The sequence below is a fragment of the Microbacterium xylanilyticum genome, from assembly GCF_054654695.1.
The window spans coordinates 2072332-2183860 of record NZ_BAAIEN010000002.1 but is presented as its reverse complement, the minus strand read 5'-3'; the positions used below and the strand labels follow the sequence as shown (position 1 = coordinate 2183860).

Annotated in this window: 115 protein-coding genes and 3 pseudogenes (2 of these 118 running past the window's edge); 72 read left to right on the top strand and 46 right to left on the bottom strand. The window is 67.5% G+C overall.

Annotated elements, in window-relative coordinates:
• Positions 1-745, bottom strand: the 5' portion of a protein-coding gene (map, locus tag ACYQ1L_RS11115; protein ID WP_460004199.1) for a type I methionyl aminopeptidase. It extends 38 nt beyond the left edge of the window; the window shows 745 of its 783 coding nt (coding positions 1-745); the start codon lies at positions 743-745; the stop codon falls past the left edge of the window.
• A 102-nt stretch (positions 746-847) separates the two neighbouring features.
• Here map and ACYQ1L_RS11110 point away from each other — a divergent pair, with 102 nt between their 5' ends.
• The 9 genes from ACYQ1L_RS11110 (at position 848) to ACYQ1L_RS11070 (ending at position 8271) form a co-directional block, all read left to right on the top strand.
• Positions 848-1375: an MFS transporter permease gene (locus ACYQ1L_RS11110; protein WP_460004198.1), complete on the top strand. Its 528-nt coding sequence runs from the start codon at positions 848-850 to the stop codon at positions 1373-1375.
• A 186-nt stretch (positions 1376-1561) separates the two neighbouring features.
• Positions 1562-1912 (top strand): 50S ribosomal protein L19, encoded by a 351-nt coding sequence (rplS, locus tag ACYQ1L_RS11105; protein ID WP_460004197.1) that lies wholly within the window; start codon positions 1562-1564, stop codon positions 1910-1912.
• Positions 1913-2031: 119 nt separating this feature from the next.
• Complete coding sequence (gene lepB / locus ACYQ1L_RS11100; protein WP_460004196.1) at positions 2032-2814, top strand: signal peptidase I; 783 nt, start codon at positions 2032-2034, stop codon at positions 2812-2814.
• Entirely contained in the window at positions 2795-3454 is a 660-nt protein-coding gene (rnhB, locus tag ACYQ1L_RS11095; RefSeq protein WP_460004195.1) for a ribonuclease HII, read from the top strand. Before lepB ends, rnhB begins: the two co-directional genes overlap by 20 nt.
• Before the next feature lie 89 nt (positions 3455-3543).
• On the top strand, positions 3544-3870 hold the full coding sequence (locus ACYQ1L_RS11090) for a DUF2469 family protein (RefSeq protein WP_045252131.1): 327 nt from the start codon (positions 3544-3546) through the stop codon (positions 3868-3870).
• A gap of 137 nt (positions 3871-4007) precedes the next feature.
• Positions 4008-4370, top strand: a complete 363-nt coding sequence (locus ACYQ1L_RS11085; protein WP_460004194.1) for a YraN family protein — start codon at positions 4008-4010, stop codon at positions 4368-4370.
• The gene (locus ACYQ1L_RS11080; RefSeq protein WP_460004193.1) at positions 4367-5896 is read left to right on the top strand and encodes a YifB family Mg chelatase-like AAA ATPase; all 1530 of its coding nucleotides are present in this window, start codon (positions 4367-4369) and stop codon (positions 5894-5896) included. Before ACYQ1L_RS11085 ends, ACYQ1L_RS11080 begins: the two co-directional genes overlap by 4 nt.
• Positions 5893-7188, top strand: coding sequence for a DNA-processing protein DprA (gene dprA / locus ACYQ1L_RS11075; RefSeq protein WP_460004192.1), 1296 nt, complete (start codon positions 5893-5895; stop codon positions 7186-7188). The genes ACYQ1L_RS11080 and dprA overlap by 4 nt, the downstream gene beginning before the upstream one ends.
• Positions 7189-7368: 180 nt before the next feature.
• Positions 7369-8271: a tyrosine recombinase gene (locus ACYQ1L_RS11070; RefSeq protein WP_460004191.1), complete on the top strand. Its 903-nt coding sequence runs from the start codon at positions 7369-7371 to the stop codon at positions 8269-8271.
• A 94-nt stretch (positions 8272-8365) separates the two neighbouring features.
• On the opposite strand, the gene ACYQ1L_RS11065 is transcribed toward ACYQ1L_RS11070, so the two are convergent.
• Positions 8366-8989: a murein hydrolase activator EnvC family protein gene (locus ACYQ1L_RS11065; protein WP_460004190.1), complete on the bottom strand. Its 624-nt coding sequence runs from the start codon at positions 8987-8989 to the stop codon at positions 8366-8368.
• Between the two features lie 292 nt (positions 8990-9281).
• Between ACYQ1L_RS11065 and rpsB the strand changes: the two genes are divergently transcribed.
• The 9 genes from rpsB (at position 9282) to ACYQ1L_RS11020 (ending at position 15940) form a co-directional block, all read left to right on the top strand.
• Positions 9282-10163, top strand: coding sequence for a 30S ribosomal protein S2 (gene rpsB / locus ACYQ1L_RS11060; RefSeq protein WP_460004189.1), 882 nt, complete (start codon positions 9282-9284; stop codon positions 10161-10163).
• A gap of 80 nt (positions 10164-10243) precedes the next feature.
• Positions 10244-11071, top strand: coding sequence for a translation elongation factor Ts (gene tsf, locus ACYQ1L_RS11055; protein WP_159575951.1), 828 nt, complete (start codon positions 10244-10246; stop codon positions 11069-11071).
• 108 nt (positions 11072-11179) lie between these two features.
• Entirely contained in the window at positions 11180-11896 is a 717-nt protein-coding gene (pyrH, locus tag ACYQ1L_RS11050) for a UMP kinase (protein ID WP_159575950.1), read from the top strand.
• A gap of 98 nt (positions 11897-11994) precedes the next feature.
• Complete coding sequence (gene frr, locus ACYQ1L_RS11045) at positions 11995-12549, top strand: ribosome recycling factor (protein WP_460004188.1); 555 nt, start codon at positions 11995-11997, stop codon at positions 12547-12549.
• An 8-nt stretch (positions 12550-12557) separates the two neighbouring features.
• Positions 12558-13601: a phosphatidate cytidylyltransferase gene (locus tag ACYQ1L_RS11040; RefSeq protein ID WP_460004187.1), complete on the top strand. Its 1044-nt coding sequence runs from the start codon at positions 12558-12560 to the stop codon at positions 13599-13601.
• A complete protein-coding gene (locus ACYQ1L_RS11035) occupies positions 13598-14179 on the top strand; it encodes a DivIVA domain-containing protein (protein ID WP_460004186.1) in 582 nt (193 codons plus the stop codon). Before ACYQ1L_RS11040 ends, ACYQ1L_RS11035 begins: the two co-directional genes overlap by 4 nt.
• Positions 14180-14363: 184 nt before the next feature.
• On the top strand, positions 14364-14927 hold the full coding sequence (locus tag ACYQ1L_RS11030) for an aggregation-promoting factor C-terminal-like domain-containing protein (protein ID WP_460004185.1): 564 nt from the start codon (positions 14364-14366) through the stop codon (positions 14925-14927).
• A gap of 13 nt (positions 14928-14940) precedes the next feature.
• Complete coding sequence (locus ACYQ1L_RS11025) at positions 14941-15225, top strand: hypothetical protein (RefSeq protein WP_460004184.1); 285 nt, start codon at positions 14941-14943, stop codon at positions 15223-15225.
• 1 nt (position 15226) lies between these two features.
• Positions 15227-15940, top strand: a complete 714-nt coding sequence (locus ACYQ1L_RS11020) for an alpha/beta hydrolase (RefSeq protein ID WP_460004183.1) — start codon at positions 15227-15229, stop codon at positions 15938-15940.
• Here the strand turns inward: ACYQ1L_RS11020 and ACYQ1L_RS11015 are convergent, their stop codons facing one another.
• On the bottom strand, positions 15941-16999 hold the full coding sequence (locus ACYQ1L_RS11015; RefSeq protein WP_460004182.1) for an AI-2E family transporter: 1059 nt from the start codon (positions 16997-16999) through the stop codon (positions 15941-15943). It lies immediately after the preceding gene.
• 186 nt (positions 17000-17185) lie between these two features.
• Between ACYQ1L_RS11015 and ACYQ1L_RS11010 the strand changes: the two genes are divergently transcribed.
• From ACYQ1L_RS11010 to ACYQ1L_RS11000, 3 genes are all read left to right on the top strand, one after another.
• Positions 17186-19045 (top strand): DUF8094 domain-containing protein, encoded by a 1860-nt coding sequence (locus ACYQ1L_RS11010; RefSeq protein ID WP_460004181.1) that lies wholly within the window; start codon positions 17186-17188, stop codon positions 19043-19045.
• Positions 19042-19986: a tetratricopeptide repeat protein gene (locus ACYQ1L_RS11005; RefSeq protein WP_460004180.1), complete on the top strand. Its 945-nt coding sequence runs from the start codon at positions 19042-19044 to the stop codon at positions 19984-19986. Before ACYQ1L_RS11010 ends, ACYQ1L_RS11005 begins: the two co-directional genes overlap by 4 nt.
• Positions 19987-20080: 94 nt before the next feature.
• Positions 20081-20764, top strand: a complete 684-nt coding sequence (locus tag ACYQ1L_RS11000) for a DsbA family oxidoreductase (protein WP_460004179.1) — start codon at positions 20081-20083, stop codon at positions 20762-20764.
• Between the two features lie 13 nt (positions 20765-20777).
• Here the strand turns inward: ACYQ1L_RS11000 and ACYQ1L_RS10995 are convergent, their stop codons facing one another.
• On the bottom strand, positions 20778-21269 hold the full coding sequence (locus ACYQ1L_RS10995) for a glutathione peroxidase (protein WP_460004178.1): 492 nt from the start codon (positions 21267-21269) through the stop codon (positions 20778-20780).
• Between the two features lie 59 nt (positions 21270-21328).
• Here ACYQ1L_RS10995 and dusB point away from each other — a divergent pair, with 59 nt between their 5' ends.
• The 7 genes from dusB to ACYQ1L_RS10960 all read left to right on the top strand — a co-directional run bounded on the left by dusB (position 21329) and on the right by ACYQ1L_RS10960 (position 29212).
• Positions 21329-22483, top strand: a complete 1155-nt coding sequence (gene dusB / locus ACYQ1L_RS10990; RefSeq protein ID WP_460004177.1) for a tRNA dihydrouridine synthase DusB — start codon at positions 21329-21331, stop codon at positions 22481-22483.
• On the top strand, positions 22473-23873 hold the full coding sequence (locus ACYQ1L_RS10985) for a deoxyguanosinetriphosphate triphosphohydrolase (RefSeq protein ID WP_460004176.1): 1401 nt from the start codon (positions 22473-22475) through the stop codon (positions 23871-23873). Before dusB ends, ACYQ1L_RS10985 begins: the two co-directional genes overlap by 11 nt.
• Positions 23873-25750, top strand: a complete 1878-nt coding sequence (gene dnaG, locus ACYQ1L_RS10980) for a DNA primase (protein ID WP_460004175.1) — start codon at positions 23873-23875, stop codon at positions 25748-25750. The genes ACYQ1L_RS10985 and dnaG overlap by 1 nt, the downstream gene beginning before the upstream one ends.
• Positions 25751-25803: 53 nt before the next feature.
• On the top strand, positions 25804-26574 hold the full coding sequence (locus tag ACYQ1L_RS10975) for an ATP-binding cassette domain-containing protein (protein WP_460004174.1): 771 nt from the start codon (positions 25804-25806) through the stop codon (positions 26572-26574).
• Positions 26575-26828: 254 nt separating this feature from the next.
• Positions 26829-28079, top strand: coding sequence for an IS21 family transposase (gene istA, locus ACYQ1L_RS10970; RefSeq protein WP_460004173.1), 1251 nt, complete (start codon positions 26829-26831; stop codon positions 28077-28079).
• Positions 28079-28861 (top strand): IS21-like element helper ATPase IstB, encoded by a 783-nt coding sequence (istB, locus tag ACYQ1L_RS10965; protein WP_460002272.1) that lies wholly within the window; start codon positions 28079-28081, stop codon positions 28859-28861. Before istA ends, istB begins: the two co-directional genes overlap by 1 nt.
• A 72-nt stretch (positions 28862-28933) precedes the next feature.
• Complete coding sequence (locus ACYQ1L_RS10960) at positions 28934-29212, top strand: VOC family protein (RefSeq protein WP_460004172.1); 279 nt, start codon at positions 28934-28936, stop codon at positions 29210-29212.
• 418 nt (positions 29213-29630) lie between these two features.
• Here the strand turns inward: ACYQ1L_RS10960 and ACYQ1L_RS10955 are convergent, their stop codons facing one another.
• On the bottom strand, positions 29631-30647 hold the full coding sequence (locus ACYQ1L_RS10955; RefSeq protein ID WP_460004171.1) for a hypothetical protein: 1017 nt from the start codon (positions 30645-30647) through the stop codon (positions 29631-29633).
• Between the two features lie 113 nt (positions 30648-30760).
• On the opposite strand from ACYQ1L_RS10955, the gene ACYQ1L_RS10950 reads away from it, so the two are divergent.
• Both ACYQ1L_RS10950 and ACYQ1L_RS10945 read left to right on the top strand, forming a co-directional pair.
• Positions 30761-31345 (top strand): hypothetical protein, encoded by a 585-nt coding sequence (locus tag ACYQ1L_RS10950; protein ID WP_460004170.1) that lies wholly within the window; start codon positions 30761-30763, stop codon positions 31343-31345.
• 51 nt (positions 31346-31396) lie between these two features.
• Positions 31397-31957, top strand: coding sequence for a hypothetical protein (locus ACYQ1L_RS10945; RefSeq protein ID WP_460004169.1), 561 nt, complete (start codon positions 31397-31399; stop codon positions 31955-31957).
• On the opposite strand, the gene ACYQ1L_RS10940 is transcribed toward ACYQ1L_RS10945, so the two are convergent.
• The 5 genes from ACYQ1L_RS10940 to ACYQ1L_RS10920 are packed head-to-tail and all read right to left on the bottom strand — an operon-like array spanning position 31947 to position 36695.
• Complete coding sequence (locus ACYQ1L_RS10940) at positions 31947-32903, bottom strand: hypothetical protein (protein ID WP_460004168.1); 957 nt, start codon at positions 32901-32903, stop codon at positions 31947-31949. The two genes, ACYQ1L_RS10945 and ACYQ1L_RS10940, sit on opposite strands and share 11 nt — an antisense overlap.
• Positions 32904-32941: 38 nt before the next feature.
• A complete protein-coding gene (locus ACYQ1L_RS10935; RefSeq protein WP_460004167.1) occupies positions 32942-33217 on the bottom strand; it encodes a hypothetical protein in 276 nt (91 codons plus the stop codon).
• A 17-nt stretch (positions 33218-33234) separates the two neighbouring features.
• A complete protein-coding gene (locus ACYQ1L_RS10930; protein ID WP_460004166.1) occupies positions 33235-34086 on the bottom strand; it encodes an exonuclease domain-containing protein in 852 nt (283 codons plus the stop codon).
• 1 nt (position 34087) lies between these two features.
• A complete protein-coding gene (locus ACYQ1L_RS10925) occupies positions 34088-35731 on the bottom strand; it encodes a hypothetical protein (protein WP_460004165.1) in 1644 nt (547 codons plus the stop codon).
• A gap of 40 nt (positions 35732-35771) precedes the next feature.
• Complete coding sequence (locus tag ACYQ1L_RS10920) at positions 35772-36695, bottom strand: hypothetical protein (protein ID WP_460004164.1); 924 nt, start codon at positions 36693-36695, stop codon at positions 35772-35774.
• A gap of 160 nt (positions 36696-36855) precedes the next feature.
• Between ACYQ1L_RS10920 and ACYQ1L_RS10915 the strand changes: the two genes are divergently transcribed.
• The 5 genes from ACYQ1L_RS10915 to ACYQ1L_RS10895 all read left to right on the top strand — a co-directional run bounded on the left by ACYQ1L_RS10915 (position 36856) and on the right by ACYQ1L_RS10895 (position 42655).
• Entirely contained in the window at positions 36856-37911 is a 1056-nt protein-coding gene (locus tag ACYQ1L_RS10915; protein WP_460004163.1) for a hypothetical protein, read from the top strand.
• Positions 37912-37967: 56 nt separating this feature from the next.
• Positions 37968-38261 carry a hypothetical protein gene (locus ACYQ1L_RS10910; RefSeq protein WP_460004162.1) on the top strand — a complete coding sequence of 98 codons (294 nt, stop codon included), beginning with the start codon at positions 37968-37970 and terminating at the stop codon, positions 38259-38261.
• Positions 38262-38277: 16 nt separating this feature from the next.
• Entirely contained in the window at positions 38278-38769 is a 492-nt protein-coding gene (locus tag ACYQ1L_RS10905) for a hypothetical protein (RefSeq protein ID WP_460004161.1), read from the top strand.
• A gap of 169 nt (positions 38770-38938) precedes the next feature.
• Entirely contained in the window at positions 38939-41944 is a 3006-nt protein-coding gene (locus tag ACYQ1L_RS10900) for a hypothetical protein (protein ID WP_460004160.1), read from the top strand.
• Positions 41945-41977: 33 nt separating this feature from the next.
• Positions 41978-42655 carry a hypothetical protein gene (locus tag ACYQ1L_RS10895; protein WP_460004159.1) on the top strand — a complete coding sequence of 226 codons (678 nt, stop codon included), beginning with the start codon at positions 41978-41980 and terminating at the stop codon, positions 42653-42655.
• A gap of 333 nt (positions 42656-42988) precedes the next feature.
• On the opposite strand, the gene ACYQ1L_RS10890 is transcribed toward ACYQ1L_RS10895, so the two are convergent.
• A complete protein-coding gene (locus ACYQ1L_RS10890) occupies positions 42989-44902 on the bottom strand; it encodes an ATP-dependent nuclease (protein ID WP_460004158.1) in 1914 nt (637 codons plus the stop codon).
• Between the two features lie 694 nt (positions 44903-45596).
• Here ACYQ1L_RS10890 and ACYQ1L_RS10885 point away from each other — a divergent pair.
• The 6 genes from ACYQ1L_RS10885 to ACYQ1L_RS10860 all read left to right on the top strand — a co-directional run bounded on the left by ACYQ1L_RS10885 (position 45597) and on the right by ACYQ1L_RS10860 (position 55420).
• Positions 45597-47177, top strand: a complete 1581-nt coding sequence (locus ACYQ1L_RS10885) for a class I SAM-dependent DNA methyltransferase (RefSeq protein WP_460004157.1) — start codon at positions 45597-45599, stop codon at positions 47175-47177.
• Complete coding sequence (locus ACYQ1L_RS10880; protein WP_460004156.1) at positions 47174-48415, top strand: restriction endonuclease subunit S; 1242 nt, start codon at positions 47174-47176, stop codon at positions 48413-48415. Before ACYQ1L_RS10885 ends, ACYQ1L_RS10880 begins: the two co-directional genes overlap by 4 nt.
• Complete coding sequence (locus ACYQ1L_RS10875) at positions 48412-51552, top strand: type I restriction endonuclease subunit R (protein WP_460004155.1); 3141 nt, start codon at positions 48412-48414, stop codon at positions 51550-51552. Before ACYQ1L_RS10880 ends, ACYQ1L_RS10875 begins: the two co-directional genes overlap by 4 nt.
• An 89-nt stretch (positions 51553-51641) precedes the next feature.
• Complete coding sequence (locus ACYQ1L_RS10870; protein ID WP_460004154.1) at positions 51642-51908, top strand: hypothetical protein; 267 nt, start codon at positions 51642-51644, stop codon at positions 51906-51908.
• A 46-nt stretch (positions 51909-51954) separates the two neighbouring features.
• Positions 51955-53147 (top strand): IS3 family transposase gene (locus ACYQ1L_RS10865; protein ID WP_460002364.1). Its coding sequence is split into 2 segments (ribosomal slippage): positions 51955-52239 and positions 52242-53147, totalling 1191 coding nucleotides; the frame shifts between segments, so codons are not numbered across the junction.
• Between the two features lie 20 nt (positions 53148-53167).
• Positions 53168-55420, top strand: coding sequence for a helicase C-terminal domain-containing protein (locus ACYQ1L_RS10860; protein ID WP_460004153.1), 2253 nt, complete (start codon positions 53168-53170; stop codon positions 55418-55420).
• A gap of 20 nt (positions 55421-55440) precedes the next feature.
• Here ACYQ1L_RS10860 and ACYQ1L_RS10855 read toward each other — a convergent pair whose 3' ends face one another.
• The 4 genes from ACYQ1L_RS10855 to ACYQ1L_RS10840 form a co-directional block, all read right to left on the bottom strand.
• Positions 55441-56082: an SOS response-associated peptidase family protein gene (locus ACYQ1L_RS10855; protein ID WP_460004152.1), complete on the bottom strand. Its 642-nt coding sequence runs from the start codon at positions 56080-56082 to the stop codon at positions 55441-55443.
• A 61-nt stretch (positions 56083-56143) separates the two neighbouring features.
• Positions 56144-56356: a hypothetical protein gene (locus ACYQ1L_RS10850; protein WP_460004151.1), complete on the bottom strand. Its 213-nt coding sequence runs from the start codon at positions 56354-56356 to the stop codon at positions 56144-56146.
• Between the two features lie 52 nt (positions 56357-56408).
• Positions 56409-56816 (bottom strand): hypothetical protein, encoded by a 408-nt coding sequence (locus ACYQ1L_RS10845; RefSeq protein WP_460004150.1) that lies wholly within the window; start codon positions 56814-56816, stop codon positions 56409-56411.
• A gap of 297 nt (positions 56817-57113) precedes the next feature.
• Entirely contained in the window at positions 57114-57359 is a 246-nt protein-coding gene (locus ACYQ1L_RS10840; RefSeq protein WP_460004149.1) for a hypothetical protein, read from the bottom strand.
• 102 nt (positions 57360-57461) lie between these two features.
• Between ACYQ1L_RS10840 and ACYQ1L_RS10835 the strand changes: the two genes are divergently transcribed.
• Positions 57462-57926, top strand: coding sequence for a hypothetical protein (locus ACYQ1L_RS10835; RefSeq protein ID WP_460004148.1), 465 nt, complete (start codon positions 57462-57464; stop codon positions 57924-57926).
• Positions 57927-58020: 94 nt separating this feature from the next.
• Positions 58021-58455 carry an AAA family ATPase gene (locus tag ACYQ1L_RS10830; protein WP_460004147.1) on the top strand — a complete coding sequence of 145 codons (435 nt, stop codon included), beginning with the start codon at positions 58021-58023 and terminating at the stop codon, positions 58453-58455.
• A gap of 82 nt (positions 58456-58537) precedes the next feature.
• Here ACYQ1L_RS10830 and ACYQ1L_RS10825 read toward each other — a convergent pair.
• From ACYQ1L_RS10825 to ACYQ1L_RS10810, 4 genes and pseudogenes are all read right to left on the bottom strand, one after another.
• Positions 58538-58843: pseudogene (locus tag ACYQ1L_RS10825) on the bottom strand (integrase core domain-containing protein); the annotation flags it as partial.
• A 10-nt stretch (positions 58844-58853) separates the two neighbouring features.
• Positions 58854-59963, bottom strand: a complete 1110-nt coding sequence (locus tag ACYQ1L_RS10820) for an IS110 family RNA-guided transposase (RefSeq protein WP_460003972.1) — start codon at positions 59961-59963, stop codon at positions 58854-58856.
• Between the two features lie 197 nt (positions 59964-60160).
• Complete coding sequence (locus tag ACYQ1L_RS10815; protein WP_460004146.1) at positions 60161-60844, bottom strand: DDE-type integrase/transposase/recombinase; 684 nt, start codon at positions 60842-60844, stop codon at positions 60161-60163.
• Complete coding sequence (locus ACYQ1L_RS10810) at positions 60841-61149, bottom strand: transposase (protein ID WP_460004145.1); 309 nt, start codon at positions 61147-61149, stop codon at positions 60841-60843. Before ACYQ1L_RS10810 ends, ACYQ1L_RS10815 begins: the two co-directional genes overlap by 4 nt.
• A 552-nt stretch (positions 61150-61701) precedes the next feature.
• Here ACYQ1L_RS10810 and ACYQ1L_RS10805 point away from each other — a divergent pair.
• Positions 61702-61863, top strand: coding sequence for a hypothetical protein (locus tag ACYQ1L_RS10805; RefSeq protein WP_460004144.1), 162 nt, complete (start codon positions 61702-61704; stop codon positions 61861-61863).
• A 5-nt stretch (positions 61864-61868) separates the two neighbouring features.
• Here the strand turns inward: ACYQ1L_RS10805 and ACYQ1L_RS10800 are convergent, their stop codons facing one another.
• Positions 61869-62882, bottom strand: coding sequence for a DinB/UmuC family translesion DNA polymerase (locus ACYQ1L_RS10800; protein ID WP_460005804.1), 1014 nt, complete (start codon positions 62880-62882; stop codon positions 61869-61871).
• 124 nt (positions 62883-63006) lie between these two features.
• On the opposite strand from ACYQ1L_RS10800, the gene cmtR reads away from it, so the two are divergent.
• Genes cmtR through ACYQ1L_RS10775 form a run of 5 tightly spaced genes read left to right on the top strand, consistent with a single transcriptional unit; the run spans position 63007 to position 66730 of the window.
• Positions 63007-63366, top strand: a complete 360-nt coding sequence (gene cmtR, locus ACYQ1L_RS10795) for a Cd(II)/Pb(II)-sensing metalloregulatory transcriptional regulator CmtR (protein WP_056207198.1) — start codon at positions 63007-63009, stop codon at positions 63364-63366.
• A complete protein-coding gene (locus tag ACYQ1L_RS10790) occupies positions 63363-65279 on the top strand; it encodes a heavy metal translocating P-type ATPase (RefSeq protein WP_056207196.1) in 1917 nt (638 codons plus the stop codon). The genes cmtR and ACYQ1L_RS10790 overlap by 4 nt, the downstream gene beginning before the upstream one ends.
• Positions 65279-65887, top strand: coding sequence for a cadmium resistance transporter (locus ACYQ1L_RS10785; protein ID WP_056207194.1), 609 nt, complete (start codon positions 65279-65281; stop codon positions 65885-65887). Before ACYQ1L_RS10790 ends, ACYQ1L_RS10785 begins: the two co-directional genes overlap by 1 nt.
• Positions 65884-66408 carry a signal peptidase II gene (locus ACYQ1L_RS10780; RefSeq protein ID WP_082483053.1) on the top strand — a complete coding sequence of 175 codons (525 nt, stop codon included), beginning with the start codon at positions 65884-65886 and terminating at the stop codon, positions 66406-66408. Before ACYQ1L_RS10785 ends, ACYQ1L_RS10780 begins: the two co-directional genes overlap by 4 nt.
• 10 nt (positions 66409-66418) lie before the next feature.
• Positions 66419-66730, top strand: a complete 312-nt coding sequence (locus tag ACYQ1L_RS10775) for a DsbA family protein (protein ID WP_056207192.1) — start codon at positions 66419-66421, stop codon at positions 66728-66730.
• 7 nt (positions 66731-66737) lie between these two features.
• Here ACYQ1L_RS10775 and ACYQ1L_RS10770 read toward each other — a convergent pair whose 3' ends face one another.
• Genes ACYQ1L_RS10770 through ACYQ1L_RS10760 form a run of 3 tightly spaced genes read right to left on the bottom strand, consistent with a single transcriptional unit; the run spans position 66738 to position 70133 of the window.
• Complete coding sequence (locus ACYQ1L_RS10770) at positions 66738-68684, bottom strand: hypothetical protein (protein WP_253247341.1); 1947 nt, start codon at positions 68682-68684, stop codon at positions 66738-66740.
• A 5-nt stretch (positions 68685-68689) separates the two neighbouring features.
• Positions 68690-69025: a helix-turn-helix domain-containing protein gene (locus ACYQ1L_RS10765; protein WP_056207187.1), complete on the bottom strand. Its 336-nt coding sequence runs from the start codon at positions 69023-69025 to the stop codon at positions 68690-68692.
• The gene (locus ACYQ1L_RS10760) at positions 69015-70133 is read right to left on the bottom strand and encodes a tyrosine-type recombinase/integrase (protein ID WP_460004143.1); all 1119 of its coding nucleotides are present in this window, start codon (positions 70131-70133) and stop codon (positions 69015-69017) included. Before ACYQ1L_RS10760 ends, ACYQ1L_RS10765 begins: the two co-directional genes overlap by 11 nt.
• 438 nt (positions 70134-70571) lie before the next feature.
• Between ACYQ1L_RS10760 and ACYQ1L_RS10755 the strand changes: the two genes are divergently transcribed.
• The 3 genes from ACYQ1L_RS10755 to ACYQ1L_RS10745 all read left to right on the top strand — a co-directional run bounded on the left by ACYQ1L_RS10755 (position 70572) and on the right by ACYQ1L_RS10745 (position 74576).
• Entirely contained in the window at positions 70572-71642 is a 1071-nt protein-coding gene (locus ACYQ1L_RS10755; RefSeq protein ID WP_460004142.1) for a tyrosine-type recombinase/integrase, read from the top strand.
• The gene (locus tag ACYQ1L_RS10750; RefSeq protein WP_010155374.1) at positions 71639-71995 is read left to right on the top strand and encodes a helix-turn-helix domain-containing protein; all 357 of its coding nucleotides are present in this window, start codon (positions 71639-71641) and stop codon (positions 71993-71995) included. The genes ACYQ1L_RS10755 and ACYQ1L_RS10750 overlap by 4 nt, the downstream gene beginning before the upstream one ends.
• A gap of 418 nt (positions 71996-72413) precedes the next feature.
• Positions 72414-74576 (top strand): hypothetical protein, encoded by a 2163-nt coding sequence (locus ACYQ1L_RS10745; RefSeq protein ID WP_460004141.1) that lies wholly within the window; start codon positions 72414-72416, stop codon positions 74574-74576.
• Between the two features lie 225 nt (positions 74577-74801).
• On the opposite strand, the gene ACYQ1L_RS10740 is transcribed toward ACYQ1L_RS10745, so the two are convergent.
• The 5 genes from ACYQ1L_RS10740 to merA are packed head-to-tail and all read right to left on the bottom strand — an operon-like array spanning position 74802 to position 78665.
• Positions 74802-75722, bottom strand: coding sequence for a cytochrome c biogenesis CcdA family protein (locus ACYQ1L_RS10740; RefSeq protein ID WP_006947554.1), 921 nt, complete (start codon positions 75720-75722; stop codon positions 74802-74804).
• Between the two features lie 3 nt (positions 75723-75725).
• Positions 75726-76244 (bottom strand): TlpA family protein disulfide reductase, encoded by a 519-nt coding sequence (locus ACYQ1L_RS10735; protein ID WP_006947551.1) that lies wholly within the window; start codon positions 76242-76244, stop codon positions 75726-75728.
• Entirely contained in the window at positions 76241-76540 is a 300-nt protein-coding gene (locus ACYQ1L_RS10730) for a hypothetical protein (protein WP_006947549.1), read from the bottom strand. The genes ACYQ1L_RS10735 and ACYQ1L_RS10730 overlap by 4 nt, the downstream gene beginning before the upstream one ends.
• 29 nt (positions 76541-76569) lie before the next feature.
• Entirely contained in the window at positions 76570-77220 is a 651-nt protein-coding gene (gene merB / locus ACYQ1L_RS10725; RefSeq protein WP_010155369.1) for an organomercurial lyase MerB, read from the bottom strand.
• 20 nt (positions 77221-77240) lie between these two features.
• Entirely contained in the window at positions 77241-78665 is a 1425-nt protein-coding gene (merA, locus tag ACYQ1L_RS10720) for a mercury(II) reductase (protein ID WP_460004140.1), read from the bottom strand.
• Between the two features lie 104 nt (positions 78666-78769).
• Here merA and ACYQ1L_RS10715 point away from each other — a divergent pair, with 104 nt between their 5' ends.
• Entirely contained in the window at positions 78770-79159 is a 390-nt protein-coding gene (locus ACYQ1L_RS10715; RefSeq protein ID WP_010155367.1) for a heavy metal-responsive transcriptional regulator, read from the top strand.
• Between the two features lie 82 nt (positions 79160-79241).
• Here the strand turns inward: ACYQ1L_RS10715 and ACYQ1L_RS10710 are convergent, their stop codons facing one another.
• The 13 genes from ACYQ1L_RS10710 to ACYQ1L_RS10650 all read right to left on the bottom strand — a co-directional run bounded on the left by ACYQ1L_RS10710 (position 79242) and on the right by ACYQ1L_RS10650 (position 92499).
• Positions 79242-79637, bottom strand: coding sequence for a hypothetical protein (locus ACYQ1L_RS10710; protein WP_460004139.1), 396 nt, complete (start codon positions 79635-79637; stop codon positions 79242-79244).
• An 806-nt stretch (positions 79638-80443) separates the two neighbouring features.
• Positions 80444-81385 (bottom strand): transposase, encoded by a 942-nt coding sequence (locus tag ACYQ1L_RS10705; RefSeq protein ID WP_460005739.1) that lies wholly within the window; start codon positions 81383-81385, stop codon positions 80444-80446.
• A 5-nt stretch (positions 81386-81390) separates the two neighbouring features.
• The gene (locus tag ACYQ1L_RS10700; RefSeq protein ID WP_460002273.1) at positions 81391-81708 is read right to left on the bottom strand and encodes a transposase; all 318 of its coding nucleotides are present in this window, start codon (positions 81706-81708) and stop codon (positions 81391-81393) included.
• Positions 81709-81730: 22 nt separating this feature from the next.
• Positions 81731-82261 (bottom strand): M23 family metallopeptidase, encoded by a 531-nt coding sequence (locus ACYQ1L_RS10695; protein ID WP_460004138.1) that lies wholly within the window; start codon positions 82259-82261, stop codon positions 81731-81733.
• Positions 82262-82898: 637 nt separating this feature from the next.
• The gene (locus ACYQ1L_RS10690) at positions 82899-84434 is read right to left on the bottom strand and encodes a multicopper oxidase domain-containing protein (RefSeq protein WP_460004137.1); all 1536 of its coding nucleotides are present in this window, start codon (positions 84432-84434) and stop codon (positions 82899-82901) included.
• Positions 84431-86899 carry a heavy metal translocating P-type ATPase gene (locus ACYQ1L_RS10685; RefSeq protein WP_460004136.1) on the bottom strand — a complete coding sequence of 823 codons (2469 nt, stop codon included), beginning with the start codon at positions 86897-86899 and terminating at the stop codon, positions 84431-84433. Before ACYQ1L_RS10685 ends, ACYQ1L_RS10690 begins: the two co-directional genes overlap by 4 nt.
• 64 nt (positions 86900-86963) lie before the next feature.
• Positions 86964-87905, bottom strand: coding sequence for a F510_1955 family glycosylhydrolase (locus ACYQ1L_RS10680; RefSeq protein WP_460004135.1), 942 nt, complete (start codon positions 87903-87905; stop codon positions 86964-86966).
• Positions 87906-88011: 106 nt separating this feature from the next.
• Entirely contained in the window at positions 88012-88608 is a 597-nt protein-coding gene (locus ACYQ1L_RS10675) for a DUF305 domain-containing protein (protein WP_460004134.1), read from the bottom strand.
• A 94-nt stretch (positions 88609-88702) separates the two neighbouring features.
• A complete protein-coding gene (locus ACYQ1L_RS10670; RefSeq protein ID WP_460004133.1) occupies positions 88703-89128 on the bottom strand; it encodes a DUF6153 family protein in 426 nt (141 codons plus the stop codon).
• Between the two features lie 133 nt (positions 89129-89261).
• Positions 89262-89528, bottom strand: a complete 267-nt coding sequence (locus ACYQ1L_RS10665; protein WP_460004132.1) for a YHS domain-containing protein — start codon at positions 89526-89528, stop codon at positions 89262-89264.
• Positions 89529-89547: 19 nt separating this feature from the next.
• Positions 89548-91830, bottom strand: a complete 2283-nt coding sequence (locus ACYQ1L_RS10660) for a heavy metal translocating P-type ATPase (RefSeq protein ID WP_460004131.1) — start codon at positions 91828-91830, stop codon at positions 89548-89550.
• Positions 91827-92162: a heavy-metal-associated domain-containing protein gene (locus tag ACYQ1L_RS10655; protein ID WP_460004130.1), complete on the bottom strand. Its 336-nt coding sequence runs from the start codon at positions 92160-92162 to the stop codon at positions 91827-91829. Before ACYQ1L_RS10655 ends, ACYQ1L_RS10660 begins: the two co-directional genes overlap by 4 nt.
• Positions 92163-92214: 52 nt before the next feature.
• Positions 92215-92499: a metal-sensitive transcriptional regulator gene (locus tag ACYQ1L_RS10650; RefSeq protein WP_292720608.1), complete on the bottom strand. Its 285-nt coding sequence runs from the start codon at positions 92497-92499 to the stop codon at positions 92215-92217.
• A gap of 178 nt (positions 92500-92677) precedes the next feature.
• Here ACYQ1L_RS10650 and ACYQ1L_RS10645 point away from each other — a divergent pair, with 178 nt between their 5' ends.
• The 8 genes from ACYQ1L_RS10645 (at position 92678) to ACYQ1L_RS10610 (ending at position 99173) form a co-directional block, all read left to right on the top strand.
• Positions 92678-93133 carry a DUF6153 family protein gene (locus ACYQ1L_RS10645; protein WP_460004129.1) on the top strand — a complete coding sequence of 152 codons (456 nt, stop codon included), beginning with the start codon at positions 92678-92680 and terminating at the stop codon, positions 93131-93133.
• 311 nt (positions 93134-93444) lie between these two features.
• The gene (locus tag ACYQ1L_RS10640) at positions 93445-93762 is read left to right on the top strand and encodes a transposase (protein WP_460002273.1); all 318 of its coding nucleotides are present in this window, start codon (positions 93445-93447) and stop codon (positions 93760-93762) included.
• A gap of 5 nt (positions 93763-93767) precedes the next feature.
• Positions 93768-94709: a transposase gene (locus ACYQ1L_RS10635; protein WP_460005739.1), complete on the top strand. Its 942-nt coding sequence runs from the start codon at positions 93768-93770 to the stop codon at positions 94707-94709.
• Positions 94710-94862: 153 nt separating this feature from the next.
• Positions 94863-96488: a cytochrome c biogenesis protein ResB gene (resB, locus tag ACYQ1L_RS10630; protein WP_460004128.1), complete on the top strand. Its 1626-nt coding sequence runs from the start codon at positions 94863-94865 to the stop codon at positions 96486-96488.
• Positions 96485-97465, top strand: a complete 981-nt coding sequence (gene ccsB, locus ACYQ1L_RS10625; RefSeq protein WP_460004127.1) for a c-type cytochrome biogenesis protein CcsB — start codon at positions 96485-96487, stop codon at positions 97463-97465. The genes resB and ccsB overlap by 4 nt, the downstream gene beginning before the upstream one ends.
• A gap of 19 nt (positions 97466-97484) precedes the next feature.
• Positions 97485-97751: a hypothetical protein gene (locus ACYQ1L_RS10620; RefSeq protein WP_460004126.1), complete on the top strand. Its 267-nt coding sequence runs from the start codon at positions 97485-97487 to the stop codon at positions 97749-97751.
• Between the two features lie 106 nt (positions 97752-97857).
• Positions 97858-98454, top strand: coding sequence for a TlpA family protein disulfide reductase (locus ACYQ1L_RS10615; RefSeq protein WP_460004125.1), 597 nt, complete (start codon positions 97858-97860; stop codon positions 98452-98454).
• Positions 98451-99173 (top strand): cytochrome c biogenesis CcdA family protein, encoded by a 723-nt coding sequence (locus tag ACYQ1L_RS10610; RefSeq protein ID WP_460004124.1) that lies wholly within the window; start codon positions 98451-98453, stop codon positions 99171-99173. Before ACYQ1L_RS10615 ends, ACYQ1L_RS10610 begins: the two co-directional genes overlap by 4 nt.
• A gap of 52 nt (positions 99174-99225) precedes the next feature.
• Here the strand turns inward: ACYQ1L_RS10610 and ACYQ1L_RS10605 are convergent, their stop codons facing one another.
• On the bottom strand, positions 99226-100383 hold the full coding sequence (locus tag ACYQ1L_RS10605; protein ID WP_460004123.1) for a polysaccharide deacetylase family protein: 1158 nt from the start codon (positions 100381-100383) through the stop codon (positions 99226-99228).
• Positions 100384-100489: 106 nt separating this feature from the next.
• On the opposite strand from ACYQ1L_RS10605, the gene ACYQ1L_RS10600 reads away from it, so the two are divergent.
• Complete coding sequence (locus ACYQ1L_RS10600) at positions 100490-100855, top strand: ArsR/SmtB family transcription factor (protein WP_460004122.1); 366 nt, start codon at positions 100490-100492, stop codon at positions 100853-100855.
• A gap of 2 nt (positions 100856-100857) precedes the next feature.
• Here the strand turns inward: ACYQ1L_RS10600 and ACYQ1L_RS10595 are convergent, their stop codons facing one another.
• A complete protein-coding gene (locus ACYQ1L_RS10595; protein ID WP_460004121.1) occupies positions 100858-101037 on the bottom strand; it encodes a hypothetical protein in 180 nt (59 codons plus the stop codon).
• 36 nt (positions 101038-101073) lie between these two features.
• On the opposite strand from ACYQ1L_RS10595, the gene ACYQ1L_RS10590 reads away from it, so the two are divergent.
• The 3 genes from ACYQ1L_RS10590 to lgt all read left to right on the top strand — a co-directional run bounded on the left by ACYQ1L_RS10590 (position 101074) and on the right by lgt (position 104295).
• A complete protein-coding gene (locus ACYQ1L_RS10590) occupies positions 101074-101973 on the top strand; it encodes a cation diffusion facilitator family transporter (protein ID WP_460004120.1) in 900 nt (299 codons plus the stop codon).
• A 16-nt stretch (positions 101974-101989) separates the two neighbouring features.
• Positions 101990-103240 carry an MFS transporter gene (locus tag ACYQ1L_RS10585; RefSeq protein ID WP_460004119.1) on the top strand — a complete coding sequence of 417 codons (1251 nt, stop codon included), beginning with the start codon at positions 101990-101992 and terminating at the stop codon, positions 103238-103240.
• A 107-nt stretch (positions 103241-103347) separates the two neighbouring features.
• Entirely contained in the window at positions 103348-104295 is a 948-nt protein-coding gene (gene lgt / locus ACYQ1L_RS10580) for a prolipoprotein diacylglyceryl transferase (protein WP_460004118.1), read from the top strand.
• A 149-nt stretch (positions 104296-104444) separates the two neighbouring features.
• Here lgt and ACYQ1L_RS10575 read toward each other — a convergent pair whose 3' ends face one another.
• A complete protein-coding gene (locus ACYQ1L_RS10575) occupies positions 104445-104798 on the bottom strand; it encodes a metalloregulator ArsR/SmtB family transcription factor (protein ID WP_460004117.1) in 354 nt (117 codons plus the stop codon).
• An 82-nt stretch (positions 104799-104880) separates the two neighbouring features.
• On the opposite strand from ACYQ1L_RS10575, the gene ACYQ1L_RS10570 reads away from it, so the two are divergent.
• Positions 104881-106203 (top strand): FAD-dependent oxidoreductase, encoded by a 1323-nt coding sequence (locus ACYQ1L_RS10570; RefSeq protein WP_460004116.1) that lies wholly within the window; start codon positions 104881-104883, stop codon positions 106201-106203.
• Positions 106200-106712: pseudogene (locus tag ACYQ1L_RS10565) on the top strand (N-acetyltransferase family protein). The gene ACYQ1L_RS10570 and the pseudogene ACYQ1L_RS10565 overlap by 4 nt, the downstream one beginning before the upstream one ends.
• A gap of 21 nt (positions 106713-106733) precedes the next feature.
• On the opposite strand, the gene ACYQ1L_RS10560 reads toward ACYQ1L_RS10565, so the two are convergent.
• Positions 106734-107408 carry an arsenate reductase/protein-tyrosine-phosphatase family protein gene (locus ACYQ1L_RS10560; RefSeq protein ID WP_460004115.1) on the bottom strand — a complete coding sequence of 225 codons (675 nt, stop codon included), beginning with the start codon at positions 107406-107408 and terminating at the stop codon, positions 106734-106736.
• Positions 107409-107485: 77 nt separating this feature from the next.
• Here ACYQ1L_RS10560 and ACYQ1L_RS10555 point away from each other — a divergent pair, with 77 nt between their 5' ends.
• The 5 genes and pseudogenes from ACYQ1L_RS10555 (at position 107486) to ACYQ1L_RS10535 (ending at position 111067) form a co-directional block, all read left to right on the top strand.
• A complete protein-coding gene (locus tag ACYQ1L_RS10555) occupies positions 107486-107902 on the top strand; it encodes an arsenate reductase ArsC (protein ID WP_460004114.1) in 417 nt (138 codons plus the stop codon).
• Entirely contained in the window at positions 107899-108549 is a 651-nt protein-coding gene (locus ACYQ1L_RS10550) for an arsenate reductase ArsC (RefSeq protein WP_460004113.1), read from the top strand. The genes ACYQ1L_RS10555 and ACYQ1L_RS10550 overlap by 4 nt, the downstream gene beginning before the upstream one ends.
• A gap of 53 nt (positions 108550-108602) precedes the next feature.
• Positions 108603-109244, top strand: a pseudogene (locus ACYQ1L_RS10545) (aquaporin); the annotation flags it as partial.
• Positions 109245-109283: 39 nt separating this feature from the next.
• Positions 109284-110678, top strand: coding sequence for an FAD-dependent oxidoreductase (locus ACYQ1L_RS10540; protein WP_460005803.1), 1395 nt, complete (start codon positions 109284-109286; stop codon positions 110676-110678).
• On the top strand, positions 110675-111067 hold the full coding sequence (locus tag ACYQ1L_RS10535; protein ID WP_460004112.1) for an arsenate-mycothiol transferase ArsC: 393 nt from the start codon (positions 110675-110677) through the stop codon (positions 111065-111067). Before ACYQ1L_RS10540 ends, ACYQ1L_RS10535 begins: the two co-directional genes overlap by 4 nt.
• 117 nt (positions 111068-111184) lie before the next feature.
• Here ACYQ1L_RS10535 and ACYQ1L_RS10530 read toward each other — a convergent pair whose 3' ends face one another.
• Positions 111185-111529, bottom strand: the end of a protein-coding gene (locus tag ACYQ1L_RS10530; RefSeq protein WP_460005802.1) for a cation diffusion facilitator family transporter. 510 nt of this gene lie beyond the right edge of the window; 345 of the gene's 855 nt are visible here — the last part of the coding sequence; the start codon falls outside the window, past its right edge; the stop codon is at positions 111185-111187.

Here is a 111529-nt window from a genome sequence, read left to right as displayed (position 1 = left end):
TCGGGCCGTCCTCGGTGATCGCCACGGTGTGCTCGGAGTGCGCGCCGCGCGAGCCGTCGGCGCTGCGCAGCGTCCAGCCGTCGGGATCCGTGACGAGCTCATCCGTCGTGGCGAGGAACCAGGGCTCCAGAGCCGTGACCAAGCCCGCACGCAGCGGGAAACCGCGCCCTGCGCGCCCGTCGTTCGGCACATGCGGGTCGCCGTGCATGATCCGTCCGACGCCGTGTCCGCCGAAGTCGGTGTTGATCGAGTACCCCTCGCCGTGCGCCACGGCGGCGATGGCGGCGGAGATGTCGCCGATGCGGTTGCCGACCACGGACGCGGCGATCGCGGCGTCGAGCGCACGCTCGGTCGTGTCGATCAGCCGCAGATCCTCATCCCGCGGCGTGCCCACGACGAAGGAGACCGCCGAGTCCGCGACCCAGCCGTCCACCGAGACCGCGAAGTCGAGGGAGACGAGGTCGCCGTCGCGCAGCGTGTAGTCGTGCGGCAGCCCGTGCAGCACCGCATCGTTCACGGACGTGCAGATGACCTTGCCGAACGGGCTCGCGCCGAAGGACGGGTGGTAGTCGATGTAGCAGGACTCGGCACCCGCCTTGCGGATCATGTCGTGCGCGCGCCGGTCGATCGAGAGCAGGTTCGTGCCCACCTTCGTCTCCGCACGCAGCGTCGCGAGCGTCTCCGCCACGAAGCGTCCGGCTGCCCGCATCTCCTCGATCTCGGCGGGGGTGCGCAGTTCGATCATTCCCAGTCCTCTCGTCCTGTCCATTCTCTCCCACCGGCCGGCGGCCGACGCTCACAGCGAACGTGCGGATCGACGGCGTCCATCGCGACGTAGCATCGCGATATGTGGATCCGGCGCGCGTTCTTCTCCTGGCTGTTCCCGGCCGCCCTCGTGCTGCCGCTGTGGCTGTTCATCGGCTGGGGCGTGTTCCAGGCCGGGGGATGGGCGTTCCTCTGGGTGCTGTTCGTGGCGCTCCCCTCGGTCCTCGTGGGCGAGGTCGTCCTGGCCTTCCTGGTGCGCGCACGTCCGACGGTGCGGGAGCAGCGCGCGGTCTCCTGGCGTGACGTCATCGGGTTCACGCTCTGGCACGCGCTGACCGTGGCTCTCGGGTTCTTCCCGAAGGATGCGTTCGGCTGGATCCTCGCAGCGACGATCGTCGCGTTCCTGGGGCTGTTCTGGTCCACCCTGTGGCAGCTGTTCAGGGACGTCGCCGCTCGCGGACGAGCGGCGCTGGTGATCGACAGCGACCCGATGCGCGCTTCGAGCTACGGTGACCGTGGGGAGGCCGTGCGCGAGCGGGCGAGCCGGAACCGCGAGGTGATCGTGATCACCGAGACCGCGCCGCCGGGCGACGGTCGCTCGGAGCACTGAACCGGCCGCGCCCCCGGCGTCCTCGTTTTGGTGCGGTTCCCGATCCGTGGCAGAATGGTTCCTTGTGCCGTGACCCGGTTCTGCCTCAGGGGAACCCGCGGACGCCTCGCGCGCCGTTCGGCACACACCATCCTTGTATCCCTTCCACATGCATGCGACCTGAGGCGAGTGCAGAGAGAGACGATCATGCAGATCCTCGACGCCGTCGACGCGGCTTCGCTCCGCTCCGACATCCCCGAGTTCTTCCCCGGCGACACCGTCAAGGTGCACGTCAACATCGTCGAGGGCAGCCGCTCACGTATCCAGGTCTTCCAGGGCGTCGTGCTCGGCCGCTCGGGCGACGGAGTCCGCGAGACCTTCACGGTCCGCAAGATCAGCTTCCAGGTGGGCGTCGAGCGCACCTTCCCGGTGCACTCCCCGGTGATCGACCACATCGAGGTCGTCACCCGCGGTGACGTGCGTCGCGCGAAGCTGTACTACCTGCGCAACCTGCGCGGCAAGAAGGCGAAGATCAAGGAGAAGCGCGAGGCGCGCTGATCCATCACAGCTTTTCGAGAAGCGCCCCGGGACACGCCTCCCGGGGCGCTTCTTCGTGCCCGGACGTGAGAAGCTGGAAGACGCCGTCGACCGACGGCAGGAGCCGTGAAGGATGGCGCATGACGGAAGAGATCGCGGCCGGGCCCGTAGAGGCCGTGCAGGAGCCGGCGGTGCCGCGCAGACGCGGCTGGGTGATCTTCCTCCGCGACGTCGTGGTGATCCTGCTCATCGCCATCCTCGTATCGTTCCTCGTGAAGACGTTCGTCGTGCGCAGCTTCTACATCCCGTCCGGATCCATGGAGAACACGCTCCTGATCAAGGACCGGATCCTGGTCGACGAGATCACCCCGCACTGGAACGGCTACCACCGCGGCGACGTCGTGGTGTTCAAGGACCCGGGAGGCTGGCTCCCGCCCACGCCGGCTCCGGCGCCGCGTTCTCCGCTCTTCGAGGCGGGCGAGTGGTTCCTGACGCTGATCGGGATCGCTGCACCCGACTCGGACGACCACCTCGTCAAGCGCCTGATCGGTCTGCCCGGGGACCACGTGGTGTGCTGCAACTCCCTGGGGCAGATCACCGTGAACGGCGCACCGATCGACGAGTCGTCCTACCTCAAGCAGGGAGTGGGCGACAGTCGCGCCTCCAGCATCCCGTTCGACGTCACGGTGCCGGCGCACGCCGTGTGGGTCCTGGGCGACAACCGCACTCGCTCGGAGGATTCCCGCTATCACCAGGATCAGCCCGGGGGCGGCTTCGTGCCGATGGACAACGTCGTCGGCCGCGCGTTCCTGATCACCTGGCCCTTCGACCGGTTCGGTCTGGTCGACGGGCACTACGCCGTCTTCAATGGCGTCTCGAGTCCGCAGCATCAGGGGCGCCGCCGTGGTGGTCGTCGAGCCTAGCCTGGTGCTCGAGCGGCGGCTGCTGCGCGAGCACACCCTCCTCATCGCGCTCGACGAGGTGGGCCGGGGCGCGTTGGCCGGCCCCGTCGCCGTGGGCGCCACCGTGGTCGACGCGGCGGCGGCGCGACGCCGCGTGCCGCACGGCCTGCGCGACTCCAAGCTCGTGCCGGAGAAGCGACGCCCCGAGGTCGCGGAGCGCGCCGGTGCATGGGCGCCGGCGAGCGCGGTGGGATGGGCGGCGAGCACGGAGATCGACGAGATCGGCATCATGCGCGCGCTCGGCCTCGCCGCGTCCCGTGCGATCACCGCGGCCTGCGGGGACGTCTGGGACGCCTCGGCGGCGCTCGTCATCCTGGACGGCAACTACGATTACGTCTCCGCCGTGCACCCGGTGCCGCTCAGGGTGCGCTCGATCATCAAGGGCGACCGCGACTGCGCTTCCGTGGCTGCGGCATCGGTGCTCGCCAAGGTCGCGCGGGACGCGCTCATGGTCGAGCTCGCAGGGGAGTTCCCCGACTACCAGTGGGAGCGCAACAAGGGCTACGCGAGTCCGGAGCACCGCGAGGCCATCCGCCGCGGCGGTCTCACCCGCCATCACCGCTCGTCCTGGGCGATCATGGACGCGCCGACGCTGTTCTGACTCGCGCTCGCGCCCTGCGTTCGCGCTCCTGTCTCCGGAGTGACGCCGCGCCCTCGGCACCCGATCGCCTCTCGTAGGATGGAGAGACCATGGATGACGACGCCTTCGACGACTACGACCGTGAACTCGAACTCGCCCTGTACCGCGAGTACCGTGACGTGGTCCTGCAGTTCCAGTACGTGGTCGAGACCGAGCGTCGCTTCTACCTCGCCAACGAGGTGAACGTCGTCCGCCGCGACACCGAGCACGACTTCTACTTCGAGGTCGCGATGAACGACGTCTGGGTGTGGGACATCTACCGGGCCGACCGCTTCGTCAAGTCGGTGCGCGTGCTCACCTTCAAGGACGTCAACGTCGAGGAGCTGTCCCGGCGCGAGTTCGAGCTTCCTCAGGAGCTGTCCCTCGACGGCGAGTGAGACCGGACGGCGGCCTCGCCGCCCGCCCGTCACGTGGAGCGCGGTGACGGCCTCCACAGGCTGAGTTCCTGGCGGGCTCTGCACCGTTCGTGCGACCGCGCCTCCGCGGCCTCGCCGCAGTGGCCAGGCTGTCGGTCATGGCAGCCAAGGACGAACTCGGACGCGCGGGCGAGGACCGCGCCGTCGCGCACCTGACCCGGCTCGGCTATCGGATCCTGGACCGCAACTGGCGGTGCGACCAGGGGGAGCTCGACGTCGTGGCGCGGCGTGAGGAGACGCTCGCCTTCGTCGAGGTGAAGACCCGGCGCACCCTGGACTTCGGCCACCCGTTCGAAGCCATCGACGAGCGCAAGCGGCAGCGGCTCTGGCGGCTCGCCCACGCCTGGGTGCGGGAGCACCCCATGGCGAGCCGGGGCTGCGCGCTGCGTCTCGAGGCGATCGGCATCGTCGGCGCGGATCCCGCGATCGGCTCCCTCGAGCACCTTCGGGATCTGCGATGACTGCGCGCACCTGGGCGGTCGCGCTGACCGGTCTGAACGGCCACATGGTCGACGTCGAGGCGGATCTGTCCCAGCTGACGCCGGGGTTCGACCTGATCGGCCTCGCCGACCGTGCCCTGGGCGAGGCGGTGCGGCGCGTGCACAACGCCTGCCGGAACAGCGGTCTGGACCTGCCCCGCCGCAAACTCACGGTGAACCTGTCCCCGGCGAGCCTCCCGAAGCACGGCTCCGCGTTCGACCTCGCGATCGCGATGGCGGCATTCGGCACGGCGGGCGGCCTGGACCAGGCATCGCTCGCGCGTACGGTGCACCTCGGGGAACTCGGTCTGGATGGCCGCCTCCGGCCGATCCCCGGGGTGCTCCCCGCGCTGCACGCCGCACGCGACGCCGGGTTCGAGCGCGCGGTGGTGCCGTTCGCGAACGAGGCGGAGGCGCGCCTCGTCCCCGGGGTCGAGGTGCACGCCGCGGTCAGCCTGGCCCACGTGGCGCTGCTGCACGGCGCGGAGGTGCCCGATCCGGGGGATCCGGAGCCGGTGCTGTCCGCCGCCGCTGCGCAGACGAGCGAGCCTGCGCTGGAGCTCGCAGACGTGATCGGCCAGGACGACGCCGTCGCCGCGCTGGTCGTGGCCGCGGCGGGCGGCCACCATCTCCTGCTGTCCGGACCGCCGGGCGCCGGCAAGACCATGCTGGCGAGACGCCTGGCGGGCATCCTGCCCGACCTGGACGAGGAGCTAGCCCTCGAGGCCGCCTCGATCCGGTCGCTCGCCGGGGAGACGCTGACCCGGCTGGACCTGCGCCCGCCCTTCGTGGCGCCGCATCACAGCGCCTCGGCCGCGGCGATGATCGGCGGGGGCTCGCGTTCTGCGAGACCCGGCGCGATCGCGCGTGCGCACGGCGGTCTGCTCTTCCTCGACGAGGCGGCGGAGGCGCCGGGCGTCGTCCTCGACGCGCTGAGGCAGCCGCTGGAGTCCGGCTCGATCGAGATCCATCGGGCCGAGTTCACGGCCCGGTTCCCCGCCCGGTTCCAGCTCGTGCTGGCCACGAACCCCTGCCCCTGCGGCGCGTTCGGCGTCATCGGGGAGGAGTGCATCTGCCCGCCGTCGGCGATCCGGCGGTACGCCGCACGGCTGTCCGGCCCGATCCGCGACCGGCTCGACATCGAGGTGCGCGTCGCGCGCGTGTCGGCCGCGGACGTCACTTCTCCCGCGCGCGGGGCGCTGACCACGGTCGCGGCACGGGCGCGCGTCGAGGAGGCCCGCGAGCGGGCGGCGCACCGCTGGCGCGGCACGCCATGGCGCCTCAACGCGCATGTGCCCGGCACGTGGCTGCGCCAGGGGGAGTTCCGACTTGCCGCCGACGCCAGGGCGCCGCTCGACCGCGCGCTGCAGCGGGGCGCGCTGACGCTGCGCGGATACGACCGGGTGCTGCGGATGGCCTGGTCGGTTGCCGACTTGGATGGTGCCCCGGCCCCCGAGCTCGCCCACGTGGGTCGGGCGCTGTACCTCAAGAAGGGAGCCGTCGCATGAGCGCGACAGCACACAACCGGCGACCCGCCTCGGACGAGTCCGCCCGCGCGGACGGCCCGGGGGCGCGGGAACTGCGGCGGAGCCTGCAGGCGCTGCGCGCGGATGCGCGGTTCCTCGGGGAGGCGAATCGGATCCGGCCCGACGGCACAGATCCCGCTGTGCGCGATGCCCTGATCTGGAGCCTGCTGTGCGAACCCGGGGACGGTGTCGCCGGTGCGCTGATCGGGGCGCTCGGACCCACGGACGCGCTCGACGCCGTGTTCGGCGGCAGGGATGATGGCCGCCGTTCCACGCAGGGCGCGGGCGACGGCGATGATCGAGCCACCGCCGATCGCGAGCGGCCGGCCGCTGCCGCGCTGCGGGACGCGCGGCGGCGCTGGGCGCCCCGGCTCTCCGCCGAACCGCACCTCGCCGCGTTGAAGACGGCGGTGCGGATCGGGGCGCGCCTGCTGCTGCCTGCGGATCCGGAGTGGCCGGACGCGCTCACGGATCTCGGTGCGCACGCGCCGCGCGGGCTCTGGGTCCGCGGAGACGCCACGGCGCTCGGCGATCCGGGTGTCGCCATCGTGGGAGCCCGGGCGTCGTCCAGCTACGGCGAGCACGTCGCGGGCGACCTTGCGGGCGAGCTCGCCGCGGAGGGGATCGTGGTGTTCTCCGGCGGTGCGTACGGGATCGACGGCACGGCGCACCGCGCCGCGCTCCGGGCCGGCGGACGCACGGTCGCGCTGCTCGCCGGCGGCGTGGACCGGCCGTATCCGAGCGGGCACGCGCAGCTGTTCGAGCGGATCGTCGCGAGCGGCGCGCTCGTGAGCGAAGTGGCGTGCACGGTGGCGCCGACGAAATGGCGGTTCCTCGCCCGGAACCGCGTGATCAGCGCCCTGGCGCGCGCCACGGTCGTGGTCGAGGCGGGCGCGCGGAGCGGGTCGCTGAACACGGCCGGTCACGCCGCCGAGCTCGGACGGCCACTCGGTGCGGTGCCCGGGCCGGTCACGTCCACGACGTCCGCGGGCTGTCACCGTCTGCTCCGTGACTACGACGCGCGCTGCATGACCTCGGCCGCGGACGTGCGCGAGCTCCTCGGCATGACGCGCACGGCCCCGCGTCCGGTGCAGGAGGACCCGGACATGATCCGGCTCGCCGATGCCCTGAACGCGCGGACGCCCAGGAACAGCCTCGACCTGGCACGGCGCAGCGGCCTGAGCGAGGAGCGGGTCGAGGCACTTCTCGGGATACTCGAGCTGGACGGCAGCGCGATCCGCACCGAACGCGGGTGGCGCAGCGTCCTTCGATGATCGATCGAGAACGCTCCTCCTCTGCAGTCGTGCGTGGCCGGGTCCGCGCACGGCCGGAGTACCTCCGCGCCTCCGGGATTCCGCCTGCTGCCGGCTCACCCGCCCGCTCCGGGGCACCTGCTGCTCGCGTGCGCCGCGCGTGCTCCCGCGCTCCGACCACGGGAAGAGCATGCTGGGTCCATGCGGGTATCCGAGGCGGCTGCGGAGTTCACGGCGCACCTGACGCAGGTGCGCCGGCTGTCGCCCGCGACCGTGCGCGCCTATCGCTCGGACCTGGCCGACCTGGCGGCCGCCACCGAGGACGCCGAGCTCGCAACCGTGGACCTCGAGGCCCTGCGGGACTGGCTGTGGCGCGCGACGCAGCGCGGCGACGCCCGTTCGACTCTCGCCCGGCGCACCGCAGCTGTGCGCTCGTTCTTCGCCTGGGCCGTCGAAGCAGGGCTCGCCCCTGCCGATCCCGCGCTGCGTCTGGTGACGCCGAAACGCGGACGCACCCTTCCGGCGGTCGCGTCGGCCGATGGGATGCGGGTGCTCCTGGACGAGGCGCGCGACGCGGCGCTCGAGGGCGATCCGATCAGGCTGCGCGACAGCGCGATCCTCGAACTGCTCTACGGCTCCGGCGTGCGCGTCTCCGAGCTGTGCGGGCTCGCCGTCGACGACCTCGATCTCGACCGCGGAACGGCGCGTGTGGTCGGAAAGGGCGGCAAGGAACGGGTGGTGCCGTTCGGAGCGCCGGCGCGGGACGCCGTCGCTTCATACCTGCGGCGTGCGCGACCGGTCTTGGTCGCGAGGACGGAGCGGCCCGGGCCTGCGCTCTTCCTCGGCGCACGCGGAGGCGCCCTGGGCCCGCGCACCGTGTACGAGCTCGTCGCACGCGTACTGGCGCCGGTGATCGGCGCAGAGACGGTCGGCCCGCACGCCCTGCGCCACTCGGCGGCGACGCATCTCCTCGACGGCGGTGCCGACCTGCGTGCCGTGCAGGAGATCCTCGGCCATGCGAGCCTCGGCACGACCCAGATCTACACGCATGTCTCGGCGGAGCGGCTCGCGGCGAGCTACCGTCTTGCCCACCCGCGCGCATGACGCGGCCACGGCTTTCGGCGCGGCCGCCCTCTCGCCCGCGCCGGGCGGACGCGGTCAAGCGCTCGTGCGCCAACGGCGCGACGTCGACCGCCTTTCAGCAGGGCCCGGCTCCGCACGGCAGCAGCACGGCGCGGGGCGCGCCACCGAACAGCAGCATCGGATTGACGTAGACGCCGTTCCAGCGGACGCCGAGGTGCACCGTGCCGGAGCGCGCGTGACCCCCTGTCGCCGTACTCGCCACGACCGCGCCTCGGCGTACTGCGGCGCCCGGGGCCAGCGTCGTGGTGGCGGGCTCGAACGTGGTGACGAGGCCGTTGCCGTGATCGATCGTGAGCAGCGGCCGGTCGACGACCGTCCCGACGAACGCCACCACTCCATCGGCGGGGGCGCGCAGGTCCCCGGACGCGGCGATGTCGATGCCGCGATGGCCGGAGCCGTACGCGTGGGCGGGCGCGCGGAACGGCTCGACCACAGAGCGCGGACCGTTCACCGGCCACAGCCAGTCGCCGTCGGGGAGAGGCGGCCCCGACGCGCCCCCGAGGGAACGCTCTGCCGCGATGGCGCCCGCAAGCGGGGGACCGGCGGCGACGGCGGCCGGCGCCGCCGATGGACCGAGCACCGGAGCGAGCACGCCGAGCAGCGCTGCGACGAGCGCGAGGACGCGGAACCTGCGGACGGATCCGCGGGCGGCGTCGGACAGCAGCGGCGGGCGAGACATGCATCCAGCCTGAGCCGATGCACGTCACATGCGACGGAGGGAGGCGCAATCCGTGCAGAGACCATGGGGCGAGCGCGTTGTGCGGACCGTCCACGCGAACGGCGTGGTCCGAGGCCGCGATCCTGATATGCTTGCAGGGCATCCCGTGTGTCGGGGTGACTACGCGTGCCCACAGCGTTCAACGTGGCGAACACTCCACAGGTCCCTCGGAAGAGGGCGGAGTGCGCGCCGGGCACCAGGATCGCCGGTCGGCCGACCGGCAGCACAACCTCAACCAGCAAGGAGCACGACCATGGCCGTCGTCACCATCCGCCAGCTGCTCGACAGCGGCGTTCACTTCGGACACCAGACCCGCCGGTGGAACCCGAAGGTGAAGCGCTTCATCCTCACGGAGCGCAGCGGTATCCACATCATCGACCTGCAGCAGTCGCTCGGCTACATCGACAAGGCCTACGACTTCGTCAAGGAGACCGTCGCGCACGGCGGCACCATCCTCTTCGTGGGCACCAAGAAGCAGGCGCAGGAGATCCTCGCCGAGCAGGCCACCCGCGTCGGCCAGCCCTACGTCAACCAGCGCTGGCTCGGCGGCCTCCTCACCAACTTCTCCACCATCGCGAAGCGCCTCGCCCGCATGAAGGAGCTCGAGGAGCTCGACTACGAGAACCCGGCCGCCTCGGGCTTCACGAAGAAGGAGCTGCTGCTCAAGAAGCGCGAGCTCGACAAGCTGCACAAGTCGCTCGGCGGCATCCGCAACCTCGCCAAGACCCCGTCGGCCCTGTGGGTCGTCGACGCCAAGCGCGAGCACCTCGCGATCGACGAGGCCAAGAAGCTCGGCATCCCCGTGATCGGCATCCTCGACACCAACGCCGACCCGGACGACTTCCAGTACCCGATCCCCGGCAACGACGACGCCATCCGCTCGGTCTCGCTGCTGACCCGCATCATCGCCGACGCCGCGGCCGAGGGCCTGCAGCAGAAGCACAACCCCGAGGCCGGCGACGCCGAGCCGCTCGCCGAGTGGGAGCAGGAGCTCCTCGAGGGCGCTGACGCTCAGGCCGCCGCGACCGAGTCGGCCGCCGACGAGGCCGGCGCTGCCGCGCACGACGAGACGATCGCCGCTGCCGCCGGTGAGACGGTGGCCGAGGTCGCCGGCGCCGAGTCCGCCGACAAGTAATCACCGTACGGATCGGCCGGCCCGAGGCCGGCCGATCCGCGCTCACCACGCACACACACCAAGCAAGGAGCCAGCACAACATGGCCAACTTCACCATCGCCGACATCAAGGCGCTGCGTGAGCAGCTCGGCACGGGAATGGTCGACACGAAGAAGGCGCTCGAGGAGGCCGACGGCGACGTCGACAAGGCCGTCGAGATCCTGCGCCTGAAGGGTGCGAAGGGCAACGCCAAGCGCGCTGACCGTTCCACCAGCGAGGGCCTGGTCGTCGCCCGCGAGCAGGACGGCGCCGTGACTCTCGTCGAGCTCGCCTGCGAGACCGACTTCGTCGCCAAGAACGAGCGCTTCATCGCGCTGGCCGACAAGGTCGCCGACGCGGTCGCCGCCGTCAAGGCGAACACCGTCGAGGAGGGCCTCGCGGCCGACGCCGGCGGCCAGACCGTCGAGCAGCTGATCTCTGACGAGGCGGCCATCATCGGCGAGAAGGTCGAGCTGCGCCGCGTGCGCACGCTGACCGGCGACGCGTTCCAGGTGTACCTGCACCGCACCAGCAAGGACCTCCCGCCGCAGGTCGGCGTTGTCGTCGCCTACACCGGTGACGACGCGGAGACCGCGCGCAGCATCGCGCAGCACATCTCGTTCGCGAACCCCTCCTACCTCACGCGTGAGGACGTCCCGGCTGCGGACGTGGAGAAGGAGCGCGAGATCGTCACCGAGATCTCCCGCAACGAGGGCAAGCCCGAGGCCGCCCTGCCGAAGATCGTCGAGGGCCGCGTCACCGCGTTCTTCAAGCAGGTCGCCCTGCTCGAGCAGGACTACGCCAAGGACAACAAGCTGTCCGTGGGCCAGGTCGCGAAGGACGCCGGCATCACCGTGACCGGCTTCGCGCGCTTCAAGGTCGGCGCGTAACAGCATCGAAGGGGTTCGGATCCACCAGGATCCGGACCCCTTCGTCATGCCCGCACCCGACCCGGGTGCTCGGCACGATATCTTTTCCCAGACGAGAGGAATCACTCCATGACCGAACGACAGGGTCGACGCCGCGTCGTCCTCAAGCTCTCCGGTGAGGCCTTCGGCGGCGGCCAGCTCGGGGTCAACCCCGACGTCGTCAGCCAGATCGCCCGCGAGATCGCGGCGGCCACCGACCGCGTCGAGATCGCCGTGGTCGTCGGCGGCGGGAACTTCTTCCGCGGCGCCGAGCTCAGCCAGCGCGGCATGGACCGCGCCCGTGCCGACTACATGGGCATGCTCGGAACGGTCATGAACGCGCTCGCGCTGCAGGACTTCCTCGAGCAGGCCGGCGCCTCGCCGCGCGTGCAGTCCGCCATCGCCATGACCCAGGTCGCCGAGCCGTACCTGCCGCTGCGCGCGGAACGGCACATGGAGAAGAGCCGAGTCGTGATCTTCGGCGCCGGCGCGGGCCTGCCCTACTTCTCGACCGACACCGTGGCCGCGCAGCGCGCGCTGGAGATCGGCGCCGACGAGGTGCTCGTCGCCAAGAACGGCGTCGACGCGATCTACACCGCCGACCCCCGCACCGACGCCTCCGCTGAGCGCATCGAGGAGATCACCTTCCAGGACGCACTCGTGCGCGGCCTCAAGGTGGTCGATTCGACGGCGTTCAGCCTGTGCATGGACAACGGCATGGACATGCGCGTGTTCGGCATGGAGCCTGCGGGCAACATCACCCGGGCGCTGCTGGGCGAGCCGATCGGCACGCGCGTCATCGCCTGACGCCGTCAGGATCCCGGGTCGCGCACGCGGCGTCGGCCCGGGATCCGTGTCGCGCCCCCGATAGACTTGAGACGAAATCCCTGACGATAGGAGTCACCGTGATCGCGGATGTCCTCGCCGACACCACCTCCCGCATGCAGCGCGCCGTCGAGGCCGCCAAGGAGGACTTCAGCACGGTGCGCACCGGCCGTGCGAACCCGCAGATGTTCCAGAAGGTCCTGGTGGACTACTACGGCACGCCGACTCCGCTCGCGCAGCTCGCGTCGCTCGCGAACCCCGAGGCGCGTTCGCTCATCGTCACGCCGTACGACAAGTCGGCCCTCAAGGCGATCGAGCAGGCGATCCGCGACATGCCGAACCTGGGCGCGAACCCGTCCAACGACGGCAACATCATCCGCGTCACCATGCCCGAGCTGACCGCCGAGCGGCGCAAGGAGTACGTCAAGCTCGTCAAGAGCAAGGGCGAGGACGCGAAGGTGCACGTCCGTGGCATCCGTCGCAAGGCGAAGGACGAGCTGGACGCGCTGAAGAGCGAGCTCGGCGAGGACGAGATCGCCCGCGGCGAGAAGGAGCTCGACGCTCTCACGCGCCAGCACGTCGACCTCATCGACGAGGCCGTGAAGCGCAAAGAGGCCGAGCTCCTCGAGGTCTGAGAGCGCCGATGAGCAACCCGTCCGGCGACGACGACGCGTCGAGCATCCCGCCACGACCGCCGCTTCCGCCGCGTCATGGCGAGGCTGCGCCGCCCCGTGCAGGCGAGAACCTGCAGGCGCAATGGCAGGCGAAGAAGGCCGAACTCGAGACGCACGTCTCGCATGCCCGTGACCAGCTCGACCAGGCGAACGAGCGGATCAAGGAGCGCACCGGCCGTGATCTCGTGGTCGCGATCGGCGTGGGCCTGCTGATCGGGGGAGTGATCCTCGCGTCCCTGCTGGTCGCGAAGTGGTCGTTCGTCGTGATCGGTCTCGCGATCATCCTGCTCGCCGTCTGGGAACTGGTGCTGGCCCTGCGCGCGGGCGGGCGCAAGGTCGACCTCTGGCCGCACCTGGTGCTCGGCGCCGGGCTCGCGGCAAGCGGCTACTTCGCCGACCCCTGGCTGTGCTGGGTGATGCTGTTCGTGGCCGTCTTCGGCGTGATCGTGTGGCGGCTGCTGTCCCAGATGATCGTGAAGGACGGGCGCACCTACGGCGACGTGCTCACCGACGCCCTCGCCGCCGGCTTCGTACAGGTCTACGTGCCGTTCCTCGGCGCGATCGTGCTGATGCTGCTGCATCAGCCCCGCGGCGAGTGGTGGGTGCTCGCCCTCATCGTCGTGGTGGTCGTCACCGACACCTGCGCCTACGCGTCGGGGCTGCTGTTCGGCCGCGGCGGCCGTCACCCGATGGCGCCGCGGGTCAGCCCGAAGAAGACGTGGGAGGGCTTCGCGGGTGCCGTGCTCGGCTCACTCGTAGCCGGTGTCCTCGTCGGCGTCTACATGCTGGGCGTGCCCTGGTGGGCCGGTCTCATCCTCGGCGCGGCGCTGGTCGCCTCCGCCACGATCGGCGACCTCGGGGAGTCGCTGCTCAAGCGCGATCTCGGCATCAAGGACATGAGCTCCTGGCTGCCCGGCCACGGCGGTCTGCTGGACCGTCTGGACAGCGTCCTGCCCTCCGCGGTGGTGGCGCTCGCCCTGTACATCCTCTTCACCCCACTGGTGGCAGCATGACCGATTCCGCGCGATCCGACAGTGCACCCCGGGCGGCCGCCCCGAGCTTCCCCGTGGCGTCCCGCCGGGAGAAGGGCTACCAGCGCGCCGCCGTCGACACGTTCCTCGGGCGTGCGCGCCGCGCCTTCGAAGAGGAGGCGGAGGGAATCGGCTCGGCCGACATCCGCGCGGCCTCGTTCCCCCTCGTGCGCGGCGGCTACGACATCGCCGCCGTGGATGCCGCGCTGGCCCGCGTCGAGGAGGCCTTCGCCCAGCGCGAGCGTGCGGTCGTGGTCGCCGCGGACGGTGCCTCGGCATGGGTCGGACGCGCACGCACCGAGGCGCAGATCATCCTCGACCACCTCAGTCGGCCGGCCGGGCATCGCTTCGCGCGCACAGGCCTGCTCACCTTCGGCTACCGGGTGGACGAGGTCGACCACGTGGCGATGCGGATCGTGCGCTTCCTCCGCGACGGAGATGCGCTGACCGCCGAGCAGGTGCGCCAGACCGCATTCCGGATGCAGCGCCGGGGATACCGCGAGGAGCAGGTCGACGCCCTGCTGGACGCGACGATCGACGTGCTGCTGGCGATCCGCTGAGCGATTCTCATGGTGGATTCAGGTTCGCCTGGCTAGAATCGGTGCCATTGTGACTCCCGATAACGATTCGATAGCGGCGCGCACCCGAGGCGCCGTGCAGAACGCAGCAGCCACAGCGGCCCGTTCCGGCGCGAAGAGGTCGAAGGGCCGGAGCGCGACGTCAGCCGTGTTCGCAGGACTCGCGGTGGTGGGATTCTCCGTCGCGATCCTGGCCCCCGCCGGCCTCGCGATGTCCGCGCCCGAGCCTGCTCATGCGACGGTCACGACCGCGTACGCGCTCGCCACGCGCGATGCGCAGAACATCACCGTCTCGGTGCACGGAGTGACCGCGAAGCCGCAGACGCGGGACGCCTTCGACGTGTACGTCAAGCCCAAGCCGACGCCGACGCCCGAGCCCGTCGTCGCCTCGAGCGACAGCTCCTCGTCGGACTCCGGATCCAGCGAGCCCGCGCCGATGTTCTACAGCGGCGGCGGCGCCCCCGCGGAGTGGATGGCGGCCGCCGGCATCGCTTCGAGCGACTGGGGCTACGTCGACTACATCGTGAGCCGCGAGAGCGGCTGGAACCCGAACGCCACGAACAGCAGCTCGGGCGCCTGCGGGCTGGTCCAGGCGCTGCCGTGCAGCAAGGTCCCGGGCAACGGCTACGACCCGGTCGACAACCTGCGCTGGGGCAACGGCTACGCCGTGGGACGCTACGGGAGCTGGGGGGCCGCGCAGGCGTTCTGGGCCGCCAACAACTGGTGGTGAGCAGCGCTCGCCCATGCCACGCTCGCACAGACGACGTCCGGAGCGCCCGCACGACGATTCGCTCGACCGCCTGATCGCAGGATGGAAGCGCACCGAGGTGCGTGCAGGATCCGAGTGGTACGTCCAGCCGCTGACGGCGGCGCAGGCGCAGAAGGAATACGTGTGCCCCGGCTGCTCGGGGCTGATCACGGTCGCCACGGCTCATGTCGTGGTCTGGCGGGCCGACGGTGTTCTCGGGGACGCCGCCGACCTCGCCGCACGCCGGCACTGGCACAACGGCTGCTGGCGGAGGGGCTGAGATGGAGATCCGCGGGCCTCGGCTGCTGCCCGCGCGGCGCGAGGACATCGAGCTGCGCACAGAGGACCGGCTGCGCCTGGTGGGTGAGCTCGCGCTGCCGGAGGCGGCGGATCCGGTCGCGACGCTCGTCACGCTGCATCCGCTGCCGACGGCAGGCGGCTTCATGGACTCGCACATCCTGCGCAAGGCGGCCGCACGCCTGCCCGCCCTCGCCGACCTCGCCGTGCTGCGCTTCAACACCCGTGGCACCTCCTCTCCGCGCGGGACGAGCGAGGGCGCCTTCGACGCCGGCCACGGCGAGCGGCACGACGTGGCCGCCGCGATGGCGTTCGTACAGGAGCGCGCGCTGCCCCGCCCCTGGCTCGTGGGATGGTCCTTCGGCACCGAGCTCGCGCTCAAGTACGGGCGCGGCCACGACATCGAGGGCGTCATCCTGCTCTCGCCTCCGCTGCATCGCGCCACGGAGGACGAGGTCGCCGCGTGGGCGCAGGACGATCGACAGGTCGTCGTGCTGGTGCCCGAGCTCGACGACTATCTGCGGCCCGCCGAAGCCATCGCCCGGTTCGCGTCGATCCCGCATGCGCATCTCATCGCCGTCGACGGAGGCCGACATCTCTGGGTGGGGGAGAGCCAGACCCGCCGTGTGCTGGACGAGATCGTCTCCGCGGTGAACCCCGGCGCGCTCCCTCTGGCGCGGGAGTGGCCCGCGCCCTGACTATCTCTCGTTCATCCGCGGGATGAGCACTTGGCGGTAGATGATCAGGATGCTCGCCGCGACCGGGATCGCGATGAGCGCGCCCAGCAGACCGAGCAGCGCGCCCCCGGACAGCGCGGCGATCACGACGACCGCGCCGGGCACCGATACGGCGCGGTTCATCACGCGCGGCGAGATGACGTACGCCTCGATCTGCATGTAGATGAGGTAGTAGATCGTGGCGACCAGCGCTGTGATCGGCGTGGAGCTGAGGCCCAGGCACACCAGCACGATGATGGTGGATCCGGTGAGCGTCCCGACGAGAGGGATCAGGGAGAAGAAGAACGCGATCACGGCGAGCACGATCGAGAACGGCGCCTGGATGATCGACAGGAAGAACAGGCTCAGCACGCCGTTGATCAGCCCCATCGTCACCTGGCCCATGACGTAGTAGCCCACTGAGGCGGTGATCTGCTCGGCGAGGTCGATGAAGCGGTCCCGCTTCGACGCGGGGACGACCTGGTACACCGCGCCCTTGAGCGAGGGGATCGCCGCCGTGAAGTAGATCGTGAGGATCAGGATGATGAACGTGCCGCTGATGCCGGCGAACAGCGCCCCGCCGACGACGATCACGCCCTGTCCGATGGAGCTCGAGATGTCGCCGAGGTTCTTGTTCAGCCAGTCGTTCACATAGCCGAATACGGTGTCCACATCGAGATTCGGGAACAGGCCCTCGAGCCAGTGCTTGAAGTCCGCCATGGCCGTGCCGCTGTTGACGATCTCGGTGATCTGCTTCACGAGCAGCGAGATCTGATTCACGAGGATCGGGATCACCATCAGCACGATGCCCACGAACGCGCCGAGCACCACCACCACCGTGATCAGCACGGCCGCCCACCGCGGCAGGCGGCGCCGCGTCAGCCAGCTCACCATGGGGTCCAGGCCGAGACTCAGGAACAGGGCGGTGCCCACGTACAGCAGGATGGTGGACAGGTTCTGCAGGCTCTGGATGAGCAGGATGCCGAGGCCGACGCCCAGCGTCGCCACCAGCGCGGTGCGGAACGGGTTGTGCAGCTTCATGGGATCCTCTGTGCTCGGTCCACCAGCGTAACCGTGGAGGACGGCGGAGCGCGGAAGCACCGCGCGGGAGAAGGCGCTGAGCCCCCGGAGGGCGCCCTCGTGGCATCCATACAGGTCGTTTCGCTAGTCTGAAACGTCGAGCGGAGATCGCGGGTGACCGCCCGTGGATCGCGGAGGAGACTATTCGTGCGTTTTGTATGGGCCGTCCTGGCCTTCGTCCTGGCGGCCGTCCTGATCGGGACGGGCATCGCGCAGCGGACCATCTTCCTCGGCCCCAAGGACGTCTCGGCCGAACTGACGGTGAGGACGCCCCAGGCCTACACGGTCATCGACTCCGCAGTGCTGCGCGCGCATCCCGGGGAGCAGACGCTCATCGCGCATGGCGACGGCACCATCTTCGTCGCCCAGGCGCGCACTGCTGATCTCGAGGCCTGGCTCAGCGACACCAGCTACAACCGGATCACGCTCGGCAAGGAGGGCAAGACCTCTGCGAAGGTCGTCGAGCCGACCGTGGCGAAAGAGGACAACGAGCGCAACCCGGCGGGCTCCGACCTCTGGCTCGACAGCTTCTCCGACAAGAACGCCCTGATCGACCGGATGCAGGTGCCGGAGGGCGTGAGCGTCCTCGTGGCCTCTGACGGCAAGGCGGACGCTCCGGCCGATGTGACCCTGAAGTGGCCGCTCGACACGGCGACCCCGTGGGCCGGCCCGCTCATGGTCGCCGGCGGGATCTTCCTGCTGGCGGGGCTCGTCCTCTACGTGCTCGCGATCCGGCACGCCCGCCGCAGGCGCGGCCCGCGTCGCAAGGCTCCGCCGCCCCTGCCCATCACCGAGCCGATCGACGTCGCCGAACGCGAAGCGATGGAGGCCGCAGACGCCGAGGCGCCGAGCGGAGAAGGCCCCGAGAGCGCCGCGCCGGCGGGTCACGGCGATTCTGCGCCGACCGCTGAGGGCACCGTGCGCGAACGCCGCGCCGTGCGTCCGCGACGCCGCGCCCTGCTGTTGCTTCCGGCGGTCGGGGTGACCGCCGCCCTCCTCACCGGGTGCACGCCGGACATCTGGCCGCACGTCGCGTCCTCGCCCACGCCGTCGCCGACGGAGACGCAGGTCGCCGAGGCCGGTCAGCAGGCGCCGGCCGTCACGCAGGCCCAGGCCTCCCGGATCCTGGAGAGCATCTCGGCGACGCTCGCGGACGCCGACAAGAACCTGGATGCGACGAAGGCGGAGACCCGCCTGGAGGGCGCCGCCCTCGAGGCGCGCAAGACCGCATACGCCGTGCGCAAGAGCGTGACCGACTTCAGCCTTCCGCCGGCCATCCCTGCCGACAAGATCAAGATCCTCGTGCCGCAGGCGTACGACTCGTGGCCGCGCACGGTGCTCATGCTGGTCGAGCACGGCAACGACGAGAAGGTCGCGCCGCTGATCATGACCATGACGCAGCCGGACCCGTGGTCGAACTACAAGATCTCCTCCGTCGCGGAGATGCAGGCTGCAGCACGGCTGCCGAACATGGCTCCCGCGTGGCTGGGCGCCAAGCTCACCCCGCCGGACTCGCCGTTCCTCGCCGCGGAGCCGAACCAGCTCGCCAAGGAGTTCGCCAACGTCATCGACCAGGGTGACAAGAGCGAGTTCCACGACAAGTTCGACAAGACCGCGCTCGCGTTCGCGAAGTCGGTGCAGGACAGCCGTGCCGCACTGCAGCAGGCGCTCAAGGATGCGAACGCGGACACGACGTCTAGCCTGACGTTCGCCGCGAGCGCCGGATCGGACAAGCCCGTGTCGATGTCCAGCATCGACAGCGGCGCGATCGTGGCCGTCACCGTCGAGGATTCGCAGACGATCAAGCCGACCTCGGCGGACGCCGTCATCAAGCTCGACAAGAACCCCTCTGCGAAGGCGTTGACCGGTGTCGATCAGTCCGCCACCGGCTTCGTCTCGGTGTACGGCGTGCAGCTGTTCTTCGCCGTCCCGGCGCAGGGATCCGATGACAAGATCACGCTGCTGGCCGCGTCCCAGCAGCTGAAGAGCGTTACGGAGATCAAATGACCGAGTTGTCCGCAGCCGCGCTCCGCGGCGCCGTCGACCTGTCCCCGCTGCGCAACCGCCCGCCGGCGCCCGCACCCGGCGAGCCCGCGCCCGCCGCCGGCGAGGGCGGCTCCTTCCCGCTCATCGTCGATGTGACCGATGCCACGTTCGGGCAGGTGCTGGAGCTCTCCCAGAGCGTCCCCGTGGTCGTGGACCTCTGGGCCGAGTGGTGCGGTCCCTGCAAGCAGCTGAGCCCCGTGCTGGAGAAGGTCGTCACGGAGCTCGCCGGCCGCCTCGTGCTGGCGAAGGTCGACGTCGACGCCAACCCGCAGCTCGCCCAGGGATTCCGCGCCCAGTCGATCCCGATGGTGGTCGCGCTCGTCGCAGGCCAGCCCGTGCCTCTGTTCAACGGCGCGGTGCCGGAGGAGCAGGTGCGCGAGGTGTTCGCGCAGCTGCTGCAGCTCGCCGCTCAGCACGGCGTCACCGGCACCATCCCCGTCGGCGACGCGGGTGCGGCGGGAGACGCGCCGGAGCCGGAGGCGCCGCCGCTGCCCCCACTGCATCAGGCGGCGTTCGACGCCATCGAGCAGGGCGACTACGCCGCCGCGATCGACGCGTACGAGAAGGCGCTGGCAGAGAACCCCCGGGACGAGGACGCACGGGCCGGGCTGGCCCAGGTGCGCCTGCTGCACCGAACTCAGGGGCTCGACCTGAACGAGGTGCGGGCCGCGGCCGCTGCAGCGCCCGCGGACATCGACGCCCAATTCGCCGTGGCGGATCTCGACGTCGCCGGCGGGCACGTGGCCGACGCGTTCGATCGCCTGCTCGACCTGTTCACAGCTGTCCCCGCCGAAGAGCAGGGACGGGTGCGCGAGCGCCTCGTGGAGCTGTTCGGGCTCGTCGGCGACGCTGACCCCCGGGTGACGGCCGCGCGTCGGCGCCTCGCCACGCTGCTGTTCTGACCCCTGGCCGGACCGCGGCGCATCAGGCAGCGTGCGACAAGGACTGCAGCCACCGCTCGGAATACCGCTCAGGAACATGCGGTTGAATCGAACCGTGAGCGAACCCATCTCGATCGACATCTGGTCCGACATCGCCTGCCCGTGGTGCTACATCGGCAAGCGCAATCTGGAGGCGGGACTCGCGGCCACCGCCGACGACGACGATGCCCCCGAGGTGAACATCACGTTCCACTCGTTCGAGCTGTCGCCGGACACGCCCGTCGACTTCGAGGGCGACGAGGCGGACTTCCTGATGGGCCACAAGGGCATGCCGCGCGCCCAGGTCGTGCAGATGCTGGACCGCGTCACCGGCATCGCGAAGCAGGCCGGTCTCGACTACCGCTTCGATCTCCTCCAGCACACCAACACGGTCAAGGCGCACGAGCTCCTGCACCACGCGAAGACGCAGGGCCGCCAGCACGACATGGAGGAGCGGCTCATGTGCGCGTACTTCACCGAGGGCCGGCACGTCGGGCGCATCGACGACCTCGCCGATCTCGCGGCGGAGATCGGGCTGGACCGCGAAGAGGCGCTCGAGGCGCTGCGCACCGACCGGCACCTCGCCGATGTGCGCGCCGACCAGGCGCAGGCGCGGGCCTACGGAATCCAGGGTGTGCCGTTCTTCGTCATCGACGGCCAGTACGGCGTCAGCGGTGCGCAGCCGCCGGAGGCGTTCGCCGGCGTGCTGCGCGAGCTGTGGGCGAAGCGCGGCGAGAACGCCGAGGTCGTCGAGGGCTGACCCGCGGCGGCCCTCAGCCGAGCGCTTCCTCGATCGCCGCGACGATCTCGGGAGCGTCCGGCACCTGCCGCGGCCGGAACCGCCGGACGGATCCGTCGGGCGAGACGAGGAACTTCTCGAAGTTCCACTCGACGCGTCCCGCCCTGCCGTCGGCATCCGCGGTCTGCTTCAGCTCCTTGTACAGGTCGGCGGCGTTGCGGCCGTTCACCTTGACCTTGTCGTTGATGGGGAACGAGATTCCGTAGGTCGTCGAGCAGAACTCGAGGATCTGGTCCATGGATCCCGGCTCCTGGCCGAAGAACTGATTGCACGGGAAGCCGACCACGGTCAGCCCGCGGTCACCGAAACGGCGCTGCAGCTCCTCGAGCTGGGCGTACTGCGGCGTGAGACCGCACTTGGAGGCCACGTTCACCACGAGCACAGGACCCGGGCCGTAGTCGTCGAGGGTGCGTAGGGCGCCTTGGGCGTCGGCGAACGGGATCTGGCGCAGCGGGGTGGCGGACATATGCACAAGCCTAGGCGGGCGGGGATCCTGCGGTCCGGATCTGGGACAATGGAGGGGATATGACTCTCGCCCCTGCCTCCGTCCGGCCCCTGCAGATCGGCCCGCTGCGCATCGACGTCCCCGTGGTGCTCGCGCCGATGGCGGGCATCACCAACACCGCGTTCCGGCGGCTCTGCCGCGAGTACGGCGCCGGCCTGTACGTGAGCGAGATGATCACGTCCCGCGCGCTCGTGGAGCGCAACGCGATCACCATGCGCCTCATCCAGCACCACGAGAGCGAGACGCCGCGCTCCATCCAGCTCTACGGGGTGGATCCGGCCACGATCGCCGAGGCCGTGCGGATCATCGTCGCCGAGGATCGCGCAGATCACATCGACCTCAACTTCGGCTGCCCGGTGCCCAAGGTCACCCGCAAGGGTGGCGGCGCTGCGCTGCCGTGGAAGATCGGCCTGTTCTCCGAGATCGTCCAGCGCGCCGTGAAGGCCGCCGGCGACGTCCCGCTCACGGTGAAGATGCGCAAGGGCATCAGCCGCGACCACCTGACGTTCCTCGACGCAGGCCGTGCGGCCGAGGACGCGGGCGCCGCCGCCGTCGCGCTGCATGCGCGCACCGCGGGGGAGTACTACTCGGGCCATGCCGACTGGTCCGCGATCGGCGAGCTGAAGGAAGCCGTCACCTCGATCCCGGTGCTCGGCAACGGCGACATCTGGAGCGCGGACGACGCCGTGCGGATGATGACGGAGACGGGCTGCGACGGCGTCGTCGTCGGTCGGGGATGCCTCGGCCGGCCGTGGCTCTTCGGCGAGCTCGCCGCAGCGTTCGGCGACGAGAACGCCGTGCAGGTGGATGCGACGCTCGGCTTCGTCAAGGACGCCTTCCGCCGTCACGCGGAGCTCCTGGTCGAGTTCTTCGAGGACGAGGACCGCGGCTGCAAGGACATCCGCAAGCACGTCGCCTGGTACTTCAAGGGCTATCCCGTGGGCGGCGACATCCGCTCCGCGCTCGCCCGGGTGTCGACGCTGCAGGAGATCGACGACATCCTGGGCACCCTGGGCGACGCGCCCTATCCCGGTGCCCCGGCCGAGGGACAGCGCGGGCGGGCGGGCACGCCGAAGCGCACGGCGCTGCCCGACGGCTGGCTCGACTCGCGTGAGGTCGAGGCCTCCGTCACCGACATGATGCGCGGCGCCGAGGTCGAGAACAGTGGCGGCTGACGCGGCGGCAGGAGGCCTGCCGCTCGCGCCCGGCTACGACGCGCACGACGCCGCACGCTTCTTCGCCGAGACGCACCGTTCCGAGCGGGACGACTTCGCCCGCGACCGCGCCCGCGTCCTGCACTCCGCAGGACTGCGCCGGCTGGCCGCGAAGACCCAGGTGCTGAGCCCGGCCTCGACAGCCGACTTCGCACGCAACCGGCTGACCCACTCGCTCGAGGTCGCTCAGGTGGGCCGCGAGCTCGCCGTCGCGCTGGGAGTCTCGGCCGACGTCGTCGACACCGCCTGCCTCAGCCACGACCTCGGCCACCCGCCGTTCGGGCACAACGGGGAGCGGGCGCTCAACGAGTGGGCGGAAGACATCGGCGGCTTCGAGGGCAACGCGCAGTCCTTGCGGATCCTGACCCGGCTCGAGGCCAAGGTGCTCGATGACCAGGAGCGCTCCGTCGGACTGAATCTGACCCGCGCCAGCCTCGACGCGACCTGCAAGTATCCGTGGACGGCGGACAGCCCGCTGCCGGACCCCGGCGGGCGTCTCAAGTTCGGCGTGTACCCCGAGGACGAGGACGTGTTCCGGTGGATGCGGGAGGGCGCTCCGGGGCGCCTGCGCTGCATCGAGGCGGAGATCATGGACCTGTCCGACGACATCGCCTACTCGGTGCACGACTTCGAGGACGCGATCGTGAACGGTTACCTCGATGTGGCTCAGCTCGCGGATCCGGCCGAGCATCACGCGCTCGTCTCCCGGATCCAGCAGTGGGTCGGCTACGACTACACGCGCGAAGATCTCGCCGATGCGCTGTACCGGCTCACGCGTCAGCCGATGTGGCTCACCTCCTTCGACCGCTCCCGGCGCGACCTCGCCCGCCTGAAGAACCTCACGAGCGACATGATCGGCCGCTTCGCGCGGGCCGCCGTCTCGGCGACCCGGGAGGCCTACCCCGGAGCCAACCTCGCCCGCTACAACGCGCATGTCGTGGTGCCGAAGGTGATCGACGCGGAGATCGCGGTGCTCAAGGGCATCATGGGGCAGGCCATCGTGACGATCGATGCGCGCCGCGGCGTCTACAAGGAGCAGCGCCGCGTGCTGAAGCGCCTGGCGGACGCGCTCTGGTCGACGGACGCCCTGTGGACCGCCGGTGCCGATGTGCTGGAGCCCGCCTTCGCCGCGGACTTCCACGACGCCACTACCGATGCGGAGCGCCGCAGGGTCGTGGTCGACCAGGTGGCGAGCCTGACGGACCAGACCGCGGTGGACTGGCACAACCGCCTGGTCGGCGACATCGACCCCGCCGAGGTCGGGATCTGGACGCCGCGGCACGCCCGGCCGCGCGCGGCGCACGCCCGACCCGCGACGGTGCACGCGCTCTCGAGCGACGGCGGCCGCTGATGCCGCGGATCCTGCAGGCCGACGTCGACGAGGTGAAGTCGCGCACGAACATCGCCGACATCGTGGGGGAGCGGGTCTCCCTGAAGTCCGCGGGCGTGGGATCGCTGAAGGGCCTGTGCCCCTTCCACGACGAGAAGAGCCCCAGCTTCCACGTGCGCCCTCAGGTCGGCTACTACCACTGCTTCGGCTGCGGCGCGTCGGGGGACGTGTACTCGTTCCTGCGGGAGATGGACCACGTCAGCTTCACCGAGGCCGTGGAGCGCCTCGCCGCGCGCGTGGGATACCCCCTGCATTACGAGGACGGCGGACCCGCCCCGGAATCGAGCGGCCGCAGCCGGCTGTACGCCGCGAACACCGCCGCCGCCGAGTTCTTCCGCGGCCAGCTGCTCAGCCCCGAGGCCGAGTCCGCCCGCGCGTTCCTGGGTCAGCGCGGGTTCGATGCCGGTGCTGCCGCGCACTTCGGCGTCGGCTACGCACCGCGCGGCTGGGACGGCATGCTCAAGGCGCTCACCGCGCAGGGCTTCACCCGCGACGAGCTCACCGCGGCCGGCCTCGTGTCAGCCGGCCAGCGCGGCGTCTACGACCGGTTCCGCGGACGCGTGGTGTGGCCGATCCGCGACGTGACCGGCCAGACCATCGGCTTCGGTGCGCGCAAGCTGTACGACGACGATCAGGGCCCCAAGTACCTGAACACGCCCGAGACGCCGATCTACAAGAAGGCGCAGGTGCTCTACGGGCTGGATCTCGCCAAGCGCGACATCTCCCGGGGAGATCCGAAGCGTGTCGTCGTGGTGGAGGGGTACACCGATGTGATGGCGTGCCATCTGGCGGGGGTCACGACGGCGATCGCGACCTGCGGGACGGCGTTCGGCGCCGAGCACATCAAGCTGCTCCGCCGGGTCATGGGCGACGACTCCGCGTCCGGTGAGGTCGTGTTCACCTTCGACGGCGACGAGGCCGGTCAGAAGGCGGCGCTGCGCGCGTTCGCCGAAGACGACAGGTTCAACGCGCAGACGTTCGTCGCGGTGGCTCCCGACGGACTGGATCCGTGCGACCTGCGCCTGCAGCGCGGTGACCAGGCCGTCCGCGGGCTGATGTCCACCAAGGTGCCGATGTTCGAGTTCGTGATCGACCGGAAGATCGCCTCCTTCGACCTGGGCACCGCAGAGGGCCGGGTGGGCGCGCTCCGTGCGGCCGCGCCGATCGTCGCCGAGATCCGCGATCCGCTGCTGCGCCCCGAGTATGAGCGCATCCTCGCCCGCCGGCTCGGCATGGATCCGACCGATGTGCACGCCGAGGTGCGCCGCCACGAGCGCCGTCGGCGCGAGGGAGGCGCAGCGGGGCGCGAGCAGGCGCCCGTCCAGGCTGTCGCCCCGCAGGCCGCGGGCGAGGCACTCGCTGCGGGACCCGTCGTGACGCTGGCCTCGCTGCCGCGCACCGGCGATGCGCCCCTCGAGCGTGACGCCCTGATGGGCGCCCTGCAGTACGGTCACCAGCTCGACGCCGATCTGCTGCAGCGGGCCGTCGGCATGCCGTTCGCCGTGCCCGCGCTGGACGCGGTGCGCGAGGCGATCGCGCAGGTGCCGGATCGGCGACGCCCCGGATGGGCGCTGCAGGCTGTGGACGCCGTGCGCGAGCCGTACCGGGCCCTGGCCGGGGAGCTGCTCATGGCGGCCTTCCCCGCCCGCAACGAGGAGGGCGCGAGGGCGTCTGCCACGGATCTGTGCCGTCGTCTCATCGTCCGCGGCCTCGAGCGGGAGAAGAGCGAGCTGCTCGGCGCGATCCAGCGCCTGCCCGCCGACTCGGACGGCGCCAGGGCGATCGCCCGCCGGCTCGTCGAGATCGACGCCGAACGGCAGCGGAACCTCGAGTCCTGAGGCACGGCGGTTCTGCACCCCCGGTGCGCACCGGGTTGGGGCAGGATGGAAGGATGGCGCGTTCCAGCGGGGATCCATCGGCGGCGATCGTCTGCGAGGACATCGTGATCGACCGGATCGGCCATTCCGCGCCGACGCGCGCCATCGACGGTGTGACGTTCACGCTGCCGCCCGGGGAGCTGATGTGCATCGCCGGCGCGACCGGATCCGGCAAGTCGACCCTGGTGGGGGCGCTGGCCGGGGCGGCCGACCCTTCGATCCGGGTCGTCGGCGGCTCCGCGACGGTGTGCGGCGTGTCGGTGCGTCACCCGGGGCGGCGCCTTCGTGAGCTCACCTACCGGGCCGGCTACCTGCCGCAGAACGCCGGCGCGCTGCTGACGCCGCAGCTGACGGTGCAGGAGATCATCGCCGAGCCCATCCTGCAGCGCGAGCGGCGGGTGAATGTGAAGGCGCTCTCGATCCGGGTGGCGACCCTGCTGGACGAGCTGCACCTGCCGCTCGGACTCGCGGCGTCGTTCCCGTACGAGCTCAGCGCCGGGATGCGCCAGCGCGTCGCGATCGCGCGCTCTCTGGTGCTCGACCCGAAGGTGCTGATCGCCGACGAGCCGCTCGCCAACCTCGACCTGGAGGTGCGTCCCGTCGTGTTCGCCGCGATCACCCGGCGTCGCGCGGAGCGGGGCATGGCCGCGCTGCTGGTGAGCAACGACGCCGCCTTCGCCCGTGAGCTGGGAGCCGAGACGCTGATGATCCGGGAAGGGCACGTCATCGCGCGCGGCGCGGGAGCCGACCTGCTGTGGACCCCCGGGGCCGACCACGCCGTCTGAGGAGGACGTCGGACGTGACGCAGGAGCCGGCTGGTTCGCGTCACACGGACTTTGTCGGTCGCCGAGGGGCGGTGCGAGACTCGGCACATGAGCTCAGATGCAGTCATCGCCGTCGCGATGTTCACCATCGCCGACCAGGATTCCGCGGTCGGCTTCTTCACCGGCACCCTCGGCTGGGAGGTCCTGTCGGCGACGCGTGAATACTGACCCCGTAGCGTCGGGGAATCTTGACCCCCTCCGAGCACTCTTGGAGGGTGATCAACTTGGAAGACTGGGCAGAGATTCGTCGGTTGCATCGGGCGGAGAACGTGCCGATCAAGGCGATCGCGCGGCGGTTGGGGATCGCGCGGAACACGGTCCGGTCCGCGCTCGCGTCTGACGCGCCGCCGAAGTATCAGCGGGCCGGGAAGCAGTCGCTGGTCGACGCGGTCGAGCCCGAGGTCCGCAAGCTGTTGATGGTGGACGCGAAGATGCCGGCGACGGTGATCGCGCAGCGCATCGGGTGGCAGCACTCGCTGACGATCCTGAAGGACCGGATCCGGCAGATCCGCCCGGAGTACGCGGGTGTCGACCCGGCGGACCGGTTGGTGCATGAGCCGGGGCAGGCGGCGCAGATGGACTTGTGGTTCCCGGAGCCGCGGGTCCCGGTCGGGTTCGGGCAGGCGGCGATGCTGCCGGTGCTGGTGATGACGCTCACCTATTCGAGGTTCCTGTCCGCGTTGATGTTGCCGTCCCGGCAGGCCGGGGACCTTCTGGCGGGGATGTGGCAGCTGATCTCGCAGGTCGGCGCGGTGTCCAAGACGCTGGTCTGGGATCGGGAGGCCGCGATCGGCGGGAAGGGGGTGGTGACGGCCGCGGCAGCCGCGTTCGCCGGGACGCTGGCAACCAGGGTGGTGTTGGCGCCGCCGCGGGATCCGGAGTTCAAGGGCATGACCGAACGCAACAACGGGTTCCTGGAGACCTCGTTTCTCCCCGGCCGGCAGTTCGCCTCGCCGGCGGACTTCAACACCCAACTCGCGGACTGGCTGCCCGTCGCGAACAGCCGGACGGTCCGCTCGCTCCGCGGAAGGCCGATCGAGGTGCTGGACCGGGACATCGCGGCGATGACGGCGCTGCCGCCGCGTCCGCCGGCGACGGGCCTGCAGACGCGGGTCCGGCTGGGGAGGGACTACTACGTCCGTGTCGACGGGAACGACTACTCCGTCGACCCACGGGTGATCGGCCGGCTGGTGGATGTCACCGCGACCCTTGAGCGGGTGATCGTGGTCTGCGACGGCACCGCGGTCGCCGACCACGACCGCTGCTGGGCGACCGGCGCGGTGGTCACCGACCCTGCCCACGTGATGATCGCGAAGGGGCTGCGTTCGCAGTACTCCGCAGCGAAACGCGACCGGGAGCGGGCGGGCCGGGTCCTGCCGGCGCAACGGGTGATGTTCCGGGACACCTCCGACTACGACGTGCTGTTCGGCGTGGACTTCGACCCCACTACCGGGGAGGTGTTCTGATGCCCGCCACCGATATCGCCGCGACGATGGGCTACCTCGCCCGGGCGCTGAAGACCCCCACGATCGGGCGGGTCTGGGAGCAGCTGGCTGTCACGGCGCGAGCGGAGGGTTGGTCGCACGAGGAGTATCTGACCGCGGTGCTGCAACGCCAGGTCGCCGATCGGGAAGCGTCGGGCACCAGCCTGCGGATCTCCGGCGCGCACTTCCCCGCGGTGAAGACCCTTGAGGACTTCAACGTCGACCACCAGCCCACGCTGCGCCGCGACGTGCTCGCGCACCTGGCCACGATGACCTGGGTTCCGAAAGCGGAGAACGTGGTGCTGCTCGGCCCGCCCGGTGTCGGCAAGACCCATCTCGGCATCGCGCTGGGGATCAAGGCCTGCCACGCCGGCTACCCGGTCGCGTTCGACACCGCCACCGGATGGGCCGCCCGCCTGCACGCTGCGCACCGCGACAACCGGCTCGAGCACGAACTGAAACGACTGCGCCGCTACCGACTGCTGATCATCGACGAAGTCGGCTACCTGCCCTTCGACGCCGACACCGCGAACCTGTTCTTTCAGCTCATCGCGCACCGCTACGAACAGGGCTCGATCCTCGTCACCTCGAACATGCCGTTCGGCCGGTGGGGTGAGATCTTCGCCGACGACATCGTCGCCGCCGCGATGATCGACCGCCTCGTCCACCACGCCGAGGTCCTCACCCTCGGCGGCGACTCCTACCGAACAAGGGCCCGACGCGAGCTCCTCAAGACCCCGCCCACACCGGGCGCGGACCACTAACCACACAACCCGAGGGGGTCAACTTTCGCCGACGAAAAGGGGTCAGTTTTCAACCGACGTTGACAGGTCCGCATGGACGTGACCTGGGGCGAGGGCGAGAACGCCGGGCGCTGGGTCGAGGTGGCGCCCGCCGGGTCGACCGCGCGCCTCGCGCTGAACCCGCCCATGGGCGGCCAGCCCGGCGGCGGTTCGATCGGCATCGAGGTCGCCGATCTCGGCGCGGAGAAGGAACGGCTGCAGGCTGCCGGGCTCGAGATCGCGAACGAGATGCCGGCCGGCGGACCCGTGCCGGCGATGTTCTCGATCAACGACCCGGACGGCAACTGGATCTGGGGGGTCCAGGCGGGCTGACGTTGCGGACGTCGAGGCGGGGCGACGTGTCGCGCCCCGCCTCGCGCGCGCGGATCGGGCCCGAGTGGCCGCCGCGCCCGGAGACGACGAAACCCCGTCGCGAGGACGGGGTTTCGGGGGATTGCTCCCCGGCTTGGACTCGAACCAAGAACCTGCCGTTTCTGTGCCTGGTGCTTCGGGCTGGGATGAAGGCGTCTCATCTGATGCGGACAAGGCGGGGGAATAGTCCAGGTCGGCGGCTATTTCTAGCCGTTGATTCCAGTTCCCCCGTCAGAACCAAGATACTTGTTCGGACGTGTCGGGACCATTCGAAACGTGACGAAACTTGCCCCGTGGAGCGGGTTTCTGGCCGGTTAATGGCCGGTGGATCGTGCCTGCGGAGCGGGGCCATACACGGCTCCGATACCGGCCTCCGCTGTCAGATCCGGTAGTCGTCGTGGACGACGATCCGGGCGAGGACGAACGTCCCGCCGGGGACCGCCCAGTAGTGCAGGCGACGGGCGGACGGTGACTTCTGCTCGACATACGATCGCCATGCGACGGCACCGTCGTCGCGTTCCTCGCCGAGCTTGTGCGCGTCCCTGTCTTGCCGGGTCAGCACGCGAACGCAAGCACGCGCGATCTTGTCTCGGAGCGTCGCGTCGGCGCCGGCTATCTCATCCACGGATGCTGAGAACTCCTCGCCCAGGGTGAACATCGCCAAGGCCAGGTCCGGCTTCTGCTCGGCCGGGACCTGCGCCGCCCAGGTGGTGTGGATCCGGTAGCTGATGTCATCGCCGGCGTCGAGGAAGAACCGTGCCGGACGATCCAGGGACGGGGCGGTGTCCCGGTCTCGTTTGCGGAGCTTCGACGACTCCTGGCGAGCTTCGCTGAGCTGCCGAGTGAGCACCTCGAGCTGCTTACGTGACGCCTGCAGGTCCGTACGCAGCGTGCGGTTCTCCGAAAGGAGATCATCTGCACTGTCAGTGGCGGCCTCAGCATCCGACGGCACTGCGCGCGGCTTCCAGCTCTTCGCGGCACGGCGTGCAGCGCGACGATCCGGCCGGACTGTTGTCCGATCCTGTTCAGAGCAGAGATGCGCCTGAAGCCGGCGTACGACCTGGTCGCCGTCGGAACGGGTGCGTGCAGTGAACAACGGCGACGCATCATCCTCGATCGAACCCGCGGGGTACAGGCGTGTTGCGCCACCATACACGTGCAGGTCCGGATGCCCGAGCTCGGTGAGCCGATCGGACAGCCAGTTCGACGCCTGCCGGGACACCGCCGCAATGTCCGCCTCGGAACCGACAGCCCGGTCGAGATCATCAAGCGGCACGAACGACGCGTCTCGACCAGACGGAGTCGTCACGACAATCAGCGGGATCGCTCGCTCCGTATCCACGATCAACTCGGCAAGGTCACCGGCGGTGCGTCTGGAATCGACAGATCTCAGCATGAACTTCCCCCTCGTGCTCGATCGAACGATCTAAGCACGAGGGACGGACTGCTGGGAGGCGTCATCGACTGCTCTAGCATGTGATCACGTTGTTACGGGATTGGGGCACAGACATGGGTAAGCACGGCCTTTCCGCCACGGAGATCGGTGCTCCCTACGGGCTCGTCGCGCGCGTTACGAATCGCCTCCTCGAGTCCATGGGGGTGATCGAGCAGAGTGAGAACGGATGGGTTGCCACCGAGCTCGGTGAGAAGTACGTCAGGCACGTTCATGACGACACCGGCTACGGCGGATACGCATTCAAGAACTGGTCGAAGACATACTTCGACCCTGCGATTCTCGACGAGCTCGACATCACTCCGGATCTGATCGAGCATGCGAAGGTCGTTGACGCCGCCGACCGCGCGAAGAAGGCGTTGGAGCGGGCAACCCGACAGGAAGCAGCTGAGGCGGCCTTCAGAGCGTTCCAAGAGGAGCAACTCCGGGAAAGCGGAGGGACGGACATCGACTGGAGGAAGGTAGCAATAATCCTCGGCGGTGCCATCGCAGTGGTTGGAGGCGTTGTAGTCGTGAAGCGGTACGGACCCAGCCTCAAGCAAAGGTGGGATGAGGTCGCAGTGCCGCGGTTCAGAGCCCTGAAACGTCGGATTCCACTCGCCAGAGGCGATGAGTCCGAGGACGAGCCGGTCCACTCCTAACGCCCCGGCCGCCGCCCGTCACTGCTAGCGTCCTGCGAGTATGTGGGAACCATGGATTCCACGACCTATGATCGGCCGGTGTTCCTGCTGGACATCGACGGGACCGTGTCCCCGCTTCGTCTTCGCGACGAGTCGTCGCGCCCGTACACGGTGCACGCTGCCGGGCTCTGGGATGTGATCGTAAACGACGACGTGCGCGACCCCATCCGTCCGTGGATCGCGAGCGGGAGGGCGGAGGCGTTGTGGTTGACGGACTGGGAGCAGCCGGACTGCGACGAGCTCGCCGCCGCGCTCGACTGGCCGCGACTGCAGCGGCTGCATCCCGGTCGGGAGAATGGCGGATGGTGGAAGGAAGCCGTCGTCCGCAGCTATCTGGACCGAGGCCGGCGAGTCATCTGGGCCGACGACCAGGCGTCCGCACGGGCGAGCGGCACGATCGTCGAAGGGGACGCCAGCATCGTCGAGCCGGAGTTCGGGTTCGAACGGCCCGACGGTGTGCTCCGCAACGACGGGAGCCTGCTGCTGATCAGCCCCGCCCGCCGGTTGGGGCTGACTCGACGCGACCTGGACCTGATGGGGGCGTTCATCGCGTCGTCGGCGGTCACCAGCTAGGGGACATACCCCACTCCCGGCGCATTTTCTTCCGGGCCTTCTCGTACGCTTCGGCGCGAACCGTGTCGGCAGGGGTCTCCGTCTTCGCGGCGATCGCGTCGATCAGCATGTCCCGCCACGTGGACTTCTCCTGCGCGTACTCGGGATTCTGGATCGCGACGTGGCTGTCGATGATCGCGTCCGTCAGGGCGATCCGCGCTGACGCGAGCGTCTTCACCCGGTAGTAGGTGCCAGGCATCCGCAGTTCACTGCCGTCCGGGAGGAGCGCTTTCGCGGCACGGTCAGCCTCCCGCGCCTTCTTCTCCTCCGCACGGCGTTCCCTGGCCGCCTGCGCGTCCGCCTCCTCGGGAGTCAGCATCCGCGACGGGCGGCTGAGCACATCCACCGGCGCGGACGGGTAGCAGACCGTGCAGACCCGGGACCCTGCCGCGTCGACTATCTGCTCCTCGTCCTGACCCGAGTACTCCGGCATCCAGTTGAACCGGGTGGGGCTCCCGTCCCGGTTGCAGGTCGAGCAGTCCATGCTCCGGTGCAGGTGCCCGCCAGTGACCAGGAACGCACGCGACCACCCGCCTCGCCGGGCGAACTCGCGCTCGTACGGGACCGCCTCGTCCTGGATCGCATCGAGCTTCGCCTGTTCGACGGCGAACTCCTCCTCCAGCTGAGGAAGGCGCTCCTCGTCCCGGAACCAGCTGCGGCCCTTCCGAAGGCGCTCCTGGAGCTGCCGGACCTGCGCGTCGAGCATGTCCACCTTCACACGCTGCTTCCATGCACGGTCGAACACGTCAGACAATGCCGTGTCGATGTCCAGCGGCGTCTGCGCCGTCAGATCCCCGTGGTCCGGTTCGAGGCCTGTTTCGGGGACGCTGCGGTCGTGGTTCGCGAACTGTCCGCCAGCCGCGCCTTTTCCGTGGTGATGGTTGCCTTGCGCGTCGATGATGGTCATGCCTTCTACACGTGCGGCAGCCTGCCGGCACCGGCCGATCAGAGCGGGACGGTGTCGACGAGCTCAGCGATCGTCGCGGCGCTCGTCCGGCATGCCGAGCAGTACACCGTCGCCGACGCTCCGCGGCCGCGGGAGGCCTGCTCGAGCTGCCGTCGCAGGAGGGCGAGATGCAGTGCGCACACGAGCACCGGTGGCCGGTCGCAGCTCCGGCACGTCACGATCAGCGTTGCCGGGTGCTCGGCTTCGCTTGGAACATCGCAGGACGCGGTGAATTCGAGTGCGGCCAAGGCGGGGTCGAGGAGCGGGAACGTCATGGCTACCGCATACCCGGTCAGAGCCCGTCCGGTGGGGCGGTGCGTACCCGTGACGCGAACTGGCCGGCGTTCCCGGGTAGCGCAAGCTGGCCCCGGCGGAGGACGCGTGCGGGGTGGAGGACGGCGTCATGGGGTGCGTGGGGTTGGACACCGGGCCCGGACAGCAACGGCCACGAGCCGTCCACCGATTCGTCGTCGCCCATCCGGCCGGTCCGGCGAAGGTGCTCAGTCAGATCTCGTGCCTGTGCGCTGGCCCAACGGATCTGACGTCGATGCAGCTCGACGGCGCTCAGACCGCTCAGGCGTTCCGGGAACCGGTCGTACAGTGCCAGGGCGATACGCCCGGCGGCGACCGCGTCGGCGCCGGCATCATGCGCGTCATCGCCCAAGGCGACACCGTAGTGGGCGGCGACGTCGGTGAGCCTTCGTGATCCGGGACGGTATCGGTCCAGGGCCTTGTCGATGACGTACGTGTCGATCATCACGAGACCGCGCACCACGGGCACGCCGTGCCGTCGCGTCTCCGCTGTCAGGAGCGAGAGGTCGTACCCGCCGTTGTGAGCGACGACAGGCAGACCGTGGTCGACGACCCATTGCAAGGCCGTCGCGATCTGCTGCACGCCGGACGACGCCGGCTGACCGTGCGCACGTGCCATGGACGTGCTGATCCCATGCACGGCCTGCGCTCCGTCGGGGATCTCCACGCTCGGGTCGAGCAGCCACCGGCGCTCATCGAGCACGGCGCCGTCACCGTCGAGGAGGCCGATGAAGCAGGTCACGATCCTGTCCCGGTCGACGTCGATCCCGGTGGTCTCCAGGTCGAACACGGCCAGGCGGCGTGGCTTCCCGGCCTGATCGACACTCCGCATGTCAGCCTTCGTCGGCACGGTTCAGGTCGGCGAGGGTTACCGTTGCGAGCCGGCCGACGTATTCGTCTTCCTTCGCGAGATGCCTCAGCACCCATCGAGGTGTTCGCGGGTTCTCGGCCACGGCTGCGCGCACCGCATGGTTCCGGTCGGCGGCCATCCGATCGAGGATCACCGGGTCCGTGGCCGAGTTCTTCGCGACCATGGACCGGACGTGCCCGTCTGCGTCGGCGGCGAGAGCGCTCTGACGGTTGACGCTCAGCCGCGGACTGGCGGCCGCGGCACGCCGCACGGCCGGGTTCTGATCCCGGGAGAGGCTGTCGAGCAGGTCAGCCGGCAGCGCGGTGTTCTTCGCGGCATGCTGGCGCACCCACTCGTCCGACTCGGTGGCGAGCCGGCGGAGCACATCCTGGGGGACGGACGGGTTCGCTGCAACCATCGCCCGCGTCTGGTTGCCGGTGGACGTGTCCTCGGACAGCCGCCGCAGGGTGTCCGCCGGCGCGGAAGGGTTCTTTGCGACCTGAGCCATGACGAACCCGTTGCCGTGGGACATCCGCTCCAGGAGCTCCGGACGGGTGTGCGCGTTCGATGCGACGGAGAGTCGCACATCCTGGTCCCGGTCCTGTGCCAGCCGGTCGAGGTCGATGACGGACGTGGTCGTCCGGGCGGCAGCAGCGCGAACCGAGTCGTCCACGTCGCGGGAAAGGGCACCGAGAGTGCCGGCCGCCGTGCGCGAGTCACCGGCGACCCTCCATCGCACTACCGCATTGCTGCTGTTCGTCGCGACCGTGTCGAGGACCATCCAGTCCGTGTTCGGGTGCTCGACGATCGCCACCTGGGTCTTCTCGTCGTCGGCCTTGCCTGCGAGGTGGCGGAGGGTGTCCGCGTCCGTGTTCGGATGCTTCGCGACCGCCCGGTGCACGGCCACCGTGTCGGAATCCTGCGCGAGCGCGCTCAATGCGGCCGCGGACAGGCCATCCGCCTTCGCCAGCTTCAGCTGGTCGTTGACCGGGTGACGGATGAGCACATCGTCGATCGGGTCTGAGCCGTCGCCGAGCGGGATGAACGCGACGAACGGGGCGCCCGTGTCGTCGGAGACGATGGCGGTCCCGTTCTCGTCCCGCTCGGCCGTGTTGCCCGCCCAGCTGAGGTGCACCCCACGGGTGCTGCCGTCGCGGGTGGTGATCATCTCGTACGCGTTCTGCTTCGTGACGGTCCGCAGGTCCGGTGCGCCGTTGCGGGCTTCACCGCCACCGAGGTACACGGCCTGGACCTGCTGCCCGACGGGAAGCTCACGGCGGGCCTGAGCGGCCGCGATCCGCACCGCGTCGACGCCGACCGTCGAACGTGCGCAGTCCGCACAGGGGGAGTCGTCCTCGACGATGTCACCGCGGGACGGGTCCTTGTCGTACCCGCATTCCGGGCAGGTGCGGCCGTGTTCGGCCTGGTCGGCGCAGGTGCCGCAGAGCCCGTTCCAGCCGTTCCCGTCGTCGTTCGGGCCCCCGCACTGGTCGCAGCGGTCCGCAGCATCGTCGATGTCGAGGGAGTCGTCCGGGTCCGGTGCGGTCCGGTTGTGCCCGTTGAACTGCCCGCCGGCGGGTCCCGAGGAGTTGTGCCCGCGCCCGTGCGCGTCGATGGTGGTGCTCATGTCCGATACACGAGCGGGCAGGGGGAGATCCTGGCTGAAGTCACGCCAGGTCGCGGGCGGCGTCGTTCAGCACCTGCACGTCCAGCGCATAGTCCGCGGCGACATCCGCGAGGAGGTTGCACAGGGCGTCGAGGAGCTGCGCCGAGTTGACCGGATGACCGGAGGGCCGGTCGGCTTCCGCTTCCTCCGCGATCAGCCCGATCATGTCGACGACGTCGAGGCCGGTCTCCGGATCCTCGGGCACGTCGTGCAGGGCCACGGCGGCGACCTGGGCCATGACGTCCAGCAGGTGCCGGCGGTCGTCCTCGGTGACGTCCGTGTCTGCGAGCAGCATCTCGATCGTCTCGATGATGCCCGTCGACGTCATCGCCCACTGGGCGGGCACGAGGACGTCGGCGAGGTCGTGGGAGGACTGCAGCATCTGCGCGGCGTGCTCCGGCCCGGTGACGAACTCGGACAGGTCGATCGAATCGAGGATCTCGTCGCCGGCGCCATGCAGCCAGAGCCCGACCCGCTCCTGCACGGCCGGGTCGTCCACGTTCAGGCCGTAGTGGGCGAGGACATCCAGCCAGGTGCCCGTGACCGGGTCGTACAGCCCGCCAGCGACGAGCTCCTGGGCGACACGGACGGACCACGCCGAATCCGACTCCACATCCGGGGCCTCATCAGCGACCTGGAACGGCGCACGCAGGGCGACCGTCCGCGGCAGCCACATCAGCGGGTGCCACATGAACGACGCCTTCGCGCCAGACCATCGGCGCGGGTGCCCGTCCTCCGCACGCTCCGCGACGGGGAGGGGGACGGTCAGCAGAGGGGATGCGAGGGTGCGCTCGGCGGGGATGCCCGACGCTTCGATGAACTCGTCGAAACGGCGCACGAACGAGAGCGGGTCGCTGTTGACCAGCAGATGCTCACCGGGGGCGGTCAGGAAGGACCGGCGCTCAGCGGCGGTGATGGTGGACATAGGGCCAGATTCTCCTCAAAGCCGTGTTGCGGTTCTCTTCGCTGTCACCGTCCACCCCTGCGAACGAGACGGAGCGAGCCGGGCATGAACCTGGTGCTGTCCGCGACGGGAATCGCATGGTTTCGGCCAAGTTCGATCGGCCGCCGCGCGTGTAGGGGTCATGACCAGCTACGACGCACACGGCAACAAGCATCGCCCCGCAGGCACCAGCACCGGCGGCCAGTTCGACGGGCACCACCGCAGCGAACCGGAACCGGGTGAGGAGCTCAGCACCGTCCCCGTCGCACGGGAGCTGACGATCGAGGAGATCGACCAGCAGGCTCAGGAGCGAGCAGCGAAGGCTGCGCTCCGGGAACGGTGGGCCGAGGTCTGCCAGGTCGCCGGGAGCACCGCGGGCGGGATCACGAGCGCATACCGGCTCGATCGGAGCGTCGCCGACGACATCACCCAGGACGTGGCCGTGACGATGCTCGCATCGAAGACGAAGTCCCTGGAGGAGCAGCTCGCCCAGCCGGACACCTACATCAAGCAGGCGGTCCGCAACCGCGCGACGAAGCAGACCGTCGCCTATCAGCACAAGCGGCGCAGCGAGGACACCGCGGGACTGCGTGCACTGCAGCTGGAGGACGAGGCCTTCCTCGAGGCGAACGGCCGCCGGATGAACAACACGGAGCGCACCGCCGCCGCGGACCGGATCCGCAATTCATACCCCGTCGGCGCGCGCCCCGCCGCTGACTTCCACATCACCCGCGACACGATCAGCCTGGACATGCCGATCGCTGAGGACATGACACTCGCGGACGTCCTCCCCGACGATTCCGAGCAGGTGCGACACGACGAGGCGGACCGGATCGCCGCGCTCGCCCTGTACGAGCTGGACTCGGGGACGACGTCCGGGAAGGCGAAGGTCCGCAAGTCCACGTGGCGGATCGTCTCGATCCGTGACGGTGCGCCGCAGGTGCGTGAGAGCAGCCTGGCCAAGCGCCAGGCGAAGAAGGCCAGGGACCTGGTCACCTCCACGCCCGGCGGGGTGGTCGGCCTCCTGGACCGCTGGGAGTCCGGGGATGCCAGCACTGACGAGGAGCAGATCCTGTTCAGCCCGTTCGGGGATGACCTGGACATCCGGGCGTGCGAGCGGGTGGCCACAGTCCTGCGCCGGCGCCCCGCACTTGCCGACCGGCTGTACGCGGAGGCCGTGCGCGTCGCGACCCGCTGACGGATCGTTCGCAGGGGTGGACGGTGACCGCACTTCTCAGGAAAGGCTGACACCTCATGGACCTTGTGGGCGGGTGGAACAGAATCTGGGGGAACCTCGTTCCCCAGGGGCTCCAGATCGTGATGACCGTCGTCGGTGTGGGGATCATCGTGATCTTCATCGGACTGTGGCTGTGGCAGAAGCGCAAGGCCGGCGTCAGCGGGGTCGCGACCGGGTTCCCCGGAATGGCGACGTTCTTCGGGTGCTTGCTCGCCGGGCCGAACGTGATCCTCCCGGTCGCGCTGCTCATCATCCAGGGCATCCTCGGGATCGTCGTCGCAGTGCTCGCCTGGGGCGCCACCTTCCTGTGACCGGCAGTGGACCACGATGAGCGACAACGTCCCGCACGTCTACTCGCTGACGAAGCTCACTGGGCGGCACCGGAACGATGAACGCCGGTGGGTGGTGTTCACCGTGGAAGCCCCCCGTCACAACATCATCGTCTTCGGGGTGTCGCTGATTACCTCCCTCGCCCCGACCGCCGTGCTGATCCCGTTCCTCGGCCCGTGGGCGTTCCTAGCACCGATCGGGCTGGTGCCCCTGGGGATGTGGCTGCTCGTGGCCCGGCAGAAGCGGGGCATGAAGCTGAGGAACATGCAGGCGATCGTCGACAAGAAGCGGTCGAAGACGGGGGTGCTGTACGCGTCCGGCGAGGTGATGGGGGACCCCGTCCTCGTCATGCACCAGCAGGTGGTGATCCCCACCCCGCCCCAGGCGACCGCGGACGCGCACGGCCCGCGCGCAATGCGCGCGACCCCCCGATCGTCGACGCGAGCTCGCAGGGGCCACGCGAGCATGCGGGATCTCCTCGAAGACTGAGCCGCGCTTGCGTTCGCAGGGGTGGACGGTGAAGGCACTTTCGAGGGGAGCGCAGATGCGACGCGGAGCCAGGTGGGTTGCACGGATTGCCGCCGTTGCCGCGGCGTGCGCTCTCGCACTGCCCCTGACAGCCGCCGCCGCGCATGCGGAGAGCCCGGGAGACGCTGCTGTGTCGGTCGTCCCGTTGCGTCCGCTCGGACCCAACGACGATCCGACCACGCCGCCCGGCCCCGATGACGGTGGCGTGTGGACGAACCAGCTGTGCGAGATGTTCACGAAAGAGGACGTCCCGAACTACCAGCAGTGGCGGAAGTTCTGCCTGGACCATCCGGGGCTGCGCAGCGCCGACAACACCGAGATCACGTTCCACAACACCGTCTACCGGATGCCGACCCGGTGGCTGTCCGCCGCAAGCGGGTACTTCTCGAAGCTCGACGGGGTGAACATCGGGGCGACGTTGAACGTCGCAAGCCGCAACTTCGCGGACGCCCCGTACATGTCCGCCGGCAACGGGATGTGGTCCGCGTCCGCCGGGCTCGTGCAGGCGGCGACGTCGTTTGACGCGATCAGCGGCATCGGCGGGCAGATGGACATGGTCGGTGGTGCACTCGTGAACGGACTGCTCTCCGGGGCGGTAGGCAGCGCCGGGACGAGCCTGATGGTCATCCTTCTCGCACTCATCGTCGTTGCGGCGATCGTCCGATCCATCGGCCGCGGCGCCGGGGTCATGATCCGCCGTCTGTGCGGGCTCGGGATCATGATCGGACTGCTGCTGGGCATGTCCGCGCAGTACGCGAAGACGACCGGAATGAACCCGGGGGAGACGTACTCGCCGGCACCGCTCACCCCCGGATGGTTCGTCAAAGTCACGAACGAGTCGATCGCGAAGTACACGGACTCCGTCGCCGACGGGATCACCGGCGCGGTCAACGGGATCGGCTCGATCGCCACCCCGGGCGGAACGAAAGCGTCAGACCTTTTCAACTGCGCCGGCTACGACGGTGTCCTCTGGTCGGAGCTGCAGGAGATGGGCAAGATCGTCCCGTCCCTGGACGGCGGCCGGGTGACGAGCGTCTCGAAAGCCATGGACTCCATGTGGTTGATCACCGGGGTGGAGACGTGGAAGCGGACGCAGCTGGGGTACAACAACCCGTACGCGGACGTCGCCTACTGCCATGTCCTCGACTTCCGGTCCAACGGCGTCACCTCGTTCGGGGCGCTGGACGCGACCAGGGATCAGGCGCTGGCCCGCGGGGCGAACATCGGCGACTTCAAGAACCCCGACGGGTCGCTCCCGTTCAACCCGTCCGGGGACAAGAACCAGGCCGGGACCATGCTCGCGTGGGCGGCCTGCCAGGCGACCGGGATGTCCGCGGACAAGGTCCCGGTGATCCAGTGGAAGTGGCGGGACGGCTGGCTCGGGTTCGACGCAAGGACCGGGAACGGACCGGGCGGGACCACACGGCTGTCCAAGACGGGGGACAACTCCGCGCAGACGCTCTGCACGCAATGGTGGACGGACCGTGCGGACCCGAACGACCCGCAGTCGCAGGCGGTCCCGAAGCAGTTCGAGCTGGAAGGAAACCCTGATGACATCGCCGGGGACGCGAAGAGCGCCGCAGACCCGGAAGCGGTCGCGGACTACGCACGTGCGGTGACCGGCGTGGGTGCGGCCGGGAACCAGGCGGCGACCATCTCCTACGCGGTCGGGGCGCTCATGGCGCTCATCGCATTCGGGTTCGTCGCCCTGATCTCGTTCCTCGCGAAGTTCGCCCTGGCCGGGTTCATCATCGCGCTGTGGTTCGTGTTCTTCGCCGCGATGTTCGTGGAACGGCCGTGGAAGGACCGCATCGGGAAGACGCTGAACCAGATGCTGGGCCTGTCCGTGTTCGCGTCCCTGATCACCGCGGTGCTCGCGCTCGTCGCTCTCGTCGCCCGGGTGCTGATCACGGTCGGCACGAACATGTTCGGCGCCGGATCCCTGTTCTCGATGATCTGGTCCGGGCTCAGCCCGATCGTCGCGCTCGTGTTCGTGCACGTCCTGTTCAAGAAGGTGTTCAAGCTGCCCTCGCCGGTCTCCATCGGCGGGGCGATGGCCTGGGGCAAGGCCGGGGCGTCCGGTGCGATCGGGGCGGGACTCAGCGCCGGTGTCGGATCCGCCGCCGGGAGCTTCCTCGGCACCCGCCTGGGGTCCATGGCTCGCGGCGCGGGACGTCGGGTCGGCTCGAACCTGCTGAACCGGGCGAGCGGCGGCCGGCTGGGCATGCGCACGGGAGTGCGGCGCAGTGAGATGGGTGCACCGGTCGCGAAGACGGCAGGCCAGGTGCAGGGTGAGAAGTCCGAGCAGATGGAGCTGGAGAGCGAACAGCTCACGAGCCGTCGCAAGCAGCTCGCCGAGGCGCGAGCATGGGCGGCCGAGCAGTCTGGTCGCCGGTCGCAGCGGCAGAAGGTCACCGACGAGGTGCAGGAGCGCCGTGACGAACGTGCACGGTTGCGGGACTCCCGCCGGGACACGCGCCTGGAGCTGAAGGCCGCGGCCGCGACCGGGGACATCGCACGGATGGATCAGCTCCGCCGGGAGCAGCAGTCCCGAGAGCAGATCATCGCCGGTGGTGCGGAGCTTCGACGTCAGACCCTGTCGGGTGCGACGAAGACCCTCTCCGCGGTGCGGGATCTGCCGGCGTTGACGGCCGCTCGTGCTCGTGCGGGGGCGTCGGAGCGTTTCACGGGCCTGTGGAACTCTGCCCCGGCGACCGCGATGCGCGTGCAGGTGGGCATGGGTGCCGGGCATGTCCGCTCCATCGCGAAGGCGGCCGTGGACAACCGTGCCGTGCACGCTGCGGCGGAGTTCTCCCGGGATGCCGGGATCACCGCGGGGGCTCAGGCGATCGGACGGTACGGGCGGCAGGTCGCGAACCGGCGGGGCGAGAACAGCCGGCTCCTGGAGCGGTACCAGGCCGCGCAGGCCGCTCAGGCTCAGGCGCAGGAGGCTGCCGCCTCGAAGGCACGCGCCGACGCGAGCCGGGCCGAGCACGCGCAAGTGGAGGCCGCGGCGCAGGCGGAGCGGATGGCTCAGGCGCAGGCGAACGCACAGGCGCTGATCCAGGCCGGCGTCTTCGCCGGCGCCGGAGCGGCAACCGGGGTTCCAGGCTCCGGTGGCAGGCGAGCAGAGTGAAGGTGACCGCGTATGCGTGAGGAGGCAGGTAGCATGAGCACCATCGAAACGCCGCGGCGACCCAGCGGCGCCCCGGATGGGCGTGGGGGTGAATGGTCTCCGCGGGCACGCACTGCTCCGGAGGACACGTTGATCGAGCGCGGATCGTTCGCATTCCCGCCCGTCGGGCTCCCGAAGAACGTCGAGGAGTACACGGCGTGGTGGGAGGACGCGTCCGGGCACATCACGGACCGGACGCTGTCGAACGCCATGCACGCCTTCGCCGTCTGGCGCCAAGGCCAGATCGACGCGGCCGTCCGCTCGCAGATGGTGTGGGCCGACGAGGGCGACAAGGGCATCGACAAGCATGTCCGCAAGATCGGCGCCGGGAGCATCGATGGGCTGAACGCGCAGCGACGTCAGGCGATCATCGACGAGGCGAACGCCGCGCTCCCGCCGGAGCCCAGCCCGATCCGGATGCGCACGATCCTGAAGGCCCACCAGATCGGTGAGTGGCGGGGCGTTCTCGCGACGCCTGAAGACGAGCAGAAGGCGCTCGAGTACCCGATCGACGTGGCCGGCCAGGCGGGCAACGTGATCGGTATCCGGCAGTACTACCGGACCGAGGAGTGGGCGAACCGGGCGTTCACGGAGACCGATCTTGCCGTCGCCGACGGGCTCGCACGCCTCGCCGCGATCGAGGATCAGCGGGACGGATTCATCGCCGGCTGATCCGCCACATCGCGTCATGCCCTTCGGCGGATCCGTCAGCACCGTGCAAACGTGGACGCAACGGAACAACGGGAGGGTGTTCATCATACGTACGAGGACTCGAAGTACCAGCACGGTCAGCACACTGATCCCCGCCATTGCGGTCCTCGGTGTGCTGACCGGCTACGCGCCGTCCGCGCCGACACCGTCGGTCGCAGCGCAGAAACTGCTGGACGCGGTCGTCGCCGTCGATGCGAAAGGCGTGCAGGAAGCAGCCCGGGGTGCTCGTGACGTCGATGCAGCTTTGAAGGTGTTCTCGACTAGCCCATGCGTTGCTCGATCCGCAGCGCTCGCTCAGCCGAGGGTGCCGTTGATTCGTACGAAGAGCTTCTCGAAGTTTGCAAGTGTCCCGTCGCTTAGGTTGTCGAGCAGCTCCGGGTTCCGGAGCATGGCGTCGGCAGGGCGATGGTGGCTGAACGGCTGGTATGTGCGTTCGATCCGCTTCACGATGCGATCGCCGTGGCCAAGCTGGTCGGCGGCGAACGCAGTCCCGAAAGCCTTGTTGAACATTGCGAGGTAGTCCTCGATGTCGAAGAGATCTTCAATGTCCGAGTGGGGGCGTTCGGTGATCTCGCTGACCTGCACGATGCGGTCCCGCTTCAGCCGCGCCGCGTCCACCGCCCGATCGAGGCGCTCCGCCCCCTCGGTCCCGGAGTCGACGAGGACGGTCACGTCCAGATTCTGACCCATCAGGGAAACGAAGGCGGGAATGTTCGATGCACCACCGGTGGGGAGCACGCGCCAGCGCTCGTCGAGTCCGGTCCGACCGTGCTCCAACAACCACCTACTCAGCGCATCGAGGTACACGAAATCACTCGGACCCTCGACGAGAAGGTTTGTTGACCCGATGAAAAGGTGCTGCGCGATGTCGTACCCGAGAGCCGCCTGCAGCGGGAAGAGGCTCCCTTCGCGCACTTCCAGTGCTTCCTGCGTGACGGTCGCGCCGGTGTCAGGGCCGCCGTCCTCGACGATCCGGACGCGTCCGACCTTGTCTGTCTCGACCATGAACGGGCTGTGGGTCGTATACACGACTTGCGCCGCATCGGCGAGCCGCTCGTTGATGAACCGCAGGAAATCGCCTTGAGCGCGGCCGTGCAACGTCATGCCCGGCTCGTCGAGCAGAACCACCACGGGTTCCTTCCGGGTCTCGAACTCTGTGAACGCTGCCAGGAACGAGAAGAACCAACGGAATCCTGAGGAACGTTGGGAGAAGTTGTTCGTGAAGGCGTGGCGCGTGTCCTCGACACGGATGTCGAGATAGGTCTTCGTGACCTGGAGGGTCTGTGGATAGGTCGATACCTCCTCGATCTTGCGGTCGACGTCGAACTGGACGCGGAGGTTCTCGTTCTGCTTCCAATACTTGAAAACCTCGCGTGTGAGCTCGTGCCCCACTGCTTCAAGCTCCGCCTTGCGGTCCTCATAGTCGTCCTCGGCCAGGGCCGCCGGGGTCGTCTCGGCGAGCCTCAGCAGAGCCCGTGCGGTCTGCGTCGCCGAGGATCCAACCTCGTCGTCCTTCTCCGCGAGGGCGCTGATGTCGATCCGACCCTCCAGCTGCGAGTAGTCGGAGAAGTAGAAGAAGCGCGGGATGCGTGGCTTGAGGATCCCCACGATGACGCCCCACGCAGTATCGCCGCTTAGGGCAGCCAGTTCCTTTCTGACGCGCGCGACTTCCTCGGTGGTGCGTTCGAGCTGCCCGTCGCTCTGATCGGCTGCCAGCTCGGCGGAGACGGCCTCGATGCCGTCAAGATCGCGCACATCCTTGAAGCGCTCCGCCGTCTTTTTCCGAAGGTCGGCGCGCCCGAGGAGATTCTCGACGGCCTGCCTACCGCTTCTCTGGAACGTCCACCATGTCTTGTTCGGCCCGTACTTCCGGGAAATCGTGACTTCCGACCCCGTGACCACGCCCGCTCCGAGAGCGCTTTCGACCGCTTCGCGATCGTCGTCGTCGAGCACGAACGTCGCCGCGATCGGCTCGGCGTCTTTGACGACGTCCACGCGACGATCTTTCGAGAGCAGCCACCTCGGGTAGTCCTGCTGCTCGTTGAACTCCGCCTCGCCGACGGGGTTCAGGCGATGTAGAGCCGACAGGATCGCGGTCTTGCCGGATTCGTTCATTCCGACAAGGCACGTCACCGCGTCATCGACCATGATCTCGCCGCTGTCGAGGATGTTCCGGAAATTGCGGACGCGGAAGTGTTTCAGCTGCATGGCATTCCCCTCGTTCTCACGCAGCCGTACCCCAGCGTGCGTGCACTCACCATATCGATGGGTAGGGACAAAGGGGTGCGGAGCTCCTTGCATTGTCGTCACGCCACCACTATCCGGTCGGCGGCGAGAACAAGCTCCCCAAGCCTTAGGATGCGACCCTCCGCACGCCCGGGGAAGTCTGATGCCGCCCAGCTTGAGCTGGCCTGGGAGCAGCATGTCGTCGGCACGATCACATAATCGGAAGGGCCAGTCGCAGGTCGCATAGGACCGGCTGAACCAATGCCTCGCCGGGTGGCAGGGGGAGCTCATCGCATGCTGCGCGTCAAAGCTCACCTACATCAACGCACAGCTGTTCGAGCACGGGTGGATCGGCAGCGGCTCACCGGCACTGGGCCCACCGGAGCGGTTCACCTTGGACGGGTGCGATCTCGACGGCAGAAGTTCACGGCGACCGGCACCTTGAACGAGCAGTACATCGAGGATCCCGCGAACCCTGAATCGGCACGCTCCCCTTCCAGGTGAGTCCGGACGGGATGCTCGAGACACCATCCATGACCTGGTCCAAGACGGTGTCGAAGGCGTCGACGATTCGATCGACCCTGAATCTCACACATACTCGGTGATGTCGGTCGCCACCGATACGGTAGGGCCAACGATCGATCGCGCTGTCAGCGCGCAGGAGGAACCACCACCCATGGCAAGAACCGCCAAACCGAAGCAGCAGAAGACTCTTGAGCAGCGCCTCTGGGATGCGGCTGACGCATTGCGGGGCAATCAGGAGCCGAGCGAATACAAGCACGTTGTGCTCGGTTTGGTGTTCCTCAAGTACATCTCGGACCGCTTCGAAGAGCGCCGCCACGCCATCGAAGTATCGCTCGCTGACCCTGAGTCTGACGAGTACATCCCCAATGCTGACCGCCGTCCGAAGTACCTGGAGGATCGCGGCGAGTACACCCGCGCGAACGTGTTCTGGGTGCCGGTCGAAGCCCGCTGGGACACGATCCAGGCCAAGGCCAAGCTCCCGTCTATCGGCCAGGACATCGACCACGCCATGGATCTCATCGAGAAGGAGAACCCCAGCGTACGGGGTGTCCTTCCGCGCAACTACGGGCGAGAGGGGCTCGACAAGGGCCGGCTCGGCCAGCTCGTCGACCTCATCGGCTCGATCGGCTTCACCGAGAGCGACGACCACGGCTCAGACGACGTCCTCGGGCGCGTCTACGAATACTTCCTCGGCCAGTTCGCCGGCAAGGAGACCGGCAAGGACGCCGGCGCCTTCTACACGCCGCGTTCCGTGGTGAAGACGCTGATCGAGATGCTCGAGCCCTACAAGGGCCGCGTCTACGACCCCGCCTGTGGGTCGGGTGGCATGTTCGTGCAGTCCGCAGAGTTCGTCAAGGCGCACGGCGGCAAGCGAAACGACATCTCCGTCTTCGGCCAGGAATACACCGACACCACCTGGAAGCTCGCCAAGATGAACCTCGCGCTGCGGGGCATCGAGGCCGACCTCGGCGATCGTTCGGCCGACTCCTTTTCTAGCGACCTTCACCCTGACCTCCGGGCAGACTTCGTCATCGCCAACCCGCCCTTCAACGTCAGTAACTGGTGGGATGCCAAGCTGGCCGACGATCCGCGGTGGAAGTACGGCACGCCGCCGGAAGGCAATGCCAACTTCGCATGGGTGCAACATTTCATCCACCACCTTCGGCCGAACGGCACGGCTGGTTTCGTTCTCGCGAATGGCTCGCTCAGCTCGAAGCAGAACGGCGAAGGCGAGATTCGCAAGAAGCTCGTCGATGCAGACATGGTCGATTGCATCGTGATGATGCCAACAAACCTGTTTTTCAACACGACGATTCCCGTCTGCCTCTGGTTTGTATCAAAGGGGCGCCACGGTAACGGGCATCGCGAGCGCCGTGGGGAAATGCTCTTCATTGATGCGCGGAACCTTGGGGTCATGGAGTCGCGGAAGCTGCGGGTGCTCACGGACGAGGATATTGCCATGATCGCCGACACTTACCATGCATGGCGCAATCATGGTGGCGGCTACGAGGATCAACCAGGATTCTCGAAAGCCGCATCTCTTGAAGAGGTCCGGGCGCACGACTACGTCCTGACGCCCGGACGATATGTGGGAATCCAAGAGGCTGAGGTCGATGATGAGCCGATCGACGAGAAGATCAAACGGCTCACGAACGAACTGTTCGAGGAGTTCGATCGCGGCAAGGCGTTTGAAGGGGAAGTGCGGCGGCGGATTGGTGGCATTCGGTGGTGACCCGACTGGCGGACGTCGTCGACATGACTTTTGGATTTGCGTTCAAGAGTTCTGACTTTTCGGAACGACGCGGGGATATCAGGCTCCTCCGCGGCGACAACATCGCGCAGGGTAGGCTTCGGTGGGATGGCGTGAAGCGATTTCCGATCGCGAGGCTCGCCGAAGTCGAACGTTACGCGCTTGAGTGCGGTGACATCGTTATCGCAATGGACCGCCCTTGGATCGCGGCAGGACTGAAGTACTCCGTGGTTAGGGCTGCGGACCTCCCTTCCCTTCTCGTCCAGCGGGTGGCGCGCCTCCGCGCGAAGGCTGATCTGATGGATCAAGGTTTCTTGGCGGCAATCATCGGTAGCGATTCATTCACCGAATACGTCATCGGGGTGCAGACTGGGTCGGCGGTACCGCACATCAGCGGTGGTCAGATCGGGAGCTACACATTCGATCTCCCGTCTCTTGAGGATCAACGCGAGATTGCTGCCGTCCTTAACGCATTTGATGACAAAATTGAATCGAACCATCGTGCCATCTCATTAATGGAAGACCTTGGTAGCGCGATTCTTGCTGAAAGGCTGGCATCGGGCACCCACGGTTCCCCGAGCTACGATTCCAGCCGAAGGTTGGGTGCATTGCTTGAGGTGCTGGAGACCGGATCGAGGCCGCGCGGAGGGGTCGCGGCTGGAGAGGATGGCACTGTCAGCCTGGGGGCCGAGAATGTCCAGTCCGCAGGTGTTAGCGCCACGATGAGATTCAAGCGCATTCCTGACTCGTTCGCGTCAGAAATGAAGCGAGGGCACCTGGCGAATGAAGATGTTCTTGTCTACAAAGATGGAGGCAAGCCTGGTAATTTCGTTCCACACGTGAGTGCTTTCGGTTATGGGTTCCCTGTTGAATGTGCAACGATCAACGAGCATGTTTATCGTGTCAGGTCTGGAGGCGGCGTCTCGCAGGCGCTTCTCTACTGGATCTTGCGATCGAGTTGGATGGACCACGAGATGCGAAAGCGGGGTACGGGAGTCGCGATTCCAAGCTTGAATAGCGCGAACTTCCGAGACCTCCCAATTCCTTTGCGTCTGGACGAAGAAGTTGCAGAGTTGAACGACCGCCTCACACCATTGCTCGCTGAAATGCTCCGTCGCGGGTCGGAGACTCGTCGGCTTGTGATGGCGAGGGATGCGATCCTTCCCCAACTTCTGTCTGGAACTCGTTCGTGCGGGAACCTGTTGGAGGCAGCCTCATGAGCGGCAACATGAACGAGAACATCATCGAGCTCGCGGCTCTCGACTACTTCCGTCAGCTGGGCTATCACACGGGCTTTGGCCCTCTGCTCGCCCCCGGAGAGCCGGGGGAGGAGCGCGAATCCTTCGAACAGGTCTACCTGTTCGGTCGCCTTCGTGATGCAGCCCGTCGCATCAACCCAGGTATCGATCGCAGCCTCATTGACGACGCCATCAAACGGTTGGAGCGAGCCGAGTCGCAGAGCCCGATCGATGAGAACGCGCGCGTCCACAAGCTCCTCACCGAGGGTGTCCCGGTCGAGTACCGTGACGAGAGCGGCGCGGTACGAACGACGAGCATCTGGCTGATTGACTACGATGAGCCGTCGAACAACGACTGGCTCGCGGTCAACCAGTACACCGTGATCGAGAACGGCAAGAATCGTCGGCCCGATGTCTTGGTGTTCGTCAACGGCCTCCCGCTTGGGCTCCTCGAGCTGAAGAACCCAGCCGCCGAGAACGCCACGCTGAAGAGCGCGTGGAATCAGATCCAGACGTACCGCAAGGACATTCCGTCGGTCTTCACCGCCAATGCCGTCACTGTGATCTCGGATGGCACCTCTGCGGCGATGAGCTCCTTCACGGGCAGCTTCGAGCATTACGCCCCGTGGAAGACCATCGAGGGCCGCGAGGTCGTCACGAACCTCCCCGCGCTGGAGGTCACTCTCAAGGGCGTCTTCGAACCGAGTCGGTTCCTCGACATCCTCCGCAACTTCGTCGTCTTCAGTGAAGAGACGGTGACGGACAAGGCGTCAGGGCAGCCGGTGAAGGCGCTCATCAAGCGCGTCGCCAAGTACCACCAGTACTGGGCGGTCAATGCTGCCGTCGAGTCGACCGTCGTGGCGTCCAGCCCGTCGGGCGACCGCCGAGGTGGTGTCGTCTGGCACACCCAAGGGTCAGGCAAGAGCTTCGAGATGGTGTTCTACGCCGCGAAGATCATGCGTGATCCGCGGATGTCCAACCCGACACTAGTGTTCATCACCGACCGCAACGATCTCGATGATCAGCTGTTCGGTGAGGTCTTCGCGCCTGCTCGCATCCTTCCTGAGCGACCTGTCCAGGCCGACACTCGCGTCGAACTCCGCGAGCTCTTGCGACGTGCCTCAGGCGGCATCGTCTTCACCACATTGCAGAAGTTCGCACCGGGCGAGGATGGCGATCGTACTCCGGTGCTCACCGATCGCCGCAACGTCGTAGTCGTCGCCGATGAGGCCCACCGCTCGCAGTACGGCTTCTCGGAGAAGCTCGACTCAAAGGGCCAACTCCGCGCTGGCCTCGCCAAGCACCTCCGCGATGCCCTCCCCGGAGCGACCTATCTCGGCTTCACCGGAACGCCGATCGAGTCCAATGACAAGTCGACTCGGGCAGTGTTCGGCGACTACATCGATATCTACGACCTGACCCGTGCGGTCGAAGACGGCGCCACGGTGCGCATCTTCTACGAATCGCGTCTGGCCAGGATCGAACTCAGCACGGACGACTACGAAGCTCTCGACGAGCTGGCGGACGAGATCACCGAGCAGGTCGAAGAGACCGAAGCGGTCAAGGCTAAGTCGCGCTGGTCACGCCTGGAGGCCATCGTCGGAGCCGAGGACCGCCTTGACATGGTGGCTCGCGACATTGTTGAGCACTGGGAGAAGCGCCGCGAGGCCCTCTTCGGCAAAGGCATGATCGTCGTCATGAGCCGCCGCATCGCGGTGCGTCTCTACGAGAAGATCGTTGCGCTTCGTCCTGATTGGCACTCCGACGATCCGGCTGAAGGCAAGATCAAGGTCGTCATGACCGGCTCGGCCGCCGACCCGGCCGAGTTCCAGCCTCACATTCACTCCAAGGACGTCCGCAAGGAGTTGAAGGCGCGCGCCAAGAACCCGGACGACCCGCTTGAGTTGGTCATCGTGCGCGACATGTGGCTGACCGGCTTCGACGCGCCGTCGATGCACACCATGTACGTCGACAAGACCATGCAGGGCGCGGGGTTGATGCAGGCTATCGCCCGCGTCAACCGCACCTTCCGCGACAAGCCTGGTGGTCTCATCGTCGACTACATCGGCGTCTTCTCGAACCTCCAGGCAGCGCTCCAGGAGTACTCGCCCTCCGACCGTGATCAGGCGGGCGTGCCGATCGAGGAACTGGTCGACGCTATGCTGGAAAAGCACGACGTCGTCCGCGGCATCCTGCATGGCTGCGAGTACGACTCGTCGCCGGACCTTCCGCCTGCGGATCGGCTCGCGCAGCACGCCAAGGTGCTCGACTACGTGATGGCCGACCCCGACCGCACGCCTCGCTTCAATGATCAGGTACTGGCGCTTGCCAAGGTCTTCGCGCTCTGTGGCGCTCGCGACGAGGCAGCCGCGATCCGCAACGACGTGCGCATGTTCATCGACGTGCGCTCCGCAATCATGAAGATTCTCAACCCCGACGCTGGCCGCGGGGGAGTCGGTGCTGTCGAGATCGACACTGCGATCGGGCAGCTGGTCAACGAGGCCATCGCGGCCGACCAGGTGATGGACGTCTACAAGCTCGCTGGCGTCGATACGCCTGAACTTTCGATCCTCTCGGATGAGTTTCTCGACTCGCTCGCCGCCAAGGACAAGCCGAACCTCCAGATGGGACTGCTTCGACGGCTCATCAACGACCAGATCCGAACGATCCAGCACACCAATCTCGTGCAGGCGCGCAAGTTCTCTGAGCAGCTGGAGGAGGCGATCAACCGCTACACCAACCGCTCGCTCACGACCGCCGAGATTATCGCCGAACTCGTCAAGCTCGCCAAGCAGATGAAGAGCGAGCTGAAGCGCCACGAAGCTCTTGGGCTGCGTGAGGACGAGGTCGCCTTCTACGACGCGGTGGCTCAGAGCGACTCCGCCGTCCTCGAGCTTGGCGACAATGTCCTGAAGGAGATCGCTCGGAAGCTCGTCGTGGCCGTACGTCAGAGCGCGACGATCGACTGGAACCTCAAGGAGAGCGTCCAGGCCGAGATGCGCTCCAAGATCCGGAAGCTGCTCGACCGCTACGACTACCCGCCGGACCAAGAGGAGAAGGCGATCGAACTGGTGCTGAAGCAAGCCGAACTCTTCGCGACAGGCGAGACCTCTTCGTAGGCAGAGAGTCGCTACAACGGCGCCTCGGAGCGCTGGGCCAAGATGAAGTCACGATCGCGGTGATCGTGGCATGAGTTCTGGTGGATGGTGTGGTCGACTTCAACGCGCTGCTCAAGGGCGCGAGCCAGGACGCGCCCACGGAACCTCGCGAGCTCCACGGTCAACTGAAGAAGGCGCAAGGCTACGGCTACCTTCGTGATGTCCAAGGGCAAGTCCTCACGGCGTGGAACGCACGCCGCGATGAGCGCGACATCGTGATGAAGGTCAACACTGGCGGTGGCAAGACGATCGATGGACTGGTCATCCTCCAGAGCTACATCAACTCTGGCGAAGGGGACTGCTGCACGAATAGGTGACATCTGATCTGGCTTGCCCGAGGGGTTGGCCTGGAAGGATGTTGCTGTGCCGAAGCCCTACCCCACTGAGTTCCGTGACGATGTCGTGCGCGTCGCGCGAAATCGTGAGCCCGGTGTGACGATCGAGCAGATCGCGAAAGACTTCGGTGTTCACCCCATGACGTTGCAGAAGTGGATGCGTCGCGCCGACATCGACGAGGGAGCCAAGCCCGGCCAGTCCCGAACCGAGGCGGCCGAGATCCGCGAATTGCGGAAGCGAAACCGGCTCCTCGAACAGGAGAACGAGGTCCTGCGGCGTGCGGCGGCGTATCTGTCGCAGGCGAACCTGCCGGGAAAAGGTTCTACCCGCTCGTGACGGAGCTCGCCGCCGCAGGGATTCCTGTGACGGTGACGTGCCGGGTATTGAAGCTCTCCCGCCAGCCCTACTACCGCTGGCTGGCGAACCCCATCACCGATAGTGAGGTGGTGGAGGCGTATCGCGCGAACGCGCTATTCGACGCGCACCAGGACGACCCCGAGTTCGGGCACCGCCTCCTCGCCGACGAGGCCCGCGACAACGGAGAGGCGATGTCGGATCGGACGGCGTGGCGGATCGCGTCGAGTAACGGCTGGTTCAGCGCGTTCGGCAAGCCCAAGCGCGGCAAGGGCCGCCGACCCGGCCCTCCCGTCCACGACGACCTGTGCGCGGTCGTCGACGAGGACGGGCGTGTGCGGCACGTGTTCACAGCGGAGGCGCCGAACGAACTGTGGCTGACCGACATCACGGAACACCGGACCGCGGAGGGCAAGCTCTACCTCTGCGCCATCAAGGACGTCTACTCGGGACGGATCGTCGGGTACTCGATCGACTCCCGGATGAAGTCCCGTCTGGCCGTCCAAGCCCTCGAGAACGCTGTTGCGATGCGCGGCGACGTCGCCGGATGCATCGTGCATTCCGACAGGGGATCTCAGTTCCGAAGCCGGAAGATGCTCCGCGCCCTCAGCCGGCATCGCATGGTCGGGAGCATGGGCAGAGTAGGGTCCAGCGGAGACAACGCAGCTATGGAATCGTTCTTCGCGCTGCTGCAGAAGAACGTCCTCAACCGCCGAACCTGGACCACCCGCGAGCAACTCCGCATCGCGATGGTGACCTGGATCGAACGGACCTACCACCGTCGCCGACGCCAGGCACGCCTGGGCCGTTTGACGCCCATCGAGTTCGAGACCATCATGAACACGACCGTCGCACTGGCGGCGTGACTATAACCTGTCACCTATCCGTGCAGCAGTCCCAAGGCCCCGCGCTGTACGTGGCTCCGGGGAAGCATCTCGTCAACCAGGTGATCGCTGAGGCCGCGAAACTGGGCATCGCTACCACAACAAACGTCGACGGTGCTGCCTACCTGAACAGCGAAGCGATCGGCGTCATCAACGCCCACGAGCTCGTAAACGGTCGCACGAAATTCTCGGACAAGCGATCTCCACGAGCTCGCGCTCCCATCGGATCAGTCGTCATCGACGACGCACACGCTGCAATCGCCACCACCCGACGACAGCTGTCCCTTTCCATCCCACGGACCAGTCGGATCTTCAATCAGCTTCTGGAGTTGTTCGCTGATGATCTGAAGACGCAATCTTCGGACGCGTATCTCGACGTTCGGGACGACCGGCGTGGAAGTACAGTTCGAGTGCCGTTCTGGGCATGGAGAGCGAAGCTTGATCAGGCACGCGAGATCCTGCGTTCCGAGACTGCCGACGGACAGGCCCTCTACTTCGACTGGCCAGCAGTTGCAGAAGTCTTGCCGTTCTGCCGCGCAGTCTTCGCGAACAACGAGCTAACGATCACGCCGTTCTGCCCGCCGATTGATCACGTCACATCGTTCATGGAAGCGAAGCATCGTGTCTTCTTGACTGCGACGCTCGCGGACGACAGCGTTCTCGTCACCGACTTCGGGGCCGATCCAATCAGCATCTCGAAGCCAGTGACGCCACTAACGGCAGGCGACATTGGTGAACGTATGATCCTTGCACCCCAAGAGATCAACCCCGACCTGAGCGGCGAAGTCATTCGCAAGCAGATCGTAGGCCTTAGTAAGGACTACAACACCGTGGTGCTCGTTCCGAGCAGAGCGTGGGCCGACACATGGGCGTCTGACGCGGCGATCATCGCGGACAAGGACAACATCGACACGGCGGTCGATCGCCTCCGCAATGGGTACGTCGGCCTGGTCGTGTTGATCAATCGATACGACGGCATTGACCTTCCGAACGATGCCTGTCGTGTTCTCGTGATTGACGGACTTCCCGAGGCCTTCAGCCCGGAGGAGCGGCTCGACTCGTTGCTGGTCAGCATCGATTCCGGCGTCGACGCGCGTCAGGTTCAGCGAATCGAGCAGGGCATGGGTCGGGGCGTCCGCAGCAACGAGGATCACTGCGTCATCTTCCTTCTCGGCCCTCGACTTGCGCAGCTAACCGTAGATCCGCGGACGCTCGCCATGTTCAGTCCCGCAACGCAGGCGCAACTCAGGCTCTCGCGCCAGGTGGCGGCCCAAATGGACAACCTGCCGATCGGGCGGATTGTTGACACTGCCAAGCAGGCTCTCGACCGCGACCCGGCCTGGATGCAACTTGCCTTGAACGCCCTCCGAAACATCCCGCCGGCACCGGGGAATGTCTCGTCCGCGGCGGTCGCCGAGCGAATGGCGTTTGCTATGGCCACGAACGGCGACAGTTCTGGAGCCCGCGACCGTATCGCTGCTGCAGTGGAAGAGCAGGCGGAGGATTCAACGAGGGGAGTCCTCCTTGAACTGCAGGCGACGTACGCCGACCTTATCGACCCCCGGCTGGCTCAGCAGACACTGGCTCTTGCTCGCACCAAGAACACGAACGTCACGAAACCACTGCAGGGACTGACCTACGTACCACTCGAATCCCGGTCGCCTCAGACGAGCACGTGCACGGAGCGCCTGACTTCGAAGTACTCGACCCCTGCCGCCCTTCGACTGGACGTCGAGGCGATCATCGCGGACTTGATCTTCGATGAGACGCGCGTGGAGCAGTTCGAAGAGGCCCTTCGGCAGGTTGGTCTGCTTCTTGGGCTGGGGTCGCAACGGCCCGAGCACGATACGAACGGCGGACCGGACAACCTTTGGGCGCTCGGCGACAATCAGTTCTGGGTAATCGAGGCGAAGACCGGAGCCCGGAGCGAGGCCATCGGCAAGCGAGACATGGGTCAGTTGGCGGAATCCATGCTTTGGTTCGGCGAGCGCTACGACCCCGCGGCGACCGCGACTCCGGTCATGGTGCACCGGTCGATCGTCGCGTACAAGGACGCCACACCACCCGCGGGCATGCGAGTCATGACCGAGAAGGGTCTCGGCGAACTGGCGGCTGCGCTCCGGGCGTTCGCAGTGGCTCTTGCGGAGTCTGGCTGGACAGACCCCGAGGTCGTCGGTCGCTTACTGGAGGGCCACGGCCTTCTGGCGGACAAGCTTTCAGCATTCACCACTCAGCAGCGTGGCGTGAAGTCGTAAGACCACGCGCCAAGCGGCTCTCAGAACAGCCCCGGTTGCGCGGCGCCCTGGACGGCGCCGACGACGCGGGCGGCGAGTGGCTGAGCGGCGTTGCGGGCAGCGGCGATGAGTTCCGGGGCGGGCGCGTCGCTGTGCAGCCATTCCTCTGCGAATCCGGCGGGGACGAGCACGGGCATCCGGTCGTGGATCTGCTCGATCTGCTCCGCGGCGGGCTGCATGACCAGCGAGTAGCAGGTGAACTCCTCGCCGTCGGCAGTGAACCCCGGGCGCGTGATCGCGGCGAGCCCGAGCAGGTCATGGTCGGGGAGGGCGAGGTGGTGCAGGACCTTCCCGGGCTTCTGGAACTCCCGCCAGAACGACGCGGGGACAATCGCTCTGGCCCCGAGCGGTCCCTTGCCGCTTTCGAGTCGTTCGGAGCGCGTGTTGATTGACGGGAACCGTGCGGTCTTCCCATCCACGAGGTAGCCCCACCAGCCGAGAGCCATCGTGTCCGCGGACGTGATGATCGGGTTGAGGTTGCGGGCCCGGATCCCTGTCGGCAGGAGCGTGGCGCCGTTGTTCGACGCAGCCCATTCGCGGAGCGCGTCGAGCACCGCATGGTCGAAAGCATCCTCGTACTCGGTGATGCTCACTCGTGGGTCAAGGCCGTAGCTCGCGCACATGCCGTCAGCGTAACGACCGGCACGGACAACCGAGGTTGTACCGCGAGGCGGGGGCCTCGGGTCAGAGTTGCCGCTGGTAGTCGCGGATTTTCTGCTCGTTGCCGGAGATCAGATTCTTCAGCCCCTGGATTTGATTGAGTAGGCCCTGCTTCTGGCTCGCGGGATAGCCGTCAACCAGAGACTCCTTGGACCTCAGATCGTGCTGCATCCCCCGGTTGTCGGCTTCGAGTGTGGCAATCTCGCGCCTGATGTGCGCGCGCTGTGCTTCATCCATGGCGCGATGCTAGCGCAATGATCGCCGGGCGCACGGAACGTTCGTTCTTGCGCTACGGGAGGAACTCTTGAGCGGTGACGACCTTACGTCTGCCTGCCCCGCCGAGGGCGGTCCAGACTGCGTCGTTGACGTTGCCGTAGATGCAGGGAGTGACGTTCAGTCCTCCCGACAGCGCTTGCAGCGGACCTCGAAGGTTGTTCCCAAGATCATTGTCGTCAGTCGGGATGATGAATGCGGCGGATCCACGGTCCGCGTCGACGAATATCCAGCGGTAGGCGCCCCGTGGACCGCGGGCGAAGCCGTCGTAGTCCGACCGTGACCCGCTGAGGACCGGAACTTCGTTGAGAAGTCGGCCGGCGATATGAGCCACTTCGAAGGGGCCGTACACGATCCACGAGGTCGGGCAATCGTTCATTGATGCGGTGAGCGTCGCCACCAAAGACTGCTGATCAAGCGCCATGATCCGCATGGTAGTCGACTGCCGGCGAGTTCAACGGGTGCAGATGATTGGGCTTATCCAGCGTCGGGCGTGAACGCCTTGCACTGGCGTAAGACGCACATGCTGACGTCGGTTCGTGACAGATGCGCGCCCCAAAGGTGACCGCACTCGCAGATCTGCCCGCGAGCGTCCCGGTCCATCTGCGCGATCTTGCGTTCGAGAGCGAGCCAGCGGTCCCCTTTGCGTTCCGTCGTCGCGTCGCCGGCGCGTTGGAGGACGGCATCTTGGAGCATCTCGAGATCTCGGAGCGTCAGTTGCTCAGTCACGACTGCGTGCCTCTCGCGTGTACGGGTTGGTGGCGTGGCGGCTCCCGTGGTCCAGGACGTCGATCTCGCCAGAGTCATGCCCTTCGTCCCACGCGCGTTCCGCGATCCCGAGGTCGTGCTCCACGATCATCTCGTCGAACTGAGCGAGCACGCGGCGCTGCTCCTCCGGGGTGCTCGACCCGGCGCAGAGGTCGTGACGGACCCCAGCGACGAAGGAGGCCCACACGGATGCGTTCATGACCACCACATACCCCGGGGCTGGGGTCAAGTGTTTGGCGATCTGTACGAACAGGTGTAGATTACAAATCTCTAAAGCAACCGAACAACTCAGGAGAACAGTATGGGACTTCATGATGATCTCGCGCAGATTGCGGTCGAGCAGCGCGCCCTTGCGGACCGTATAGATGCGCTGCTAGCCAGCGCCGCCGCATCCGGACTTGGACACGAGCACTGGGAGGTGTTCGACGCCAGTACGGACATCCCGCCCGTCGCAACGGATGTCGATGGCACCAGGCAGCAGCGTGACTGGGGAGCGATTGTCCTTTGGGGCTCGCTCGCGGCTCTCAACGCACGTGAGCATCGCGGCGCAAGTCGCGAGGAGTACGTGGCGATCGCGAAGCGCGCAGGCTATCGCGACGGCCGCGGGTGGAACGCCTGGACCGGTTGGACCGATCTGAGTGACGGGCGGTGGCTGGATTCGGCCGGCGAAGATCACCTTCGAACCTTCTACGAGAAGCAACAGCGCCGCATCCCGGCGGACATCCTCGACTGGCTGGACCGCGGAGGGTTCGCCGCAGACAGCTGATTGCCAAGGCAGGTGGTACCGACCCTCAGGTGCACGGTCGAATGCAACCGAGAACACTCCGCGGAAACAGTTGGCCTGCGGGTATGTGGTGGCCATGAGCACCAAGGTTGCAGTGCCGCAGCAGGTCACGTTCGCATTCGATGAGGACGGGGATTCGTACCGGTACACCGGCCGGCTCCTCATCAGCGGGCCTCCCGGGACTGGGAAGACCAGGCTCGCCGAAGCGATCGCCCCCGACGCCCACGTCGTGTCGTGGTTCTGCTCGACCGTGCATCGCCGGCGCGCGCTCGAAGCCTCGATCACGGACGGGCCGCCCGTCCTCTACGACGACGTCAGTGCGGTCTTCCTCGCGCATGAAGCGCTCACGTTCCCCGCCGGCGCCCGGATCCTCGTCACCACTGAGGACGAGGGCGTGAACCTGGGCGAGTTCACGACCCTCGAGCTCTATCTTCCGCACATGGACGACCGGCTCTGCGGGACCCTGACCATCCCCGGAGATGAGCCGCATGAGGTCCGCGTCATCCTCTGACGCGTGCGACACGCCGATACGCTCTGAAGCGTGACCGGAAATGTCGAGAGGGACTGCTGCACGAGTAGGTGACAGGTTGTAGTCACGCCGCCAGTGCGACGGTCGTGTTCATGATGGTCTCGAACTCGATGGGCGTCAAACGGCCCAGGCGTGCCTGGCGTCGGCGGCGGTGGTAGGTGCGTTCGATCCAGGTGACCATCGCGATGCGTAACTGATCCCGGGTGGTCCAGGACCGGCGGTTGAGGACGTTCTTCTGCAGCAACGCAAAGAAGCTCTCCATAGCGGCATTGTCCCCGCTGGACCCGACTCTTCCCATGCTTCCGACCATGCGATGACGGGCCAGGGCGCGGAGCATCTTCCTGCTTCGGAATTGAGAGCCGCGGATGCTCTCCTAAGAGTCAAGCGGCAATTTTGGCGGGTTTCGTGTTCGGGGTGATGTGTTCGATGCCGGGGTTGAGGAGGAAGTAGACCTCGCGGGCGAGGTAGCGCTTGAGGCAGCGGATGATCTCCATCTTCGAGTGGCCTTCGGCGGTCTTCTTCGCGGCGTAGGCCTGCGTCTTGGGGTCGATTCTGAGGCGGCTGATCACCGCGAGATGCAGGGCCCGGTTCGCCTGCCGGTCGCCACCGCGGTTGAGCCTGTGCCGCTGGGTCATTCCGGACGAGGCGGGAAGCGGGGACACGCCGCAGAGCATCGCGAACGAGGCTTCCGAGCGCAGCCGGTCCGGGTTGTCGCCGGCGGTGACGAGGAGTTGTCCGGCGACTTCGATGCCGATTCCGACGCGTTCGAGCAGCTGCGGGGCGAGAGCTTCGACGATGGGGTTGATCAGGTCATCGAGGCCGACGATCTCGTCGGTGAGCTCGAGGTAGCGGCGACCGAACGACTTCAACGCGACCCGGTAGGCGACGACGGGGTCGGTCGCGTTGGAGACGTCGGGGCGCCAGGCGGCGAGGTGGCGGATCAGCTGCATGCGGGTGAGGTTTCGGACCTGGTCACGGACTTCGTCGGGCGCGGAGACGATCGACATGCGCAGCAGCTGCAGCGTGTTGCGGCGTTCCCGGACCGCTTGAGCGCGGGCGACGCGCAGGATCCTGAGGGCCTCGACCGCGCCGTCCTTCGACTTCGGGATCGTGGTGCGCCGCTCATGCAGTGCGGCGCGGGCGGCGTTGATCGCATCCAGATCGTCGTCCTTGCCTTTGCGTCGGCGGTCGGAGCGGTCGGGCCGGTCGACCTCGAGAACGACGACGTCGTTCTTGGCGAGGTGGCGGGTGAGACCGGCGCCGTACGATCCGGTGCCCTCGATCCCGATCCTGACGAGTTCTCCGTGGCTGTGCACCCACGCCAGCAACGCCCGGTAGCCGGCACGGGTCGTGGAGAAACTGTGTGTGCCCATCACGGTGCCGGCCGCGTCCACGACGGCGGCGACGTGGATCTCCTTGTGCGTGTCGACTCCTGCGAACACGGGCGGGTGGGATTGAGGTGGTCGTGTCGTGTCGTGGATGATGGTCATGTCGTGCTCCGATCTGCTCGCGTGGGGGTGGGGAACGGCACCGCGCACCACCAGACCGGCGGACAAGACAGTGATGAGCACCTGTTGGCGCAGGCTCTCCTTAGGTCACTCCGGCGGCGAGGCGTGACGCCTCACCGGGCGTTCTCAGGGGACCGACAGATCCGAGGAAAGACAGCACAAGTCGATCGGAGTGAGAGTCAGGAACCCCTGAGAACACTCGGCACCAGCATCCTTGCGCGTCCATCGCTGTGAGGGTCAGGACCCCTGAGAACACCAGCACGAACAGTCTCACTGTCAGAGTGGACCACGCAGCCGGAGACGTCGCCGCGCATGGCGACGGCGTTGTCGAGCGCCTGGACGGCCAAACGGGACTTCATTCGCGAGTCGATTGAGTAACCGACGATCCGGCCGCTGAACACGTCCTTGATCGCGCAGAGGTAGAGCTTGCCTTCGGCGGTCTTGTGCTCGGTGATGTCCGTCAGCCACAGCTGGTTCGGCGCATCGGCGGCGAAGACGTGCCGAGTGCGGCCGTGCTCGTCGACGACGGCGCACAGGTCGTCGTGAACGGGCGGCCCTGGCCTACGGGCCTTGCCCCGCTTGGGCTTCCCGAACGCGCTGAACCAGCCATTGCTCGAAGCGATCCGCCACGCCGTCCGGTCCGACATCGGCTCACCGTTGTCGCGGGCCTCGTCGGCGAGGAGCCGGTGCCCGAACTCCGGGTCATCCCGGTGCGCGTCGAACAACGCGTTCGCGCGATACGCCTCCGCCACCTCGCTCGCGGTGACAGGCTCAGCCAGCCAGCGGTAGTAGGGCTGGCGAGAGAGCTTGAGCACCCGACACGTCACCACGACGGGAACCCCGTCAACGGCGAGCTCTCTCACGAGCGGGTAGAGCCTTTTCCCGGCAGGTTCGCCTGCGACAGATACGCCGCCGCCCGCCGCAGGACCTCGTTCTCCTGCTCCAGCAGCCGGATCCGTTTGCGCGCCTCCCGCAATTCGGTTGCCTCAGTCCGAGAGTGGCCCGGCTTTGCGCCCTCGTCGACATCAGCACGACGCAACCACTTCTGCAACGTCATCGGGTGAACCCCGAAGTCTTTCGCGATCTGCTCGATTGTCACGCCGGGCTCGCGGTTGCGCGCAACGCGCACCACGTCGTCACGAAACTCGCTCGGGTAGGGCTTGGGCACAGCAACATCCTTCCAGGCCAACCCCTCGGGCAAGCCAGATCAGATGTCACCTACTCGTGCAGCAGTCCCCTTCGACGAGCGGGAGGACGGGACTGTCGTGAAGCTCCGTGACGCGAATGAGGCTCTCGAACCCGGGCCCCTGGTCATGCTGACGGCTTGCTCACTAGCGTGGGCAGGCCGGGCCTTCAGCTATCTGTCCAAAGACAAGGCGCATCGCAGCGCCATCCGGAACGCTGCAGCGCAGCTCGGCATCAACCCAGAACCACAGCTGAGCGACAACTACTACCAGCGGCACGCAAAGGCGCGCCCATCACGGGCGTGAGGCGCATGGGGTCGGACCGACTGCACGACACGCCGACACGAGCGTCCAAGACAGACATCACGCACGGGGGCTACCTTCGACCGCAGGAGCGACTCGATCCTCTATCTCGGCGCTTCTCGCCGCGTTGTCGAGCGCTGCGGCATCGTCCACGTGCGTTCCGGTGTCAATCCCGATGCGACGACGCCGACGGAGTTCGTCATGCCGAACTGGCGCCCGGTCGCTTCGGGCTCATGAACGTCGCCGGCAGCGGACAGGCCCGACTGGTCGGCGGGGAGAAGGGTTCGCTGTACGAGGCACGGTCCGCCATGCAGCGGATCCGCGACACGAACGACGAGGAGACCTTCCGGATCGCCGCGGCGATCTTCCGGGCCAGCGGGTACCGCACCGGCTGAGAGTGTCACGCGCGGACGGTGACGAGCTCGTCCCAATGCGTGGTCGCCCGTTTCGTCAGCATCTCCCGCTTCATCTGCCAGGCCGGCCCGGGTCTCATGCCGCCCCACCCGAGCCCGAGCGCGTCCTTGCCGGTCTTCTTCTGCACGGCGTCGATGATGCTCGCGATCCCGGCGTCCTCATGCGTGGCACGGAACGGCTCCAATGGCAGGTGGATCCCGGCGGGCAGCAGATCCACCATCATGAGCCCCGCGCGGGCGTACCGGGTGCCGTCCTGAACCTGGGGGAGGAGCGTGTGCGCAGCCTTCGTCAACTCCACAGGGTCCGCGGTCGGGAACGGCAGGCGCACCTTCACCTGCGGGTAGTGCTTCTGCTCCGCGAAGTGCGCGGTCCCGGCGAACGCGATGAGCGTCTTCCCAACCTGCTGGTGCCTGGTCAGCCGTGACCCCATCTGCTGCGCGTAGATGCTCAGCGCCTGCCGGATCCCGTTCACGGTCGTCACCTTCTCGCTGAAAGACCTGGACACGATCAGCTGATCCTTCTTCCCGGTCCGGTCCTCCTCCGGACCGATGCATGCGACGCCTCGGAGCTCGAGGGCGGTGCGCATGACGACGACGTTGAACTGCTTCCGGATGAACACGGGGTCCGCGGTCGCCAGGTCCCAGACGGACTCGATCCTGAGCGTGCGCAGGCGCCGTTCTAGACGAGACGCTATGCCCCACACCTCCGAGACGGGGAGTCGGCGCATCAGCTGCTCACGCCATTCCGGCCGGGTCGCGGGCCACACGCAGACGCCGTCGAAGACGTCCAGCTTCTTCGCGCAACGGTTCGCGAGCTTGCTCAGTGTCCGGTTCGGGGCGATGCCGACGCAGACGGGCACGCCGATGAGCCGGCGCACGTCCGCGCGCACGGTGCGGCCGAGGTCCGTCATCGCGTCGACGTCCTGTGACGTGCGGCGGTCGATCGTCAGGAACGCCTCGTCGATGCTGTAGACGTCGACCTCACTGGCGAACCGTTCCAGGACTTGTACTGGTAGCGCCGATTGTTGTTGAGTCGCGAATTGACCAGATGTCGGCTGGCTTCCGGGTGGTGGCTGGCCACCGGCCGATCCGTGATTGATCAGCGCATACTGTATAGTTCAGTGCATGCTGACCATTGCTTCACGCCTCGATGTCATGAACCGGCTCGGCCGGGCCATGGCAGACCCGACGCGTTCCCGGATCCTGATGTCCCTGCTCGATGGCCCGAGTTACCCGGCTGTGCTCTCGCGCGAGCTGGAGCTGACGCGCTCGAACGTGTCGAACCATCTCACGTGCTTGCGTGACTGCGGGATCGTGGTCGGCGAACCGGAGGGTCGTCAGACCCGTTACGAGATCGCCGACCCGCACCTCGCCGCCGCGCTTGTCGCGTTGGTGGATGTCACCTTGGCTGTCGACGAGCACGCTCCGTGCGTGGACTCGGCGTGCACGGTGCCGGGGTGCTGCGGAGCGGGGGCTGACGCGTGAGCGCGGCGTGCGGCTGCGAGCATGAGCCTGCCGCCACGGCGGGCGAGGAACACGAGGAGGCCGAGCGGCCCTGGTGGAGGGACCGGAGGGTCATGGTGCCGGTGTTCTCCGGTGTCGCGTTCCTGGCCGGTCTGGTCTTTGAGTGGTCCGGCCTCGCGATCCCGGCGCTGGTGCTGTTCTGGATCGGTCTCCTGCTGGGTGCGTCGACGTTCACGCCCGGTGCGATCCGGAAGCTGTTCAAGGGCAAGCTCGGCATCGGACTCCTGATGACGATCAGCGCTGTCGGCGCGGTGATCCTCGGCTACGTGGAGGAGGCCGCAGCGCTGGCGTTCCTGTATTCGATTGCTGAGGCCCTGGAGGACAAGGCGATGGACAGGGCCCGCGGGGGTCTGCGGGCGTTGCTGAAGCTCGTTCCGGAGACCGCGACCGTGCTGCGCGACGGCGGGTCCGTGGAGGTGCAGGCGAAGGAGCTGACGGTCGGCCAGGTCATGGTCGTTCGTCCGGGCGAGCGGATCGCGACCGACGGGATCGTTCGTGCGGGGCGTTCCAGCCTGGACACGTCGGCGATCACCGGGGAATCGATCCCGGTCGAGGTCGGGCCCGGGGATGCGGTGTCGGCCGGCGCGATCAACAGCTCCGGCGCGCTGGAGGTCGAGACGACGGCGGCGGGCACAGACAACTCGCTCACGACCATCGTCGAGTTGGTGGAGCAGGCGCAGACGGAGAAGGGCGAGCGGGCGCGTCTCGCGGACCGGATCGCGCGCCCGCTGGTGCCGGGCGTGCTGATTCTCGCTGCGCTGGTTGCGCTGATCGGGTCGCTGCTGGGCGACCCGGAGGTGTGGATCACCCGCGCGCTCGTCGTGCTGGTCGCCGCCTCTCCCTGCGCGCTGGCGATCTCGGTGCCGCTGACGGTCGTGGCCGCGATCGGCGCGGCGAGCAAGTTCGGCGTGATCATCAAGTCGGGTGCGGTGTTCGAGCGGTTCGGTGCTGTCCGGCACGTCGCTGTCGACAAGACCGGCACCCTGACCCGCAACGAGCCGACGGTTACCGCCGTCCTTACCGCCGACGGCGTGACCGAGACGCAGGCGTTCGCCTGGGCGGCAGCGCTGGAACAGCACAGCACGCATCCTCTCGCTGCGGCGATCACCGCGGCAGCGCCGGGTGTTCCGGCGGCTGCCGGCGTGACCGAGCAGGCGGGGCACGGCATCGAAGGCACCGTCGACGGGGCGAGGATCATAGTCGGCAGCCCCCGCTGGCTTGACGCCGCTGGGCTCGGCGACCGGGTGGCGGTTCTCGAGGAGAAAGGGATGACTGTCGTGATCGTGCACCGTGACGGGGCACCTGTTGCCGCGATCGGCGTCCGTGACGAACTGCGACCAGAAGTCCCCGAAGTCGTCCGCACCCTCGCGGATCAGGGCATCGAGGTGACCATGCTCACCGGCGACAACGCCCGCACCGCTCGTGCACTGGCTGCGCAGGCCGGGATCAATGACGTGCGCGCGGAACTGCGTCCTGAGGACAAGGCGACCGCGATCGGCGAGCTGTCGAAGGCGGGATCGGTCGCGATGATCGGCGACGGCATCAACGACGCTCCGGCCCTCGCGGCCGCCGACATCGGCATCGCGATGGGCGCGACCGGCTCCGATGCCGCGATCGAGTCCGCCGACGTCGCCTTCACCGGCCACGACCTGCGCCTCATCCCGCGGGCGTTCGACCACGCCCGCCGGGGACGGCGGATCATCAACCAGAACATCATCCTGTCGCTGCTGATCATCACCGCGCTGCTCCCGCTCGCCCTGTTCGGGGTCCTGGGTCTCGCCGCCGTCGTCCTTGTCCACGAGATCGCCGAGGTCATCGTGATCCTCAACGGGCTGCGCGCCGCCCGCACCCGCACCCCACGGTTGGAGAGCTGATGCTCGCGACCATCGGCTCCGCGATCGGTCTGTTCGCGGCGACCAACATCGACGACATCGTCGTGCTCACCGTTCTCTTCCTCGCCTCCCGGCGCGGGAGCCCACGACCCTGGCAGATCGTCGCGGGCCAGTACCTCGGGTTCATCACCCTGGTCGTGATCAGCGTGGTCGCCGCCCTCGGCTTGACGATCGTCCCGGACGAATGGGTCGGGTTCCTCGGCCTGATCCCGCTCGGCATCGGCATCTGGACCCTCGTGCGCGGCCTGCGCCGCAACGGAGACGACGATGACGACGACCACAAGATCACTGCGGTCGGGCTGTGGGGCGTAGCGGGGATCACCATCGCCAACGGGGCGGACAACATCTCCCTCTACACGCCGATCTTCCGCACCAGCACCCCCGGCGACGTCGCGATCATGATCGTCGTGTTCCTGATCCTCGTCGCCGTCTGGTGCGCCGCTGGCCGACTGATCGGGACCCACAAGGCCGTCACGGAGACGCTCGAGCGCGTCGAGCACTGGCTCGTTCCCGTCGTCTTCATCGGCCTGGGCCTGTTCATCCTGATCGAATCCGGCGTCATTGTCCGCCTCTTCGAGGTCCTCGCATGACCCCGGACGCGAAAACTGACGTTGAGCGGGCGTCGGAAGAGCAGTCGCAGAGAGGGCGCTGGCGGCTCACGGCCTGGGCGCTGCTGATCGCCGTCCTCGTCGTCCTGGTCGACCAGGGGACGAAGGCGTGGGCCGAGGCCGCCTTGTCGGAGCACGAGCGGATCCCGTTGGTCGGCGACCTGCTGGGCCTGCAGCTCGCGTACAACCCCGGAGCGGCGTTCTCCTTCGGCGAGGGCTCCACCTGGGTGTTCGCTCTCATCGCCGTCGCGGCCACCGTCACTGCGATCGTATTCGCGTTCCGCGTCCGACGCCCTGGGTGGGCGATCGTCATCGGCGCGCTCGGCGGGGCCGCCGCCTCGCACGCCGGCGACAGGCTCTTCCGTGCCCCAGGATTCGCTCGGGGGCACGTCGTGGACTTCCTCGCCTATGGCAACTGGTTCATCGGGAACGTCGCCGACATCGTGATCGTCACCGCCGCGATCGCCGGAGCGCTGTTGATGATCCGCGGCACCGAGAACTGAGAGGACCTTCATGGAGATCACACTGCAGTACTTCGACGGCTGCCCGAACTGGGAGGTGCTCGATCACCGGCTTGCTCAGGTCGTCGAGGGTCGAGCGGATGTCCGCGTCGCCCATCAGCGAGTCGAGACCGCCGAGGACGCCGCCCGCCTCGGGTTTCACGGGTCTCCGACCGTCCTCGTCAACGGCGTGGACCCCTTCGCGGAGGAGGGTGCGCCGGTGGGGCTCGCCTGTCGAGTGTTCCGCACCCCTGCCGGGCTGGCAGGGTCACCGACCGTCGATCAGCTGCGCGAAGCGATTTCCGGCCCCGGCTCGGACGTGTGATGCTCGTTCAGGCGTGGGTGGAACGAAGCGCCGGGTAGTCGGACCATTCGCCGCCGGCGAGACGCGACCATGATGCAGCGGACGCCGTCGTGATGCCGAGGAGATCCGAGACGATCCGGGGATGCAATTGCCGGGTGAGCTCGATGAGCGCTGTCGTGCGGGCGCTCCCGGCAAGCAAACCTTCGGTGCGAAGACGGCGGCTCAGCGGGCCCGGGGTGAGGTGACGGCCGGGGTTCCTGCCGGGGAACAGCCATCCTTCTGGGTGGTGCTGGGCAGCATCGACAAGTTCGACGATGGCGTCGCCGAGGATCTCGGGGAGCTCGATCGGCTCGGCTCCGACGGTGAGTGTTACGGGCTGCGAGCTCGTATTGACCTGTGTCCGTGTGATCGTGACGATGCGGGTCAGTTGTATTCCGTAGAGCAGCACGAGGAGACCTGCGGCCCGGGTCTTCGGGTCCAGGTCAGGATCGGACAGGAACCTGCGGGCCATCTGCCAGCGGTGGTCGGAGGCGTAGTCTCGCCCTTCGAGGCGGTGGGCTCGGAATTCGACCCGAAGGGTGCTCAGCCGGTGCTTTCGGAGCCAGCGAGTGAACGGTGCAAGCGCGTCGCGTTGGCTGGGCGAACCGGTCAGATAGGCGTCGAGCCGGCGCTGCGGGAACGTCGCCGGTGTCTCCTGTTGCGCCCGGATCTCCCCAAGGAGCGCGGCACAGTACTTCAGCGCGGCTCGTTGCCTCTGGAAGCCGGCGGCGGGGCTGGATTGGCTGCGGGTTCGAGTGGACCGGAGGAGCTCCCAGGTGCAGTAGCGGCGGAGGATCAGCCGGTCCTCGGGGTGGTCGATGTCGTCGAGCCAGTCGTTGAGCCAGTGGTTGAAGCGTGTTGCTTCGACGTCGAGCGCCGGGAGCACTCCTGAGCGGACCAGAAGCGAGAGGAGGAACGCGACGGCCTGTCCTGACTGGGCTCGGGTAATGATCGCCTCGGCGGTGAGCGGCAGGGCTCCGTCCGCGAGCTCGCGGAGTACGCTCGCGCATTTACTCTTGTGCAGCCAGCGTTCCAGCGACGCCGCCTTGCTGTGATGCGTGAGCAGGTAGTCCGCAAGAGGGTGAAGATCCGTCCGAATCTCTCCCGTGTCGTCGGCGAGCAGCTGCTGGATCGCGATGGGCCTGCGGCACTCGACGCAGAGGTGATGCTTGCGGATCTCCTCGATCGAGCCGCAGCCAGGACAAGCCATCGTTACCGGCGCACCCGCGCAGTCAGCACAGACCTTCTGATCATTCATGAACCCGGTGAGGAACACCCTGCGCCCGCACTCGGGGCAGGGCTGGGGTCTGCGCATCGCGTAGTAGCAACGCGCGCAGACCCGTCGCCCGTCAAGGTGGGAGGCGACGCGGCCAGGCTCTCCGCAGAGACCGCAGGTCTTGATCGGTGCGGTGTAACAGGCCAGGCAGACAAGTTCCGGGCGGCGGACGATGATCGTCGCATGCTGACCGCACCGCGAGCAGTCGCCGAACGATCGAGGGTCGGCTCGCCAGCAGTCGCGGCAGAAGCGCTGCCCGTCGATCGTGCGCTGCACGGGTCGGACCCGGCCACAGGAAGCGCAGGAAACCGACCGGGCGTTCCGCTCGCATCGGGAGCAGTGCCGACCACCGTTCGGTGTCTTGTGTGGCAGACGGACCGCGCGGCCACACGACTCGCACGTCGGCAGGACGACCATGCCTGCTCCGTCGTCGACGAGCGCACGGGCCAGGTCCTGAACAGTCACCGGCACGTTCGCATGCCGCCCCTCGAGGACCCCCGGCTGCTTGATCAGCGCAAGCTCAAGAAGCCGCTGCGTCAGCGGCACCGGCGCGACTGAATGCACGATCTCGACGAGACGCTCGGGCGAGATCTCGGGAACAAGGGGGCGTACGAGGTCGACGACTTCCGCGACTCGCGGCTGCTGCGGAGGCTTCGCCACCGCGGCTACTTCGTCCGCGGCCGGCGGATCGTCGCGCGAACGGGGCGGAGATCGCCAATCGACCCGCGCGTCGCTTCTTCGCCCACGGCAACCGGGGCCGAGGCCTCCCGGCGAGTGATCGTCACGAGATCGTCGAGTGAACACTCCAGCGCATCGCACAGAGCAGCGAGGACGTCGAGACGCACCCGCTGGGGTGGCTGCGTCACCAGCCGATACACCTGCTCTCGGGACAGGTCGATGCCGCGGTCCTCGAGCAGAGGCTTCAGCTTGGAGGTCTGGAAGATCCCGCGCGAGGCCATCACACTGCGCAGGTTCCATCCGGTATCGAGCTCAATGGTCATCAGCTTCTCCTTCGATGAGGGCCTTCAGGGCTTCGGCGAGCACCCGGTTCTTGTAGTCCGAACTGACAGAGGCGTAGATCGAGGTCGTCGACGCGTGCATGTGCCCGACCTGCTCCTGGACGAATCGATCGGCGTAGCCGAACTCCAGCAGGTGCGTCACATAGGAATGCCGGAGGCTGTGCAGCGTCAGATCCTTCGACAGGCCGGCCTCGTCCCGCAGCTCCGCGAATCTTCGGTCGAGATAACCGGCGGACAGACGCGTGCGGCGCTCGGTCACCCAGAGCGCGTCGAGGTCATCTCCGGGCGCGAAGCGCTCCCGGGCCTGCTCGAGCCATTGCTGCATGCCGGGCACCCACCAATCGAACTCCGGCACCAGCAGCACCGTGCGCCGTCGTGGTGCGCCGCCGCCCGCGGCCTTCGCCCACCGCACATGGATCGCACCAAAGCGCCCCCACTGGCGCATCTTCGCGTTGTGGTGCAGATCGACGGTATCGAGCATCACCGCCTCGGTGCGGCGCAGACCGAACGCGTACACCGTCTTCAGCAACTGGGCATCCCTCAGCGCGCCGAGCGCGCCCTTGCGGCCCGACGCCACGAGCAGCTCAACGCGGGCGTCGGCCGTGTCGAACAGGCGCTCCACCTCGTCATACGTGAACGGGCGACGCTTCCCATCGCCTTCGAACTCGAACCGGTGCGCCACTGTGTTCCACGGCAGACACACTTGCGAGGGGACGTCCCCGAACTCGCGATCGCAGATCTCCATCCAGTCGTACAACGGGTTCGTGAGGTAGTCACAGAACCCACGGATCGACCCATGATTGGCGCGCATCGTCGACAGCGTCCGAGTCCGGCCACCGGACTCCGCAGTGAACTCATCCACATCCGCCACCGTCCATCTCCACGGCGGCTTGTCCACGAAATCACGGAACCGGGTCACCGTCGCCGTCCGATTTCGGATCGTCTGATCACGAAGCCCCCGTGACAACTGCTGGTTCCGCCAGCCCTCGATCATCGCGTTGAAGACCTGCTCCTCAGGGTTCGCCAGCGCGACGTTCGAAGCTGAAGTGATCAGTCGAAGCGCCGCTGGAGAAGCCCCAAAGTCTTGCATTAGATGCAACAAAGTATGGGACAGTGCATCACCATGTCAACTCAGGACTCGGCATCCGCAAGATCGCGCTGTTATGGTCAGAGCAGTTCGGCACCGAACAAGACGAATAGGCGTCGTTTGCAAACGTGAACAGTTGCATTCACTGCAACACGCGATGATTCATCGTCCTTCGGCTCATGTCGCCGTACAGCTCATATGACGAGGAGACCGCCTTGACGCCGAGTTCCCCGCGGTATTGCATCAGATGCGAGATCCGAACGGGCGTCTGCGTCAGAAAGGCTATCGGTCGTTTCGAGAGCCCCGCGATTTTCCGCGCGACGAGGTCTGACGGGCTGATAGATTCGCATCTAATGCACGATTAGCGCTTTATGTGGATGGATTGGGTGGTTGATGGGACGAGTTCCACACGGTGCGTCGTCGCTGTATCTTGCGGGCGGGGTGTCGTTCCTCAACGCTCATGAGGCCGTGTTTGAGGCAATGATCGAGGGCTGGCGGATGCAGCAGATCGGTGGCCGACATCTCAAGGAGGATTCGGTGTCGCGCGCTTTGGGCGTGGTCCGGAGGTTCGAGTCGTACGCGGGCAAGAAGCCGTGGGAGTGGTCCGCGGGCGACTTTGACGAGTGGATGGCGCTGCTGGTGTCGCAACGGAAGGTCGAAGCGTCGACGATCCGGTCGTACCAGGGGGCGGTGCGCGCGTTCTGCGATTACATCTGCTCGCCGCACTACGGCTGGGTTGACGAGTGCATGGAGCGTTTCGGGACGCACCCGGTTCAGGTCTGCCATGAATGGAACACGCTCGCGCACCAGCAGGATTACGAGGGCAAGCCGGGGCGACGCCCGTTGACGCGGTCGGAGCTGCAGCGCTTGCTGGATCATGCTGACGCCGAGGTGACGCGGTTGCTGGACGAGCGCCGCAAGGGTGCTCTGCCTGCGTTCCGGGACGCGACGCTGTTCAAGGTCGTCTACGCATGGGGGATGCGGGCGAGCGAGGCGGTTGGGCTTGATGTGACCGACTTCTACAGGAATTCGAAGGCTCCACAGTTCGGGGAGTTCGGTGTGATGCAGATCCGGCACGGGAAGTCGTCGCGGGGCGGGCCGCCGAAACGGCGGGCGGTCGTGTCGTTGTTCGGCTGGGCGGTTGAGGCTCTTCAGGAGTATGTCGAGCAGGTGCGTCCGTTGATGGTCCGGGACGGGTCGCCGGCGCTCTGGGTCTCGGAACGCGGGACGAGGCTGCGCACGCGGGAGCTGGCGTCGAGGTTCGCCGTCTACCGGACGGCGCTGGGGCTGGATGAGGTGTTGACGCCGCACGCGCTGCGTCATTCCTACGTGACCCACCTGATCGAGTCCGGGGTCGATCCCGCGTTCGTGCAACGTCAGGTCGGGCACCTGCACCAGTCGACGACGGCGATCTATACGGGCGTGAGCGCGGACTACATGAACACGATGATGAGTCAGGCGATCGAGAAGACGCGGCACAGGCCGCGCGATGAGGAAGAGAGCGGGCGATGAGACTGATCGGGTTTGAGTGGCGGCTTCGGGAGGTGATGGCGGCGGCGGGAATGTTCTCCACGACGAAGCTGGTCCCGCTGCTGGAAGAGCGGGGCGTCTACTTGTCGACGAGCCAGGTATATCGGCTCGCCGCGGAGAAGCCGGAGCGGATGAACATGCAGGCGCTGGTCGCGCTGCTGGACATCTTCGATTGCACGTTCGAGGAGCTCGCGCCGCGGGTGGTCCTCGGCAGCGCGGTCGCAGCGACCGGGACGACCGATCCTGGGCCGGAGCGGGGCGATTCGGCGACGAACCGACTCCGGGAGTCGGGCCTGAAGCCGCGTAGGGCGCAGATTCTCCCGCCGGATGCTTGACCCGGTCTTCGCCGCGCTGACCACGCAGATCGCCGCCGTCGAGCAGGCTCTTCCGCGTGAGCGGATCGCCGAGATCGTGTACGGCTCGTTCCGGCAGCTGCCGGTTGCCCGCCGGACGCTCGACCTGGTCACGCAGGCACCCGGGCTGCTCACCGCGGCGGATCCGCAGACCACGCCGGCTCTGGCAAGTCTGTTGCTTCGCCTCCACGAGGCTGGAGCGCGGACTGTCCGACCGCCGCGTTGCGCACACTGCGGCGGGCTGCGGAAGCTGCTGCAGCGCACGCCGACCGGGCGGATCTGCGCTCCATGCGGTCGCCGTCTCGCTTCCAGGAGCGAACTCTGTGATCGTTGCGGGCACACCCGCCGCGTGCAGACAGGGCCCGGTGAGAGCGCGTACTGCAAACGATGCTGGGTCGACATGAAACCCGAAGCGGCCGAGCGCATCGTCGAGCAAGTCCGCCGCCATCGCCGTGTCGCGACCGCGACCATCCTTCGAGCGGTGGAGCAGATGGCGGCGGACGGGAGGGACCGCCGAGTGCGGCTGATGCTCGAGCTGCAGGCCCACGGCGCGGAGTGGTTCTCCGACCCGGCCGCGGGCTCTGTGCTGTTCGGCACGTTCTACGACCTTCTCCACGCGGACGGCGCGCGTCTGCCCGAACGACGCTGCGGAGGCTGCGGCACCACGCGCACGCTCACCGAACGCGTCGAGGGACGAGTGAGCTGCCGACGCTGCTACCGGATCGCGCACCATGCCCCCTGCGATGGCTGCGACGACGTCACCAACCTGGAGCGGGTGCTCTCCGACGGGCGGCGACTCTGCCAACGCTGCACGAACAAGCTCCCCGACGAGAACGCCGTCTGCGTGAGCTGCGGCAACCATCGACTGATCGCCTACCGCAGCCCGGAGGGCCCGCTGTGTTCAACGTGTCGGAGCTCCTCCCGGCTGGACACCTGCACGGACTGCGGGGAGCTTGCGCCCTGTTTGTTCCACGGCAGCGAGAAAGCGATCTGCAAACCCTGCTCCGACAAGGCCAGCGTCGACACCTGCACGATCTGCGGGAACGAGCGGCAATGCCGCTGGCCGGGAACCGCGCGCGCCGCCTGCGAGCAGTGCTCCAACCCTCGCCAGCCCTGCGTGAACTGCGGGGAGGTCCGGCTGCGCCACAAGCGCACCGAAGACGGCTCCGGCTATCTCTGCTGGGCCTGCGTTCCGCCGATCATCGAGACCTGCACAAGCTGCGGAGACGCTCGGATAGTGAACGGCCGGATCGAGGGCCGGCCGTTCTGCCCGCTCTGCTATCCCCGCCAACCGGAGTCGTTCCGCCCCTGCACCAGCTGCGGGACCATCACACGGCTGATCGCGAAGCTCTGCCCCCGTTGCCGAGCCGATCAGATGATCCGGGAGATGGTGCCCGACGAGCTCGCCGCCTCCGATGCACGCATCGCGCATCTGCGAGAGCGGTGGTTCCAGGGTGCTCCGTCGAAGATCGTCTACGCCTTCGAACGCGGCACCGTCGCCTGCACGCTGATCACCCGAGTGCTCACCGCCCCATCCCTGCGCACTCACGCCTACCTCGACCAGGCCGGCTCGGAGTATCAGACCCGAGCGGTTCGGTCCGTGCTCATCGACCACGGGCTGCTCCCACCGCGGGACGAGCTGCTCGCCCGGTTCGAGCTCTGGCTCGACAGCGCACTTGCCGAGATCCCCGACCCGGGTGAACAGCGCACCGTCACCCAATACGCGCGATGGCGACACCTGCGCGCACTGCGCCGCAACACGATGCCGTCCCGATCAGGCCAGCTGTCCTGGCGGCGGCTCGAGATCGCGGGGATCATCGAACTGCTGGAATGGATCCATACCCGCGGAGGTTCTCTCGTGTCCCTCACCCAGGCGGATGTCGATGAATGGCTCACCGGCGGCCGACGCCCGTTCCTGCACCACTTCCTGACCTGGACCGCACGGGCCGGCGCATCCCGACCGCTCACCGCTCCACGCCCGCCATCAGGAGCCTTGAGCCCGCAAGCCATGAGCGACGAGGAACGCTGGCGGCTGCTCGCCGATGTCACCTCCGACCCGTCCATCAACCCGCACACGAAGCTCGCCGCGGGGCTGATGCTCATGTTCGGCGTCCGGGCGGCGAAGATCGTCCAGTTGCGCGCGGAAGACGTCACCGTCACGGACCAGGCCGTGGTCGTCCGCCTCGGCCAGGAACCTCTCGTGCTCCCCGCCGAGCTCGCGCCGGCGGCCGCGGGAGCCGCCAGCAACCGCACCGCGCCTCGCATGTTCGTGGAGAGCATCGAACAGGAGTGGGTCTATCCCGGAACCCGGGCCGGGCATCACATGGCCCCCGACACGCTGAATACCCGGCTCCGCGCTGCCGGCATCCCGCCGCGACTTGCCCGCACCGGCGCGCTGATAGCGCTCGCGCAGGAACTCCCACCCGTCGTTCTCAGCCGGCTGACTGGCCTGGACATCTCCTCCGCGATCGCCTGGTCCAACGCGATCGGCGCGAACAGCACCGCCTACGCCGCCGCGGTCGTCGAGCGCGTCGGCATGCCCCTCCCAGTCGTCCTGCACTGAAATCTGACGATGACGTTTCCAGGGATGTCACGTCGTGAGAATCGGGCGGCACCGATTCTGCTCGGCGGTCAACTCGTCCTGATCGTGGCCGCGCTCTCCTTCGACATAGGCCACGAACAACACCCACGCCGTGTCCGATGATCGGCGTCGGGTGGGAGGGCGTCTGGTGTCCGAGTTCGTCGTTCCGGTCAACCACGTCGTATGACCTTGACGTGCAGGAGCCGCTCAATGCCGCTCGGTCGGCACGCTCGGCCGGTCCCCGGGAGAGTGCGTCGACTGAGGGTCGCAGCAGTCCTCCTCGGTCCTCCGTCCGGAGTTCCGACGGCGTTGATGAAGGAATCCGCTTAGTAGCACGATGAGCACCACGGTGGTAGACAGGCCGGCGATGACGCCGGTGTTGCTTTGGAGCCAGTTCGATATCGTCGCCGAGACAGCGGCGACGTCGGTGCGCCCTGCGGAAGGGGCATCGCCGACGACAACTGGAAACCAGTACCAAGCCAGGTAGACGCCGGTGAGGATCAGGACGGCGGCGGTGACCTTGGGAACGAATCGTGTCAGTGCGGCGATCCGCCTGGACAGCACAGAACCGGCTACGGCGGCGACCACGGCGACAAGCAGCAGGACGGTGGCGGAGCCGGCGGCATAGATGGCGAAGACGAGGAGCAGCCCGACGAAACTGGCTGTCGCCTGGGCCTGGGCGATGACCGCGAGGAGTACGCCGAAGGTGCACGACAGCGAGGCCGCGGCGTAGCCGACGCCGAAGACGACCATGCGCACGGCGCTGGGCAGCCGTTCGATTGCGCGGCCGGGTATGCCGGGAAGCCGGAGGGACATAGAGCGTCCGGCTAGCATCGCCCCGCCGAGCAGCACCAACAGGATCCCGACGGCGAGGCCGAGGGCTGGGGCGGCCTGGATCAGGCCCCGTGCGCCGGCGCTTACCGCGACGCCAGCCAAGGCGAGCGTGCCCGCAAACCCGATCGTCAGCGCGAGGCCGGCCCGTAGGGCGCGCAGCAGGCGCACCGGGGCTGAGGAAGAGGCGGCGTCGCCCAGCGCATGGGTGATCCAGGCCGGGAGCAGCGCGAAGCCGCAGGGATTGACGGGGGCGATCATCCCGGCGGCGAAGGCAAGGGCGAGGAGTCCGCCCATCGCTCAGGCCCCGGCCTTGTGGAGCGCGGAGACGATCGTATCGGCGTCGGGGTCGGTGGCGCGGAAGGTCACCTGTCCGTCACTGTCGACGATGATCAGTGTAGACAGCGCGGCGACCCCGAAGCGCTGGGACAGCGCCGCGCCCTCGTCGATGGCGGCGGGGACATGCACGGCGTCGACGTACTCCATGAACCTCTGAATGGTCTCGGTAGGTTCGCGCGGATCCATGTCGACGGCGAGGAACTGGGCATCGATGCCGGCCTCCTCGGCCGCGGCTGCCGCCTGACCGAGGGATCGGACTCCGCCGACGCATTCGCCGCAGCCGACGGAGAAGAAGAACACCGCGGTGGGCTTCCCGGCGGCGGGCAGGCTGATCCGCTGAGCGTCGATGCTGGTCACCGTCGCGGCGGTGGCAGTCTCGGCAGAGACGGGATCCTTATCAACGGTGCCGCAGGCGGTCAGGATGAGCGAGCCTGCGAGCAGGAGGGTGGCGAGCGAACGACGGGCGCGGGAGCTGATCATTGGTTCTGTTCGCCCTTCGGGTCGGTGCGGTGAGCGGATTCGGTGGGCGGGCAGCAGTCAGGTTCGACACGGCCGCGGCGGGTTCGGCGGCGGACGACGACGAGCAGCACGATCGCGAGGAGCGCAATGCCCACGCCGATCACCCACGGGTTGCCGAGAAGGAGCCCGCCGATGCCAGTAAGCATTCCGCCGGCGATGAGCACGGGCAGCGCGCAGCAGATCGTCATGAGGAGCACGGCACCGGCTCCCAGGAGTAGGCCACCGCCTCGCGTTCGGTCGTCGTGTTTGGAGGTCATAGCGTTCTCGAATCCTTCTGTGTCGCGGGTCAACAGCAGCGGGGACAGTCGTCGGCCACCGGGGTGTCGTCCTGAAGCAGGTCGAGCAGGCTCGTTGTGAGCTCGTTGCCGATCCGGTAGGCCTCGGCCACCGACACCACCTCGGCACCGGGATGCTCAGAGAGCCACCCGGTGGCGTCGTCGACGGAGGCGAAATAGTGCACCTGGTTGCAGAAGGCCGAGCGGATCGAGGTGATCTGCTCCAGGTTCACCAGCGACACCACGGCGCTCGGGGGTGTGACGCCGGTGACACCGGCAACCGGATCGATGGTGACGCGGATCGTCTCTCCGCTGGCCGGGGAGACGGACTCCACGCGCGCTGGGCGATCGAGGAGGGCCGGGAAGATGAGGGTGTCCAGGGCGCACCAGGTGTAGAGCTCCTCACCGTCGACGGTGAACCGGTGCGGTGTAGGGCGCAGCGTGAGGCCCTGGCCGACGATTCGGCCCTGGTCGTCGTACTCGGTGTCCTGCATCGCGGCCAGTCCGAGCCGTACCTCGTCGATCGTGCGGCCCGCAGCCACGGACAGCTGTTGGACGGTGACGGGGTCACCGTCGGCGAGCAGCCGCAGCAGCGGGATGAGCAGGCCGGTCTCTCCCAGTCGGCTGAGCCGCTCGGGCAGTTGCATGCTGAGGTCAGACATCGTGGGTTCCTCCAGTTCGTTCACGCGCAGCACGACAGGAGCGACGGGTCGGTGGTGAAGGCCTTGGCGGCGATCCGGATGCCCTCGGCCATGGTCAGGTAGGGGGCCCAGGCGTCGGCGACCTCGGCGACCGTCTTGCCGAGCACGTGGACCCCGGCGGCGGCGAGCTCGCCGGCGTCCTTGGCGACGGCGGTGATGCCGAGGATCTTCCCGGTGTCGGCGTCCACGACGATCTTGACGAAGCCGCGGGTGTCGCGGTTGACCAGTGCGCGGGGCACGTGGTGCAGGGGCAGGACGCGGCAGTCGCAGCGGATCCCGGCGGCGACGACGTCCTTCTCGGTCATCCCGACCGCGCCGATCGCCGGGCCGGTGAACGTCACCCTCGGCAGTCGGGCGTAGTCCACGGCCCGATCGGCGTCGGCGAACGCGTTCTCGGCGACGAGGGTGCCGTGGTGGGCGGCGACGTAGACGAACTCGGGGTGGCCGGTCACGTCGCCCGCGGCCCAGATCCGCGGGTGGGAGGACTGCATCCGGTCGGAGACGACCACCTCGCCGAGGTCCCCGGTCTTGACCCCGACCCTGTCGAGGCCGAGCCCATCGGTGGCCGGTCGTCGTCCGAGGGCGACGAGCACCTGGTCGGCGCGGAACTCCTCCCGGCCGCCGGCGACGTCCGCGGTGACGACGGCCTGCCCGGTCGCGGCGTCGCGGGACACCCGCGTCGGCAGCGCGCGGCGGACCACCCGGATGCCCTCGTCGGCGAACACCTCCTGCAGCGTCCTGGACACCTCCGGCTCCTCCTTCGACGCGAGCCGGGACCGGACCAGCACGGTGACCTGGGAGCCGAGCCGGGCGAACAGCTGCGCCTGCTCCAGGGCGACGTAGCCGCCGCCGAGCACGAGCAGGGACTCAGGGAGTTCGGTCAGCTCCATCGCCGTGGTCGAGGTCAGGTACCCGGTCTGGTCCAGGCCGTCGATCGGCGGGGCCCACGGCCGAGAGCCGGTCGCGACCAGGTAGTGCCCGGCCTCGATCGTCTCGGTGCTCCCGTCGTCCCCGGCGACCTGGAGGACCGGTGCGTCGGGGGTGCCGGCGAACGCGGCGTCGCCGCGGCGGACGGCCCAACCGCAGGAGTCGGCGACGTCGGCGTACTTCTCGCCCCGCAGCGACTCGACCAGCGCCTGCTTCCCGGCGATCAGGGCGGGCATGTCCACTGGCCCCGCCGTCGTCGCGATCCCCGGGAACCGGTCGGCGGCGTCGGCCGCGGAGTGCCGTGCGTCGGCCGCGGCGATCAGGGCCTTCGACGGCACGCAGCCGGTGTTCACGCAGGTGCCACCGAGCGTCCCGCGCTCGATCATCACCACCGACTTGCCGAGCGTGGTCGCGCGGATCGCGGCGGCGAACGCACCACCGCCCGATCCGATGATGGCGAGGTCGTACTTCGTGGGCATCGCAGCTCCCGTCACTTGGGTTTCTCTTCTTTCTCGGCCATACTGGACCTTCCAGTGCAGGGGAAGGTCAAGAAGGCTTCTGCCGAAAGAAAAGGGGGCCTGCGATGCGCATCGGGGAACTCGCCGAGCGGGCGGGAACGACGGCGAAGACGCTGCGGTTCTACGAGGAGCAGGGCCTGCTGCCCCCGGCCGAGCGCACGCCGTCCGGATACCGCGACTACGCGCCCGAGACGGCCGCCCGGATCGACTTCGTCCACCGCGGCCAGGCCGCGGGCCTCACCCTCGCCCAGATCCGCCAGATCCTCGACATCCGCGACGGCGGCGCTGCTCCCTGCGAGCACGTGCGCGATCTCCTCGACGCGCGCCTCGCCGAGATCGAGCAGCAGATCGCCCAGCTCACAGCGCTCCGAGACACCATCGCCGAGCTCAGGCACGACGCCGCGCAGCCCGACCCCGACTCGTGCAGCGCGGACCAGGTCTGCCGGTACCTGTAGCTCACGGAAAATCCTCTCGGCTCTCCCAAGCGACGAGAACGGAAAGTCGTGCAGAATCCCCCGTCCGCCAAATAGCGCCAAATCAAATAACGCGCACTACCAATAACCGCGACGACAGCGACGCGGTCAGCAGCTCTACGTTGCCGCGCGCCCACAACGCAACCGGGGCGGCGTCCCCGAGATCCGAGAGCCCGCTCGGCCAACCCACAGCACCGGGAGTGAGTACCCGCAGACCGAGTAGGTTGGTCCGGATCATCAGCCACAGCGAAAGATCGCCCTGGAGGCGCGGGGCCACCCGGCGACGCCACAACTCACCCTGCATCCCATCCACACCCGGGAGTGTGGCGTAGGCGTCGCGGAGCAGCCTGAGCGTCTCGATCGGTCCCACCTGGGCGGTGATCGCACCGGCGGTCCTATCGCCCGGCCCTGACACGGCGGCGAGCGCCATCCGCGCCGATACCTCTTCGCTGATCTCCACCGCTACCTCCCTGCTGGTCCTGACAGGCAGGTAGGCGCGGAAGGCCCGGACCGAGAACCGAACTCATTCGAAAGGGCGTGTCTTGTCCGCAGCGCCGCCGCGGACGAGCGAAGACGCAGGACGGCCGGCTGGACGTCAAGGTCGTCAGTGCCCGATAGGACTGCGCGTACGGGACGGTCAGCACGACCGGGGGCTGACGGTCGACGGCGGCGACAAGCGCGCCCGCCAGACCTTCCTCCGGAGGGAACGCGACGTTCACGCGCGTCGACTCGTCGTCGGGGCGCTGACCGTCCAGCCGAGCGATGTGGCCGATGAGCACGTCCCGAGCGCGATCAATGACGGCGAGGAGGACGAACGCGGGCACGGCGCCTAAGAGCGAGCCGATCTGCGCGCCGACGACGGCGATCTGGGAGGCGACGACGACAACAGCGAGCGCGAGCATCATCAGCGAGACCATCGCCCCCAGTAGGTCTCGACTTGGCGGATCGAGGTCCCGCGGTTCGACCTACCTAGCGGACACCACGGCATGACGAGCGAACGCCGAACGGTCGAGCGCGCCGTCGCGTCGCGCCACAACCTGGTTCCTGACCAACGTCGCGCGGCGTGGCGTATCCCCAGCGGCAGAGATCGCCCGGATCGGTGTGGGCACCGAATGCAAGGAACAGATCGCGTTCATGATCCAGGCGGCGGGAGGCTGGAACTGATGTGTCGTGCGACTGACGCGCGCCGTCCAAGCTCCTCCGTCGCCCGAGGTGGGCGACACGAGCATCTCGAAGCGGTTAGAACACGTTCGCCTCTGTCCCGCGTCAAGTAGTTGGCAGGATTTCTTCTCTTTCAAAGGTGGGGATGGTGGGGTCGGCCAGGCCCAGGTGCACCTGCATCGGCCTGTTCCAGGCGATCGCCTCGTGCGGCCGCTCGGTGTTGTACTCGACCCGGTAGTCCTCGGCGCGTTCGATCAGCGTCAAGGCGTCGGGGATCTCATCGAGGAACAATCGCTCGTACTTCAGCGTCCCGAACCCGCGTTCGCGTGACCCGTTCTGCCCGGGCGAGCGCACCCTCGTGCGGACGTGCCGCAGCTCGGGGTGCCGCATGATGAACAGCTCGAAGTTCAGCGACCGGAACGGGCCGCCGTTGTCGGTGACGATCGTCACCACCGGCAGCACCTCACCCGTCTCTTCATCGACCTGACATTCGTCGACGAGCGGGTGCTCGAACATCTGCTCGTAGTCGGCGAGGGCGAGTTCGATCGCGGCGATCGCGTCGTACTGGTTCGCGGTCGGCGACACGTGGAACGGGTACTCGAGCTTCGAGTACCAGTCCCGGCACCCCGCGATCCGCCAGGTCCCACCGGTCGTGGTCTCGAACTCGCTGAAGTCCAGCTGCCAGACCTGGTTCGGTCCGGTCGGGTTCCGCGCGAACGCTGCCTTCCGCTCCTTTGCCAGCTCGCGGCGCTGCTTCTGGTACTCCGACGGCAGGATCAGCCCGTCATCGCGCATCAGGCGCAGCACGGTCGCCTGCGACACCTTGTGACCGTCGTGCCGAGTCAGCGCCCAGATCTTCCGATGCCCCCACGCCGGCTTCGCCAACGCATGCCCCGTCACCAGCGGGCGGGCGGCGTCCCTTGCAGGCTGCGGCCAGGGCCCCTTCGTCGGCCGGTCTTGCTTCGCCTTGGCCTGCCAGCGCCGCCAGGTGCGTTCGGGCATGTCGATCAGGCGGCAGAACCTCGAGGTCGACATGCCCGCCTCCATGCGGATCACCTCGAGGTCCTCGAAGGGCCCAACCGGCCCTCCGCACTCTTCTTCCACACCCGAATCTCGACGGCCGCCTCGCCCAGCGCCTGGGTCAGATCGGCGACCTCCGCCTCGAGCTGCTGCTCCCGGGTCGACGGCCCCGTCTTGCCAGCGGCCAGGCCGGTCTTGCCAGCCTCGAGGAAGTCCGCCTTCCACCGGCCGATCGACTGCTCGCTGACCTTCTCACGCCGAGCCGCTTCAGCGATCGTCATCTCGCCGGCGAGGATGCTCAGCACGATCCTCGTCTTCTTCTCCACCGGGATCACTGGTGGTCTACCCATCGTCAAACACTCCGCTCAGGACTCAATCAATCGTCCTGCCACAAAGTCTGACGCGCGACACCTCGAGCCAAGCTAGCGGGTCGATGGCGTTTTCGTTGATGCGCACTTCGAAGTGAAGGACGGTACCAAATGTCCATCCCGTGTTGCCCACGCGGCCAAGGAACTGGCCAGCTGTGACGCAGTCCCCGACTTGCACGGCCCGCGAGCCAGACTCCATGTGGGCATAGAGCGAGGAAAGGGAGTTGTTGCTGCCGAGTTGGGGATGGCTCAGCTCCACGGCTTCTCCGTAGCCCTGGTAGCTTTGCTGCGAGATCTTGACACAGCCGTCTGCGACGGCGTAGATCGGGGACCCCATGGGTGCTGCAAAATCCTGTCCCATGTGCGAGCGACCTGGTCTCGACGCACCGAATTCGTCGGTCAGCGTGTAGGAGCCGGATGGCATCGGATAGATCACCTGTCCGGGTTTCGCGATGGATGCGATACCCGTCTTTTCCGCCGCAGCAGTTGCCGCCTGCATCGCAGAGAGTTCGGCGGGAGTTGTCGCGGTGAACACCCCATGTGCCTCCACTTCCGGGAGGACACCGCTCGCTGCCGTGAACGACTGTGTCCGAATGTCCGAGGTTGCGAGCGCTGTGCCATTACTCGTTGGGCGGGGTACGACTCCCATGGCGGGGAGCGTTGTACCGACTGCAAGCGCGGCGATGGCGAAAACCGCCCCCACGCCTTTGCTAGCGCGCTCGACGACTTGGCGCCGTCTTGTCGGACTCATCGCCGCGCTGGCTGGCGCCGCGTCCGGCTGCGGGGGGATGGTGGCGCCTTTGAATCCTGCCCGCCGCTGCGATGAGGTCCGCTCTGGGGGACGAATGGTACGTTGCCGTGGCACGTCAGGTTGGTTCTGGACTGGGCTTCGGAACGGCGATGGATCGGTGAGCCTTGTTGTCGGGGCCGCGTTCTGAGCGGCCTGCCAGCGCAGGTACCGGCGGGAGCCGGGGAGGGGACTGTCTGTGCTCGCGCCCGATGTGTTCGCTATCTCCGGACCGGTGACGTGAGGTTCAGTATTTCGTAAGTTCATGAGTGCTCCTCGGGTAAGCGGATTGGCCTCATAGGGCCGGCTCGTCTCGACTTGCGAAACAGGACGTCTCTGGCGTCTCGTTTCTGGCTGGAACTGAGCGGGTGGCATTGTCGTGGGGTTAGTTCGAATAGCCGATGACGGTCATCATTCCGGACTCGGCGTGGTAAAGGTTGTGGCAGTGCGCGACCCAGAGCCCCGGGTTGTCCGCGTCGAAATCGACCGTGAGGCTTCTCCCGGGCAGGATGATCGAGGTGTCCTTGCGTGGCCCGTTGTCGGAGTGCTGGAACGTGTGGCCATGCAGGTGGAATGGGTGCCACATCGTGGTCTTGTTCGTCACCGTGAGCCGAACTCGTTCCCCGCTCCGGACTTCGTATGCGTTGCCGAGGGGCCGACTCATGTCGAAACGCTGTTCGTTGATCGCCCAGTCGTACGCTTCCATGCTGCCGGTGAGTGGAATCGATATCTCGCGGTCGGGTCGCCGCTCGGACAACACGACCTGTTTCGATGCGGTGAGCTTGGCCGCGGTGCCAACCCTGGCGGTGGTGCCGATTCTCTTGCTGGACAGCTCGGGGAGGGCGACATCGCGGTCGGGTGGGGTTGCGTCGGCGGTGCGGATCAGTGCAAACCCTCGGTCGCGTTTGCCTTCTGCTTGTGCGACGAGTGGGAAGACGCCGTCGCCGAGGGTGAGGAGCGCGTCATACCGTTCGCCCATGCCGATGAGGATGCTGTCGACTTCGACCGGGTCGACGGGGAACCCGTCGGTGTGGGTGATAGTCAGGGCGTGGCCGCCGATAGCAAGTCGGAACGCGGTGTCGCTGCCTGCGTTGATGATCCGCAACCGAATGCGGTCACCGGGTCGGCCCGTGAACTGGGATGGGTCGGCGGGAGGTTTCCCGTTGATGAGGTAATACGGGTAGTAGACGTCGCCAGCGTCACCGGCGAGAATGTCTGAGGTTGCGCCCATCAGGGTGTTGCCCATGCGCATGAACATGTCACCCATTCCGCCCATGCCGGCCATCCCGGCGGAGAGTTCTTTGAGGACTTTGTCGGGTGTGGCGGTGACACCGTCGAGCCAGTCGTCGAGGACGATGACCCACTCGTCGTCGTAACGTCCCGGCTCCGCGGGGTCTTCGACGATGAGCGCCCCGTACAGGCCGCGATCCAGTTGCACACCCGTGTGGGGATGGAACCAGTAGGTCCCGGGGTCGGGGGCGATGAAGTCGTAGCCGAAGCTATTTCCTGCCTTGACGGGTTGCTGCGTGATCGGTGGCACTCCGTCCATGTCGTTGCGCAACGCAACCCCGTGCCAGTGGATGGAGGTATCCGTGGGGAGTTGGTTGTGAACGGTCGCTTTCAGGGTGTCGCCGGCACCGGCGCGGATCACCGGTGCCGGGACGGCACCGTATGCCCAGGTCGATGCGGTCACGCCGGCCAGGTCCAGTTCTGTTCGGGCAGCGGTGAGGGTGACGTTGGTGACCCGGCCGGTGCCGCGCCGGCGACGTTCCGCGTCCCGCACCTGTGAGCTGTCCGGTTGGATCCAGGTTGGGGCGGGGGCGCAGGAGGCCAGGGTGACGGTGGCTGCGACGCCGACGCTGAATCCGAGGAACGTGCGGCGACTCATTGAGGTGCGGGGCAGGAATCCCCGGGCGGTCATGGGCGGTCCTTTCCGGCTACTGCGGGTGCCGCGGGTGCGGGCGCGACCTGTGCGGGAAGGCGGAGTCGCTTTAGTAGGAGTGCATTGACGGCAACGATTACGCTCGACCCGGACATGCTGATCGCGGCGATCTCGGGGGTGAGCATGATCCCGAAGGCGGGGTAGAACAGCCCTGCTGCGATCGGCAGCGCGATCGTGTTGTACCCGACGGCCCAGCCGAGGTTCTGCCGCATCTTCCGTAGGGTGCCTTTGCCGATCTTCAACGCGATCGCCACGTCCAGCGGGTCGGATCGCATGAGGACGACGTCGGCGGTTTCGATGGCGACGTCAGTGCCGGCGCCGATCGCGATGCCGAGGTCGGCCTGAGCGAGAGCGGGAGCATCGTTGACGCCGTCGCCGACCATCGCGACCTTCCGCCCCGATGCCTGCAGCTCGGCGATCTTGGCGGACTTGTCCTTCGGGAGCACATCCGCGATCACGGTGTCGATGCCGAGCAGTGCAGCGATGCGGGTGGCGGTGGGCTTGTTGTCGCCGGTGAGCATCGCCACCTGGATTCCTTGCTCGTGGAGGGCGTCGATTGCGGCTTTCGCGGTGTCGCGGGGCGCGTCGGCGAGAGCGATGACGCCTGCGGCTTTCCCGTCGACGGCGAACAGGATGGCGGTCCGCCCCCCGTCCGCGAGAGCTTTCTGGGTGGCGGCGACCGGGGAGATATCGATGCCTTGGGCTGCCATCAGTCGCGCGTTGCCGACGATCACTGGTCGGCCGTCGACGGTCGCGATCGCACCCTGTCCGGTGACGTTGCGGAACGCGGTCGCGGTGCGCCGGGGAATGTTCCGACTGTCGGCATAGCTGACGATCGCCTTCGCCAGTGGGTGCTCTGATTCTCGCTCGAGCGCGGCGGCGAGGGCGAGCATCTCGAGGTCTTCCATCCCGACAGGGAGGTAGTCGGTGACTTCCGGTTCGCCCCTGGTGAGCGTGCCGGTCTTGTCGAGCACGACGGTGTCGATCCGAGCGGCGGACTCGATCCCCGACGCGTTCTTGAACAACACGCCGCGCTTGGCGCCCAAGCCGGTACCGACCATGATCGCCGTCGGTGTCGCGAGACCGAGAGCGTCGGGACAGGTGATGACCACCACGGTGATCGCGAACAGGATCGCTGTGGGCAACGCGGCGCCGACGAGAAGCCACACCAGGAACGTGAGGCTGCCGCCGATCAACGCGACCAGGACAAGCCAGAACGCGGCGCGATCGGCGAGCCGTTGCCCGGGAGCCTTAGAGTTCTGCGCTTCCTGGACCAGCTTCACGATCTGTGCGAGTGCTGTATCTGCGCCGACCTTCGTGGCGCGAACCCGGAGAGTGCCGACGGTGTTCACGGTCGCGCCGATCACTTCCGAGCCGGGTGCCTTCTCGACTGGCATGGATTCGCCAGTCACCATCGACTCATCGACCTCGGATTCGCCGTCCTCGACGCGTCCGTCGGTGGGGACCTTCGCGCCGGGGCGGATCAGCATGAGGTCGCCGGGAACGACCTCGGAGGTCGGGATCTCTACCTCGTTACCGTCACGGATCACGACCGCGCGGGCGGGGGCCAGTTCCAGCAGCCGACGGATGGCGTCGTTCGCGCCGCCCCGGGCGCGCATCTCCACCCAATGCCCAAGCAGGACGAAGGTGGTCAGGACCGTGGCGGCCTCGTAGAACACCTCTCCACCGCCGGTCAGGGTGATGACCAGGCTGTAGAGCCAGCCGGCGCCGACGCCTACCGCGACGAGGACCATCATGTCCAGGGTGCGGGCGCGCAGGGCGCGGTAGGCGCCGTCGAAGAAGATCCACGCGGAGTAGAAGATCACCGGAAGCGAGAGGATCAGCATGAACACGTCGTCGCGCAGCCCGAACGGGGCGGGCACGGAGAATCCGATCACCTTCCGTCCGATCGGTGACCACAGGGTGATCGGGATGGACAGGATCAACGCGACCAGGAACCGGTTTCGCATGTCCCGGACCATTGCGTCCATTGACATCGCACCGTGATGTCCTCCGTGGCCCATCATGTCTTGTGGGCTGTGCGCGGCGGCCTGGGCGTGATCGTGCCCACCTGTCGCGGACACTGCGGCGTGCCCGGCGTGGCTCCCGACAGTACCCGTGTTGGGGGCTGCGAGATCTGCCGGATCGTGTTGGACATGGTCGGCGTGATGGGCGCCGTGACCTTCGCCCTCGGCTGGGTCGCAGATGTGGTCCGGAACGGATTGTCCGGCGCAGTGGTAACCGCATTCGGTGACCCACCGCCGGAGTTCAGCGACCGACGTGACCGAGGGGTCGTAAGTGATGTTTGCTGTCTGGGCGACGGGATTGGCCTCCACAGCGACGACGCCGGGCCGGCGGGACAGAGCGGATTCGGCGACGGCCTTCGACGAGGCCCATTGCACTCCGGACACCTCCAGCACGACGGTGTTGCGGTGATCGTTCATGAGAGCCTCTCATTCGTGGGTTCGACGTTCCGCGGGCGGGCAAGGGCGCGATTCCAGTTGGTCGTCATGATTTCGGGTGGGACAGTTTCAGCACGGTGGGCTTGTCGTCGCGGATCTGGACGACGCCGCGATCATCTACCAGCACGATCGTCCCGTCCCCAACCGCTCCGAGCGCCTGGACGGTCCCGGTCGCGGTCCCGAATCGAGTCCACGACCCAGAGGCGAGACGCCACAGGATGCCGTCGGTCGAAACTCCCACCAGCGCCCCGGATGAGTCAGCCTGAACCTGATAGAGCAGTGGCGCCCCCGGGACCGTGGTGAATGTCGCACCGCTGTCCTCGCTCTGGAGCAGGCCCTCAGGCGTCGCCGCATACAGGGTGTTGTCTGCGGCAATGGCGACATCGGCGGCAGGGATGGTCGCGCCGTTGGACCATGTGGCTCCTTTGTCGTGACTGATCCGCATGGCGGGCGAGGTCGAGCTGATCGCGTAGATCGTGCCATCGGATGCCGCGGTGAGGACGTGGAAGTCGTCTGTTCCGGTGAACGCGACAGGCTTCCAGGTAACTCCGGAGTCAACGCTTTCGATGACGCCGAGGTTCGGGGTACCCAACAGGGCGGCCGTCTTTGGACCGGGATGTCCGGAGGCGAAGAGCGTGTCCTGTGTTCCAGTCAGCCCCATCGCGTCGAAGTCGTTGCCGCCGATCGGCCCCATTACGATGCCCATTTTGGTGACCTTGTACAGCCCGCTGTGAGTTCCGAGGAGCACCGCGTCATCGGCGAGCCCGACAATGCCGTGAACGTGACCGAACGAGGCCGCAATAGGTGGGGATGTGTCCAGGGCGACCGCTGTTGTACAGCCGGCCAGCAGCAGTACTCCACCCACGGACAAACCGATCAATGTGACGGCGCGCCTCTTGGCGTGGGAACGGCGAGGGCCAACCCGCGTGTCGTTCTTCGCACGGTTTGACGGGACCCCGCGGATGGCGCGGTGGAGCCGTGATGTCATGGGGAGCTTCCTTCGAAGGTGGGTCCGCGGCGTGCGTGACGACGCGAATGCGGACGACACCCGGGCCGGGGGATAGCGGTCACCGCGCCCGGCCCGAGATGTCACGTCAGAGGGAACCGAGAATGTCCTTCATCGTGGTGATCTCGGCGGTCTGCCCGTCGACCACCTTCTGGGCGAGGGCACGCATGTCAGCGTCCTTGCCGTCGCTCAGTTCGGAGCGGGCCATTTCGATAGCACCCTGGTGGTGCGCGATCATGCCGCTCAGGAACAGTCGGGCTGCATCCGAGCCAGTGGCGGAGTCCAGCGTGGTCATGTCATGGTCGGACATCATGCCCATGCCGGTCATCGGGGCGGAGTCGGTCGACATGCCCTTAGCCTTCAGCCAGGCCTGCATGCTCTGAATCTCTGGGGACTGCGCCGCTTTGATCTGCTTCGCGAGCGCGGTCACTTTCGGGTCGATCCCGGTCTTCTTGAGGATTGCGTCGGACATCGCGATGGCCTGTTCGTGATGCGGGATCATCATCGTCACGAACATCTCGTCAGCCGTTTTGGCTGTCGTGGATGACGGTGCTGACGTGCTGCTGGACGTATCGCCCGAGCCCATGTCCATGCCCGGCATGGAACCACCGGTGCCGGTGCAGCCTGCGAGAACGAGGGCGACGGCGATAACGCTGCCGGAGAGCGAAAGGGTACGGAAACGCATGAAAGGGTCCTGTCGTATTGGTCGAACGATGAAGATTCGGTGCGCTGAGTAGCGCGAACGGTCCTACTCGCGGCGGGCGAGGCGGACCACAGAATCAGGTTCGACTAATAGAAAGGACGACCAGTGAGGGCGGTCGCGGGTGCGGTAGCGCGAACAGAACAGTCCGTCCGCGCTTCCACGGAGGCAGGAACACTGAGGCGAACAGGGATATCAAGGCAGGAGCCAACAGGGTGATGACCGCGGTCAGCAAAGCCAGCACGCATATCATCATCAGCACGGAATGATCCGGCATGCCCATCGGGCTTTCGCAGCTTCCCACACAGAACGCCGGATGTACTTCGTAGGTCCCTGCCATCGAAGCGCTGGCGGGGGAGCCGTCGGCGGCTGGGATCTGCTCATGGACACGTGCAGACGTGGCTGCCTGAACGGAAGCCGACTCCGCTCCCGTGAAAGTGTGCATTGCCAACAGTCCGGCAATGATCGCGAGGGTCGCGAGAGGGACAAGCAGCAGTCGAGACATGCCCGCTGAGATTCGCGTGCGCGCCTGGATCCTGTTCACTTGCCACCTCCCTTCTGCAATCCAGCTTACGGCCGAAAGTCAAATCGTGTGCGGCCGGGCCGGTTCCCGCCATGCCGCTTTGCGCGCCGAGTCCTCAGACCGCGCGTGCGTAACGGGCAGGGTCGGCGTCGAACAAGGGTCCGCAATCCGCACAACAGAACCAGTACCTGGTGTCGTCGTAGTCGCGGAACAGTCCCCGCTGTTCGGCCCATGCCGCGTCGACCTTGTTGCCGGGCATCACCGGGCAGGTCACCAGGTTCGTCGCACCCGTCGGGGGCTCGTGATGGTGCTGCTCATGTCCGCCGTGCCCGTCGTGCGAGCCGTGGTGGTCATGCAGGTCATGCTCATGCTCGTGGGTCACTGGTTCTTCTCCAAGGTGTTCAGGTACGGGCGTGGACGGTGTTGCGGGTGGGTGCCGTTGTGGTTGCCTCCGGGGCAGGCAAGGGTCGGAAGCTGCGGAGTCGGAGGCTGTTGGTGACCACGAACACGCTGCTGAACGCCATCGCGGCGCCGGCGAGGATCGGGTTGAGCAGCGCGAGCATCGCGACCGGGATCGCGGCGATGTTGTACGCGAACGCCCAGAACAGGTTCCCCTTGATCGTGCCGAGGGTGCGGCGGGCTAGTCGGATCGCATCCGGCACCAGCACCAGATCTCCGGAGACGATGGTGAGGTCTGCGGCGGTGATGGCCGCGTCCGTGCCGGTGCCCATCGCGATCCCCAGGTCCGCAGCGGCAAGGGCCGGCGCGTCGTTCACGCCGTCGCCCACCATCGCGACCACCTTGCCCGCGGCCTGCAAGTCACGGATGGTGTCGAGCTTGCCCTTGGGGGTAACCCCGGCGCGGACATCGTCGATCCCGGCTGCCTCGGCGATCGTGTGCGCGGCACCGGGATTGTCACCCGTGAGCAGGATTGGGGTCAGCCCGAGACTGCGAAGTCGGGCGATCGCATCGTGGCTGGTGGGTTTGATGGTGTCGGCAACACTGATCGTGCCTCGCACCTGCCCATCCCAGGCGACAACCGTTACTGTCGCCCCGGCCGCCTCGTCGATTGCAATCGCAGCGCTCAGCTCCTCGGGGATCGGTAGTGCCCACTGGGCGGTGATCCAGGAGGCCCGACCGGCGACGACCAGATGGCCATCGACGATGCCCCGCACTCCCTGCCCGGGCTCGGCTGCGAACGACTCCACCGCACTGACAACGCGGGTGGCCGAGCCGGTGATCGCACGGCCGATGGGGTGCTCGGAGCCGTGCTCAACGGCGGCGGCGAACTGGAGCAGTTCAGCCATGTCGGTACCCGCGGCGGCATTGCTGCCCGTGATCGTCATGGTGCCAGCGGTGATGGTGCCGGTCTTGTCCAGCGCGACGGTGTCGACACGGCGAGTCTGTTCGAGCACCTGCGGGCCGCGAATGAGGATGCCCAGTTGAGCGCCACGGCCGGTGCCGACCAGCAATGCGGTCGGTGTGGCGAGCCCCAGTGCGCAGGGGCAGGCGATGATCAACGTCGTCACTGCGGCGGTGAAGGCGATCTCAGGGCCGGCCCCTGCCATCAGCCAGCCAGCGAAGGCGATCAGGGCGAGGGCGATGACGACGGGAACGAAGATCGCGGACACGCGGTCGGCGAGGCGCTGCGCCTGGGCTTTGCCCGTCTGTGCTTCTTCGACGAGCCTGGCCATGCGGGCCAATTCAGTGTCGGCGCCAACACGAGTGACCTCCACCAGCAGGCGCCCGCCGGTGTTCACAGTCGCACCGACCACGCGGGAGCTGGGGCCGACCTCGACCGGGACCGACTCGCCGGTGAGCATCGACTCATCGACTGCCGAAACTCCCTCAGTGACCAGACCGTCCGCGGGGATCTTCTCTCCGGGTCGTACCACGACGATGTCGCCGGGGACGAGCTGACCGACCGGGATGCGCAGCTCGGCGCCAGCACGGATGACGACGGCATCTTTCGCTCCGAGCTCGAGCAGCGCTCGGAGCGCTTCGCCGGACTGCCGCTTAGCCCGGATCTCGAGGTAGCGGCCGAGGAGGATGAATACGGTCACCAAGGAGGCGACTTCCAGGTAGATCTCGTGGCCACCCGCCTGCGGGATACCGACGAAGGTGACGCTCATCGTCATGCCCGGCATCCCTGCCCCGCCGAAGAACAAGGCGTACAGCGACCAACCGAACGCGGCGAGCACACCCAGGCTGATCAGCGTGTCCATGGTTGCCGCTCCGTGCCGGGCGTTGATCGCCGCGGCGCGGTGGAAAGGCCACGCCCCCCACACAACGACGGGAGCGGCCAGCGTGAGTGCGAGCCACTGCCAGTAGGTGAATTGCAAGGCGGGGATCATCGACAGCACCGCGACGGGCACCGCCAGCACCGCCGAGATGATCAACCGGTGCCGCAACGACGCGAGCTCAGCGTCCTGCGGGGCTGCCACCCGCTCGTCGTCGGAGGCAGCGGGAGGAGCCGGGACGGATGCCTCGTACCCTGCCTGCTCGACCGCCGCGATCAACTGCTCCACGGCGACCTGGCCCTCGGCATGAACCCGGGCCTTCTCGGTGGCGAAGTTCACCGTCGCCTGAACCCCAGGCAACTTGTTCAACTTCCGCTCCACCCTGTTCGCGCAGGACGCACACGTCATCCCGATGATGTCGAGATCGACGTCGACGGTGCTCATGAGGCGGGGGCGAGGCTGTACCCGGCCTCCTCGACCGCCGCCCGCACCTGCTCCGCGTCCACCGGGGCCCCGCTCGACACCGTCACCGTGGAAACCCCGCCCGCGTGCAGGTCCACCGAGACTTCGGAAACCCCCGCGATCGCGGAGATCTCCTCGGTGACGCTGCTTACACAATGCGAGCACGTCATCCCGGTCACGAAGAACTGTGCCGACTCGGCCGCCGTGGGCGTGCCGGCTTCTGTCGGTGCCGCGCTCTGAGTGGGGCTGCAGCACGCGCACCCTCCGCCGTTCGTCGCCTGCAGACCGAGGTCCTTGATTCCCTGTTCCGTCATGATGAGCTCCCTTCGCGAGCTGTCCAAAAAAATAGGTTTGTCTTGTGTTCGTCTAGGAGCGGACCAGACGCGCGATCGCGGAGTTCGCCTCTTGCAGCTTCTCTTTCGCGACGGGTCCGCCTTCCGCCGTCGCCTGCGCAACGCAGTGTCCGAGATGGTCTTCCAGTAGCGTCAACGCAACCGATTCCAGCGCTTTCGTTGCCGCCGAGACCTGGGTCAGGATGTCGATGCAGTACACGTCCTCATCAACCATTCGCGCGATGCCACGCACCTGCCCCTCCGCCCGACGCAGTCGCGCCAGCAGAGCCTGCTTGTCATCCACATATCCGTGAGCCATCTCCACCCCTCTCTGCATACCCAGTAGGGGTACAGTGTACCTCAATACCCAGTAGGGGTACCGCGTATCTGTGCGGTCGGCCCGAGCGTGAGCGCCCCCCAACCATCTGACCGATGGAGCTGGTTGGCATGTCGCTCGAAGGGGGCGGCGGTAGACTGCGTCCTGAAGGAGCGTCAGAGTGAGAGCATTTCGGACGGAGTTCCGCCCACGGGGCTCGTCGCGTCGACGCACTTTGCTCTTGCTGATCGCCGTCATCCCTCTGATCGCCGGGATCTTGGCGATGCACTCGCTCGGCCTGGAAGAAGACCAAGCCAGTCTGGCCACGCCTACCGTGTCCGCTGTATCGGTGACGGGGTTGCACTCTCATGCCACGGAAGGGACGTCGACCCCCGTCGCTGTCCCCGAAGCGTGCGGGTCCGTCTTCTGTGACGGTCCTCGAGCGATGACGGCAGTGGAGTGCATTCTCGCACTCGCGTCGGCTCTGTCGCTTCTCATGTTGATTGGCCGATCACGGGGCGACACGCTTCTCGCCGTTGCGAGAGGCTCCGGTCTGGTGTCGGCGGCACCCCCGCGCGATAGCGTGACACGCGCCCCTGCGCCTTCGTTGACGGTGCTTTCCGTCAGTAGAACCTGATCAGCGACGTCACCCATTCTCGGGTGATCACCGCGTAGTTTCGGCGCCCGGCGTCTTCTAGACGGCCGTGGCTTGCCGATCTCTCGGGCCCGGCAGCGTCTCGCGCCGTGCAGTGATGCTCTCGCATGATTCCAGGGCGTGGTGACACGCCTCGGAGACATGCTGCCCGGCGTCCCAACCGCTCCGTGCCAGGACGCGCTCCCGCTGGCGGGAGATCACTCGCACGCGCAGCACCCCGACACGTGCCTGCGTGTCGCGCGTCAGACTTTGTGGCAGGACGATTGATTGAGTCCTGAGCGGAGTGTTTGACGATGGGTAGACCACCAGTGATCCCGGTGGAGAAGAAGACGAGGATCGTGCTGAGCATCCTCGCCGGCGAGATGACGATCGCTGAAGCGGCTCGGCGTGAGAAGGTCAGCGAGCAGTCGATCGGCCGGTGGAAGGCGGACTTCCTCGAGGCTGGCAAGACCGGCCTGGCCGCTGGCAAGACGGGGCCGTCGACCCGGGAGCAGCAGCTCGAGGCGGAGGTCGCCGATCTGACCCAGGCGCTGGGTGAGGCGGCCGTCGAGATTCGGGTGTGGAAGAAGAGTGCGGAGGGCCGGTTGGGCCCTTCGAGGACCTCGAGGTGATCCGCATGGAGGCGGGCATGTCGACCTCGAGGTTCTGCCGCCTGATCGACATGCCCGAACGCACCTGGCGGCGCTGGCAGGCCAAGGCGAAGCAAGACCGGCCGACGAAGGGGCCCTGGCCGCAGCCTGCAAGGGACGCCGCCCGCCCGCTGGTGACGGGGCATGCGTTGGCGAAGCCGGCGTGGGGGCATCGGAAGATCTGGGCGCTGACTCGGCACGACGGTCACAAGGTGTCGCAGGCGACCGTGCTGCGCCTGATGCGCGATGACGGGCTGATCCTGCCGTCGGAGTACCAGAAGCAGCGCCGCGAGCTGGCAAAGGAGCGGAAGGCAGCGTTCGCGCGGAACCCGACCGGACCGAACCAGGTCTGGCAGCTGGACTTCAGCGAGTTCGAGACCACGACCGGTGGGACCTGGCGGATCGCGGGGTGCCGGGACTGGTACTCGAAGCTCGAGTACCCGTTCCACGTGTCGCCGACCGCGAACCAGTACGACGCGATCGCCGCGATCGAACTCGCCCTCGCCGACTACGAGCAGATGTTCGAGCACCCGCTCGTCGACGAATGTCAGGTCGATGAAGAGACGGGTGAGGTGCTGCCGGTGGTGACGATCGTCACCGACAACGGCGGCCCGTTCCGGTCGCTGAACTTCGAGCTGTTCATCATGCGGCACCCCGAGCTGCGGCACGTCCGCACGAGGGTGCGCTCGCCCGGGCAGAACGGGTCACGCGAACGCGGGTTCGGGACGCTGAAGTACGAGCGATTGTTCCTCGATGAGATCCCCGACGCCTTGACGCTGATCGAACGCGCCGAGGACTACCGGGTCGAGTACAACACCGAGCGGCCGCACGAGGCGATCGCCTGGAACAGGCCGATGCAGGTGCACCTGGGCCTGGCCGACCCCACCATCCCCACCTTTGAAAGAGAAGAAATCCTGCCAACTACTTGACGCGGGACATGCGCAACCTCACCAACCATGAACTCTCGAGCGTAGGAACCTGAATGCTCACCCCCATCACCTTCACCCTCGCCGCGCTGATTCTGATCGCACGCCTCGGCGCGGCCATCACCTTCCGGTTCTCGCTCGAGGGGAAGGCTCTCCATGTCGACAACGAATGAGCGAGCGCACACCGACGCCGGCCTGCCTTCCGGGCACGTCGCGGGGGAGGACGAAGTAGCGGGGCCGAGTCTGACGATCGGCGGTTGGGCGCGGTGGGGTTGGCGGCAGCTCACCTCGATGCGGACCGCGCTGGTGCTGCTGCTTTTCCTGGCCCTGGCTGCAGTGCCCGGCTCGGTTGTCCCGCAGCAGTCCTCTGACCCGAATGGCGTCATCACATTCGATCGGGACAGCACCGGGTGGGCGTGGGCGGTGAGCCTCTTTCAGCTCCATGACGTGTTCGGGTCGACATGGTTCTCCGCGATCTACCTCCTGCTGTTCATCTCGCTGGTTGGCTGTGTCATCCCTCGGATCCGGCATCACGCCAGAGCTCTTCGCGCATCGCCGCCGGACACGCCCCGCAACCTGTCCCGACTCGCAGCGTACGGCCGCACGCACCATCAGACGAGAGGGGAGACCGACGTCTTGCAAGCGGCTGAACAGGAACTACGGCGCCAGCGCTATCGCGTGGTCCGGGTATGCACGGAGACAGAGCAGTCCATTGCCGCTGAGCGAGGGTACCTCCGTGAAACGGGGAATCTCTTGTTCCACATCGCCTTGTTGGCGATTCTGCTGGTCCTCGCGATCGGGAGCGGCTTCAGGTTCACGGGACAACGCGTCCTGGTCGAGGGACAAACTTTTGCCAGCACTCGAATCGCTTACGACTCATTCACCGCCGGCCGCTTTGTCACCGACGCGCAGATCCCGAAGTTCGCGCTCACTCTGAACAGCTTCCGGGTGGGGTACGTCAGCGACAACCTCAATGCGCTCGGGATGCCGCGAGACTTCGACGCCGCGGTCACCGTTGAGAGCAACAGCCGCAAACAGAAGGCGGACATCCGGGTGAACGATCCGATGCCTGTGGACGGCACCGACATCTTCCTACTCGGGAACGGCTACGCGCCGACAATCACGGTCCGAAACCCCGCGGGGGCCGTCGTGTTCAGCGACTCGATTCCGTTCCTCCCGCAAGACTCGAAGCTGACCAGCCTCGGCGTCATCAAGGTCCCCGACGGTCTTGCGAAGCAGGTCGGCATGATCGGGCTCTTCTATCCCACGCATGCCAGAACACCGGCTGGTGCCTCCTACTCGAGCTATCCCGACCTCCTCGACCCGGTCGTCTCCCTCGACGTCTACGTCGGAGATCTCGGCCTCAACAGCGGCGTACCCGTATCCGTGTACACGCTGGACACGTCTCGCCTGACGAAGGTGGCCGGCCGCGGCACAGCGACGCCCGGAATCCAACTGACCCCCAACGTTCGTCAACCGCTCCCGAACGGCCTCGGCTCGATCGAACTGACCACAATCCCGCGGTTCGCGTCACTGGACATCGCATATGACCCCACCCAGGGCCCGATGCTTGCTGCCGTCGCGGCCGCCGTTGCCGGGCTTGCCCTCTCACTGTTCGTGCCACGACGACGGGTCTGGGTACGCACAACCCGCCGCGACCACGGCGCCGACATCGAAATCGGGGCACTCGCCCGCGGTGACGACCCGCGCCTACAACCCATCGTCGATGCCTTCATCGCCCGACTGCACACCACGCTTGACAACAAAGGAGACCGCGCATGACGTCCTATCTTGAATCGCTCTCGCTTCTGATGGTGTACTCCGCGATCACCATCTACGCGGCCGCGTTCGTCGCCTACACGATCGATCTCGCGCGCCGCACTGCCCCGGTCAACCTGCCCGTTCCCGAAGTCGCCGCAGTCGGCGCGCAGACCCCGGCGCGACGAGCCACCTACACCGAGCCCGACACGACGGACCGCGTCGACTCGGAACCCCGAGCGGACCGTGCGTCTAAGGCGGCGCGCGCCGGATACGCGCTCACCGTCCTCGGGTGGGTGTTCCAGGTCGCAGCGACCGTCCTCCGCGGAGTCGCCGCGGACCGCGTCCCCTGGGCCAACATGTTCGAGTTCTCGCTGACCGGGACCGCGCTCATCATCGCCACCTTCCTCATCGTTTCGATGCGAGTGCGCCTCGCCTATCTCGGAGCAGCAGTACTCGGCCTGGTCGTGCTCTTGCTGGGCGTCGCGACCGTGAGCTTCTACGTCCCCGTGGTGCCGATCATGCCCGCCCTGCAATCTGCGTGGCTGGTGATCCACGTCATGATCGCTATGCTCGCAACCGCATTCCTCGGGCTCGCGTTCCTCGTCAGCACGCTGTACCTGGTCAAACACCGTGGTGAACGGTCGCGGGGGCCGCGCGTCAAACGTCTCCTCGACACCGTCCCGACCACTGAGAACCTGGACCGCCTCGCCTACCGGCTGACGATCATCGGCTTCATCCTCTGGACATTCACGCTCATCGCCGGCGCGATCTGGGCCAGCCGCGCATGGGGCCGGTTCTGGGGATGGGACGTCAAAGAAGTCTGGACCTTCATCGTCTGGGTCCTCTACGCCGCCTATCTCCATGCCACCGCCACACGCGGTTGGCGAGGCGCCAGGGCGGCCTGGCTCTCCATCGTCGGCTTCGCCGCAGTCGTGTTCAACTTCGGCATCGTCAACGTCTTCTTCAGTGGCCTGCACTCCTACTCCGGCCTCAAATAACCAGGAAAGGAACCTCACCATGGCTCGCACACCCAGCAACCCGCCCGCGCCGAACGACCAGGCTGCCCGCTGGCGACGACACCGAAGGATCGTCCTCATCGGGAAGATCATCATGGGGATCGGCGCCGCCGTCGCTCTGGTCCACTGGCTCGCTCACCTGGAGATCTTCGGCCCCGGCCAACCGCCGGGCTGGCTCGACCTCGTCGCCGGCTACCCGACCGGAGTGCTGCTGATCATCACGGGAGCAATCTTCGCCGGCCGCAAAACACCCACCGCCCGTTCATGAGGACTGAACGCATCCACATCCACACCTCGGCTCCTCAAGGAGAGCAATGAAAAAGCTACCCCAACGGGTTCTCTCGCGAGGCACCCACACTCGCCGACCGAGATTAGTGGTATCGATCCTCACCGTCGGGCTTTCCGCCCTTCTTGTCTTGACCGGATGCACCACCAGCCGCCCGTCCGGCTTGGAACCGCTGCAGAGAAGCGGAACCACCGGATACGCATCCGGCGATGACACCATCGTGGAAGTCCCCGCGGCGAAACGCGATGCCCCGGTCACCTTCGCGGGACCGCTCGAGCGTGGCGGAAACGCAGACTCCACCACCTGGCTCGGCTCCGTTGTCGTCGTCAACTTCTGGTACGCCGCCTGCGGGCCCTGCAGGGCGGAAGCTCCGGACCTTCAAGCACTGAACGAGCGATTCTCACCCGAAGGTGTCGTCTTTGTCGGCGTCAATGTCCGAGACAGCTCAGGGACAGCGATGTCGTTTGAGAAGGAGTTCGGTGTCACCTACGCGTCAATACTCGACGTCAACTCCGGCGCCGTTCAATACGCGTTCTCCGGGAAAGCAGCACCGAACGCCGTTCCCACGACACTCGTCCTCGACCGCACAGGACGTATGGCGTCCCGCATCTTGGGGCAGCTCCCTTCCCGCGGCACGCTTGCAGCACTGATTCAAAGTGCGCTGAGCGAGGGCGCCACCAAGTGACCACCGTTATCGCCAACGGGCAGCTCTGGGCAGCAGTCCCGCTCGCGCTCTTTGCCGGACTCGTGTCCTTTGCATCGCCCTGCGTGCTGCCACTGGTCCCGGGTTACCTGGGGTACGTGACGGGAACCTCGACGACAACAAGCCGGTGGCGCCCCGTCGCCGGAGCGGGACTGTTCACCATCGGCTTCTCCCTGGTCTTCATCGCCTATGGTGCCGCATTCGGTGCCGTCGGAGGGTGGTTGATCCGGTGGCAGGACGCACTCACACGCGCCCTCGGCGCCATCGTCCTCCTCATGGGACTCGTCTTCATCGGTCTGTTCCGACCACTTCAGCGCAGCGCGAAAATCTCCTTCAAGCCCCCCACCGGGGTAGCGGGTGCACCTCTCCTCGGCCTCGCATTCGGCCTCGGCTGGACCCCCTGCCTTGGCCCGACGCTCGCTGCCATCTCCGCTCTCAGCCTCACCACCGCCTCCGCCGGGCGAGGTGCCGTCCTTGCAATCGCCTACTGTGTCGGCCTCGGGCTCCCGTTCATCCTTGTTTCGGCCGGTATGGGGTGGGCCACCACCACAATCGGATTCCTGCGCCGGCACGTCAGAGCGATCAACTTGGTCGGCGGTGCAACCATGATCGGAGTCGGCGCGCTCATGATCACCGGCGCCTGGACGATGCTGATGTCATGGGTGCAGACCCTCATCGTGGGGACTGTACTGCCAATCTGAGGCGGCTAAGCGCCGGTTGAACTGGGGAACCAAAGTGACAGGTTTGGACTTGTCAACCGATCACGCGTTTCAGATCGTCGGCGGTGTCACCGTAGTTGACGCGGACCACGGGGAGTTCAAGCTTCGGTGTACCGATCTTCACCATCCCGTACTCCGTGGTCCGCGCCAGAGGGAATCCGGCCTTCGTCACGCCTTCCTCGGCGGTCGAGTTGTAGTGGCCGAACGGATAGGCGACCACTTCCTTCGTGCCGAGGATCTGCGCCGACTTCTCCAAGTCGGCGGCGACCTCGTCGGCGGACAGGTTCACCATCCGGCCCTTGCCGTTGTCCCCGGCGCGGTGCATGTCGTTGGTATGCGACCGCTGGAGAACGTAGGGGGAGGGGGATCCTTCCTGTCGTGTGCTGGTGATCACGAACGAGGTTGCGAGCAGCTTGTCCGCCGTCACGACCGGGACCGCAAGTTGGAACCATGTTGGCTCGTTGTCGTCGTCGGTGATGATCAGCGAGTGCTGCGGCAGGAACAGCTTGCCGTCGATGAACGCGTTCAGCTCGTCCCAGGTGGGCAGGTAGAACTTCGAGCTCGCGATATACGCCATCTGCGCCTTGAAGTCCTCGATGTAGATGTAGTTCCCGTGCAGCCAGTTGTCTTCGCCGCCGGGCTTGGTGGTGAACCAGTGGTACATCAGAATGGGGATCTTCGCCGCCGTCGCGGTGTTCTGCTCGGGCGAGGTCCAGGCGGCGTACAGGGTGCGCTGATGATCGCTGCAGGCGGTCAGCTGCGACCCGTTCACCCGGTCGGTCTGTACCTGCGCCTGCGCGGCCTCGGGGGTCGGGTACCAGCCGGCGAACACGGATCCGGCGCGCTCCGGGATCGGCAGCCCGGTGTACAGCACACCCTCGGTCTGCAGCATCGGCGCCTGGGTGATCCCGTCACCCTGGAACGACACCGCGCACGCTTTCGCCGGGTCGACGGCGGTCTTCAGCAGCGCCTGCACGGGGGAGAGCGGGGTCGGCTTAGGCGTCTCAGTCACGGGCGTTGCACCCGTCTCCGGCTTGGAGGATCCGGACCACGCGTGCAGGGCGGTCGTGGCGACGACTGCGACCAGGGCGACGGCGAGCAGGGCGACAACGGCGACGGCGATCCAGCGTCGGCGAATCACGGCGCGGGACGAACCCTTCGGGTGCGACCGTGCGCGCGATCCTCCAGACATGAAGGCGAGCATACGGGACAGGCATTCGCCTGCGCCGTACGCCTAAGCATGGCCAGCAACCGGTGTCCTCGACCGATGTCGAGCACGAGTATGCAATAATCTGCGTATGGACGCAGATACGCAACTATGCGGCTTGGACCCGGACAGTCAGTACGTGGAACTCGCTGTCGAGGTGTTCGGGCTTCTCGCGGACGCGACGCGGGTCCGGATCATCCTGGCGCTTCGCCGCCACGATGAGCTGTCGGTGAACCATCTCGCGGACATCGTGGACAAGTCGGCGGCCGCGGTGTCGCAGCATCTGGCGAAGCTGCGGATGGCGCGGATCCTGGCGACCCGGCAGGAGGGCCAGCGCGTGTTCTACCGGCTCGCGAACGAGCACGCCGCCCAACTCGTCACCGACGCGATCCTCCAGGCCGAGCACTCCCTGGGAGACAGTCCCCGTCACCACGTCGCGGAGCGAGAAGAAGCATGAGTTCACACGACCACGCCCACCCGGGCGAATCTGCACACGACCACCGTCCCGCGTACAGCGACCACGACCACGACCACGACCACCGCCACGACCACGACCACGACCACGGCCATTCCCACGACCACGGCCCTTCCCACGGCCATGGCCCTTCCCACGGCCATGGCGACCACGATCACGCGCATCCCACTGGGTTCAAGGGTTTCCTGTACGGGATCTTCGTGCCGCATTCTCACGATGCCGCGGAGTCGATCGATGATGCGATGGCGGCGCACTCGGAGGGAATCCGGGCGCTGAAGATCAGTCTCGTGATCATGCTCGCCACGACCATACTGCAGGCCGTGATCTTCGCGTTCTCCGGCTCGATCGCGCTGCTCGCCGACACGATCCACAACTTCTCCGACGCGCTCACCGCCGTCCCGCTGTGGATCGCGTTCGTGCTCTCTCGCCGTGCCGCGACCCGCCGCTACACCTATGGGTTCAACCGTGCCGAGGACCTTGCCGGGCTGTTCATCGTCCTGATGATCGCGTTGTCCTCGGTGATCGCGGCCTGGGAGGCAATCGACCGGATCCTGCACCCGCGGCCTATGGTGAACATCGGCTGGGTGATCGCGGCCGGGATCATCGGTTTCCTCGGCAACGAGGCCGTCGCCGTCTACCGCATCCGCGTGGGTCGCAAGATCGGATCCGCGGCGCTGGTCGCCGACGGCGTGCACGCCCGCACCGACGGGTTCACGTCCCTCGCCGTCGTCGCCGGCGGCATCGGCGTGCTGCTCGGCTTCCCGCTCGCCGATCCGATCGTTGGGCTGCTTATCTCCGTCATGATCGGCGTGCTCCTGATCGGGACGATCCGTTCCGTCGGACGCCGGCTCATGGACGGCATCGAACCGGAACTCGTCGACCGCGCCGAGCACGCCCTCAGCCACCTTCCCGAGATCGAATCGGTGCAACAGCTCAGGCTGCGGTGGGTCGGCCACCGTCTGCACGGCGATGCGGTCGTCCGGGTGGGATCGATGAGCTTGGCCGACGCGGACCGTCTGTCCGCCGAGGCCGAGGCCGTGGTGAAGAGTCACATGCCGAACGTCGACGAGATGATCATTCGCGTCGTGCCCGCGGCCTGAGGATCACGCCACGGCGATGCCCTCTCCTGTCCCGATTCCGGAGGTACCCGCGTCGTCGCCGAGGAGCCTGCTGCGACCGTGGCATTTCATCGTCGTGTTCGGGATCGTCAGTCTGCTTGCGGACATGGTCTACGAGGGGGCGCGGAGCATCATCGGCCCGTATCTTGCCACTCTCGGCGCGTCGGCAACCGTCGTCGGAGTCGTGGCGGGAGCCGGAGAGTTCATCGGGTACGGGTTGCGGGTCGTCACTGGCTACGCCGTGGTCCGCACCCGTCACTACTGGACCTGGACCATCCTCGGATACGCGCTCACCGTGCTCAGCGTTCCCCTCATCGGCGTCACGGGGACTCTCGCACCCGCCCTGCTGCTGTATGGTACGGCGCGTCTCGGCAAGGCTGTGCGGTCTCCCGCCAAGGACACGCTGCTCTCTCACGCGTCGGCGAGCACGGGGCGAGGAAGCGCGTTCGGCGTGCACCAGGCGCTCGACCAGACCGGAGCGGTTCTCGGGCCGCTGCTCCTCGCCGCCGTGCTCGGCTGGCGCGACCGCGACTATGCGCTCGCGTTCGGAGTGCTGATCGTTCCGGGCGTCCTCGTCCTCGCCCTGCTGTTCTGGCTGCGCCGCAGAGTCCCCGACCCGGTCGTCTACGAATCCCCCCGGCACGACGGTGCGGCACAACAGGCCGTCCCTGGGGCGGCACCTGCGACCGGGCTGTCGACACCGCGCACACTTCCCGGGAGGTTCTGGCTCTACGTCACCGCGGTGGGGATCCTGTCCGCCGGGGTCGCGTCCTTCCCCCTTCTCGCGTTCCATGCGCAGTCGCGTGGCCTGCTCACCGATGCGCAGGTGCCGATCCTCTTCGCGGCGGCGATGCTCGTCGACGGTGCGAGCGGGCTCGTCATGGGGCGCGCTTACGACCGATTCGGTCCGCGCACCCTGCTTCTCGTCCCCATCGCCGCGGCCGTCTCCGCCATCGCCTTCACTCAGAACGCCGCACTCATCTGGGTTGGCGTCGCCGTCTGGGGCATCGTCAACGGCACCCTCGACTCCACCGTCAAGGCGGTCGTGACCGAGCTCGTCCCGTCTGCCTCACGCGCGATCGCTTTCGGGTGGCTTGCCTTCCTCCGCGGCGTGGGGCTCCTCATCGCCGGCGCCGTACTCGGCTTCGCCTACGACCAGGGCACCACGATCGTGATCATCACCACGCTAACCGCCAACGCCGTAGGGCTGATCGGGCTCATCCTGGTGATCCGCAAGGTGTCATCGTGATCACGTATCAGCGGTCATGGCTGCCCACATTCTCAGCCTCACCCATACCCGCGCCGCGTATTCTGAGCCGGTTCCGGCCCCGGGGCGAACACACCGAAGGATGACCAGTGAGAACCAGCATTCCCAGCCCGCCGTCCTCGTGGGCGCAGTTCCAGATCGGTCCGCTGACCATCCATGCCTACGCACTGTGCATCATCGCAGGCATCATCGCGGCGACGCTCATCCTGGGCCGCCGCTTGAAACGGCGCGGCATCGAACCGGGGTTCGCCGTCGACATCGCGATGTGGTCCGTGCCTCTCGGGATCGTCTGCGCACGTTTCTACCACGTGTTCACGCACGTGGGCGACTACTTCGCGCCCGGTGACAACCTCTGGAACGTGTTCGCGATCTGGGACGGCGGGAACGCCCTGTACGGGTCACTGATCGGCGGCGCCGTCGGCATCTGGATCGCCTGCCGCCGCGCCCACGGCCGGTTCTGGAGCATCGCAGATGCCCTCGCCCCAGCTCTGCTTGTCGCCCAATCGCTGGGGCGCCTGGGCAACTACTTCAACCATGAGTTGTTCGGCCTCCCGACAACACTGCCGTGGGGCCTGCAGATCGAGTCCACCAACGCGAAGTTCCCGCCCGGGATGCCCCCAGGGACGCTCTTCCAGCCGCTGTTTCTGTACGAGATCATCTGGAACCTGCTCGGCTTCGCCCTGATCCTGTACCTCGAGCGCCGGCTCACGCTGCAGTGGGGCAAGGTGCTGGCCACCTACCTCATCTGGTACGGGGCCGGGCGGGCCTACCTCGAGTCAATCCGCATCGACCCGTCCAGCATCGGCTACCTCGGGATACCCGCGAACGTATGGGCGTCGCTGGCGGCCGTCGCCCTCGGCATCGTACTGTTCGCCATCCAGACCAAGCGCCACCCCGAAGCCGAACCTTCGCCGTTCACCGGAGAGTCCCGGGTGGCGCTGCACGCCACTGATCAGCCGAACATCGAAGCCGACAACGGCGGCAAGTCCGCCCATGATCGCGGGGCGAGGGGAAATGCGCCCAGCATTACAGGGTGACCCGACGGGAACGGACTCCTGGCGATCTGAGCAGTTTCCAGGCCGATTCGACGATGGCCCCGGGGATTGCGGCACCGACCTCAAGAGGGGGCATTGGAGCGCCCTGATCACTCTCGCCGCAACGGATCCCGCGATCACCCAGCCGCCGGTTAGGCCGATTCGAGGATAGAAGCGACCTCGCCCAGTGCGTCCGGCACGAGGCGGTAGTACGCCCAAATCCCCCGCTGGGACCGCGTCAGGAAACCGGCCGTGGTGAGGACCTTGAGGTGGTGCGAGACGGTCGGTTGCGACAGTCCAACCGGGTCGATCAGGTCGCAGACGCACGCTTCCTGGTCGGCGCTGGACGCGACGATCGACAGCAGCCGCAATCGCGCCGGGTCCGCGAGGGCCTTCAGCCGGACGGCGAGCTGTTCCGCGTCCTGCTGGCCGAGGGGTTCCTTCACGAGCGGCGCACAGCACGCCCCACTGGCGGAGACGTCGGTGACCTCGAGCAACTGGACCATGCATCGATACTAGTCGATATTGACAGGTGTCGATAGATGCGCTCATACTTGCATCGATGTTCATCGATATGAGGAGTTTCTGATGGTGACGATGCTGGATCTCACTCCCCGGACGGCCGTGTCGGATCGGCTGGCGACGCTGCCGGTGGTGATCATCGGCGCGGGCCCGATCGGTCTTGCTGCCGCGGCGAATCTGGTCGAGCGGGGCATCGACTTCACGATCCTCGAGGCCGGGGACCGGGTCGCGGACTCGGTCCAGCTCTGGGGCCACACCCGCTTCTTCTCCCCCTGGAAGCACCTGGTCGACCCCGCGTCACGCCGTCTGCTGGAGGCCGCCGGGTGGGTGCTGACGGCGGCGGAGGGGCGGGCGCCGACCGGGCAGGAGCTCGTCGACGACTACCTGGCACCGTTGGCGGATCTGCCGGAGATCGGGTCGCGGATCCGGTTCGGCCGGCGGGTGATCGCGGTGTCCCGGGAGGGCATGGACCGCACCCGGACGGCCGGGCGTGCCCAGGCCCCGTTCCTGCTGCGCGTCCAGCACACGGGCGGACGGCTTGAGGAGGTCACGGCGCGGGCGGTGATCGACGCGTCCGGCACCTACACGACCCCGAACCCTCTCGCCTCCTCGGGCCTCGTCCCGCTCGGCTTCGACCAGGTCGCCGACTGTGTTCTGCACGCCCTCCCCGATGTTCTCGGGGTGGATCTGGCCCGGTTCGCCGGCAAGCACACGGTCGTCGTTGGCGCCGGGCATTCGGCGGCGAACACGCTCATCGCGCTCGGCAGGCTTGCCCGGGACGAGACGGGCACACGGGTGACGTGGGTGATCCGGAACCCGTCCGCGATCCGGGTCTCGTCGTCACCGGATGACGAGTTGCCGGATCGGGCGAAGCTCGGCACCCGCACCGAACGGCTCGTCGCGTCCGGGGTCGTGTCGGTGGTCGACTCGTTCGAGATCTCCCGCGTCGAGCCCGCAGGCTCCGGGATCCGGCTGGTCGGCACCCGACGCGGTGAACCGGCGATGGTGGACGCGGACGTGGTCGTGAATGCGACCGGGTTCCGCCCCGACTTGGACATGCTCCGTGAGGTCCGGCTCGAGCTGGACGAGATCGTCGAGGCCCCGAAGCGGTTGGCGCCGCTGATCGACCCGAACCTGCACTCCTGCGGGACGGTCGAGCCGCACGGGTTCCGGGAGCTCACGCACCCGGAGCAGGGGTTCTTCATCGTCGGGATGAAGTCCTACGGCCGCGCCCCGACGTTCCTGCTCACCACGGGGTACGAGCAGGTCCGCTCGGTCACCGCCTGGATCGACGGCGACGTCACCGCGGCGTCCCAGGTCGCTCTGGTCCTGCCGGCGACGGGGGTCTGCTCCACCGGTGACAGCGCCGGCGATTCCTGCTGCTCATGACGCGGATTCGCCCGATGGTTCCCGGCGATTGGGAGCGGGTCGAGGAGATCTTCGCGGCCGGGATCGCCGGCGGTGAGGCCACGTTCGAGACCCGCACCCCCACCTGGGAGCAGTTCGACTCCGGCAAGATCCCCGCACCGCGCCTCGTCGCCACCAACGAAGACGGGATGGCCATCGGCTGGGCCGCGGCCTCCCGGATCTCCACGCGAGACGCCTACCGAGGGGTGATCGAGCACTCCGTCTACATCGACCCCACCCACCAGGGCCAGGGGGTCGGGCGGGCGCTGCTGGCAGCGTTCGTCAACGCGGCCGAAGAAGCCGGCTACTGGACGGTTTAGTCGAGCATCTTCCCGGAGAACACCGCGAGCCTGCGCCTTCACGAACAGGCCGGGTTCCGGGTTGTCGGCACCCGGGAACGCATCTCCCGCTCCCTGCTCGGCCCGCACGCCGGTCAATGGCGGGACACGGTGCTCATCGAGCGGCGCTCCACCCGCAACGGCACCGACTGACCCGCCGGGGCGGTCTCACATTCAGGCGAGGGCGAGAATGCGCGGCGCGAGCTGGTCGACGCGACGGCGGAGGTCCTCGAACGCCGCCTCGAACGCGGCATCCGTCCCGACACGGACGGGGTCTGGCACGGACCAGTGCACGATCCCGGCCGGGTATTCCTCATGGGCGCGGTCGCAGACGGTGATGATGAACGCCCCGTCCATGTCGACGTCGTCGACGAGCCGCGGCACCGCACCGGTGAGGTCGAGCCCGTGACGGGCCGCGGTCGCGATCGCACCCGGAGCGACCCGCTCGGCGGGGTGAGTGCCGGCAGACTGCGCCGGCACCGAGCTGACCGTGTTCCACAGCGCCTCCGCGAGCTGGGAGCGGGCGGAGTTCGCCGAGCAGACGAACACCACCCGATCCGCGCCCGCCGCGGCGAACGATCCGAGACCGAACAGTGCGCCGGGCACGAGCCGCACATAGCTGCGCCGTTTGTCGCCTTCGGAGCGTCCGCGGGTGATGATCCCTTCCCGCTCGAGCACGCCGAGGTGATGCGCGAGCAGGTTCGACGGCACGCCGAGCTCTTCACGCAGCTCGGTCGGCGACAGGTCCCCATAGGTCAGCATGTCCAGCATCCGCAGCCGCGCCGGATCCGCCAGAGCCGCGTGCTTGCGGGCCCGCTCCTCCACCGAGAAAATTCGCTCACTGTTCATTGCCTCAATCTTGACTGAGCTATAGTCGATTCGTCAAGCTGGACATGACTCAGCGATCCCGAGGAGAGGACCCGACCATGGCTGACATGCCCACCGTGTTGTTCGTCTGCGTTCACAACGCCGGCCGGTCCCAGATGGCCGCCGGCTACCTACAGCACCTCGCCGGGGACCGGATCGAGGTGCTCTCGGCCGGGTCCGCGCCGAAGGATCAGATCAACCCGGTCGCGGTCGCCGCGATGGCCGAGGAAGGCATCGACATCGCCTCCAACGCCCCGAAGCTCCTCACAGTCGAGGCGGTGCAGGAGTCGGATGCGGTGATCACAATGGGCTGCGGTGATGCCTGCCCGATCTTCCCGGGCAAGCGTTACGAGGATTGGGTGCTGGATGACCCGGCCGGGCAGGACGAGGCCACGGTCCGCCGCATCCGGGACGAGATCCGCGCCCGCGTCGAGACCCTGATCGGCGAGCTGCTCCCCGAGGAGAGTGCGGCATGAACGCGCAGGGCGGGTTGCAGTCCGCGGATGCGGTGCTGCACCGGGCTGCGGAGCGGCTCGCGCAGCAGTTCACCGGGATGGTCGGTGAGGAGACGGTCGAGCGGGTCGTGTTCGAGTCCTACACGACCCTGGGGCGCACGGCAACGGTCACCTCTCTGCTGCCGACGTTGGCGGAGAAGTTCGTGCATGACCGGCTGGTCGCTCTCGCGCAGTCCCGCGGGCAGGTCGCCAAGACGGTCCCGGAGATCCTCTACGTCTGCGTCCAGAACTCGGGCCGGTCTCAGATGGCCGCGGCGATCACCCGGCAACTCGCCGGTGACCGCGTCCACATCCGCTCCGCCGGCTCCCAGCCCGCGGCCGACCTGCTCCCCGGTGTCGTGACGGTGCTCACCGAGGCGGGGATCGACCTCACCGGTGAGTTCCCGAAGCCTCTCACCGACGATGTCGTCCGCGCGGCCGATGCCGTCGTGACGATGGGATGCGGGGACGCCTGCCCGCTCTATCCCGGCAAGCGCTACCTGGACTGGCATCTCACCGACCCGGAAGGGCTCGACCTGGACGGGATCCGCACCGTCCGCGACGAGATCCAAGAGCACGTCGAGCAGCTGCTCACCGAACTCCTGCCGTCGACGGGCACCGCCTCATGACCGCCCGCCCTACCCTTGCCCGTCGGGCCCTGGCCTAGTTCCTCGGCACCGGCCTGCTGGTGACCACCGTGGTCGGGTCCGGGATCGCGGCGCAGCGCCTGTCCGCCGATGTCGGGCTGCGGCTGCTGGAGAACTCGACAGCGACGGTGTTCGGTCTCGCGGTGCTGATCCTGCTGCTCGGCCCGGTCTCCGGCGCGCACTTCAACCCCGTTGTCTCCGCCACAGACGCGCTCCTCGGCCCCCGCACCGGCACCGGCCTCCCCGTCCGGGACCTGGTCGTCTACATGGCCGCGCAGGTGCTCGGCGGGATCGGTGGGGCGGTGCTCGCGAACCTGATGTTCCAGGTCCCCACCGCGATCGCCACCACAGAGCGGGTCACGGCGGGGACGCTGCTGGGCGAGGTCGTCGCGACCGCGAGCCTGGTGCTACTGATCACCGGCCTCACCCGCACCGGTCGATCCCTGCCGGTGATCGCCGCCGCGGTCGGCGCTTACATCGGCGCGGCCTACTGGTTCACATCGTCGACGTCGTTCGCGAACCCGGCCGTCACGATCGGTCGGGTGTTCACGGACACGTTCGCGGGCATCGCCCCCGCCTCGGTCCTGCCGTTCCTTGCCGCGCAGATCGTCGGCGCTGCGGTCGGCGCCGCCGCAGCCGTCCTGCTGATCATCACCCCCGCCCCCGGTCAGTCCGCACACCACAACCGCGGCCGCCGCTTCGAAGGAGTCTCTCGCATGACCCATATCGCCGTGATCGGCGGCAGCGATGCCGGCATTTCCGCTGCCCTGCGCGCCCGGGAGCTCGACCCGACCGTCGAGGTGACGGTGGTCGTCGCGGACGCCTACCCGAACTACTCCATCTGCGGGATCCCCTACTACTTCACCGGCGAGGTCGCCCCCTGGCAGTCCCTCGCTCACCGCACCCACGCGGACCTGGAAGCCACCGGCATGCAGTTCCGGTTGAACACCCTCGCCACCGGCATCGACGTCGCCGGTCGCCGTCTCACCGTCCGGGACCAATCCGGGGTCGAGTCGACGATCGCCTACGACGAGCTCGTGGTCGGCACCGGCGCGCTCCCCTCCCACGCGGGCATCGCCGGGCTCGACCAGCTCGGCCCCGTAGACGGTGTCCACGTCATCCACTCCATGGGCGACACCTTCGCCCTCGACCAGCACCTGACCGAGAGGAACCCCGCCTCGGCGATCATCATCGGCGCGGGATACGTCGGCCTGGAGATGGCCGAAGCGTTCGCCGCCCGCGGCATGCGAGTCACACAGCTGCAGCGCGGCCGTGAGGTCCTCTCCACCCTCGACCCCGAACTCGCCGGCCTCGTCCGCGCCGAACTCGAAGAGCACGGCGTCGAGGAGGTCCACACCGGAACCCTCGTCGCCGGCGTCGAGAAGACCCCGGCCGGGCTCGTCGTCACCGGCACCCGAGACGGGGAGACCGTCACCCACACGGCGGACCTGGTCCTCGCGGTCGTCGGCGTCCGCCCGAACACAACTCTCCTCGAAGCGGCCGGAGCGTCGCTTGGGGCGGGTCGGGCGGTTGTCGTCGACGAGCAGATGCGCACCGGGCTGCCGCACGTGTTCGCCGCCGGCGACGGTGTCATTACCCACCACCGGCTCCTGGGCACCACCTACCTGCCCCTCGGCACCACCTCCCACAAGCAGGGTCGCGTCGCCGGCGCGAACGCTGTCGGCGACCAGGCCCGGTTCGCGGGGTCGGTCGGCACCCAGGTCGTGAAGGTGTTCGACCTCGTCGCCGCCCGCACCGGCCTGCGCGACCAGGAAGCCGCGACCGCCGGCTACTCCCCGGCGACGGTCCAATCGGCTGCGGACGATCACAAGCGCTACTACCCGGGCGCGCAGCCCATCACCTTCCGGATCACGGGCGACACCACCACCGGTCGTCTCCTCGGCGCGCAGCTGGTCGGGAGGCTCGGCACCGAGACCGCGAAACGCGTCGACACATTCGCGACCGCCCTGCACGCCGGCCTCACCGTCGCGGAGATCTCCGACCTCGATCTCTCCTACACACCACCGCTCGGATCCCCCTGGGACGCCGTCCAGGCCGCCACCCAGGCCTGGACCCGCTCCCTCCCCGCACTGCTTGGAGCACCCGCATGAGCACCCCCACTGTCCTGTTCCTCTGCCAGCACAACGCCGGACGCTCCCAGCTCGGCGCAGCCCTGCTCGAGATCCTCGCCCCCCGCCAGTTCACCGTCACCTCCGCCGGCACAGCGCCCGCCGATGCGGTCAACCCTGCGATCGCGGCGACGATCGCTGAACTCGGCCTCGACATCAGCGACCGGATCCCCCGCGCGGTCACACCCGACGATCTCGCGGCCGCGGACATCGTGATCGCGATGAAACCCGGACTCTCACTGCCCTCGGCGCCGGCAGGTCGGTTCCTCGAGTGGTCGTTCCCCGACCCGGCCGACTGGACCCCAGACAACGTCCGCCCGCTCCGCGAAGCCGTCGCCAGCCGCCTTCGGGAACAACTTCTGACCAACTGAGCCACTCCGTTCATCCCTGGATCAGATCGCCACTTTCCAGGCAGATCCGGACTCGGACCGCACCGAGGCCGGACATTGGGCAGTGCTCCCTCTCAACCATTGCGATTGACGCCTGTTCTAGCGAGGCCAAGTCCCGTTCCGAACGCTGACGAGGAACTCGTCGACGTTCGGCAGATGTGAGTGGATACTGGCCTCGGCCTGCTCGCGGACATCGGTACGCTCTGGAGCTGCGGTGATGATCGCGTCGCCTTCGAGGCGGTGGCCGACCAAGCGCAGCCGGATCCGTTCCACGCGTTCGATCCCGTCGACATGCTCCAGGGCGTGTTCGGCGCGGCTGAGGAGGTCGGGTTCGATCGCGTCCATGAGACGGCGCCCGATCGATCGGATCGTGCCGAGCAGCAGGATGAAGATCGCGATCGAGATGACGATACCGACGACCGGATCGGCAAGCGGGAAACCGAG

Excerpts from the sequence above, each read along its gene's own strand:
- ACYQ1L_RS11110 (WP_460004198.1), top strand. The coding sequence starts at position 848 with ATGTGGATCCGGCGCGCGTTCTTCTCCTGGCTGTTCCCGGCCGCCCTC.
- rplS (WP_460004197.1), top strand. The coding sequence starts at position 1,562 with ATGCAGATCCTCGACGCCGTCGACGCGGCTTCGCTCCGCTCCGACATC.
- lepB (WP_460004196.1), top strand. The coding sequence starts at position 2,032 with ATGACGGAAGAGATCGCGGCCGGGCCCGTAGAGGCCGTGCAGGAGCCG.
- ACYQ1L_RS11090 (WP_045252131.1), top strand. The coding sequence starts at position 3,544 with ATGGATGACGACGCCTTCGACGACTACGACCGTGAACTCGAACTCGCC.
- ACYQ1L_RS11085 (WP_460004194.1), top strand. The coding sequence starts at position 4,008 with ATGGCAGCCAAGGACGAACTCGGACGCGCGGGCGAGGACCGCGCCGTC.
- ACYQ1L_RS11080 (WP_460004193.1), top strand. The coding sequence starts at position 4,367 with ATGACTGCGCGCACCTGGGCGGTCGCGCTGACCGGTCTGAACGGCCAC.
- dprA (WP_460004192.1), top strand. The coding sequence starts at position 5,893 with ATGAGCGCGACAGCACACAACCGGCGACCCGCCTCGGACGAGTCCGCC.
- ACYQ1L_RS11070 (WP_460004191.1), top strand. The coding sequence starts at position 7,369 with ATGCGGGTATCCGAGGCGGCTGCGGAGTTCACGGCGCACCTGACGCAG.
- ACYQ1L_RS11065 (WP_460004190.1), bottom strand. The coding sequence starts at position 8,989 with ATGTCTCGCCCGCCGCTGCTGTCCGACGCCGCCCGCGGATCCGTCCGC.
- rpsB (WP_460004189.1), top strand. The coding sequence starts at position 9,282 with ATGGCCGTCGTCACCATCCGCCAGCTGCTCGACAGCGGCGTTCACTTC.
- tsf (WP_159575951.1), top strand. The coding sequence starts at position 10,244 with ATGGCCAACTTCACCATCGCCGACATCAAGGCGCTGCGTGAGCAGCTC.
- pyrH (WP_159575950.1), top strand. The coding sequence starts at position 11,180 with ATGACCGAACGACAGGGTCGACGCCGCGTCGTCCTCAAGCTCTCCGGT.
- ACYQ1L_RS11040 (WP_460004187.1), top strand. The coding sequence starts at position 12,558 with ATGAGCAACCCGTCCGGCGACGACGACGCGTCGAGCATCCCGCCACGA.
- ACYQ1L_RS11035 (WP_460004186.1), top strand. The coding sequence starts at position 13,598 with ATGACCGATTCCGCGCGATCCGACAGTGCACCCCGGGCGGCCGCCCCG.
- ACYQ1L_RS11025 (WP_460004184.1), top strand. The coding sequence starts at position 14,941 with ATGCCACGCTCGCACAGACGACGTCCGGAGCGCCCGCACGACGATTCG.
- ACYQ1L_RS11020 (WP_460004183.1), top strand. The coding sequence starts at position 15,227 with ATGGAGATCCGCGGGCCTCGGCTGCTGCCCGCGCGGCGCGAGGACATC.
- ACYQ1L_RS11015 (WP_460004182.1), bottom strand. The coding sequence starts at position 16,999 with ATGAAGCTGCACAACCCGTTCCGCACCGCGCTGGTGGCGACGCTGGGC.
- ACYQ1L_RS11005 (WP_460004180.1), top strand. The coding sequence starts at position 19,042 with ATGACCGAGTTGTCCGCAGCCGCGCTCCGCGGCGCCGTCGACCTGTCC.
- ACYQ1L_RS10995 (WP_460004178.1), bottom strand. The coding sequence starts at position 21,269 with ATGTCCGCCACCCCGCTGCGCCAGATCCCGTTCGCCGACGCCCAAGGC.
- dusB (WP_460004177.1), top strand. The coding sequence starts at position 21,329 with ATGACTCTCGCCCCTGCCTCCGTCCGGCCCCTGCAGATCGGCCCGCTG.
- dnaG (WP_460004175.1), top strand. The coding sequence starts at position 23,873 with ATGCCGCGGATCCTGCAGGCCGACGTCGACGAGGTGAAGTCGCGCACG.
- ACYQ1L_RS10975 (WP_460004174.1), top strand. The coding sequence starts at position 25,804 with ATGGCGCGTTCCAGCGGGGATCCATCGGCGGCGATCGTCTGCGAGGAC.
- istB (WP_460002272.1), top strand. The coding sequence starts at position 28,079 with ATGCCCGCCACCGATATCGCCGCGACGATGGGCTACCTCGCCCGGGCG.
- ACYQ1L_RS10960 (WP_460004172.1), top strand. The coding sequence starts at position 28,934 with ATGGACGTGACCTGGGGCGAGGGCGAGAACGCCGGGCGCTGGGTCGAG.
- ACYQ1L_RS10955 (WP_460004171.1), bottom strand. The coding sequence starts at position 30,647 with ATGCTGAGATCTGTCGATTCCAGACGCACCGCCGGTGACCTTGCCGAG.
- ACYQ1L_RS10950 (WP_460004170.1), top strand. The coding sequence starts at position 30,761 with ATGGGTAAGCACGGCCTTTCCGCCACGGAGATCGGTGCTCCCTACGGG.
- ACYQ1L_RS10945 (WP_460004169.1), top strand. The coding sequence starts at position 31,397 with ATGGATTCCACGACCTATGATCGGCCGGTGTTCCTGCTGGACATCGAC.
- ACYQ1L_RS10940 (WP_460004168.1), bottom strand. The coding sequence starts at position 32,903 with ATGACCATCATCGACGCGCAAGGCAACCATCACCACGGAAAAGGCGCG.
- ACYQ1L_RS10935 (WP_460004167.1), bottom strand. The coding sequence starts at position 33,217 with ATGACGTTCCCGCTCCTCGACCCCGCCTTGGCCGCACTCGAATTCACC.
- ACYQ1L_RS10930 (WP_460004166.1), bottom strand. The coding sequence starts at position 34,086 with ATGCGGAGTGTCGATCAGGCCGGGAAGCCACGCCGCCTGGCCGTGTTC.
- ACYQ1L_RS10925 (WP_460004165.1), bottom strand. The coding sequence starts at position 35,731 with ATGAGCACCACCATCGACGCGCACGGGCGCGGGCACAACTCCTCGGGA.
- ACYQ1L_RS10920 (WP_460004164.1), bottom strand. The coding sequence starts at position 36,695 with ATGTCCACCATCACCGCCGCTGAGCGCCGGTCCTTCCTGACCGCCCCC.
- ACYQ1L_RS10915 (WP_460004163.1), top strand. The coding sequence starts at position 36,856 with ATGACCAGCTACGACGCACACGGCAACAAGCATCGCCCCGCAGGCACC.
- ACYQ1L_RS10910 (WP_460004162.1), top strand. The coding sequence starts at position 37,968 with ATGGACCTTGTGGGCGGGTGGAACAGAATCTGGGGGAACCTCGTTCCC.
- ACYQ1L_RS10905 (WP_460004161.1), top strand. The coding sequence starts at position 38,278 with ATGAGCGACAACGTCCCGCACGTCTACTCGCTGACGAAGCTCACTGGG.
- ACYQ1L_RS10895 (WP_460004159.1), top strand. The coding sequence starts at position 41,978 with ATGAGCACCATCGAAACGCCGCGGCGACCCAGCGGCGCCCCGGATGGG.
- ACYQ1L_RS10890 (WP_460004158.1), bottom strand. The coding sequence starts at position 44,902 with ATGCAGCTGAAACACTTCCGCGTCCGCAATTTCCGGAACATCCTCGAC.
- ACYQ1L_RS10885 (WP_460004157.1), top strand. The coding sequence starts at position 45,597 with ATGGCAAGAACCGCCAAACCGAAGCAGCAGAAGACTCTTGAGCAGCGC.
- ACYQ1L_RS10875 (WP_460004155.1), top strand. The coding sequence starts at position 48,412 with ATGAGCGGCAACATGAACGAGAACATCATCGAGCTCGCGGCTCTCGAC.
- ACYQ1L_RS10855 (WP_460004152.1), bottom strand. The coding sequence starts at position 56,082 with ATGTGCGCGAGCTACGGCCTTGACCCACGAGTGAGCATCACCGAGTAC.
- ACYQ1L_RS10850 (WP_460004151.1), bottom strand. The coding sequence starts at position 56,356 with ATGGATGAAGCACAGCGCGCGCACATCAGGCGCGAGATTGCCACACTC.
- ACYQ1L_RS10845 (WP_460004150.1), bottom strand. The coding sequence starts at position 56,816 with ATGGCGCTTGATCAGCAGTCTTTGGTGGCGACGCTCACCGCATCAATG.
- ACYQ1L_RS10840 (WP_460004149.1), bottom strand. The coding sequence starts at position 57,359 with ATGAACGCATCCGTGTGGGCCTCCTTCGTCGCTGGGGTCCGTCACGAC.
- ACYQ1L_RS10835 (WP_460004148.1), top strand. The coding sequence starts at position 57,462 with ATGGGACTTCATGATGATCTCGCGCAGATTGCGGTCGAGCAGCGCGCC.
- ACYQ1L_RS10830 (WP_460004147.1), top strand. The coding sequence starts at position 58,021 with ATGAGCACCAAGGTTGCAGTGCCGCAGCAGGTCACGTTCGCATTCGAT.
- ACYQ1L_RS10820 (WP_460003972.1), bottom strand. The coding sequence starts at position 59,963 with ATGACCATCATCCACGACACGACACGACCACCTCAATCCCACCCGCCC.
- ACYQ1L_RS10805 (WP_460004144.1), top strand. The coding sequence starts at position 61,702 with ATGAACGTCGCCGGCAGCGGACAGGCCCGACTGGTCGGCGGGGAGAAG.
- cmtR (WP_056207198.1), top strand. The coding sequence starts at position 63,007 with ATGCTGACCATTGCTTCACGCCTCGATGTCATGAACCGGCTCGGCCGG.
- ACYQ1L_RS10785 (WP_056207194.1), top strand. The coding sequence starts at position 65,279 with ATGCTCGCGACCATCGGCTCCGCGATCGGTCTGTTCGCGGCGACCAAC.
- ACYQ1L_RS10780 (WP_082483053.1), top strand. The coding sequence starts at position 65,884 with ATGACCCCGGACGCGAAAACTGACGTTGAGCGGGCGTCGGAAGAGCAG.
- ACYQ1L_RS10775 (WP_056207192.1), top strand. The coding sequence starts at position 66,419 with ATGGAGATCACACTGCAGTACTTCGACGGCTGCCCGAACTGGGAGGTG.
- ACYQ1L_RS10765 (WP_056207187.1), bottom strand. The coding sequence starts at position 69,025 with ATGACCATTGAGCTCGATACCGGATGGAACCTGCGCAGTGTGATGGCC.
- ACYQ1L_RS10760 (WP_460004143.1), bottom strand. The coding sequence starts at position 70,133 with ATGCAAGACTTTGGGGCTTCTCCAGCGGCGCTTCGACTGATCACTTCA.
- ACYQ1L_RS10750 (WP_010155374.1), top strand. The coding sequence starts at position 71,639 with ATGAGACTGATCGGGTTTGAGTGGCGGCTTCGGGAGGTGATGGCGGCG.
- ACYQ1L_RS10745 (WP_460004141.1), top strand. The coding sequence starts at position 72,414 with ATGAAACCCGAAGCGGCCGAGCGCATCGTCGAGCAAGTCCGCCGCCAT.
- ACYQ1L_RS10740 (WP_006947554.1), bottom strand. The coding sequence starts at position 75,722 with ATGGGCGGACTCCTCGCCCTTGCCTTCGCCGCCGGGATGATCGCCCCC.
- ACYQ1L_RS10735 (WP_006947551.1), bottom strand. The coding sequence starts at position 76,244 with ATGATCAGCTCCCGCGCCCGTCGTTCGCTCGCCACCCTCCTGCTCGCA.
- ACYQ1L_RS10730 (WP_006947549.1), bottom strand. The coding sequence starts at position 76,540 with ATGACCTCCAAACACGACGACCGAACGCGAGGCGGTGGCCTACTCCTG.
- merB (WP_010155369.1), bottom strand. The coding sequence starts at position 77,220 with ATGTCTGACCTCAGCATGCAACTGCCCGAGCGGCTCAGCCGACTGGGA.
- merA (WP_460004140.1), bottom strand. The coding sequence starts at position 78,665 with ATGCCCACGAAGTACGACCTCGCCATCATCGGATCGGGCGGTGGTGCG.
- ACYQ1L_RS10715 (WP_010155367.1), top strand. The coding sequence starts at position 78,770 with ATGCGCATCGGGGAACTCGCCGAGCGGGCGGGAACGACGGCGAAGACG.
- ACYQ1L_RS10705 (WP_460005739.1), bottom strand. The coding sequence starts at position 81,385 with ATGGAGGCGGGCATGTCGACCTCGAGGTTCTGCCGCCTGATCGACATG.
- ACYQ1L_RS10700 (WP_460002273.1), bottom strand. The coding sequence starts at position 81,708 with ATGGGTAGACCACCAGTGATCCCGGTGGAGAAGAAGACGAGGATCGTG.
- ACYQ1L_RS10690 (WP_460004137.1), bottom strand. The coding sequence starts at position 84,434 with ATGACCGCCCGGGGATTCCTGCCCCGCACCTCAATGAGTCGCCGCACG.
- ACYQ1L_RS10685 (WP_460004136.1), bottom strand. The coding sequence starts at position 86,899 with ATGAACGATCACCGCAACACCGTCGTGCTGGAGGTGTCCGGAGTGCAA.
- ACYQ1L_RS10680 (WP_460004135.1), bottom strand. The coding sequence starts at position 87,905 with ATGACATCACGGCTCCACCGCGCCATCCGCGGGGTCCCGTCAAACCGT.
- ACYQ1L_RS10675 (WP_460004134.1), bottom strand. The coding sequence starts at position 88,608 with ATGCGTTTCCGTACCCTTTCGCTCTCCGGCAGCGTTATCGCCGTCGCC.
- ACYQ1L_RS10670 (WP_460004133.1), bottom strand. The coding sequence starts at position 89,128 with ATGTCTCGACTGCTGCTTGTCCCTCTCGCGACCCTCGCGATCATTGCC.
- ACYQ1L_RS10660 (WP_460004131.1), bottom strand. The coding sequence starts at position 91,830 with ATGAGCACCGTCGACGTCGATCTCGACATCATCGGGATGACGTGTGCG.
- ACYQ1L_RS10655 (WP_460004130.1), bottom strand. The coding sequence starts at position 92,162 with ATGACGGAACAGGGAATCAAGGACCTCGGTCTGCAGGCGACGAACGGC.
- ACYQ1L_RS10650 (WP_292720608.1), bottom strand. The coding sequence starts at position 92,499 with ATGGCTCACGGATATGTGGATGACAAGCAGGCTCTGCTGGCGCGACTG.
- ACYQ1L_RS10640 (WP_460002273.1), top strand. The coding sequence starts at position 93,445 with ATGGGTAGACCACCAGTGATCCCGGTGGAGAAGAAGACGAGGATCGTG.
- ACYQ1L_RS10635 (WP_460005739.1), top strand. The coding sequence starts at position 93,768 with ATGGAGGCGGGCATGTCGACCTCGAGGTTCTGCCGCCTGATCGACATG.
- resB (WP_460004128.1), top strand. The coding sequence starts at position 94,863 with ATGTCGACAACGAATGAGCGAGCGCACACCGACGCCGGCCTGCCTTCC.
- ccsB (WP_460004127.1), top strand. The coding sequence starts at position 96,485 with ATGACGTCCTATCTTGAATCGCTCTCGCTTCTGATGGTGTACTCCGCG.
- ACYQ1L_RS10620 (WP_460004126.1), top strand. The coding sequence starts at position 97,485 with ATGGCTCGCACACCCAGCAACCCGCCCGCGCCGAACGACCAGGCTGCC.
- ACYQ1L_RS10605 (WP_460004123.1), bottom strand. The coding sequence starts at position 100,383 with ATGTCTGGAGGATCGCGCGCACGGTCGCACCCGAAGGGTTCGTCCCGC.
- ACYQ1L_RS10600 (WP_460004122.1), top strand. The coding sequence starts at position 100,490 with ATGGACGCAGATACGCAACTATGCGGCTTGGACCCGGACAGTCAGTAC.
- ACYQ1L_RS10595 (WP_460004121.1), bottom strand. The coding sequence starts at position 101,037 with ATGCGCGTGATCGTGGTCGCCATGGCCGTGGGAAGGGCCATGGCCGTG.
- ACYQ1L_RS10585 (WP_460004119.1), top strand. The coding sequence starts at position 101,990 with ATGCCCTCTCCTGTCCCGATTCCGGAGGTACCCGCGTCGTCGCCGAGG.
- ACYQ1L_RS10575 (WP_460004117.1), bottom strand. The coding sequence starts at position 104,798 with ATGGTCCAGTTGCTCGAGGTCACCGACGTCTCCGCCAGTGGGGCGTGC.
- ACYQ1L_RS10570 (WP_460004116.1), top strand. The coding sequence starts at position 104,881 with ATGGTGACGATGCTGGATCTCACTCCCCGGACGGCCGTGTCGGATCGG.
- ACYQ1L_RS10560 (WP_460004115.1), bottom strand. The coding sequence starts at position 107,408 with ATGAACAGTGAGCGAATTTTCTCGGTGGAGGAGCGGGCCCGCAAGCAC.
- ACYQ1L_RS10555 (WP_460004114.1), top strand. The coding sequence starts at position 107,486 with ATGGCTGACATGCCCACCGTGTTGTTCGTCTGCGTTCACAACGCCGGC.
- ACYQ1L_RS10550 (WP_460004113.1), top strand. The coding sequence starts at position 107,899 with ATGAACGCGCAGGGCGGGTTGCAGTCCGCGGATGCGGTGCTGCACCGG.
- ACYQ1L_RS10540 (WP_460005803.1), top strand. The coding sequence starts at position 109,284 with ATGACCCATATCGCCGTGATCGGCGGCAGCGATGCCGGCATTTCCGCT.
- ACYQ1L_RS10535 (WP_460004112.1), top strand. The coding sequence starts at position 110,675 with ATGAGCACCCCCACTGTCCTGTTCCTCTGCCAGCACAACGCCGGACGC.